A 112,018-nucleotide genomic window follows, 5' to 3' on the forward strand; every position below is an offset into this window, starting at 1 on the left:
AATCGATGGACGGGCGGAACATACGAAATTTTGTATGTTACACAAACGAAAAATTGGAAGGCCGCCCAGACCCTCCGGCGCAGAAATTAGCGAATTGATAGGGATTTATCACCTCGCAACGGCGTCAAAAAATTGCACGTTCATGCTGCACCAGCGAACCAGTTTCGGGTCCCTTCTGAGGCCGTTCCAGCAGATCGCGGGTTCATGCCGTTTCCACGGCGGGCGGTATCAGGCGCAGCGATGTTGCTGCGCAATATGATTGAGGCCGCACGGGGCCTAAACCGGCTCACAGGAAGGGCCGGATGGGGTCGCGGCCGTTCCAATCCTGCGTCTGCTCCCAGAAGGCGGTGAAGCCTGCATCCATGCCAGCCGTCGCAGGAATCAGCTCGACAAAGCCCGGCGCGCCCGGCCCGCCCTCGAAGAACGCGACAGAGCCACCGGTCGGAACGGGCGCCCGCTGGACCAATGTTTCCCCACGGGCAACCCGGCGCGCCACCTCGTCCTCGATGTCCTCGCGCGCGACGCCAAAGTGATGGAAGCCATAGCCCACGCGATCGATGGTCTCCTTGTAGACCGATGGGTGGTCGTCCAAAGGCTGGATCAGCTCGATATTGGTCGAGCCGGCAAAGCTCATCGCAATGGCGCTGCTGCTCTTGCAGGTCTCGCCGCGATAGACATGATCCGGCCCCCCGAAGCTCGGCAGGACGAACCAGGGCCCGACGCCCGTGCGCTCGATCCACCAGTCGATCGCCTGATGGATGTCGCGGACCACATAGGCCATCTGGCAGATGGTGCCGATGTCGCCGCCGAAGCCAAATTTCCTGGTCATCCGTCTCTCCTCTTCATTCTTGTTCTGCGATGGTCGCCAAAGCACCCGCGAGGGTTTCAGGCATGGAAATGAACGGGCTGTGGTCGCTCTGGAGCGTGGTCACACTGCGGCAAGGCAGCACCGCCTGCATCGCGCGTTGCACGTCCAATGGAAAGGTCCGGTCGCGAGCGCATTCGATGTAATCGCGCGGCACCCGGCCAAAGCGATCTGCAGTGAGGCCCAGCGCCGTGCCGAATGGCCTGACCGGCTCATCGATAAGCTGCGCGGCCGACTGCCGCTGGTCTTCAGCACTGCACAGCTGATAGAAGAATTCCGCCGCAGCCGCTGGATCGAACCGCAAGCCAAGGCCTGCATGGACCGGGCTGAGCGCGGCGCCGAAGCGGCCCGTCTCCATCGAGCGCCCGATCACGTCATACAGGCTTTGCCCATCGGGGATGAGCGCGCCGCTGATATAGACCAGCGCCGCGAACGCCTCCGGCGCCAGCTCGGCGGCCTGGCTGGCGATGACGCCGCCGCGGCTATGGGCGCACAGGATCACCGGCTCAGCCTGGCGGCGGGCCTCCCCAACGATAAACTGCGCCCAGCCCTCCAACGAGACCTGCGCCATGGCGCGCGCATCGCCACCGGCACCCGGCAAGTCGGGCGCAAGCATGCTGTGCCCGGCCCGCTCCAGCGGCGCGCGCAGACGCTCGAAGCACGACCCGCTATGCCAGGCCCCGGGTATGAACATGAAGCGCGCCACGCGATCTCAACGAACGTCGATCACCACCTTGCTGAAATGTTCCGAACCGCTGCCATGCGCAAAGGCCGCCTTGGCATCCTCGAATGCATAACGGGCGCCGATGACCGGCTTAATCCCGTTGACGTCAATTGCCGCAGCCAGTCGCCGCGCCATGCCGCGCGAGCCGACGAAAATGCCCCGCAGCGTGCCGCCGACGAACATCAGGCCGGACGGGTTAGGCCCGCCAACGGGATTGAGTACGCCGATCAGTGCAACCTCACCATTGTGGCGCAGTGCGGCCATGCTTTGCTGCACCGTGCCTGCACCGCCCACCTCCACCACCTTGTCGACGCCGCCCATCGTGGTGGAGACATGCTGACCCCAGTCGTCGATCTCGCGATAGTTGATGAGATGATCGGCCCCCAGCACCTTGGCGCGCTCCAGCTTGGCGTCGCTGGAGGAGGTGATGATGACCTCGCAGCCTGCCGCCTTGGCGAGCTGCAGCGCAAGGATGGAAACCCCGCCGGTGCCGAGCAGCAGTACGCGTTCGCCGGGTTTGACCGGCCGTGGGCCTTCAAACAGCGCGTTCCAGGCCGTCACACCGGCGCAGGGCAGGCAAGCCGCCTCGGCATAGCTCAGTGACTTGGCAATGGGGACCACGCCCTGCTCAGGCAGGACGACCACTTCGGCGAGCATCCCGTCAGCGCCGGCCGCGCCGAGCGCGAGGCCAGCCGCCGGATTGGGCGGGCCATCGTCCCAGCTCTGGAAGAAGGTGCCGGCTACCCGGTCGCCAGGCTTGAACTGCGTCACGCCCGCACCCACGGCGATGACTTCGCCCGCCCCGTCGGAAAGCGGGATCGTGGGGTTGGGCACCGGACCGCCGAGATAGCGCCCGAGCACCACCGCCTGATCGCGATAGTTGAGCGAACAGGCATGAACCCGGATCGCCACCTGGCCGGGGCCGGGCGCGGGCTGATCGCGCTCGACCAGATGAAGATCGTCGATCGAGGTGGCCCCCGCCGCCAGTTGCCATGCACGCATCGTCAAACTCCTTCACTCATCTCAAATCACTGTGCTGCCGCCCGCCGCGCCTAGCGGTCCCCCGACCAGGTCCGCAGGCCCGGCGCGGTGCGGTCTTCGCTGGCCAGCGCCTCGGCGACGGCCGGGCGCGCTTTCACACGCTCGCGCCAGTCGACGATCCGCGGATAGTTGGTCGCAACATCCAGCTCCGGGAACATCCGCTCCACCATCGCGCCACAATGGCTGAAGAAATTGATGTCGGCCGTCGTATACATATCGCCGGCCAACCACTGCGTCTCGCCGAGCTGCGCCTCGATCTTGCGCAGCGCATAGATGATCTTATCGGTCGCATTGGCGAGGTCCGTCTCGGAAAAGCCGGAACGCGCGGTCGCCCACTTTTTGCGCTGATCGGGCAGCGGAATATGCTCGAGCAGCTTCTCGAACTCGCCATTCTCGATGTTGCGGGCAATCACGCCGACGAGCCGGTGCCAGCCATGCATGGAGACATAGTTCATGACATGCTCGTCCACAAACTTGTTCCAGTAGCGCACCTTGGTCTTGCCGAGCGGATCGTAGGGCATCAGCCGGATTTCGGGAAAGACGTCTTCCAGATACTCGTTGATGACGGTCGTGTGGGTGATCACGGCGCCATTATGGACCAGCACCGGCACCTGCCCTTCCGGGTTGATCGCCTTGAACCAGTCCGAATGCTGCTCGAACTTGTGGAGATCGACATAGATCGATTCATAAGCCAACCCCTTCTCCTTCAAGGGGATCATCGACTTGAGCGAATTGGCCAGCGGCTCGGCGTGGTAATATTTGAGCGTCATCCTGAGGGTTCCTTAAACTTCGAGCGTATCGAGCACGCCGCCATCGACTGCCCAGTTCTGCGCCGTCACATGACTGGCAGCCGGTGAAAGGAGGAAGCAGGCGACCTCCGCCAGTTCATCGGCGCTGCCCATCCGGCGCTGGGGCACGCGCTGATTGATGCGCGCGGCTTGCTCGGGCGGGATCAGATCGAAGGCCGGCGTTTCGATGAAGCCGGGGACGATGCAGTTGCACCGCACACCCTGTGGCGCCAGTTCGACGGCGATGGCGCGCGAGAGGCCAAGCACGCCATGTTTGGATGCGACATAGGCCGGGTTCATCGCCATGCCGCGCTTGCTGGCCATCGATCCGGTGACGAGGATGCTGCCCTCGCCCGCTTCCACCATTCCCGGCGCGAGCGCCTGGATCGCCCAGAAGACGCTGGTGAGGTTGACACGGATCACCTCGTCGAACAGCTCGGGCGAATAGGTCAGCGCAGGCGCGAAATTGCCCGCGAGCCCGGCATTGGCGAACAACCCATAAGCCGGCCCGAAATGCCCCACGGCCTCTGCCAGCGCGGCTTCAAGCGCGGCTTTGTCACCGACATCGGCGGCGAAGGCGGCGGCATGATCGCCGATGGCCCGCGCCTGATCGGCCAGCGCCTCTTTGCGTCGCGCGAGTATGGAAACTCTCGCGCCACGGGCAGCGAGCATTCGCGCCGTCGCTAGCCCTATGCCGCTGGATGCGCCGGTGACGATCACATGCCGCCCCGCAAAGTCTGTCATGGCCTCTCTCCTCTCCCTGCGCACCGTCTAGCGCGGCGCGATGATCTCGATCCACGGCCCCAGGCCCGGGCTGCTCCCGGTCTTCGCCGCGTGGGCAGGATCCCATATCTGCGTCATCAGCGCCCGCGCTTGTTCCTCGGCGACGCCCAGCACATCCCGGCGGTAGCGATAGACGAAGGCCGAGACCCGCCAGTTCATGATGCAGTGGATATGCACCGGCGCGTCATCGGCCTCCAGAGCCGCGACGAACGCGTGATAGTGCTGCTCGGTCGGCGCATCGAAGGGGATGGGGATATGCGTGTAACGCAGCCCTGCCCCGGCCATCTCCGCGGCTTCATTCGGCAGGGCCTCCGGGTGACTGTCCAGCGCGAGATTGATGACATGGCGCACGCCAATCTCGGCAAGGCGCGCAGGATCGCCCGACTGAAGTCGCCCGGACGTCGTGATCCGCGCATCGACGCGCAGAAAGTTCCGGATGTCGTCCGGGTCCGCCATGTCCCTCGACCGATCTCGCCCCCTCCCCGGCTGAGGAGGGGGCGCTCATTTGTGGATCAAAGGGCGATGATGACCGACTTCAACTCGGTATAGGCCTCGACGCCCTGACGGCCCTGCTCGCGGCCAAGGCCGCTTTCCTTATATCCGCCGAACGGCAGCGCGGGGTCGATCATCGAGTGGCAATTGCCCCAGATCGTGCCGGCCTTCAGCTTCGCGGCCAGCTTGTGCATGGCCGAGAGATCCTTGGTCCAGATGCCCGCGGCAAGGCCGAAGCTCGTGTCGTTCGCCTGCCGCGCGACTTCATCCAGATCATCGAAGCGCTGGGCCACGACGACGGGGCCGAAGATCTCCTCGCGCACCACGCGCATGTCCGGCTTCACGTCGACGAGCACGGTCGGGTTGACATAATAGCCACCCTCGCTCGCCGGCGCATCACCGCCGACGGCGACAGAGGCGCCTGCCTTCTTGCCGTCCTCGATATAGCCCATCACCCGTTGCATCTGCTCGTCGCTGACCAGCGGCCCCATATGCGCATCGGGATCGAGGCTGGCGCGCGGCTGCCAGAATGCGGAGGCTTCCACGAAGTTCTCCAGCACGCTGTCAAATACGCTCTTGTGCGCATAAAGCCGCGAGCCGGCCACGCAGACCTGGCCGGAATTGAAAAAGATCGCCTGCGCCGTGCCGGGGCCGACGACCTTGGGGTCGACGTCCGGCAGCACGATCACCGGCGACTTGCCGCCCAGCTCCAGCGTGACACGCTTGAGGCTGTCCGTCGCGGTACGGTTGATGATCTTGCCCACTTCCGTCGAGCCGGTGAAGGCCACCTTGTCGACATCGGGGTGCCGCACGAGCCGATCGCCAGCGGTGTGGCCATTGCCGGTGATGATGTTCACGACGCCGGCCGGAATGCCGGCCTCGGCAATGAAGTCCGCAAGGCGCAGCGCGGTGAGCGACGTCTGCTCGGCGGGCTTGAGCACCACGGTGCAGCCGGCGGCCAGCGCCGGGCTGATCTTCAGCACAGCCATCAGCAGCGGGAAGTTCCACGGCACGATCTGCGCGGCGACGCCGATCGGCTCGCGGCGGACATAGCTGTGGAAGGCACCCCGCGGTGCCGACATGGGCTCGATCATCTCGCCGCCCAGCTTGGTCGCCCAGCCTGCCATATAATGCATCATGCCGATGGCGCCGGGCACGTCGATGGCACCGGCCATGCCCTTTGGCTTGCCATTGTCGATGGCTTCCAGCTCGGCCAGTTCATCGGCATGGGCGCCCAGGATATCGGCGAGCTTGCGCATCATCGTCTCGCGAACGATGGGCGGCAGGTCGGACCAGCGGCCATCGTCGAAAGCGCGGCGCGCGGCTGCCACGGCGCGATCGACGTCGGCATCACTCGCATCGACAAACCGGCTGATTTCCTTGCCGGAGCTGGGATCGATCACGCCCAGCGTCTCGCCGCCGGTGGAATCCACCCACTGCCCGTCAATAAACAGCTGCGGCTTGCGGGCGAGCGCCTTCTTGGCCGCTTCCGAATAGGGGAATTGCTCGAGCTTCACGTTGCTCATCTGGTTCATTCATCCAGCTCCTCTGTGAACCCGGCTCAGCGTGCCGGGCATATCATCTGCCCAGCGCGCTCCGACGCTTCTTGGCGGCGAACGAGCGCGCATGACCCAAATCATCGATCTCGACGACAGGTTTAGGACAAAGTCATGATGAGAGTCGATGGGGTGATTGCGGGAGCGTAGCGATAACCGTCATTGCCGCCATTCATGCCGGCGAACGCATCTAATGCGCCAGCTCAGGGGCCGTCTGATTGGTGTCAGGCGGCCCCCCTTCGCATGCGATCAGATCTGATTGGTCCGCGCGAACCGGGCGATATGTTCGGCCGCGCGGAAGGCCAGGGCCTCGATCGTCTGCGTGGGCTGACCGCGCCCGGACGTCACCATGCTCGATCCATCGCACAGGAACAGGTTCCGCACGTCATGGGTCCGGTGATATTTGTCGATGACCGACGTTTCCGGGTTGTTCCCCATGCGGCAGGTGCCGAGCAGGTGAACGCCGCCGCGCCCCTCGCCCACTTCACTGCGGACGACCTGCGTCGCGCCGGCGGCATCCATGATCTCCACCGCCCGATCGGCCTGCCAGTTCGCATGTTTGGTGTCGTCAGGGTGATCCCTGTAGGTCACCCGAATGGCCGGAATGCCCCACTCGTCCTTGAGTTCGGGATCGATGTCGACCCGGTTCGTCTCCTGCGCCAGCGACGTGCCGTGGCCCGAGCAGTTCATCCAATAGGTGTAGGATTCGAGATATTCCTTGAATCCCGGCCCCCATGTCGGCGTGCCCTTGGGAACGCTCTGCCCCCAGGTGAGCGGCCCGCCCGAGCGCGCGTCGAACCCGCCGCCACCGTAGAAACCGCGCTTCTCGTCGGCGTCATAGAAATCGTGCAAGATGCGGGTGACGTTCGCGCCCTTATACTCGTTGAGAGGCTGCTCGAACCGGGCCATCGCCCCACCGCCCTTGTTGCACATCAGATAGCGCCCGACCTTGCCGCTGGAGTTAGCCAGCCCATCCGGGAAAGCATTGGTCGCGGAGTTGAGCAGCAGCCGCGGCGTCTCCGCACCATTGGCGCACACGACCACGGCGCGGGCATTCTGGAACTGCTCCTTACGATCCTTGTCGAAATAATGGACGCCGGTGGCGCGCCCGGCATCGTTCATGCCGATGCGGAACACGTAGCTCTCCGAGCGGATCTCGCAATTGCCTGTCGCCTCGGCCTCGGGGATCACCGTCCAGACCGAGGAGGACTTGGCCATCACCTCACAGCCAAAGCCGCCGCACAGGCCGCATTGCGCGCAAGGCGGACGATCCTTGTAGATCACCGAATTGATCGCCAGCGGCGCCGGGAAGGGATGGAGGCCGAGCTTGCGGGCACCGCGCTCGAACAGCACGCCGGAAGATTTCACCGGCAGCGGCGGCATCGGATAAGGCTTGCTGCGCGGGGGGTCGAACGGGCTGGCACCGGCCAGGCCGGACACGCCGACTTCCCATTCCACCATCGTGTAATAGGGTTCGAGTTCGGCATAGGTGATCGGCCAGTCGACCAGATCGGCGCCGGGAATGGAGCCCCACCGGCTGCCTTCGATAAAATCGATCTCGTGCAGTCGCCAGAAATTGGCGTTGAAATGCGCGCTGCTGCCGCCGACCACGCGGGCATAGGTCAGCGCATTCCGCTCCATGCGCTGCGCCGCCTTGCTCGGGTCGCTGCGGAAGGTTTGCGGATTGGCCGTCGGGCTGTTGGTGATGCCGGACAGGTGCCGGTACTTCAGCTCGTCATGCTCGAACTCGTAGGCCTCCAGCCGAGGCCCCTGCTCCATCACCACGACGCTGTTGCCGGCGCGCGCCAGTTCCCGCGCCATGATGCCGCCCGAAGCGCCCGAGCCGACGACAATGAAATCGACTGTTTCGCTGGTCTTGTATGTCTTGCGATCCATGGGGCGCCTCCGTCAGGCCATGTAGGGCTTGGTGCCGGGATAGGGCTCGAAACCCGGATAATCCTTGTCGTAATAGCCGAAGGGCGGCTCCCAATAATGGCTGTCGACCACGCCGATCAGCTTGGTACCAACCCCCTCGAAATTGCCGCCATATTTGGGCATGGCGATGAGGCCGAGGACCGTCAGCCGCCGCACCGCCAGGAAGAAGGGCGTCTTGTCGACCTCCTTGAGCCAGGCGATCTGCTGGGCGTCCGGCGCGGCGGAGAATGGCGCCTGCGTTCCATGTTTCGCGGCATAGCCAGCGTTGAACTCGGTCAGGCCAGCCTTGAAGGACGGCCATTGCTCAGCAAAGAAGCTGCCCATCGCATTGTCAATGAAGTAGACGATATGCGCATCGCGCGCGCCCGGCATGGCGCCCCCCGGCACGATCTGGTTGGCGACCGCATCGACATTGGCCGCTTCCGCAGGGCTCAGCGTCGTAAAGCTCGTATGCCCCTCGCCAGATCCGGCGCTGCCATGACCATGCCCGACATGCTCGGCGGCGGATGCGATCTGTGGCCAGTTCAAGGTCACCCAGGCCGCGCTGGCCAGATTGCCGACGGCAGCGAGAAACTGGCGGCGTGATGGAGAAGTCTGGGTCATAAGGCACTCCGAAACCGGCCGGAAAGTGCCATGATTGAGCGCTGCCAGGGGCTCGGAGGGAATACGTCAAACTACGCATTGCGAGGTCGCGCCGGGGCAGCGCAAATGCGGGTGCGCCGACGTAGCCAGCGCTTCCCTCACTCCATTGAATTGTCCGATCATCGCGGGCACCATGCGCCCATGGGTAATTTGGTAGGCAAGACGGCAGACGCATTTCCGCATGGCACCGTCCATCGGGCCGCAGACGATCTTCAGCACGCGCTGACCGCAGATGCCGACCTGCTCGCTCTCTGGGAGAAGCTGACCCCACTCGGCCGGAACGAATTCATCTGCTGGGTGGAGGACGCGAAGCAGGCGAAGACGCGCGAAAGGCGGATCCAGCGAACCTGCGAGGAACTGCGCGAGGGCAAGAAGCGGCCCTGCTGTTGGGCCGGGTGCATTCACCGGACGGACAAGGCCCCCGGGCGATGGCAGCAGGCCGTGCTGATCGACGGCAAGACCGGCCAAACGCCTCCCACATAGGACCATGCCATCGCCGCCTTTCAGCCTCTGCCAGCTGTTCAGATGAGAGAAGCGTTCAACCGGCGGCTCGCGTCACATCGAGCAGCAGCGTGCGGAACTGCTCATCGGTGGCGTGGGCATGCGTGCGCATCGCGGTCAGAGCCTCCTGCGCACGCTCATGGGATAGCCTGTTCGCAACGGCGATGGCGGTCTCCAGCGAGACGGCATCGGCCGCCACGGCTTTTCGCACGGCGCCAATGATGGCGATGTCGCGTAACGACCCCTGCGGGATCGTCTCGGTATCGCGGTGGGCATCCTTGACGATGCCACCCATCCAGAGGTTCTCAGCGGGATCGTCGATCGGCTCGAGCGCGTTGATCGCACGCGCCTGATCCCCCCAGCTGCGCGCCAAGGCATCGACAAGCTGGGAAACCGGCAGGCCGACGGCAGCAGCGATTGAGGGCAAAGCCTCGGCGGCAAGAACCCGTCCTGCATAGAGGTCTTCCAGACAGACGGTCAGCAAGCTGGTCAGGTCGCGGGCTTGTGTGCTCATGCTGCTCCTCTCCGATGACTCAGCGGCGCGAGAGGCGCCGCCGATCATCCAACGAGAGAGCGCGGGGGACGTTCCGTCCTAGCCCCAGCGATTGATTTCCGGGCCGGGCGCAAAGGCGTGAGCCGGCTGCGGGCTGCGCGCCTGCGCGAGCGCCCGCTGCACGTTGGGCCGCGCCTCAACCCGCGCCAGCCACGCCGCCAGGCGCGGCTTGTCGGCGAAGGCATCGGAAAGCAGGTCGCGCATCGGCGCCACCCAGGCGTAGCTTTCCAGATCGGCGATGGAGAAGCTGCCCATGAGCCAGTCGCGCGCGTCTAGACGGGCCTCGATCTTCTGCGTGGCCTCACGGATACGTGCCTCGCTGGCAGCACGATGCTCGGCCGAGAGCTGGCCGCTACGCGTCTCGCGCCAGCGCTCGGCCAGATCCTGCGAGGCAATGGGGGCAATCAGCGCATCGAAGCGCGCCTCATCGAGCGCAGCCAAGCGCGGCATCGTCCACGCCAGGTTGGCCAGGGCGGCCGCGCCGGGCGCGACGCGCTCGATCATCCAGCGACACCAGGCCATCATTTCCCACCGCGCATAGGGATCGGTCGGGCGCAGGCCACAACCGGGCGAGGCATCATCCAGATAGCAGGCGATGAACACGCTGTCGCACAGCGCCTGCCCGTCGACGACGAGCACCGGGCCTTCCCCTTCGACGCTGTAATCCACCTCGAATGCGCGCGGCACGGTCCCGCCATGGCGCTCTGCCATGCCAAGATCGATGGGGCGCAGCTCCGCGTCCAGACCGCTCTCGAACAGCGCGGCGAGCACTGTGAGCGACGGGCCGGTCGGCTCGCCATGATACAGGGTCATCGCCATCACGCTGCCTCCTCGATCAAGGGAATGATGCGCTCGGCAAAACGGGGCACGCGGCTATAGGCCCAGGTTTCGCGCACGGCCGGGCGCCGCGCAATGGCGCGCAGCCAGCGCATGATGTTGGGGGTTTTTGCGTCGTTCACGTCGTCGGGCTGCATGGAGGGGAGCCCGTAAGCCGAATTGAAGCAATTGATATCCGCCAGCGAGTATTGATCCGAGCCGAGATACTCGCGCTGCCCCAGCGCCTCCTCCAGCTTGGTGATGCCCAGCTTCACCCGCCGCGTCGACTCTGCCAGTTCCGCCTCGCTGAACAAGCCGTAGATCGCCTTGCGCCAGGCAGTGCGGCGCTCCGGCAAGGGAATGCGGTCGATCGCTGCCTTGAGTTCTTCAGGATCGCGCGCCCGGACCTGCGGGCCGATGAAGATGCTCCAGCCGATCATGCTGAACGACGGGCAAAGCCACTGGTCGAGATATTTCATCCACCACCGCACGCGCCAACGATCGACCGGGTCTTCAGGCATCATCGAGGGGCCGGGAAAGGCCTCCTCCACATATTCCATCATGGCTGTCGATTCATTGAGCAGCCGGCCGCTATGGGTCATCGCCGGGATCGTCCCCATCGGGTTGATCGCAAGATAGTCCGGCTTGTGCTGATCGAACGAGAGCAGGTCGAGATAATGGCTGTTGAAGGCCACGCCTTTCTCGATGAGGGTGAGCATGGGCTTGCCCGAATTGGCGTTGGGCTCCCAATGGTATAAAGTGACGTCGTTGCTGCTGCTCATCGTAACGCGGGCCGCTGCCCTCTCCTCTCGATCAATTTCAGGCCATCGTCCAGGCGATGAGGTCATGCGTCGCGTCACGCCGCTCAGAGCGCAGACGCAAGCCGCGGTCCTCAAGCCAGGTCCGGGCGGCGACATAGTCATTCCACCCGGTCAGACCCGCCACCGGACCAGACATTGCTCCGCTGCGGCGGATCGCGCGGAGGCCGGCCCAGTTGCGGCTATACTCTCCGGCAAGATCGATCTGCTGCACGCCGAAGAACTGCCCCGCGAAAGACCGGCTTGCGGCTCTGCGGCTGTCATAGACGACGATGCGGGCTGCCTTCTCCGGCCCAGCGACGGCCGGGGCGCCGAATAAGCCGACAGCCCCTGCCACCGCTGCGCCGCCCAGCAATTGCCGCCGCGAGACGCCGCTCATTTGCCCTTCCCCAGATACGCCGCCACGGCTTCCAGCTCGGAATCGGTGATGTCCACGCGCGTCTGGCGCGGCATCGCGCCCTTGCCCATGCGCACGACCGCCTTCACATAATCGGCGGTCAAATCGTCCCGGTTGGCGATCAGGCCCATGGCGGGCGGGTTGCCCATCATCACCTGCTGCTTGGTGATCAGATTGGTCCCCATCCCCCAGTCGAAATGGCAGGCGCCGCACCGATTGGAGAACAGGGCCTCACCGCTATTGGCATTATTCTGCCGGTCACCTGGCGCCATCTGCGCCCGCATGCCGTAAGCGGAGGGTGGCGGCGGGCCGCCTGCCGGAGCACCGCCGGGCTGGGCAGCCCGCGCATCCCTTGTCCCCAGATCATAGGTCGTCATCAGCACGCCGACCGCCATCAGCGTCATGAGGCTCGTTACCTGCCCTATCCTCATGCCAGTGCCTTTCCACGCTGGTCGGCATAGGCGCTGGGCCAGATGCCGTTCTTGCCGGGGGAGAGAATGCCGTTCGGGTCGAGCGTGTTTTTCACCTGCTCGGTCATCCGCCGCATGGCGTGGTTGTTGAACCCGAAGGTATCGGAGATCGCGTCCATCCAGCCGAGATGGGTGCGATATTCGGCATAGCCATGGGCGGCAGCGTCGGCGATCAGGGCGTTGAACAGCGTTTTGATCGTCTCGACCTGCTTGTCGTTGTCGCGATCGTACATCAGCATGTTCACATTGTTGCAGAACCGCCCGCCGATGGTGAAGCTGGCGTAGAAATCCACGTCATGATCGTTGATGATCTTGCGGCTGCGGCGCATCTGGTCGAGCACATGTTTGCCGGTGGCCGGGACGACTGGCGAGAAGCCCATATGCGCGCTGCGCCCGCCAACCCAGTCGCCCATCTGCAGCGGAACGGCCGATGGTACGCCGAGCGTCAGGTCCATCACATTGGTCGCATCGCCCTTGCGCCACCAGCGCTCGCCGATCGGCGTCTTGAGGTGCGGCGCGAAAGCCGCCTTCACGACAGCCGCCTTGGCCTTCGTCACCGATTCCTCGCCATAGAGGCGCAACTGCATGTTCCAGTAGCTGAGCTTGTGCTCCTTGAGCAGCTCCTGCACGCGCCAGTCAGGGATGGCGCCGGGCTTGTCCCAGAAGTCCTTGCGTTGCCCCAGGATCGTCATCTTGCCGAGCCAACTCGGGATGAAGATCGACTGATCGATGATCCGATTGAGCCGCAGGGGCGTGAGGGTATCGATCACCCAGGCGATGTCTTCCGCCTGCGGGATTTCAAGGTTCAGCTCTACGGAGGTTTCCGGCTCGGGCATCAGCCACATGCCGGCCTTGGTCACGACGCCCAGGTTGGACTGAGTGAACATCTGGTCCCAGCTCGGGCCGTAGCTGAACGGAAAAAGATGCGCGGCCTTGTTGTTCTCCATGGCGCCAAGGCCCGTGCGCACCACATCGCCATTGGCGAGCACGACTTCCATGCCGCACAGGTTGCTCGCGTGGACGCCATAAGGCGTGTAGCCGATGCCATGATCGAGCGCGTTGCCAAGCACCGAGCCCCAGCCATTGCCGGGCACGGACATCATCAGGGGCAGCTTCTCGCGCTGGATATGCTCATAAAGATCGATGAAGCCGACGCCCGGCTCGATGACGCAATAGCCCAGCTCCGGATCGACCTCGAGGATGCGGTTCATCCGCCCGAGATCCAGCACCATACAGCCCGGCATCCGCGGCGCCGCCGTGCCATAACCAAGGTTCTTGCCGCGCGCGACAGTCCAGAGGGGGAGCTTGTGCTCATTGGCGATGCGCACGACCGCCTGCACTTCCTCGACCGTGCTCGGGGCTACCGCGCCCGATGCGGTCCAGAGTGTCTCAGGACCCGGCGCATAGATATCCGCATAGGCATCGCGATCTTCATCGCTGGTCATCACCCAGCCCGCACCGACCGCAGCCTGCAACGCCTTGACGGCGGCATCAAAGCGTTGCGGTGACATTCCGGGCGGCAAAACTAGCTTCATGCGCTCACCTCTCCTTGCGGGCCTGTGCGGCCTCTCGCTCTTGCGACTATTGCTATTGTGGGATCATGGGGCGGTCAAAGGAAATGAGGGCGACCACGCGGCCGCCCTCCTCAAGTTTATCTCGCCCTAGGGCCTCAGAAGTCCTTCTTGATCGACACACGCCATTCGCGCGGCGCGCCGACATTGGCATAGGCCGTGCCAGCGAAACCGTAGACCGCGTCAAACCGCGACGTGTAGTAATATTCGTCGAAAAGATTGGTCACTTCGAACGACACGGCGAGGTCGCGATCCTGATTGCGCCAGGTCAGCCGGGTGCTGCCGAGCACGTAAGACGGAAAATATTCGAAGTCCGGATTGACCGCATTCAACGTTCTGCTGGCCAGCTGCCGGCCGCGATAGGCGACGTCCAGCCTCGGCGTGATCGAGCCGGACCCGCCCATGTCGATCTCATATTGAATGCCTGCGCTCCACTGCGTTTCGGGCGAAACGATGGGGCTGCCGGCGGTAATGGTGCTGCCTACGGCGGGCGAGATCGACTTGTACTCCGAGCCAATGAGGCTCAGCGACGCGTCGATCATCAGATTGTCGACCGGAGTTGCCGAAACCTCGGCTTCAAAGCCCCACATCTTTCCGTCGCCGGCATTGGCGATGACCGCGCAGGGCCCGCCGCCATAAGCCGAACAGTCGGAGAGCGGCAGCTGGATCGCCTTATAGTCGTTGTAGAAGCCCGCGAGGTTCACGCGCAGGCGACGGTCGAGCAAGTCCGTCTTCAGGCCGATTTCGTAGGCTGTGACCGTCTCCGGCCCGAACGTGCCTTGGGTCGCGTGCGTCGGCAGGAACGGGCGCGCGGTGACGCCGCCACCCTTGAAGCCCGTGCCCACGGTTCCATAGAGCAACACTTCCGGCGAGAAGCGGTAATCGACGGACAAGCGCCAGTCCACCCGGCTGCCGTCGTACACGGCCTTCAGGTTATTGAGAGCCGAGAGACCGAACGGATCGGGGAAGAGCGGCGCGGTATTGTCGAGGTTCCGCCGGATGAACGTGTAGTCCTTGTGCTCCTCAGTGTAGCGGATACCGCCCGTGATCGTCATGCCATCAACCGGACGGACGATCGCGGTGCCGAACACGGCCTTGCTGTCCGCATTGATCGGATCGTTGCCGAGGAACTGGAGCGGCACGCCGGGGATGATGTAGCGGATATCCTGAATGGTGAAGTAGGTGCTGCGCTGGTCCGAATAATAGCCGCCCACGGTCAGATCGGCCATATCGCCAAGCTTGGCGTTGACGCGCAGTTCCTGGCTGACGAACCAGAAATCGAGATCGTTGAAGCCGCCGGCAGCCCGCGTGAGCGTCGGCGTGAAATCATCGTCCGTGCCCCAGCGGTTATTGTAGGAGCGATAGGCCGTGATCGACTGGACCTGAAGATTGTCGGTCACGTCCCAATCGATATGACCAGACACGCCCCAGCCACGGAACTTGTTGCGATTGCCCGTATTCCAGTTGCCGGCTTGACCGCCGGCCGGTAGCCCCCAGCTTGCATAGGTGCACCACGGTCCGCACAGGAAGTTCGAGGCGTCGCCTTGTGCCACGATCGGCACTTCCGCAGCGCTCGGTCGGTCGGAATACTGATAGTCGCCGATGATCTGGATATCGAGCTTCTCGCCGGCATAACGCAGCGCGCCGCGTACGCCTGAATAATTGATGCCGCCCAGATCTTCGACCACGCAGTCGGTGTTGGTCGGCACGGCTGGCAGGATGCCCTCGGGATTGCCGGGGTTGGCGCAGCCATAATCGATCTGCTGGACGTAACCGCGCTGGCTCTTGTGGACGCCGGAAACGCGGGCGAAGAGCATATCCGTAATCGGGAAATTCGCTCCCGCCCGCACTTCCACGCGGTTGCGCGAGCCGTAGCTCACTTCGGCAAAACCGCTCGGATCCGCCTCCGGCTTCTTCGAGAACAGTTTGATCGCGCCGCCAATCGAGTTGCGACCCGTGAGCGTTCCCTGCGGGCCGCGCAACACCTCCACGCGCTCCAGGTCAAGCAGGTCGAAATTGGCACCGGTGAGGGTGGGATAATAGACATCATCAACATAAAGCCCGACGCCCGGCTCATAAGCCGGGTTGAAATCGAACTGCCCGATGCCGCGGATGGAGGCCCCCATGGAATCGCCGAACGCGCCACCCATGGGGGTGAGGGTCACGCTAGGCGCCTGCCGGGCGACCGCAGCGATGTCATCCTGATTGCGCGCCTCGAGCAGCGCCGCATCCACCGCCGTGATCGCCAGTGGCGTATCCTGCAGGCGCTGAGACCGAAATTGTGCAGTAACAATGATATCGGGGGTACTGTCAGCCTGCGGGGCGGCATCTTGCTGGGCGATAGCGGGCGTCGTTGCCGCGGTGGCCAACACCATAACCGAACCGGCGCACAGCAATGGGCGGATTCTGGACTTCCTGTTCATCACATCTTCTCCTCACCTGTGCGGCTCGATGCAGCCTCACATCGCGCGGGTCTTTGCGACCTCTCGCGGAGCATACAGGAGCCGTTTTTTAGGCTCGTTGATATAGGCAGGAATTCCGGACAGGATCAACTTAAAGGAGACGGCGGCAGCGTGACGGCCAAACTTTTGGTCCCGGCGTTGGACTTATGCATCAGGGCGCTTGTTCAGGAGCGCAGAAACATGTCTGGTTGTGCATCTTTGTAGCACGGCAAAGGCGAACAGCCGCCGCGATGGAGGCGGAGGCCGCTAAGCCCCCAACTTGGCTGCGCGATTCGTTGCCGCTGCGTTCGTGAAAACAGAATGTGGCGAGTTAGCGGTCGCCCTGCCCGGCTCACTTAGCGAGCGCGTGCCTCATCAAATCTCAGGCGAGCGGCGTCGATGTCCTGCAAATGATCTTCCGCCCAGGTCCACACGCCACAAAATGCTTCGCCCAGACTGGCCCCCAGCTCCGTCAGCCGGTAATCCACATGGGGCGGCACGACCGGATGCACCGTGCGGTGGACCAGACCGTTGCGCTCCATCTGCCGCAGGGTCTGCGTAAGCATCTTCTGGCTGATGCCGGGCATTTTTTCGAAGATCCGTGTGAAGCGCTGTTCGCCATGATCGTGCAGCACTTCAATCAGCAGCATGGTCCATTTGTCCGCGACCTGGCCGATAAGGTCATTGACCAGCGCTTCCACGCGGGGATCGATCTGATCGTAGCGATCGGGGCTGGGTGGCACACTTGGGCTCTTTGCTTGAGTTGTCATTCACACTCTCTTTCCAGTGAGTATCAATCTTTCCGGTGCCTTCTTTCGTTCTGAAAGCTAGGACCTAAATGAGCAGTCGTCCACCAGCAGAATTTGGAGCAGACGGCATGAAGACCACGGGCAACACCATTCTCATCACCGGCGGCGGCTCGGGTATTGGCCGCGCATTGGCGCGCCATTTCCACGAGCTCGGCAACACGGTGATCGTCGCGGGGCGGACCGCAGCGACATTGGCTGAAACCATCGAGGGTCGCGCGGGCATGCACATGCTCACTGTCGATGCGAGCGATCCGGGAAGCATCGAAGCATTCGCGGCCGAAGCGATCGCCCGCTTTCCGGCGATCAACATCCTGTTCAACAATGCCGGCATCATGCAGCGCGAGGATCTGACGCGACGTGGCGACACGACTGTGGCGGAGCAGACCTTCATCACCAATGTGCTGGGGCCGATCCGTCTCACCAATGCCTTGATCGAGCATCTGACGGCGCAGGAAGACGCCGCGATCGTCAACACGACCTCCGGCCTCGCCTTCGTGCCACTGATCGGCACGCCGAGCTACAGCGCGAGCAAGGCGGCCCTGCATAGCTGGACGGTCTCCCTGCGGGAACAGCTGCGCGGCAAGGTGGAGGTGATCGAGCTGGCCCCGCCAGCTGTGCGCACCGAGCTAACCCCGGGCCAGTCCACCCGGGAAAACTATATGCCGCTCGATGATTATGCTGCGGAAGTGATGGCGCTCTTTCAGCAAGTGCCCACGCCCGAGGAAATTCTCGTCGAGAATGTCCGCTTCCTTCGCTCGGCGGAGCGCGAGGGACGGTTTGCCGAGACTGTGCGGATGATCAGCACGCTTTGATCGCCAAGGTGGTATGACGAAACATCACCGCCGTCCAAGGGGGCAGGCTCTAACACCTGCGCCCTTGGGCGTGCGAAAGGATCAGGCCGCTTTCGCCGCCTGATAGGCCGCCATCGGCACCCACCAGCCATGGACCTGCGGCCGCATGCGGGTGGGCACGGGCACCTTGGCGACCGGCCCCGCCGGCAGGTCGCCCGCGTTCCAGATCCACACCGCATGTTCGAACTGGTCCGGCGCGGTCTCATGGTCGACGACGCCGACCAGCCAGCCCTCATGACCGGGCTCGCTCGATGGCACATGCACGGTCTCGCTCATCCCATGCGCCGGCGGCAGATTATAGCCGATGATCGCGCCGGTCTCGAAATCCTTCCGCAGCAGCGCGGTGAACATGGCGCCGACGACGCCGCCCATCAGCGGCGGCCCCATGGGCTGCGGGTTCATGCTGCAATACCAGCCCCGCTTGTACGGGCGACCCTGATCGGCATCGGCAATACGCGGCATGTCTCCCGGAGGCCCGAGCGGCGTGACCTCCACGCCATCGCCGTCGCCTTTCATATCGACCGTCCAGCGCTGAAAGCCGCCGCCCAGCTCCCAAGGCTGTACATCGATATCGCTGTCCGCGCGGATGTGCGGGAAGGCGATGGTGTCGGTGATGTGATGATCGATATGGACCTTGCCGTCCGGCGTCTCGAACGCATTCATCATATGGAAGCTGGAGGCGCCCTTCGGTCCCTTGAACCAACGGATCTCGGACACATCGCCATAACGCGGCATCACCCCGATGTGATATTCCAGATCTTGCTGGTGAACCCAGTGCGCGCCCTTCGCCTTCACGCGTTCAAGATCGGCGGTGGTGGGCTGCAGCGGGAAGATCGCGTAGTTCTCGGTGATCACGAAGTCATGGACAAGGCTGCAGAACGGCGCCTCGAACGACTGTTCCTTGACGAGCTTGCCGTCCTTGTCGGTCCACCAATAAGCGATGGTCTTAGAGCAGAGGCCATCCGCCTCATAGCCATAGACGAACATCTCCTTGGTCTCGGGATCGATGCGGACATGGGCCGTCATCGTCTGCGACTTGAGCGCGCCACCGAAATCATAGGCGCCGATGGTCTCCAGCGTGTGCGGATCGACCTGATGACCCGGCCCATCCTCCTTGGTCATGATGAGCTTGCCCGCATGCCAGACCGGCGTGGTGTTGGAGACGGTCCCCTCCACGCCCTCGGCCGACGCGTCATTGGTGAAGGGGTTGCGATAGCGGCCGAACAGACGCTTGCCGGCGGCGTTCTCGGCCTTCCAGCGCGGGGTCTGGACATATTTGATGTCATAATCGACCGTGCCGTCCTCATTGAAGAGGATGCGGCTGATCATGCCGTCGTCGGAGAGCGCGGTATCGGGCTGGAAGAACGGCTCGAACTGCGGATCGGGCACTGCCCGGAAGAAAGCGCCGCGCACATCCGCCGGAATGGTGCCCTCGGATGCCGTGAGGCCCTTGAGCGAAACTTCCTGACGGACTGGCGTGTTGAGGCCCATATAGTCCGGCGTTGCGGGAAACGGCATTCTTCTCTCCAGTCAGCTTGCGGTTTCGGGCCTGTTTGGTCTCTCGTTGTCGAACTGGCTATGACCCAGCGCGAAGTTCTTCAGGCCAGTATAGACGCATCGGGTTGGTCACGAGTATCTTGTGTTGCAATGCCTCCGTCGGCGCGATGCGCGGAATCATGTCCACGAGCAGGCCGTCGTCCGGGATGGCATCCTGCATGTTGGGGTGCGGCCAATCGGTGCCCCAGATGACCCGATCTTGATAATCGGCGACCAGCGGCGCGACGGCAGTGGCAAAGTCATCCCAAGGCGCACCGGCGGGATCGAGCCGGTCCGGGCAGGTCGCCTTGAACCAGATGTCATCGCGACTATCGAGCAGGTTGCGAAAGGCCTTCATGTCAGCACCGTCCGGTCCCTGGCGCACATCGGGCCGGCCCATATGGTCGATCACCAGCGGCACAGGGATCGCATCCATGAACGGGCGCAGTTCTTCGAGAATGTCCGCCTCGAAATAGATGACCACATGCCAGCCCTCCGGCAGTCGGCTCGCGACCTCGAGAAACTTGTCCTTGGGGGCATCGTCTACCAGGCGCTTGAGGAAGTTGAAGCGGATGCCGCGCATGCCGCCGGCGTGCAGCGCCTCAAGCTCGGCCTCGCTGATCGCGGGATCGACCACGGCGACACCGCGCGCCTTCCCGTCAGAAACGGCAATGCCGTTCAGGGTCGCGGCGTTGTCGGTGCCGTGGCAGCTCGCCTGGACGATGACGTTGCGGGAAAAGCCCAGATGATCGCGCAGGGCAAAGAGCATGTCCGGGCCTGCATCCTGCGGCAGATATTTGGCCTTCGCGCTGAACGGGAACTGCGCCATCGGCCCGAACACGTGGCAATGCGCATCCACGGCGCCCGGCGGCGGCGTGTAGGCGGGCTTGCTCGGGTTGCTATGCCAGGAAAGGATGCGGTCGGTCATCTCATTGGTTCCGTTCGGACTGGGCCTGTCGAAGCCCGGTTCTCACTTTCCGTTCGATTGTTCCAGATGAAACAGCCCTTTGACAAGTTCAGGGCGAACGGACTTGTTCTGAGGTGCAGGGAGCCTGCCATAGACGCAGGGGATGTTCAGCCGAACACCACCCCGTCCATCAGCTTGCGGGCGGTGCGCAACATGCCGGCTTCCACCGGCTGTCCGTCAGCGTCCACGGTCACGACGCATTCGGTGACGCCGGTCGGATGCTCGACCCCCAGCGTCTTCGTCGCACCCTCGGGCACCTTGGCGACGGAGGCGGCGGGAGAGCCTTCGATAAGGCATGCCGTCGCCACGCTCACCGCACCCAACACCCCGATGGAGGCATGGACACGATGCGGGATGAGCGAACGCACGGTAACGGCCCCACCCTCGCGCGGCGGCGCCACCAGCATCATCTTGGGGACGGACTTTTCGGTTACGTCGCCAAGGTTCATCATCTCACCGACCTTGAGGCGGATGGCCTCGACCTTCGCCTTCATCTCGTTATTGGCGTCAAGCGTGTCACGATCCTCATAGCCGGTCACGCCGACGTCGCTGGCCAGCATGACGACGCAGGGCATCCCATTGTCGATCATCGTCACCTTGATGCCATTGATCTCGTCGACGCCATTGCCCGTCGGCAGCAGGGCGCCGCAGGATGAGCCAGCGGTATCGCGGAACAACAGCGGAATGGGCGCCGATGTACCCGGCACGCCACTGATCGAGGCGTCACCATCATAGCGAACCTGGCCGCCGGGCGTCTGCACCGTGGCGACGGCGACCTGGCCGGTATTCTCCATGAAGATGGCGACGCGGGTTTCATCGCCGGTTGGCTGCACGAGACCGCGCTCGATGGCGAACGGACCGATGCCCGCGAGGATATTGCCGCAATTCTGCGCGTCGGTGACAATCGCCTGATCGACGAACACCTGCAGGAAGAGATAATCGACATCGACGCCTTCGCGGCTCGATTTCCTGACCACGCCAACCTTGCTGGTCAGCGGATCGGCACCGCCCATGCCGTCGATCTGGCGCGGGTCTGGCGAGCCCATGACGCGCAGGAGGAAGGCATCGCGGGCGGCGGTATCCGTGGGCAGATCGTCCGCCAGGAAATAGCCGCCCTTGGAGGTGCCGCCACGCATCCACATGCAGGTAATGCCGTCCATCACAGCCTCCCGAACTGAGATGCATTCCGAGGCCGAGGTGCCTCACACATATTTCAGGCCTTCCTTCTCCAGGCGCTCGCGCATCTTGTACATGTCGAGGCCCAGCACGCCGGAGGCCAGCTTCTCGCGCTTCTCGCCTTCATTGGCTTCCCGCGCACGGGCCGCTTCCAGCACCTTGGCGGCGTTGGCGCGGGGGACGACGCACACGCCGTCATCATCAGCGACGATCACATCCCCGGGATTGACCAGCGCGTTGGCGCAGACCACCGGAATGTTGACGCTGCCCAGGGTGTTCTTGACCGTGCCCTGCGCATAGACGGCCTTGGACCAGACCGGGAAGTTCATCTCGGTCAGATCGCGCACATCGCGCACGCCGGCATCGATGATCAGGCCGCGACAACCGCGCGCCTGCGCCGAGGTGGCCAGCAGATCGCCGAAATAGCCGTCCTCGCACGGGCTGGTCGGCGCCAGCAGCAGGATGTCGCCCGCTTTCAACTGCTCAATGGCGACATGCACCATCCAATTGTCGCCCGGAGGCGCGCTGATCGTCACTGCACTGCCGGCAATCCGCGCGCCGGCATAAATCGGCCGCATGTAGCTCGCCAGCAAACCCGTGCGTCCCTGCGCCTCATGAACCGTCGCAACACCGCACGCCGCCAAACCGTCAATCACCTCAGGATCAGCACGCTCGATATTCTGTACGACCACACCCATGATTGCTCCTCTCGATCAACGTTACCTGGCAACAGCCTTGCTCCCGTATAGAATAGGGGAACGGCGTCCGGTCAATCCACCCCGAACTTTGCGCAGATCATAAGCATCTGCTAAGTCTGGCCCTCATGGCATCCGACCTCTCACCCTTCTCCTTCAATCTGCGCCACCTCGCGGCGGTCGCCGCGGTGACGCATAAAGGGAGTGTGTCGGCCGCTGCGAGCACGCTCCATCTGACCCAGCCTGCTGTGACCCAAGCCATTGCCCGCGTGGAAAGCATCATGGACGTGCAGCTGTTCGAGCGGCGCACGGACGGCATGACGCCGCTCCCTCCTGCGATGGCGCTGGCTGAGCGCGTTGAGCAAGCCGCCGAACTGATCGGCTCGCGACGGGTGACCATGGCGCAATTGCGCGCCTTCCTCGCCGTCGCGGATAGCGGAAGCTATGCGGCGGCAGCAGCACAGAGCGGCCTCTCGCAGCCGACACTGCATCGCGCCATTGGCGATTTGTCGCTGATCCTGCGGCGATCGCTCGTTGAGCGGCGCGGACGGGGCATCGCGCTGACCGACGCGGGCCGGCGCACCGCCCGTAACTTTCGTCTTGCCCGGACAGAGCTTGAAGCAGGCCTCGACGAAGCCTTGGGCCAATCCGGCGGCGTGCCCGCGCGGATCACCATCGGGGCGATGCCGCTGTCCCGCGCTCGGGTGCTGCCGCGCGCGCTGGCAAGGTTCAACACTGCATTTCCGGCCATCGAAATCGTGATCGTGGAAGGATCGCATGGCGAACTGGCGGAATCCCTGCGCGACGGCAGCATCGACATGATGGTCGGCGCCATGCGCGATCCGCCACCCGGCCCGGACCTCATGCAGCGCCCCTTGTTCGAGGATGAGGTGATTATCATCGCGCGGGCCGGTCATCCCGAGGCCGGTCCCGCACGGGATCGCCCGTTGAGCGATCTCGCGCGCTATGCCTGGATCTTGCCGTCGCCCGGCGCGCCCCTGCGGACGCGCTTCGACGAGATGTTCCGCACGGCCGGTCTCACCCCGCCGCCCGTGCCGATCGAATGCGGCTCAGTAATGATGATCCGCGAAATCCTGATGCAGACCGATTTTCTGACCCTGCTCTCGCCCGATCAGGTCTCGGTCGAGCAGGAGGCGGGCTGGCTCGTCTCGCTTGGCGCCCCGCCCGGGGGCTTCTCTCGCGCGGTCGCGCTCACCACCCGGGCGCAGTGGCGACCGGCCCCGGCACAAGCTGCCTTCATTGCCGAGCTGGACCGGGCCGCGACGGAACCATTCGCTTCTGCTTATGGCACGGAGCGGGAACAAATTTGCGATTCTGATCGATAGGCGGCACAGCGTCGATCATGAGCGGGAGAATTGCCCTTATTGGCTTTGGGGAAGCGGGCCGGACCTTCGCCGGCGCCGCCGGATGGCGCAGCGATGCTCGCGCATTCGACCTCAAGGCAATCGAACCGCAGACGGCCGGCCCGATCCGCGCCGCGTACACCGAAACGGGCGTCACTAGCTGCGAGTCCCTGGCGGACGCGCTGGCCGGCGCGGAAATGATCCTGAGCCTCGTCACCGCCGATCAGACCGAGACGGCAGCGTCCGCAGCCGCGCGGCACCTGTCCCCTGGCACGTTGTTCTTCGACATGAATTCCGTGTCACCGGGCGCCAAGCAGCGCAATGCTGCGGCGATCGAGCAGGCTGGCGGCCATTATGTCGATGTAGCGGTCATGTCGCCCGTGCAGCCCGCCGCGATGACTGTGCCGCTGCTGATCAGCGGCCCGCACGCTGCGCAGGGCGAAGCGGCGCTGCGCGCGATCGGCTTCAGCAAGGTTGCGATTGCGGGCGATCAGGTCGGCGCCGCCAGCGCGACGAAGATGGTCCGTTCCGTCATGATCAAGGGCATCGAGGCGCTGACGGCGGAGATGATCCTCGCGGCCCGTCGTGCGGGCGTGACCGAGAACGTGCTGGCCTCACTCGGCGGAGACTGGCCCGAAAAGATCGATTATAATCTCGACCGCATGCTGGCGCACGGCACGCGCCGCGCTGCCGAGATGGACGAGGTGGTCGTGACGCTCACCGAGCTGGGCATCGAACCGGCCATGACGCGGGGGACAGTGACACGCCAGCGGGCGATGGGCGCCTTGCTCGGTTCGGTCGAGATGCCGCAGGGGCTTGAGGCAAAGCTGGCCTTTCTGGATGCCATGCATCCCGAAATGATCGCGAAGCCCGCGTCCGCTGCGCAGCCCAAAATTACAGAAACAGAAAAGTCTGGAAGGTGACGGAATGACGATGATCATCGACTGCCATGGCCACTATACCGTGCTGCCCAAGGCGCATGACGAGTGGCGCGAGCAGCAGAAGGCGGCCTTCAAGAATGGCACGCCCTGCCCGCCCTATCCCGAGATTTCCGACGACGACATTCGCGAGACCATCGAGCAGAACCAGCTGCGCCTCATCAAGGAGCGCGGCGCGGACATGACGATCTTCTCGCCCCGCGCATCGGCCATGGCGCCCCATGTCGGCGATCAGTCGGTGGCGGTGCCTTGGGCGCAGGCCTGCAACAACCTCATTGCGCGCGTCGTCGATCTCTACCCCGAGACATTCGCTGGCGTGTGCATGTTGCCGCAGTCGCCAGAGGCGGACATGACCAGCTCGATCGCCGAGCTGGACCGCTGCGTCAATGAGCTGGGCTTCATCGGCTGCAACCTGAACCCGGATGCGAGCGGTGGCCATTTCAAGCAGCCGCCGCTGACCGACAAATTCTGGTACCCCTTCTACGAGAAGATGGTTGAACTGGACGTCCCGGCGATGATCCACGTCTCGGGCAGCTGCAATCCCGCGATGCATGCGACGGGCGCCTATTATCTGGCGGCCGATACGATCGCCTTCATGCAGTTGCTGCAGGGCAATCTGTTCGCCGATTTCCCGACGCTGCGCTTCATCATCCCGCATGGCGGCGGCGCGGTGCCCTATCACTGGGGCCGGTTCCGGGGCCTCGCGGACATGCTCAAGCAGCCCAGCCTTGATACGCTGCTCATGAACAACGTGTTCTTCGACACCTGCGTCTATCACCAGCCCGGCATCAACCTGCTGGCCGACGTGATCGATAACAAGAACATCCTGTTCGGCAGCGAGATGGTCGGTGCCGTGCGTGGGATCGACCCGACGACGGGTCATTATTTCGACGATACGAAGCGCTATATCGATGCGCTCGACATTTCTGACGAGGAGCGTCACGCGATTTTTGAGGGCAATACCCGCCGCGTCTTCCCGCGTCTCGACGCCAAGCTGAACGCCCGCGGGCTCTAAGAGAGGATATCATGACCGAGAAGAAAGAGAGAATCGACGTTCACGCCTATCTTGCCGAGTTTGACGACATTCCCGGCACCCGCGTGTTCACGGCCCAGCGCGCGCGCCGGGGCTACAATCTCAACCAATTTGCGATGAGCCTGATGAAGGCCGAGAATCGCGAGCGGTTCAAGGCGGACGAAAGCGCCTATCTCGACGAGTGGAACCTGACGCCCGCCGCCAAGGCGGCCGTGCTGGCCCGCGACTACAATGCCATGATCGACGAGGGCGGGAATGTTTACTTCCTCTCCAAGCTCTTCTCGACCGATGGCAAGAGCTTCCAGTTCGCAGCCGGATCGATGACCGGCATGACGCAGGAAGAATATGCACAGATGATGATCGATGGTGGTCGTTCGCCCGAGGGCGTGCGCTCGATCAAGGGAGGATTTTGATCATGGCACGCGTTACCACGGGCATTACGTCCAGCCACATTCCTGCGCTCGGCGCGGCGATGCAAACCAAGACCAGCGACAACGATTATTGGGGTCCGGTCTTCAAGGGCTATGAGCCGATCCGGGAGTGGATCAAGCAGCCGGGCAATACCCCCGACGTTGTGATCCTGGTCTATAACGACCACGCCTCGGCGTTCGACATGAACATCATCCCGACCTTCGCGATCGGCTGCGCCGAGAGCTTCAAGCCGGCGGACGAAGGCTGGGGCCCGCGCCCCGTGCCCGACGTGAAGGGCCATCCGGACCTCGCCTGGCACATCGCCCAGAGCCTGATCCTCGACGAATTCGACATGACCATCATGAACCAGATGGACGTCGACCATGGCTGCACCGTGCCGCTCTCGATGATCTTCGGCGAGCCGGAAGAGTGGCCGTGCAAGGTCATTCCCTTCCCGGTCAACGTGGTCACCTATCCGCCGCCGTCGGGCAAGCGCTGCTTCAGCCTGGGCGATAGCATCCGCGCCGCGGTCGAGAGCTTCCCGGAAGACCTCAACGTCCACGTCTGGGGCACCGGCGGCATGAGCCACCAGCTTCAGGGGCCGCGCGCTGGCCTGATCAACAAGGAGTTCGACCTGAACTTCATCGACAAGCTGATCAGCGATCCCGCAGAGCTCAGCAAGATGCCGCACATCCAGTATCTGCGCGAAAGCGGGTCGGAAGGCATCGAGCTGGTCATGTGGCTCATCATGCGCGGCGCGCTGCCGGAGAAGGTGCGTGACCTCTACACCTTCTACCACATCCCGGCCTCCAACACTGCGCTCGGCGCGATGATCCTGCAGCCGGAAGAAACGGCCGGAGCGCCGCTGGAACCGCGCAAGGTGATGAGCGGCCACAGCATGGCGAAGGCCTGACACGCGCAAAGGCCCCTCCTCTTCAGAGGAGGGGTTGGGGTGGTGCTGGCCATCACCCCATTTGAAGTGACTTCGGGGGCATTGAGCCCCCGCCGTTCGTTTAGATACCTCTCACCCACCCCTTGCCCCTCCCTTGAAAGGGAGGGGTTAGCTGGAGAAAGGACTCCCCCTCATGAGAATCGCACTCGCAGGCGCCGGCGCATTCGGCGAAAAGCATCTCGACGGCCTCAAGAACATCGACGGTGTGGAGATCGTCTCGATCATCAGCCGTCGTGCCGATCAGGCCGCCGAAGTCGCCGCCAAATATGGCGCGAAGCACAGCGGCACCGAACTGGACGAAGCGCTTGCGCGCGATGACGTGGACGCGGTGATCCTCTGCACGCCCACACAGATGCACGCCCAGCAGGCGATTGCCTGCATGAAGGCGGGCAAGCATGTGCAGGTGGAAATCCCGCTGTCGGACAGCTGGGCCGACGCCCAGGCGGTCATCGACACGCAGAAGGAAACCGGCCTCATCTGCATGGTCGGCCACACCCGCCGCTTCAACCCGAGCCACCAGTATATCCATAACAAGATTACGGCCGGCGAACTCGCGATCCAGCAGATGGACGTGCAGACCTATTTCTTCCGCCGCAAGAACATGAATGCCAAGGGCGAAGCGCGCTCCTGGACGGACCATCTGCTGTGGCACCACGCCGCGCACACGGTCGACCTGTTCGCCTATCAGGCCGGCAAGATCGTGCAGGCCAATGCCGTGCAAGGCCCGATGCACCCGGAACTGGGCATCGCGATGGATATGTCCATCCAGCTCAAGAGCGAGAGCGGCGCGATCTGCACCCTCTCCCTCTCGTTCAACAATGATGGGCCGCTGGGCACCTTCTTCCGCTACATCTGCGACAATGGCACCTGGATCGCGCGCTATGACGATCTGGTGACCGGCAAGGAAGAGCCTGTGGACCTGAGCGGCGTGGCCGTCTCCAGCAACGGCATCGAGCTGCAGGACCGCGAGTTTATCGCCGCGATCCGCGAGGGCCGCGAGCCCAACAGCTCGGTCGCACAGGTGCTCGATTGCTATCGCGTGCTCGGCGAGCTGGAAGTCCAGCTCCACAAGGCCGGCTGATAAAGACTGGCGGTGTGTGGGCTGTTTCGCGGCTGCACACCGCCTCATTTCTGGCGACGCTCAATCATCGGCGTCATGCCCGTAGTCATTTCTCAAGCTTTGCCATTTAAGGCGCCGCTCTACCGTCAGACCATAGGCGGCGGGAGAGATGCATGTCAGTGGCGACCGGGCTAAGTTCAGATCTCGCGGACCTCCTGCGCGCGTTTTCTGCCACCGAAACTGAAATCGTGCAGTTGGGCACGATCGCGCAAGCGGCGCGGATGCATGAATTGCTCCAGCTCCGTCGGCAGTTCGTCGAGCAATTCGGGCTGGTAAGCGCCGCGCTCCAGAGCGAACCCATCCTGCTCGCCTCGCCAGCTCTGACGACGCAGGCCATGCGTCTGCTCGCGGCTTTCCGCTCACGTAATGCCATCAATCAGGCGGACTGGCCGGTCATTCGTGTCCGGGACGATCCCATCGCCTATCGCGATGCGTCCCAGCATGTGAAGGATGCGTCACGGGACTTCTGGGACTGGACCGAAACCGCCCTCGACTTCCGGCGATAGGCACGCAATCCTCGCCAAAAGCGCCGCGAGGATTGATTTTTGATGCCCGGGGCGACACAAGCCGGGCCATGACTTCGCCATCGACACCCCTCCCCACCCGCCGCATCGCGGACATGGCCGTCTCCGCCATCAGTCTGGGCTGCATGAACCTCTCTCACGCTTATGACGCCCCGCCGAGCGAGGAGGAAGGCGCGCGCCTGCTCAATCATGCGCTCGACATCGGCGTGACGCATCTCGACAGCGCAGCGCTGTATGGCGGTGGCAAGAATGAGGGCCTGATTGCCCGCGCTGTTGGCCATCGCCGCAAGGACTTCGTGCTGTCGAGCAAGTGCGTGCTCGATCTGATCGACGGCGAGCGTGTGCTCGACGGGCGGCCGGAGACGATCACGGGATCGCTGGAACGCTCGCTCAAGCGGCTCGATACCGATTTTATCGATCTCTATTACATGCACCGGCTCGATCGGAACGTGCCGATCGAAGACTCGATGGGCGCTTTGGTGCGCGCGAAGGAAGCCGGGAAGATCGGTGCCATCGGCCTTTCCGAAATGTCCGCAGCGAGCATCCGCCGCGCCCATGCCGTGCATCCCGTCGCTGCCATTCAGTCCGAATATTCGCCCTGGGTGCGCAATCCGGAAGTCGCCGTGCTGGACACCTGCCGGGAACTCGGCATCGCCTTCGTCGCCTTCTCGCCGGTCGCGCGCGGCATGCTCGCCGGCGCCATCAGCAGCATCGATTTCAAGGCCGGCGACATTCGCATCCCCATGCCCCGCTTTCAGGAACCCAATTTCAGCCACAATCTCAAGCTTGCCAAGCGCTTCAACGCGGTCGCGGCCGACCTCGGCATCACGCCTGCCCAGCTCAGTCTGGCCTGGGTGCTGGCACGCGCGCCGGAGGTCATCGCCATTCCCGGCACGCGCTCCATCGCGCATCTCGAGGAGAATGTGAAAGCGGCCTCCATGACCCTTACGCCCGAATCCATCGCGGCCGTGGACGCGATTTTCGCGCCTGGCGCGGTTGCGGGCGCGCGTTATCCCGCACCGGTGCAGAAGCAGATCGATACCGAATTGCTGCCTGAGGAGGCGGACGCGGCATGAGCGTGACACTGGATGACGCGACGCGGCGGGCGATCGAGTGGGACTGCACCACGCTCATCAATCGCTACACGCTGCTCAACGACGCGGCCGACTGGGATGCCGTCGCGGCCCTCTATACCGAGGATGGCCAGATGGCCCGGCCGAGCGCACCGGATCAGCCGATAAAGGGACGTGACGCCATTCTTGCGACCTTCAACAGCCGGCCGGCCCGTGCGGCGCGCCATGTGGTTTCCAACGTGGTCGTGGACGTCGTAAGCGAGACCGAGGCGACGGCGCTGTCCGTCATCGTCCTGTATCAGGGCGTCGCGAGCGACACTGGTGGGCTGCCCGTGCGCGATCCCAAGGGGCCGCTGATCGGTACCTATGCGGACCGCCTGCGCAAGACACCGGAGGGATGGCGCTTTGCAGAGCGGCGCGGCGGTCTGGATTTTGCGGCATGACCGGAGCACCCGCACCACAGCCGGATGACTTCCAGGCGTTCCTCTCCCGGCCCTATCGCATCGAATGGGGACATTGCGACCCGGCGGGCATCGTCTATGCGCCGCGCTTCCTCGAGATGTTCGGCGAGAGCACGATCATGCTGTTCGAGAAGGCGCTTGGCGTGCGCAAGCGGGACATGCTGAAAACCCAGGGCGTGGTTGGCTTTCCGATGGTCGATGTGTCGGCCAAGTTCCAGCGCCCCGCCGCCTATGGCGACGATGTGGTGCTGGAGGTGGAAGCGCCCGATTTCGGCAATTCCAGCTTCACCATTCGGCATCGCCTGCTCAAGGACGGGCATGTCTGCGTGAGCGGCACCGAAAAGCGGGTGTGGACCGTGCGGGACAGCGAGCGCCCGGGCGGGATGCGCGCGGAGCGCGTGCCTGATGACATTCGCGCGCGGTTCGCGCTGCCGGGAGCGTAAGGCTGCCCAACCTATCGAGGGCGCACAGCCATTCGATAGAGGGCTATCCATTTGCCAAAGCCTGCGCCATGATGCCCTCATAACAAGAGGACTCATGGAGGGGCTTATGGTGATGGGGGATGCGGGCATGCCGCGTCTGCGTAGCGGCGGCTATCAAGCGTGGCTGGTGGGACTGCTCAGCCTGAATTTCGGCATCGTCTTTTTCGATCGGCAGGCGCTCAACGTGCTGATGCCGTTCGTCCAGCCCGAGCTCGGGTTGTCCAACGCTCAGATCGGCCTGCTCGCGGGCGGCCTCTCCTTCACCTGGGCCATTGCCGCCTTCGCCATCGGCCGCCTGTCGGACACGATTGGCAATCGCAAGCTGCTGCTCGTCGGCGCGACTTTGGGCTTCTCGCTCTGCTGTTTCCTGAGCGGGATGGCGACGAGCTTCCTCTTCATGCTGTGCGCACGGATGCTGATGGGCGCGGCGGAGGGCGGCGTGATGCCGATCAGCCATGCCATGGTCGCCAGCGAAGTCGACCCGCGCCGTCGCGGCCTTGCGCAGGGCATCGCCCAGAATTTCGGGTCCAACCTGCTTGGGTCTTTTCTCGCGCCGGTCTTGCTGGTGTGGTTCGGCCTGGAATTCGGATGGCGCAACGCCTTTTTCCTCGCGTCCATTCCCGGCATCATCTGTGCCCTGCTGATCTGGTTCACGCTGGAGGAGCCCGCAGCGCCGGCACGGCCACAGGTACAGGATGGCCAAGCCCAAGGTGTCCTCAGTGTGTTGCGCACCCGCAATGTGCTGGTCTGCGTGCTGCTGGGCGTGCTGATGGTCAGCTATTTCGTCATCTGCCTGACCTTCCTGCCGATCTACCTCACCAGCGTCAGAAGCTACACGCCGACGGAAATGAGTTGGCTGATCGCAACCCTAGGCATTTCCGCGACTATCGGCAGCTTCGCGATCTCCGGTCTGTCGGACTGGATCGGGCGGCGGCCCGTCATGATCGCCATGCCCCTGCTCGGCATCATCCTGCCGCTGGGCGCGCTCTACTGGAGCGGGTCGATCTGGGGGCTGGTCCCGATCTTCTTCTTTGGTTGGGGCCTGAACGGGATCTTCCCGTTGTTTATGGCCACCGTCCCATCCGAAAGCGTCGATCCGCGCCAAGCCGCGACGGCGCTGGGTCTCACCATGGGATCGGCGGAAATCCTGGGAGGGGTCTTCGCGCCTTCGCTGGCCGGTGTAGCGGCGGACGCGACCAGCCTTGCCGCGCCCTTGTGGATCATGGTGGTGCTGGCGATCCTCGGCGGGATCGTGGCGATGTTCCTCACCGAAACCGCCCCCTCGCAACGCGCCAGGATGGCGGCCGCGCCTTGACAGGATCCGATGCCGGGCCACGCATCTGGAAAGCGCGGCCCGGCATCATAGTTCTTGCGATTAGGCCGGCACGCTCGCGAGGCGTTTGGCTGCAATATCGGCGCCTTCGCGCAGGGCCTGCAGCTTCTTCCACGTGACGGCGGGATCGATCTTGCCATAGCCGGCAAAGGTGCCAAAACCGCAATCCGTGCTGCCGATCACGCGCTCAGCGCCGACGATGCCCGCAAAGCGCTCGATCCGCTGGGCGACCAGTTCCGGATGCTCGACATAGTTCGAGCAGCTATCGATGAGGCCCGGGGCCAGCACGAGATCGTCGGGCAGCTTCGCATCCCGCCACACGGTCCACTCATGCTCGTGGCGCGGATTGGCCGATTCAAACAGCACGACGCCGGGGCGGGCCCGCAGGATCGTCGGCAGCACCTTGGCAAGATCGATGTCGCAATCATGCGGGCCTTCATAATTGCCCCAGCAGATGTGCATCCGCAGCCGGTCGCGGGGGAGTCCTTCGGTGGCGGCATTCAGCGCCTCGACATTGGCCTCGGCAATCTTCACGAACTCTGCGTCGCTCACATCCTGATAGCCTGTGTGGCGGGACATGGCGAGGTCGGGACAATCGAGCTGCAGGTCGAAGCCCGCATCGATGATCGCCTGATATTCAGGGCGCATGGCCGTCACCAGATCCGCGAGATAGGCCTCGTGGCTTGCATAATAGGCATTGGGCTGGAAGGCCGTGATCAGGCCGGGGGACGCGGCATTCATGAAGCCGCGTGCGCCCTTGCCCTGTGCCTTGAGCGCCTGATCGAACCGGCGAATGTCGTCATGGCAGGGCTGCAGGTTCTTGAGCTTCACCGGTGCGATGCACGAGGCGCGGGTGAACTCCTGATCGCCCATGATCGCGGCCAACTTCTTGCGCAGATCCGGCAAGGGCGCGAGGTCGAGCGCCGGCTTGCGATCGGTGTGGCCGCCAAAGCCCTCCAGACGCTCGATGATATAGGTCGAATAACCGACCTTGCCGAGTTCGCCATCGGACACGATGCTGACTCCGGCCTCGACCTGCTTGGCAACGGCATCGTCGATGGCCTGCTGCACAACCGTCTCGAACTGCGCGGCGTCATACGGCTCGCCATGATCCTTCGCGAGCAGCAAGGGAACAAGTTCCGGCCCGCGCGGCAGACTTCCGACATGTGTCGTTGCGATCACAGTACTCAACCCTTTCTTCAATTCAACGCTATGCCGCCGCCCCTCGCACGACCGGTTCGATCAGGCAAGCCCGAGAGAGGCCGGGCCAAAAACGCAAGGCTTACCGCCATTTGCGGGAACAGCCATTGTTGACAATATCCAATGATGTCTCAGCATCTCCCGGGCAGCTGTCCGGCCCGCCGCTGTTCACACTATTGCACATATTGCTGGCCTCAAACCCTCATGTTATGCCGCCGCCACGCCGTTGCATGTCCGCTACGAGACATGAAAATCAGCAACGGCAACATGGAGAGGAGATTGCCCATGCGCAGATTTTGCGCGCGATCCGTTGCGTCCTATGCCCTGGCCTGTGCGTTAGCCGCACCGGTTTATGCCCAGAGCGGCGAACAGCCCCAAAGTACCCAGAACACGGACGTTACCGGCGATATCATCGTCACCGCCCAGTTCCGCGAGACACGGCTTCAGGATACGCCGATCGCCATCACGGCGGTCAACGCCGCCCTCCTGGAGCAGCGCGGACAGACCAGCATTGCCGACATCGCCAACCAGTCGCCCAACGTGACCTTGCGGCCACAACCGCAAAATGGCGGCGCCGGCCTCATCGCCTTCATCCGCGGCGTGGGGCAGACCGACTTCAACTATGCCCTCGACCCCGGCGTGGGCGTCTATATTGATGATGTCTACATTCCGACCCTCTCCAGCTCACTGCTGGACCTCATGGATCTGGACCGGGTCGAGATCCTTCGCGGCCCGCAGGGGACGCTGGCGGGCAAGAACTCGATCGGCGGCGCCATCAAGCTGTTCAGTGCCAAGCCCGATGGTTCTGGCGGCGGGACGCTCGAGGCCACCTATGGCTCCTACAACCGTCTCGATCTGCGCGGCATGGCCGACTTCGCGGTGACCGACAATCTGTTCGTCCGCCTGTCTGGCGCCGCGAAGAGCCGCGATGGCTACCTCAAACTTCTGGATTATGGCGCGACCCACCCCGGCTCCAACGTGCCGGCCAGCAACAACCGGGGCGCGGATCCCGTCGTCGGGACGCAGGGCGGCCAATCCTACGTTGCCGGTCGGATCGCGCTGCGCTGGCTGCCGTCCGATGCGCTCGAAGTGAACCTGTCCGGGGACTATACGTCGGATAAGTCGGAGCCGGCGCCAACCGTCCTGGTCGCGGCCGGTCTGCCGGGGCCGACCTCGACCAACCCCAATCCGTTCAACCCGGCCATCCCCAACCCCGGTACGAATGCCAATGGCGGTGCCTGGCTGCCGGGCAAGAATGGCAGTCCCGTGCCGGTAGGTTGCGCCTTCGTGCCTTATGGGGCCTATGGCTGCGATTCCTTGGCCAGCTCGGCCTATGGCGGCGACCGCCGTTTCATCAGCTACGCCAATTTCGTGGATGGAATGCTGCCCACGTCCCAATCCCCCTACAAGCCCTACACGGCCTTGCAGAACCAGGACTTCAAGGGCTGGGGCATTCACGGCAATGTGACGTGGACGTTGAGCGACAGCCTCAATGTCGTGTGGATTTCCTCCTATCGCGAATATCAGTCGAACTTCGGGCAGGATCAGGACGCGACTCCGGTTCCGGTGGCGCAACTGGATAACCAGCTCAACCATCATGCCTGGAGCCAGGAACTGCGTTTGAATGGCAAGCTAGGCACGTTCGCCGACTTCACCCTCGGCGGCTTCTACTTCGATCAGAAAGGCACCTACTCCGCCCGTGTCGACCTGAACTATGCCGGCATCGACTTCCTGCACGGTCCCGACACCACGCCGTCCACCTCGAAAGCGCTGTTCGCCAATGGCGTGATCCGGCCGCTGGAAGGATGGAGCATCTCGGGCGGCCTGCGCTACACGCGTGATGAAAAGACCTATACCTACTTCCGCCGCAACCCGGATGGTACGGTTCCGTTCGGCAACTGGACGCCAGCGCAATTGCCGTCCCTCCCGATCTGCGAGTTCTTCCAGGGCGCACCGACCGCAGGACCGACCGGCATCGGCAACACGCCCAACTGCCTGCTCTCCGGCCTCTACAATGTCAGCGACAGCTTCAAGGGCGATCGCTGGGACTGGCGGATTTCCACCGACTTCCGATTCTCGCCGGAACTGCTGGTCTATGGCTCAGTCGCCACAGGCTTCAAGGGCGGCGGGGTTAATCCCCGGCCGTTCTTCGGGCCCTCGGCGGGCTCGTGCACGGCACCGGGCTATGTCGCTCCGGCACCCTGCAACCAGCTCGGCAGCTTCAACCCGGAAACGCTCACCACCTATGAGCTAGGTTTCAAGTCCGACCTGTTCGATCGGCGCGTGCGGCTGAACGGCGCGGTGTTCCTGAACAAATATAATGACATGATCCTCACGCTCTCGGCGTGCCCATCCGTGCCCTGCCTCAAGCCGACCAATGTCGGCAAGGCGGACGTCAAGGGCTTCGAGCTGGAAACGACCATTCATCCGTTCGCGGGCTTCACCGTCGATGGGAGCCTCAGCTACATCAACTTCCAGTATAAGGAAGTCGGCACGTCCGGCATCTCGCTCGATGCGGTGACGCCTTACACGCCGGAATGGACCTACAGCTTCGGCCTGCAATATGATCATGAGATCACGCCCGGCACGGTGAGCGTGCGGTTCGATGGCTCCTATCAGTCCGATGTCTTCACCGAGACATCCAACTCTGAGTGGAGCCGGGTTGAGGGCAACTTCCTCGCCAATGGGCGCCTCTCCTTCACCACGACGGACAAGGACTGGCGTGTCTCGCTCGAAGTGCAGAACATGTTCAACAAATATTACTTCCTGACCAAGAGCGATGTCAGCGCGTCGCTTGGCGTCGTGACGGGCGTGCCTGCGCCATTGCGGACTTGGGCGGTCTCCGTGCGCCGCAGTTTCTGACCGCTTCGTCAAGCCAGTGGATCGGGAGGGGCGCACCGTCGCCTCTCCCGATCTTATTGTGCGCACAAGTGCCGCACAAACAGCGCGGAAGCGGTTGCGCCGCAGATGCTTTGGACACTATCAATAAGCCGACCGCCTGCCTTCCCGCGAACAGGACTCGTACATGCTCATAAAACGGCTCGACCACGTTAACATCCGCACCCGTGACCTGCCGCCGGTGGTGGCGTTCTACCGCGACATTCTGCTGCTGGAGGAGCGCGATCCGCCGTCCAATCTGGACCGGACGATGGTGCGGTGGATGTACGATCACAAGGACGATCCGATCGTCCACATCAGCACGCCCGGCGCGCTGTCCGAACATGGGGTTTATGACAATATCACCGGGACGACGGGCGGCCTCGATCATGTCGCCTTCCAGTGCGTCGGCCTCGGTCCGCTGATCGAGCGGCTCGAGGCGCATGGCGTGCCCTGGCGGGAGAATCGGGTCGAGGTGATCAAGATGACGCAGGTCTTCCTGCACGATCCCACGGGCGTGCAGATCGAACTGAATGTGTTCGACCAAGACCCGGCCTGAACGCGCCTAACCGGAGAGGACTGCACAGAATGACCGACGCTGGCACGGGACAGCCGCCCAAGGCACTTGAGCAGTTCGACATCGCGGGGCGCAGCGCGCTCGTGACAGGCGCTGCCTCCGGCATCGGCCTCGCTTATGCCGAGGCGATGGCGGAAGCCGGCGCACGGGTCACGCTGACGGATGTCGATGGCGCCTCCGCCGAGCGGGAAGCAGCCCGCCTGCGGGCGCAAGGCTATGAGGTGCGCGCCGACGAGCTCGATGTCTCCGACCGCGCCCGCAGCACCCAGGTGTTTGATGCACATGAGGTTGCTTATGGCGGACTGGACATCGCCTTTGCCAATGCCGGCCTTGGGATCGGCCCCGGCTTCTGGAAGCCAGAAGGCGGCCGCGACCCGCAGGGCCAGATCGACACCTACGATCCGGCCATCTGGGACCGGATCATCGCGATCAACCTGACCGGCGCCTACAATACGATGCGCGATGCTGCGCGGCTGATGAAGAAGGGGGGTAAAGGCGGCTCGATCATCGCCACCTCGTCCAACGCCGCCGTGATCTGCGAGCCGATTGTGCCGATGCCCTATATGCCGTCCAAAGCCGGGGTCAGCCACATGGTGCGCCATCTCGCGCTGGAGCTGGGGGCCTATCAGATCCGCGTCAACGCCATCTTGCCCGGGCCGTTCGTCACAAACATCGCGGATGGATCGCTCAAGGATCCCGTGGTTCGCAAGGCCTGGGACGACGCGACCCTGATGGGGCGGATTGCCGAGACATATCAGATCAAGCCGCTGGCGTTGTTCCTTGCCTCCGATGCATCGAGCTATGTAACCGGGGCGCAAATGATGATCGATGGCGGCATGTCGCTCGGCCGGCTCGGCTGAGCAATATCGCGCTGCCTCAAGCCAAGACCAGAACAGGAGTGACACGCATGACCACATCCGCACAGGCCGCCATCTGCAAGGGCGGCGAAGCGCCGTTCGCTATCGAAGCCGTGACGCTGGACGAGCCGCGCGCTGACGAGGTGCTGGTGCGCATCCACGCCTGCGGCATCTGCCACACCGATATGGCCGCACGCGATGGGCAGCTCCCGACTCCGCTTCCCATGGTGCTGGGCCATGAAGGCGCCGGCGTGGTCGAGAAGGTCGGGTCCGAGGTGACCCATGTGAAGCCGGGCGACCGGGTGCTGATGAGCTTCAACAGCTGCGGCACCTGCCCGAGCTGTGAAGTCGACAAGCCCACTTATTGCTACAATTTCGTGCCCGAGAACTGGATCGGCACGAGGCCGGACGGCAGCCACACGCTGCATCGCGATGGCGAGGGCGTGAATGCGAATTTCTTTGGCCAGTCTTCCTTCGCCACTCACGCCATCGGCCATGCCCGCAACGTCGTGAAGGTGCCCGAAAGCGCCGCCCATGTACCCCTCTCGACCCTCGCGCCGCTCGGCTGCGGTTTCATGACCGGCGCCGGTGCCGTGCTGCGCAGCATGAAGGTGCGCGCCGGCATGCCCATCGCCGTCTTCGGCACGGGCGCTGTCGGCCTCGGCGCGATCATGGCCGCCAAGATCGCGGGCGCGAACCCGATCATTGCCGTCGACATCCACGATAATCGCCTCGCGCTGGCCCGCGAACTGGGCGCGACCCACACGATCAACGGCAAAACCAGCAATGCCGAGGAGGAAATCCGCAAACTCTGCCCGCAGGGTCTGGGCTATGCGTTCGATACGACGGGTCTGAAGGCGATTATCGAGAGCGCCGCCGGACTGATTGCGCCGCTTGGCATCGTCGGCATCGTCGGTGCATCCGACCCCGCCGCCAATCTGACACTCAACGAGTCAGCCTTCATGGGTGGCGGCAAGCGGCTGATGGGAATCCTGGGTGGCGATTCCGATCTGTTCGGCTTCCTGCCCGAGTTGATCGACCATCATCTTGCGGGTCGTTTCCCGCATGACCGGCTCATCAAGACCTTCCCGTTTGCCCAGATCGATGAAGCCTTCCATGCCGGCGAGAGCGGCGCGGTGGTGAAGCCCGTTCTTGTGATGGATGCCTGACCGGTGGCCTGATCCTCGACAAGCCGCGCCCGTTCTTCTTCGGGTGTGGCTTGGATCGGCCATGCGGTGACGAGCTAGCGTTGCCGCTTCCATCTTTTGCTGAACATGTTAATTACTTTGCGTGGGCTGACGGCCCTGCCGCAGGCGCGATTATGCGTTCGCGTATGTGATAATTTCATATATAGAGAGAATGACAATGACGGCAGCAACAAACATCATGGGAGCGGCGGCATGACGGCGCGGGGTCTGGCAGTCGAGAAGCCCAAGGCAGTCGAAGGACCGACGGTGCGCGATGCCGTGATGAGCCTGCTGCGCGATCTCGGCATGACGACATTATTCGGCAATCCCGGCTCGACTGAGCTGCCGTTGTTCCGCGACATGCCACAGGATTTCCAATATGTCCTGGGCCTGCAGGAAAGCGTCGTCGTCGGTATGGCGGACGGCTTCGCGCAAATGAGCGGCAATGCTGCGTTTGTTAACCTGCATTCCTCTGCCGGCACGGGCCATGCGCTTGGCAACATCTTCACCGCGTTCCGTAACCAGACGCCGCTGGTGATCACCGCAGGGCAGCAGGCCCGCAGCATCTTCCCCTACGACCCGTTCCTCTATGCCGAGCGCGCCACGGAGTTTCCGCAACCCTTCGTCAAATGGACCTGCGAGCCTGCGCGCGCCGAGGATGTGCCGTTGGCCATCCTGCGCGCTTATCATATGGCGATGCAGGCGCCGCGCGGTCCGGTGTTCGTCTCGGTGCCCATCGACGATTGGGATCGCGCCTGCCAGCCGATCAGCACCTCGACTGTCTCTCAGGAATCGATGGCGTCCCCTGCCCTCATCGGTGCCGCCGCGGACGCACTGAACGCCGCGAAATCGCCGGTGATCGTCGCCGGCGCTGGCGTCGGCCGCGAGAATGCGCGCGCCGCGCTCCATGCGCTGGCGACGGCGCATCAGGCGCCGGTGTGGGTCGCGCCAATGGCTGCCCGCGCCGTGTTCCCGGAGGACGATGCCCTGTTCGCGGGCTTCCTCCCGGCTTCGCGTGAAGCCATTGTGGGCGCGCTGGATGGCCATGATCTGGTACTGGTGCTGGGCGCGCCGGTCTTCACTTATCATGTCGAGGGCTTCGGCCCTTATGTGCCCGAGGGCGCGCAGATCATCCAGATTGTGGACGATCCCGCCACGGCAGCCCGCACGCCGGTCGGCACCGCTATCGTCGGCAATGTCGCGGATGCGATTGCGCGCCTTAATGCTGCATCCAATGCTGCACCCCGGAAGGCGCCAGCACCTCCCGCGAGCCATGCCGCCGAAAGCCCCGATGGCGCCGCCATTTTCGAGCCCTATCTGATGCAGCGCCTCGATGCCCTGCGTCCAAAGGGCATCATCATCAGCGAGGAAGCGCCGAGCACGCGCGGGCCGTTGCACGATCATTTCCCGATCCGGCTCGAGGATGAGTTCATGGCCACCGCCAGCGGCGGGCTGGGCTTTGCGCTGCCTGCTGCGGTCGGCGCTGCCCTTGCGCAACCGAACCGCACGGTGCTGTGCCTGCTGGGCGACGGGTCTTCGATGTATTCGATTCAGGGCCTTTGGACGGCGGGCGACCTTAAGCTCGACGTGCGCTTCCTCATCGTCAACAATGGCGGCTATGCGGCGCTCGACCAGTTCGGTGCGCTGTTCGACATCGAGGTGGTGGGCAGCAAGCTGCCGGGTATCGATTTCGTGAAGCTTGGTGAGAGCATGGGCGTGCCCGGTGCGCGCGTTTCCGACCCCGCAGCGCTGGACGATGCGATCCGGGATCTGTTTGCCGGCAGCGGCCCCCGCTTGCTGGAAGTCATGGTGGAACGGGCGCGCTGAGGCTTATGCTGCGCGCAGCATGAGCGGCGAGCGCCGGTGTCCGATAGGAGAAAAAGATGAGCAAGACATTCATTACCTGCGCGATCACCGGCGCATCGCCGATGCCCAAGCATCCCAACTTTCCCTTCCGCCCCGAGCATGTGGCGCAGGAAGCGCTGGATGCGGCCGAGGCCGGCGCGTCGATCATCCATGTCCATGTCCGCAATGGCGAAGATGGCACGCCGAGCCAGGAGATGGACGACTATCGCAAGGTGGTGAGCCTCATCCGGGAAAGGAACACCGACGTGATCCTCAACGTCACGACCGGCCCGGGCTGCATGTGGTTCCCCAAGAGCGCCGAGGAGCCGGCGATGCCGGACATCGAAAAGACCCTGATGTTCACTGCGGAGCGGCGGATCGAGCATATTCTCGACCTCAAGCCCGACATGTGCACGCTCGATATCTGCACCATGAACCTGTGGGGCGGCATCGCAATGAATCTGGAGATGATCGTCGGTAAGATGGGCACCATGCTGCAGGATGCCGGCGTGCTGACCGAGATCGAATGCTTCGAGGCCGGCGATTTCGTCTTCGCGGACGATCTGATGGCCAAAGGCCTCATTCCCAAGAACGCACCCTTCACCTTCGTGCTCGGCACCAAATATGGCCTGCCCGCGACGCCGGAGGCGATGATGTATTCCAAGAACCAGATTCCGCGCGGCGCGCCCTTCACCGGCTTTGGCATTTCCCGCCACAGCTTCCCCATGGCGGCGCAGTCTGTGCTGCTCGGCGGGCACATGCGCGTTGGCTTCGAGGATACGATCTACCTGCGCAAGGGCGTGCTGGCGCAGAGCAATGCCGATCTGGTGCGGCAGGGCGTCGAGATTCTTGAGAAGATCGGCGGTGAGCTTGCCACGCCGGGTGAGACCCGGCAGATGCTCGGGCTTAAGCAGTGAGGCGGGCACAATAGGGCAGGCCCGCCGACGGCTATTGGGGGATCGCGGCATGGAAGCGAAGGCGGAGTCCTCGTCGGTCAAATCGGCCACGCGGACGCTCGACATTCTGGAATATGTCGTCAGCAGTGGCCGTCCGGTCAGTGCTGCCGAGATTGCGCTCTCCCTGGCGATTCCCGTCAGCAGCCTCTCCTATCTGCTCGGGACGCTGGTCGAGCGCGGCTATCTGCTGCGCAGCGGCCGACTCCATTCGCCCGGGCCAGCGCTCGCCCGTCTAAACCCAGCGCCCGAGGCCATCCCGCTCAAGGACCGGGTCTATCCGGTGCTGAGATCAGTCTCGCGGCAACTCAACGAGACCGTCTCCTTCTTCGTCCGCCATGGTGAGAATATGGAGGCGATTGCGGGGGAAGTGGCGCCGCAAGCCCTGCGCTATACCATCGAGGTTGGCCGCCTAGTCCCGCTCCATGCCTTTGCCGCCGGCAAGGCCATTCTGGCCGCGCTCGATCCGCAGGAGTTGGACGCCTATTTCGCGGCGGCCAGTCGCGCCGCGTTCACGCCACAGACGCGCACTGCCGAGGCAGAGCTGCGCCGCGAACTGGCACAGATCGCGCAAACCGGTATTGCGCGCACTGCTGAAGAGTTCACCCCCGGCATCATCGGCATCGGCCATGCCGTGCATGTGGGCGGGAGTCTGGTCGGCGCGATCAGCGCCGCCATCCCGGTTGCGCGGGCTACATCAGAGCTTGAGGAGCGCGCGGCCGTCCTGCTCACCCAGGCGGCCCAGGCCCTTGGCGGAGAATGAAGGCAAGGCGCAGGGGGTCATCAACCTCCTCGCACCGCTTCCCGATGCCAGCGTCGAGGAAGTCTTCGACCTGATCCTCGAAAAGGCAGGCGCCCGGATCGAGCGGATCGTGTCGCAGGGGCAAGTGACGCCCGAGGTCGCGCCATACGATCAGCCGCATGACGAGTGGGTAATGCTGATGGCCGGCGCGGCCCGGCTTTGGCTGGAGGACCGTGGCGAATGCCCGCTGTCACCCGGCGATGCGCTGCTCATTCCCGCTCATGTCCGTCATCGGGTCGTCTGGACGCAGGCGGCACCGCCGACCGTCTGGCTGGCTGTGCATTTCCCGCAGGATGGCCCGGCAGACTGAACTGCCGGGCGGAGCGTAGCCGATCAGTTGCCGCGCGGATGCTTGGTCATCATCGGCGTGAAATTCTCGATGATGAAGGCGCGGCCCAGCACCGGATGCGCGAAGCTCATCGGCACTTCGTAGCGGTGCGGCCAGGTCTGCCGCACTTCCTTCTCGGGCAGGATGCGGTCGGGGCCGTTGGGATCTTCTGGATAAGGCTTCTGCGCCGGCTGCAGGTGCGCGGTGGTGTGCGCCCAGCCCTTCTCATAGTCGCCCTGCCACTGCATCATATAGTCGAGGCGCTTGATCTTCCAGACGCCGTCTTCCTTGACATAGTCATTCTCGTAGATGCCGGACTCCCAGAATTGCTGCGGCACCCCTTCGGGCTTTTCGTGCAGCGCGTCGTCATGCCAGCCACCGGCGAGAATGCCGCGGAAGCGCCCCTTGGCGGTCTGGCCATCCTCGGCAATGGTGATCACGTCCTGCAACTGAAAATGATCGAGCAACAGGCCATGAACCGGGCCGCGCCGGCCGCCGGTGAACAGGTTCTGGAACCATGTTCCATAGAGCCGCATCACGCCCTCATATCCGACATATTCGCCGGAGAGGAACACAACCACACCCTCCTTGGCGAAGAGGCCGGCAACCTCCTCGGGGCGGTTATAGTCGATATAATAGCCATAGGCCCATTGGAGCCGACGGATCGCGTTGATATCTTCGAGTTCCTGAACCTTCTTTTCCAGCTTGGCCAGGCGCGATTCCACCTCAGACATTATCGACTCCTCTCTCTTTGACTGTATGTTTTGCTAACAAAGCACAAATAGCCGGCGAGAGGAAAGAGTCATCATGAGCAGCACGGATTGGTCCGGAAAAGTCGCGTTCATCACCGGCGCGGGCACCGGAATCGGCTTCGGGATTGCGCGGGCTTTCAGCAACGCCGGCATGCGCCTTGCCCTCTCCTACCGCAATGAAGAGCAGCGCGCGCGCTGTACCAAATGGTTCGAGGAGCGCGGGAGGGAAGTGCCGCTCTGGATCAAGCTCGACGTGACCGACCGGGCGGCGTTCCAACAGGCGGCAGAGCAGGTCGTCGACCATTTCGGCGCCTGCCATGTGCTGGTAAACAATGCCGGCGTCTCCGTCTTCGGCCCCACCGATGAAGCCAGCTTTGCCGACTATGACTGGATCATGGGCGTCAACTTTGGCGGAGTGGTGAACGGCATCGTGTCCTTCCTGCCCAAGATCAAGGCGAGCGGCGAAGGCGGCCATGTGGTCAACGTCGCGAGCATGGCGGCCTATCTCTCCGGGCCGCAAGCCGGGATCTATACCGCCAGCAAATTTGCCGTGCGCGGCCTGACGGAGTGCCTGCGCTATAATCTGGTGCCCTATGGCATTGGCGTCTCGCTGGTCTGCCCGGCGCTGGTCGCGACGGATGCGGCGCTCTCCGCGCTCAAGCGCCCGGCCGAATTTTCGGGCAGCGGTTTCGCACCGGTGGACGAGGCGGAAATCCGCCAGTTCGCGACCGCTTTCGAGAATGGCGTGGACCCTCTGGAGGCCGGTGAGAAGATTTTTGCCGGCATGGTCGAGAACCGGGGCCTGATCTTCACCCACCCCGAATTTGCGGAAGACTTCAAGGACATCTACGAAACCAGCCTCGCCGCCCTGCCGGATGAAGTCGCGCCGCCGGCGCGCCTTGAGGTCGAGCGGATGCGCCGGGCCGCCAACAGGGCCGCTTTGGAGGGCGCAAAGATCGGCTTGAGCGACCTGACCTGACCGGAACCTGCCGAGCGCCTTGCGTACGCGACGGTGACGATCCAATAAGACGCAAAGACAGGGGAGAATATATGAACGGCAAATCCATCGCCTCTCTGGCCGCCTTGCTGGCCGGCGCCACCCTTGCGCCGACGCCTGCAGCCGCACAGGACGCGGCCCAGCGCTGTGCGGCGCTCACCAGCCAGAATTTCGGCGCCGAGGTGAAAATCACCAGCGCCATGCTGGTACCGGCCGGCCCCTCCAAGGCGCCGCCGCCACCGGGCGAGCCGCCCGCGACGCTAGTGCTTCCTGAACATTGCCGCGTGGATGGCGTCATCAACCAGCGCACGGGCGCCGGTGGCAAGACCTATGGCATCGGCTTCGCCCTTGCGCTGCCGAAGGATTGGAGCGGTCGCTTCCTTCTGATGGGCGGCGGCGGACTGAATGGCAGCATTCGCGAGCCGATCGGTCCGGTCGCGGCCGGCAACCGCCCTGCCCTCTCCCGCGGCTTTGCGGTGCTCAGCCATGACAGCGGCCACAAAGGCGCGGTGTTCGACAACGCCTTCATGGTCGATCAGCGCGCGACGCTCGATTTTGCGGAGAGTTCGGTGCGCACCGTCACGCTCGCCGGCAAGGCGATCGCACAGGGCTTCTACGGCAAATCGGCCACGCGCAGCTACATGACCGGATGCTCGACCGGCGGCCGGGAGGGCATGCTCGCCGCACAGCGTTATCCCGAGCTGTTCGATGGAATCGTGGTCGGCGCGCCGGCCATGCGGACCGGCAATTCAAACCTCGGCATGAGCTATGCGCAGGTGATGTTCAACCAGGCCGCGCCCAAGGATAACAAGGGCGCGCCCCTGATCGACCGGACCTTCTCGCCGGCGGATCGCCAGCTCATCCTCAAGGGGCTGCTCAACCAGTGCGACGGCCTCGATGGCCTTAAGGACGGGATGATCGAGAATGTCGGCCAATGCCGCTTCCAGCCTGCCCGGCTGCAATGCACCGGCGCGAAGGCGGATTCGTGCCTGAGCAAGGCGCAGGTCGAGGCCCTTGAGCGCGCCTTTGCCGGGCCGCGCGACAAATCCGGCTACCCGCTCTATGCACCGGTGCCTTATGATACCGGCATCGTCGATACCTCTGGTCCGGTCTCCGGCTACATCACCACCGGCGCGCCGGGCGTGTTCGGCCCGCCGCTGCGCGACCTCACGATCGATCTCGATGCCCGCATCAACGAGGTGCGCAACAACGCCCAGCAGCGGCTTACCGACACATCCTACTGGACCAACCTCAACACCTTTCTCGACAAAGGCAGCAAGATCCTCTTCTTCCATGGCGTCAGCGATCCCTGGTTCTCGGCTTGGGATACGTGGGATTACTGGCTGCGCGCATCCGAAACCAATGGCGAGGCATGGGACAAGGCGAGCCGCTTTTACATGGTGCCGGGCATGGCCCATTGCGGCGGCGGCAATGCCTTCGACCAGTTCGATCTGCTCGGCGCCGTGGTGGACTGGGTCGAGCAAGGCAAGGTGCCGGAAGGCGTGACTGCGAGCCGGCGCGATGGATCGGCCAGTCGTCCGCTCTGCCCGTTCCCGGGATATGCGCGCTATACCGGCGGCGATGCCACGAAGGCCAGCAGCTTCACCTGCACCCAACCTGACGTGGAGGAAAAGCCATGAGCCGCGGCCTCGGTGCAGTCGCGCTGATATCCGCGTTGGCGCTCCCGGCTCATGCCGCCGACGCTGACCCCAGCAAGCCCAGCCTGGAGTTCGCCTTTGAAGAGGTGGTCACGCTCTCGCCGGCCATGCCGGCCGGGAAGACGCCCTATGGCGAGCGCCTGATCATTCCGATCACCGGCGGGACGTTTGAAGGGCCGGGCATCAAGGGCACAATCATTCCCGGCGGATGGGACTGGCAGTTGCGGCGCAGCGATGGCTGCACGGACATCAAGGCCGATTACATGATCCGTACCGATGATGGCGTGATCATCAACGTGGTCAACAAGGGCACGTTGTGCGGGCCGGACAAGGACGGCAAGCCTCGGCCCGGTCGCACCCACCCGGTGTTCGAGGCACCGCTCGGCAAATATGAGTGGCTGGGGCAGAGCGCGTTTCTCGGCACGCTGGAGCCGGTGATGGCGGGCGGCAAGGTGAGCGCCGTCCGCATCCGCTTCTACCGGGCGATGTAAGCGGGCGCCTTCTGGGCGGTCAGATGCCGTAGACGTCCAGCATCGTCGGCACCCGGTCGTTCAGCAGGCGGATGACCTTGCGAGAGATTTTCCACGCGCCGTCCTCGTGTCGCAGCTCATGCTCGTAACGCCCGAAATAGGCGTGCGAGCGATTGCTGCGCACATCGTGCACATTCACGATAAAGGTCGAATTCACGCGCGCCAGCCCCTCGCCCGCCGGCTCGGCGATGACATTGCCGATCATGTGCGACACGCGCGGCATGACCGCAGACGCCACCGAAAAGCCCGAGCGGATGCGCTGGATCCGGTCCGCCAGGTTGCGGCGACCGCGATAGTAGATCAGCGAGAGTTCAGCCTCAGGGTCTTCGGTCTGCGTGCCGTCGTCGCGCCAGGCGGGCATCCAGAACACGCAATCCTTGGTGAACAGCTCAAGCCAGGCCTCGAGATCGAGACGGTCGAGCAGCAGCGCCTCGCGATAAAGCAGTTGCGCGGCGTCGGCGTGGCTCAGCTGGCTCATGCGATCACCTCCGCCATGCGCTGCGCCCAGGCGCGATAGTAGCTCGCGAACAGGCTCTCGTCGCACAGCTGCGCGTCCGCGACGACGTTGCGCGCGGGCTTGAGGTCGATCATGTCGGCGTACATGTTCCCGCCCTCCTTCGAGGCGGTCAGGCCGCGGGCATGGCCTTGCAGCCAGGGACGGTCCTGCTCGGCCATGCCCAGCTGGGCTTCCTCATAGCAGACGGTGTCGTCCGGTGTCGCCATGCCGGTCGGATTGAAGAAATCCTCATACTGCCGGATGCGGAATGTCCGCGCCTGCGCACTCTCGCCGCGCGGCGCGATGCACCAGGTCTGCATCTCGGTGAGGCCCGCAGCCAAGGGCCGAATGACCCGCATCTGGCTCGACGCATTCTCCGCGATCTGCAGATTGGGGAAGATCGTGAGGTTGCGCATGTTGAACATCCAGTTGCGCTTGGCCTCGCCATGATCGCGGGCGAGCTGTTCGGCCCGCTCAAACTCCGGAATGGCCGAGGAGACGGGCATGATGCCCCAGTTGAGCACATGGCCATGATCGAAGCTCATCGTGCCGCCGCTGGTGCCGCTGGCTTCCTCCTGCCAGAAGTCGGAGGCACCCAGCGAGGACTGCACGACATCCTCCGCCTGCTCCTTGGCGCGCTGATCAAGAATGCGGATGTAGCTCGGATGGGTCGAGGTGAAGTGATACTGGTCCGAGCAGTTTTCGAGCTGCATCTTCCAGTTCGCAGCATAAGTGAAGGTGACGCGGCCGGGGACCAGCTCGACCCCTTCCGGGCTCTTGTCTACTACCAGATCCAGCAATTTGCGGGCCTCGCCAAGATGCTCGTCCAGGCTGGGCACATCGGCATTCAGGCTGGCGAACAGGAAGCCGCGATACTCCCCGAACTTTGCAACGGGTGCCAGATCGTGGTTCTCATCGTCGAACCCGGCGCCATAGCAGCCGCTCTTCTGCCACTTGATGTTCTTGTTCGCGCCGGCGCTGTCGAACGTCCAGCTGTGATAGGGGCAAACGTGCCGGCGCGCATTGCCACACAGCTTCTGGATGAGGCGCACGCCCTTGTGTGGACACGCATTGACGAAACAGTGCAGCACCCCTTCGCCATCACGACTGACAATGATCGGTACTCTACCGATGAAGCCGGTGAAATAATCGTGGGGATTCTCAGCTTGTGTGGCGAGCCCGATGAACACCCATCCGCCTTCGAAGATGTGCTTCATCTCCAGATCGAACAGATCGGGGTCGCGGAACAGGGCGCGGTTGACGCGGAACACGCCGTCTTCCGGGCGGTCGTCGATCAGGTCGCGAAGCGCAAAGCCGGTCATCGTTCACTCATCTCCCAAGGGTCATGCTGGTCGCGCGACAAGATCCCTGGAGGACCATCGCGCGCATCATACGAAATCACTTAACATGATAAGCATATCGTCGCAAGCGCAAGCGGGAACGCGCGTGGTCAATCCTCATCGATTGCTGCGCACAATGCGCGCAACTCAGCGGCTAGCCCCTCAAGGCGGGTCGCGCCGAACCGGGTGGAATAGACCCGCATCATCGCCGCCACATGAGCGGAAATCGCTGTCACGATCTGCGCGCCTGCCGGCGAGAGCGCGATGGTGGAGCGCCTGCGATCATCGGGATCGGCCGTGCGCACGATCAGCACACGCGCTTCCAGTTCGCGCAAGATGCGCGTCACGCTCGGCGCATGGAGCAGCGCGACTTCCGCCAGGTCCGTCGCATCGGTGGTCCCCCGGTCGTTGATCACCCGCAGCACGCGCCACTGCGGCTCGGTGATGTCGAAGTCGCGCAACTTGGTGCGCATCGGGGCGATCACCGCTTCCTTGGCGCTCAACAGGATCGCAGCCAGCGATTGCTCGAATGGCGGGAGTTTCTCGTCTTCGACCATCTTTGCCCCTTGCGCGCACTGCCTGCCCCGCCCGCCGCGTCGTTCCACGGCCGGCACTCGCGCAAAACTCATCGCTATTCACTGAGCCGTCGTCCAGCCCATAAAAAACGGGGCCGCCTTTCGGCAGCCCCGCTCTTGAACTCTTGAGACCGATCAGGCCTTCTTGGTGCGCCAGCTGTCGGCATAGCCGGTGCGGGCCACGGCCGAGTAAGGCACCGGTGCGACGATCGCCTTGATCTCGGTCTGCTCGTGCGGCTCGACGGTCGGCTTGGAGGTGCCGCCATTCGGCTCGCCCCACAGCAGGGAGACTTCCGTGCCGGGCTTGGCGTACTTCGGGTCGATCATGGCGAGCGTGAGCATCTTGCCCTCGTTCGACGAGTAACCCACCCAGGTGGAGACGCCGATGTGCTTGCCGTCGACCATCACCGAGTCATAGGGGTGCATCGAGTAGACTGCGCTCGGGAACTCGAAATACTTCGCGCGGCCGGACTCGGCGAAGTAGCTGCTCATCACGCGCAGCATGTCCTCGTCGTCGAGCGCCAGCGTCACCTTTTCCAGGTGCGGCTCGTTCGCCATCTTCTCAAGGGCTTCCTTGCCGATGAAGTCATGGTCGAACTTGACGATGATGCCATAGCCGACATCCCACGGCGTCAGGCCGTAGCCTTCGAGCGTCTCGGGCACGAACGAACCGCCCGTGGAGCACTTGGCACCATAGCTGTTCTCGCCGGCCCACTTGCGGAAGTCCGCAGAGCCTTCGCCGAACAGATAGCCCGGGAACGGGGACGGGATCCAACCCGACTCCAGCGTGTTCGAGGAATAAGCGCGACCGCCGACGAGGGCGAGGTCGTGCTTCTTGCCGGCAGCGACGAGCGCGCTGTGCACCGCTTCGTAATCGGCCCAGGGACCATAAAGCTCATAGCCCGGCTGACCGGCCATGCCGTGACGCAGGGCGCCAACAGTCTTGCCGGCGATCTGGACGTCCGCCATGTTGAAGAACTTGAGGTCCGGCGCAGCCTGGCCCATCGCGTCCGTCAGGATCGCCATGGCGTTGGGGCCCTGCAGCTGGAAGCGATAGTGGCGACGCTTGCCGTCCGTGCGCAGCGCGGTGCGCTCGTCGCGAGTCAGCGTGACGTTCCACTTGCCGGTGGAGGCGTGGAACTCGGCCCACTCGATGGCCGGCGCGCGGCCGACGAGATTGAACTGGTTCTCGGCGAGATAGAACAGGATCACGTCGCCAATGACATAACCCTCAGGCGTCACCGGGACCCACTGCTTGGCCTTGCCGGGCTTGAAGTTCTTGAAGCTGTTGATGCCGAGATAGTTGAGGAACTCGAAAGCGTCGGGGCCTTCGACCATCAGCTCGACCATGTGGTAGCTCTGGTTGAACAGCACGGCCGTCTTGGCCCATGCGCGCTGCTCGTTGCGCCAGTTCGAATATTCCGCGGGCACGCCCGGATAGACGTTCGGACCGGTCTGCTGGTTGCGCAGGAAGTCGACGGCATTGCCGGCGCCATCCAGCACGTCTTGAAGATTCTTCGCCATGATACTCTCCTTCGGACTGAAGTTGGAAACGCAGTTATAATTGGTCAGGGGTTCGCGGTGGCCGCAGCTTCTTGCTGCGCGACCCGGTCGAGCCAGGTGCGCAACAGGGCGGACATCGCATCGGGCTGTTCGACCGGGAGCATATGCCCTGAATCCGGGATCACAGCATAGGTCGCGCCAGCAATTACTGCAGCAATCCGCTCATGCTGCACCGGCGGTGCCCAGGCGTCGTGCGCGCCGGTTGCGACCAAGGCAGGGCAATGAATTTGCGGCAACAGGCTCTCGACTTCCGGGCGTGCCAGCAAAGCGCGGATCTGCCGCTCGAACATGTCGATGCCGGCATCGCTGCACATCTGCCAGAGCATTTCCATCAGCTGCGGCTTGAGCCGGTTGCGCTCCCACACCATCGGCGGGAGCCAGGAATCGATCAGGGCGTCCATGCCCTCTTCCACACCGCGATTGAGCAGCGCGAAGCGCCCGTCCGCTTCATTGGGCTTGGGCAGATGAACGCCGGTACTGATGAGGCCGATTCCGGCAAGCCGCTCGGGCACTTTGCGGAAGATTTCGAGCGCGACCCGGCCGCCCATCGAATGGCCGATGACTGCAAAGCGCGCAGGGGCGGATTCGATCACCTGATCGGCCATGGCGGTGAGGCTGTCCGCCTCGCCATATCCATCCACGGCTGTGACTGGCATGATCTGCCCCAAGGCGGCGACCTGCGGCGCCCAGATGCGCGCATCGCAGATGAGGCCCGGCAACAATAAGACCGGCACAGCCAGAGAGGGCGAGTCGTTCATCGCTTCCAATCGTTCATATATACGAAAACTTCATCTACCCGAAAACGCCCCGCAAGGCCAGACCAATTCGAAGTTCAGACTGCAATTTTGCTGCACGTCAGGAATGCACAGGCACCCAATGCAAGCAACCCTCCCACGCCGGGCGCGGGAGGGTCTACTATAAGGCGGTGTCCTTGCGGGACGAATGGACCTGCTGGTGTCAGTCGACCAGCATCAGCGCGTCGAGTGCGACCACGCCCTGGCCCTTGGGATAGACGACCACCGGATTGAGATCGAGCTCCTGAATGCGCGGCTCGCCGCGCAGCAGGCGACCGATCCCGCCGATCAGATCGGCCACCGCGTCAACGTCCAGTGCGGGCGCACCGCGATAGCCATTGAGCAACGCAGCCTGCTTGAGCTTGCCCAGCTCCACCACGATGGCCGCCTTGGTCATGTCCGGCGAGAGCAGGCGCACGTCCTGCAAGATTTCCGCCGTCACGCCGCCGAAACCGGCAAGGATCACCGGACCCCATTGCGGATCGTTCTTGGCGCCGACGATCAGCTCCATGCCACGCGCGCCCATCGCCTCGATCAGCACGCCGTCGAGAATGATGGATGCGTCATAGCGCTTCACATCCGCGAACATCTTGTCCCACGCCGCGCGGATCGCATCGGCCCCGACCAGATTAAGCGCCACGCCGCCGGCATCGCTCTTGTGGCTGAGCGCGGCGGCCTGCGCCTTCATGACCACCGGCCCGCCAATGGCGTCCGCCGCGGCAATCGCCTCTTCGACCGTCGCGGCAAACTGACCCTTGGGGAAGGGAATGCCGAGCGGCGCGAGCAAGGCCTTGGCCTTATATTCCGGCACGACACCCTTCTCGCTGGCGAGCGCAGGCACGCTTGCCGGCGCCGCGTCCGTCTTGGTCGCATCGCGCTGACCGGCGGCCGAGAGCCGCTTGATGGCCCGCAAAGCCCGCTCTGTCGTCGGGAAATAGGGAATGCCCTCGGCGCGAAGCTGCTCGATCCAGTCGGCCGGCACGTGCGCGCCCTCATCCACGCCACCGAAGATCACCGGCTTGGTCGCCTTGAGCTCACGAACTGCCTTGAGGAACGGCGGCAGCTTGATGCCGATCGTCGCCGGATTGGTCTGGATGATCCCGGCGAAGATGGTGCCGACGCGATCATCCTCGAAGAGCGCCGCGAGGGTGCGGTAATACATGTCGGGATCGACAAGGCCCTGCGCGGTCAGATCGAGCGGATTGCTGACCGGGACGAACTCCGGCAGGGCCGCGCGCAAGGCAGGCGCATTGCTATCATCAAGGGTCGGCAGCGCCAGCTCCAGCTCTTCGGCGAGGTCCAGCGTCAGCGCCTTGAGCGCACCGGATTCGCCAAGCACGGCGGTACCGCCACTCGGCAGCGCCGGGCAACGCGCCGCGATCTCGGTGATGTCGCCCAGCTCTTCCAGCGTCTCGGCGACGACGACCCCTGCCCGCTCCACCTTGGCGCGCATCAGCTTGTAATCGCCAGCCATAGCGCCGGTGTGCGTGGCGGCGGATTCGCGCGCCGCGCTGCTCTTGCCGGGGTGCAGCAAGGCAACGAGCTTGCCGGCGGCGCGGGCCTTGTCCATCAGCGCCAGGAAGCGGGCGGGATCGCGGAACTGCTCGACGATCATCGCAATGATGCGCGTCTTCTCGTCGGCGATCATGAACTCGACATAATCCTCGACACCGCTGCCAGCTTCATTGCCGGTGGAGACCGAGTAAGTGAGGTCGAGCGTGCGGCTCTCCAGCATCACCGCGAGCACGGCCGCCATGGCGCCGCTCTGCGAGACGATGCCGACGCCACCGGGGCTCGGGGCCTTGATGTCGGTATCGATGAAGGTGAGCGGAATGCGGTCCAGATAGTTCACCGAACCCAGGCAATTCGGCCCCTCGACCACGATGCCGGCCTCGCGCGCAATGCGCCCGATTTCCTGCTGGTCGGCCATGCCCTGCTCGCCGCCCTCGGCGAAGCCTGCCGCAAAGATGATGGCGGCGCCGGCCTTGCGCGCAGCAAGCTGGCGCATCGTATCGAGCACGGCGACGCGGGGAATGGCGAGGATCGCGCAGTCCACGCCCTCGGGCAGCGCCTCGACGCTGGGCACCGCAGGGCGACCGCTGATCGTTTCACGCTTGGGATTGACGAGATGGATGTCACCGGAAAAGTCGTTCCGAACGAGATTGGCCAGAACGCTGGCACCGAGCGAACCCGGCGTCTCGGATGCCCCGACGATCGCAATGGACTGCGGACGCAGCAACCGATTGATGTCACGCGTTCCCGCCTGCGGGCGCTCTCCGGCCTCAACCGTCATAACTCTACTCTCCTTCGCGAAACCAGCTCGTGGCAATCAGACCTTTCGCCCCGGAGGCGGATGCAGCCGGGGCGAAGGATAACACACAGGAAAGGGCGGCCCTGCGTGGGCCACCCTTCCGACAACTCAGACGTCGGTCTTGGTCTTGTCGTAGTGACCCAGGCCCGGCTTGAAGGTCTTGTCGTCGAGGAACTGCTTCATCGCGACATGGCGGCCATCCGACTTGTCGAACCAGTTGAGGCCTTCCTGCAGGCGGATCAGATAGTCCTCTGCATTGTCGTAGGTCATTTCCTTGACCCGGCGGACGGCGTCCTTGGTGTACTTCACCGTGGCCCAGTTCTTGGCGATCAGCGTCTCGGCGACCTGCTTCACGCGGGCCTTGAGCTGGTCGACCGGCATCGACTCGTTGACGAGATTGTAACGGGCCGCTTCCTGACCGGAGAGGTTCTCCCCCATCATGGCGTGATACATGGCGACGCGCATCGGCATCAGGTCCACGGCCACCTTGGTGGCGCCACCGCCGGGGAGGATGCCCCAGTTGACTTCCGACAGGCCGAACTGCGCTTCGTCAGCGGCAAAAGCGAGATCGCAGGCGAACAGCGGGCCATAAGCGCCGCCGAAGCACCAGCCATGCACCATGGCGATGGTCGGCTTCTGGAACCAGCGCAGACGCTCCCACCAAGTATAGGCCTCACGCTGTGCCTTGCGCGTGCCGGCCAGGCCCTGCGCCTCAGTCTCGCGGAAATATTCCTTGAGGTCCATGCCGGCGCACCAGGCGGGACCTTCGCCACCCAGAACCACGACACCGACATCGTCACGGAATTCGAGATCCGTCAGAACCTTGAGCATCTGGCGGTTGAGCTTGGGGCTCTGCGCGTTCCGCTTGGCGGGGCGATTATAATAGACCCATGCGATATTATTCTCGATCTCGACCCGAACGGTATCCTCTTCCCGCTCGACGGACGTATTTTCCTCAGCCATTTGATTTCCCTTCAAGGCAATTTATGCTATGCGCCATAGCATTATCGACCATGGCTCACAAGGGGCTGGCGACTGGTTTTCATCCGGGGGCATGATGGCAAGGGACCAGAGGCAGGGACGCGACAAGGCGCTGGATTCACCGGCTGAACCCCCGGTCGCCAATACGCTCGCCAGCCCGCTCGACGGGACGCTCGGTTATCGACTGCGCCGCGCCTCCATGGCGATGATGGGCGATGTCATCGCGGCACTGCGCGCCATTGACCTGAGCGTCGGCGAGGCGTCGTTGCTGATTCTCGTCGGCCATAATCCGGGTTGCCGGCAGAGCGATGTCGGGCGGGCGCTGGCGATCAAGCGCGCCAACTTGACGCCACTCATCGGCCGACTCAAAGCTCGCGACCTCATCAGCGATGCGCCCATTGACGGGCGATCGCTGAGCCTGACGCTCACGCCGCAGGGAGAAGCCCTGCAGCGCGAGGCGATGAAGCGGGTGAAGGCGAGCAATCGCAAGTTCCAGAAACGCCTGACCATCGAGGAGAAGGCGCTGCTTGCCGCGCTGGAAGCGTTAGGCTGAGCGGGGTCATGGCCCTTCCCCTCCCGGGCGTCAACCTATCGCGGCGTCGCCCTTCACCGTCACCGGAATGCGCAGATAGCGCACGCCATTGGCCTCCGCCTTCGGGAAGCGCCCAGCGCGGATGTTGACCTGGATAGAGGGCAGCAACAGGCGCGGCGCGGACAATCCGGCATCCCGCTTGGTGCGCATCGCCACAAAGTCATCCTCGCTGACATCATCGCGCACATGCACGCTGGTTTTCCGCTGCTGGCCGACGGTGGTCTCCCAGCGATAATCATCCCGCCCCGGCGCCTTGTAATCATGGCACATGAACAGGCGGGTCTCGTCCGGCAGGCTGAGCAGGCGGCGAATCGACCGGTAGAGAGTGCGTGCGTCCCCGCCGGGGAAGTCGGCCCGCGCGGTGCCATAATCCGGCATGAACAGCGTATCGCCGACGAACACGGCATCGCCGATACGGTAGGCGATGTCCGCCGGGGTGTGACCCGGAAGATGCAGCACCTCGACCTCCAGCGACCCGATCGAGAACCGCTCGCCATCGGCGAACAGGCAATCGAAATCCGAGCCGTCGGTCTGCAAATCGTCCAGCGCGAAGACCGGGCGGAAGATCTTTTGAACGTCCCGGATGTGCTCGCCAATGCCGATCTTCGCGCCCGTCTTCGCTTTGAAGAAGGGCGCGGCGGAAAGATGATCGGCATGGGCGTGGGTTTCCAGCACCATGGCAATCGACCAGTTCTGCGCCTGGGCGCGGGCAAGAATGCGCTCGGCTGAGCCGGTGTCGACCTCGCCACTGGCCGGATCGAAATCCAGCACTGGATCAATCACCGCCGCGATGTGCGTCTGCGGATCGACCACCAGATAGCTCACCGTGTTGGTGGGCTCGTCAAAAAATGCCTCAATGATTGGTTGGGTCATAAGTGCCTCCATTCGATGCTTGACAATATAGAAGCACCTTCTACATTAGCAATATCTAATTTAGAGGACACTTATGTTAAAAGCTGCCATGGATCTCGACACGTTCGAGGCGCGCGCCGGAGAGGTTGCGCAGGTGCTGAAGGAGTTGAGCAACGGGCGCCGCCTGATGCTGCTGTGCAAGCTCGTCGAACATGGCGAGCGCATGGTGGGCGATCTGGCGGACGATGTCGGCCTCTCTCAATCGGCCCTCTCGCAACATCTCGCCCGGCTCCGCGAGGAAGGCCTCGTGACCTCCCGCCGCGAGAGCCAGACCATCTGGTACAGGATTGCCGATCCCCGGATCGAGACCCTGCTTGCCACGCTCTATCAACTCTATTGCACAGGGGAATGACCCCATGACGATCCAGACACTCTCCCCCGCCGACGCCAAGCGCCTCATTGAGGGTGGCGCCAAGCTCATCGATATCCGCGCGGCGGACGAACATGCCCGCGAGCGCATTCCGGGGGCCGTCAACGTGCCGCTGGAGCGCATCGACACGGTCGACGCCGGCAACAATGCCATCGTGTTTCACTGCCGCTCGGGCATGCGGACACAGGCCAATGCCGACCGTCTGGCCGCAGCCAGTGATGCCCCCTGCTTCATTCTGGAAGGCGGCATCGACGCCTGGCGCAAGGCCGGGCTGGATGTGCGTGTCGACAGCGGGCAGCCGCTGGAGATCATGCGGCAGGTGCAACTGACTGCCGGCGGGCTGGTGCTCATCGGCGTGCTGCTCGGCTTCCTCGTCGCGCCGGGGTTCTTCGGCCTTTCCGCCTTTGTCGGCGCGGGCCTGATGTTCGCGGGGGCGACAGGCTGGTGCGGCATGGCGACGCTGCTCCAGCGCATGCCCTGGAACCGTCGCAAGGTGGCCTGACCCCATGACGATCGCGCAGATCCTCCTCGCGCTCCTCTCGGGCGGCATTATCGGCATCGTACTCGGAATGGTGGGCGGCGGCGGATCGATCCTCGCCGTGCCGCTGCTCGTCTATGTCGTCGGTGTTGGATCAACGCATGCCGCGATTGCGACGGCAGCCGTAGCGGTTGCGGCCAATGCGGCGACAGGGCTTGCGGGGCATGCGCGGGCCGGGCGAGTCAAATGGCCCTGCGCGCTGGTGTTTTCGGCGTCGGGCGTCGTGGCGGCAGCGCTGGGGGCGGAGATCGGCAAGGCGGTGGACGGCCGGCGGCTGCTCGCGCTGTTCGGCCTGTTGATGATCGGCGTCGGTATCGCGATGTTGCGCAGGCGCAAGGGCGCTGACGATCCCGACGTGCGCCTTACCCGCCAATCCGCCGGGCGGCTGCTGCCGCGGCTGATCCCCATGGGCGCCGGCGTGGGTCTGGCGGCGGGGTTCTTCGGGATTGGTGGCGGGTTTCTGATCGTCCCGGCGCTCATCGCGGCGACGGCGATGCCCTTCGCCACGGCCATCGGTACCTCGCTGGTGGTGGTGACGGCATTGGGGCTGACCACGGCGACATCCTATGCGCTGTCCGGCTATGTCGACTGGCCGCTGACGGCGCTGCTGATCGCCGGCGGTGCCGCGGGATCGGTACTGGGGATGCGCGCGGGGGCGGCGCTTGCTGCGCACAAAAAGCTGCTCGAGCAGGGCTTTGCGATGCTGGTGATCGGCGTCGGCGGCTATGTAGTCTGGACCGCCCTCTAACCCCATCCGTCGGCGCCGGGCCGTGCGGGTCATCATGCTTGCGATGGGGAGAAATGGCGCGCCCGGAACGATTCGAACGTCCGACCCTCAGATTCGTAGTCTGATGCTCTATCCAGCTGAGCTACGGGCGCTTGCCAATCTCACGGTGCCGGTTGGCCGCCGTGGGAGAGGCGCAGATAGTCGGGGGCGCCGTCCGTGGCAACCCCCTTTTTTGCATTCTTTTTGTCCTTTCAACCGCGCGCGGCGAGCGCCGCCTGTGCGGCCGCCAGACGGGCAATCGGCACCCGGTAGGGCGAAGCGCTGACATAATCGAGGCCCGCCTTTTCGCAGAAGGCGATTGAGGCCGGATCGCCGCCATGCTCGCCGCAAATGCCAAGCTTGATGGCCGGGCGCGTCGCCCTGCCCCGCTCCACGGCGATCTCGATCAGCTCACCCACGCCTTCGACATCGAGGCTCACGAACGGGTCGCGCGCGAAGATGCCCTTGTCGACATATTGGGTAAGGAACCGCCCGGCGTCGTCCCGGCTGATGCCGATGGTCGTCTGCGTCAGATCGTTGGTGCCGAAGGAGAAGAACTCGCCGGCCTCGGCAATCTCGCCGGCCTTGAGCGCGGCGCGCGGCAGTTCAATCATGGTGCCGACCAGATACTCGACCGAGGCACCGCGCTCGGCGAACACGGCCTTGGCGGTCTTGTCGACGATATCCTTCATCAGCTCCAGCTCGCGCTTGGTGGCGACGAGGGGAATCATGACCTCGGGGATCGGCGCGTCACCGCTGGCCTTGGCGACATCCAGCGCGGCCTCGAAGATGGCGCGGGCCTGCATCTCGTAGATCTCGGGATAGGTGACGCCCAGACGACAGCCGCGATGGCCGAGCATCGGGTTGAACTCGTGCAGTTCGGCCGCGCGACGCTTGAGCAGATCGACGCTCACTCCGGCAGCCTCGGCCACGTCGGCGAAATCGACATCCTCATGCGGCAGGAACTCGTGCAGCGGCGGATCGAGCAGGCGAATCGTGACCGGCAGGCCGGCCATCTCGGTGAAAATCTCCGTGAAGTCGGCGCGCTGCTCGGGGAGCAGCTTGGCCAGCGCCTCGCGACGGCCCGCCTCGGTCTCGGCGAGGATCATCTGACGCACGGCGGTGATCCGCGCCGCATCGAAGAACATGTGCTCGGTGCGGCACAGGCCCACGCCCTCCGCGCCGAACTCGCGTGCGGTGCGGCAATCCAGCGGCGTCTCGGCGTTCGCCCGCACCTTGAGGCGGCGGACCTGATCGGCCCATTCCATCAGCGTGCCGAAGTCGCCGGCCAGCTCGGGCTGCACGGTCGGTACTTCGCCGGCCATCACTTCGCCGGTCGCGCCGTCGATGGTGATGATCTCCCGCTCCTTGAGCAGACGGTCACCGATCCGCATCAGCTTGCCGGCGGTATCGATGGAGATGCTACCTGCGCCGGAGACGCAAGGCCGCCCCATGCCGCGCGCCACCACGGCGGCGTGGCTGGTCATGCCACCGCGCGCGGTGAGAATGCCCTTGGCGGCGTGCATGCCGTGAATATCCTCGGGGCTGGTCTCGATGCGCACGAGGATCACCGCCTCGCCCAGCTCATTGAGCCGTTCGGCCGTCTCGGCATCGAACACCACCTGACCGGAGGCCGCGCCGGGCGAGGCTGGCAGGCCCTTGGTGAGCACATCGCGCGGCGCCTGCGGGTCGAGCGTCGGGTGCAGCAGCTGGTCGAGCGCGGCGGCATCGACGCGCGCCACGGCTTCCTCATTGCTGATCAGGCCTTCATGGGCCATGTCCACCGCGATCTTGAGCGCGGCCTTGGCGGTGCGCTTGCCCGAGCGGGTCTGCAGCATCCACAGCTTGCCCTGCTGCACGGTGAACTCGATATCCTGCATGTCGCGATAATGCGTCTCGAGGATCTGGAAGACCTTGGCCAGCTCGGCATAGGTTTCCGGCATGGATTCCTCCATGCTGAGCGGCTTGGCCCCGGCCCGCTCACGCGCGGCCTTGGTCAGATATTGCGGCGTGCGGATGCCGGCGACGACATCCTCGCCCTGCGCATTGATGAGGTATTCGCCATAATAAGCGTTCTCGCCGGTCGCGGGATCGCGGGTGAAGGCGACACCGGTGGCGGACGTCTCGCCCATATTGCCGAACACCATGGCCTGCACGTTGACGGCCGTGCCCCAATCGCCCGGAATATTGTTGAGGCGGCGATAGACCTTGGCGCGATCCGCCTGCCAGCTGCCGAACACGGCGCCGACGGCACCCCAGAGCTGCTCATGCACATCCTGCGGGAACGGCTTGCCCCAGAGCTGCTGGACCAGCGCCTTATATTCAGCGACCAGCGCCTGCCAGTCCTCGGCGCTCAGCTCGGTATCTAGGAAGGCGCCCTTGTCTTCCTTGGCGATCTCCAGCGCTTCCTCGAACTTGCCGTGATCGAGGCCGAGCACCACATCCGAATACATCTGGATGAAGCGGCGGTAGCTGTCCCACGCGAAGCGCGCGTCGCCCGAGACGGCGGCGAGGCCTTCAACGGTATCGTCGTTGAGGCCGAGGTTGAGCACCGTGTCCATCATGCCCGGCATCGAAACGCGGGCGCCGGAGCGGACGGAGACCAGCAGCGGATCGGCCTTGTCGCCGAAGCGCTTTCCGGTCACGCCCTCGATATGCGCGATTCCGCCGGCGACTTCCGCATTCAGGCTCTCGGGATAGGTCTCGCCATCCTCATAATAGCGCGTGCACATCTCGGTGGTGATGGTGAAGCCCGGCGGCACCGGCAGGCCGATGGCGGCCATGCCATCCAGATTGGCGCCCTTGCCGCCAAGCAGGTTCTTGTCGCCCTTGCCGCCATCATCGATGCCGCCACCGAAACGGTACACATATTTCGTCATTCAGACACTCCACCTGCATTGGAATGCGCGCGCAAGCAGCCGTTATGATCTCGCTGCCGACGCGCGATTATTGCTCGCGAACCTAACCTTCGATTTTCGAGAAGTCGGCAACTTTGTGCACCGCAGCGCGAATACGGGTCAACAGACTTAACCGTGATTGGCGCTTGACCGGATCGGCATCGTTCACCGTCACCGTCTCGAAGAACGCGTCGATCGGCGCGCGAAGCGTGGCCAGCGCGGCCATGGCGGTCTCGAAATCCTCCGCCTCGATCGCGGCCTGCGCGCGGGGCTCTGCCTCGTCGAGCGCACTCACCAGTGCCGCCTCGGCGGCCTCCAGCGCGTAGCCGGGTTCAGCCGCGAACTGCGCCTCATGCGCGCGCATGGCGTCGGCCATCTCCGGATCGGTCAGCGCTTCGCCGGGGTCTTCTTCACCAAGCTGGCTCTGGGGCTTGCCACCCTCGGGCTGCTCCTTCTTGAGGATATTGGCGGCACGCTTATAACCAGCGAGGAGGTTCTTGCCGTCCTCAGTGCTGATAAAGGATTGCAGCGCATGGACGCGGGCGAGCAGGCGAACGAGATCATCCTCGCCGCCAAGCGCGAACACGGCGTCGATGAGGTCGTGGCGGACGCCGGCCTCGCGCTGCTGAACCTTAAGGCGGTCGACTATGAAGCCAATTATCTCGCTGGCAAGCTCTTCAAGCTTTGCCTCACTAGCCATGCTGGCCGAGCGGCTTTCAACGCCGTCACCAAACCCTTGTCCATAAATGCGCTCAAAGATCGGGAATGAGTCTGTCGATGGCGACAGAATGGGTTGGTTCTTGATCACCTCCAGCAACGAGAAGCGTAGTTCGCCTCTGAAAGCAAGAGACCCTATAGCGAGGCTTGCCCGGCGAAGGGCGAACGGATCTTTAGAACCTGTCGGCCGCTCTTCAATCCCGAAGAAGCCAGCAAGCGTATCCAGCTTATCCGCGAGCGACACCGCCACCGTCACCGGCGCAGTCGGAACCTCATCCCCCTGCCCGACCGGTTTGTAATGATCGCGGATGGCATCGGCGACCGCATCCGGCAAACCTTCGGCGCGGGCGTAATAGCCGCCCATCAGCCCCTGCAGCTCGGGGAATTCGCCGACCATTTCGGTGACGAGATCGGCCTTGCAGAGATAGGCGGCCTGTTCGGCGAGGTCGGCAAGTTGCGCTTTGCTGTGCTCCTGCGAAGGCAGGAGCCCAGGGCCAGCTTGGGCGACATCGCCTTGGCTTCCTGCCTTCGCAGGAACACGGGGTTGGTTATCGCCGCCGACAATGCCTTCTTCCACCAGCCAGCGGGCGAGCTTCGCCACGCGGTCCACCTTGTCCGCGACGGTGCCCAGCTTCTCATGGAAGGTGATGCGCGAGAGCTTGCGCGCATGGTCTTCCAGCTTCGTCTTCTTGTCGTGCTCCCAGAAGAAGCGGGCATCGGAAAGACGTGCGGCGAGCACCTTGCCATTGCCCTCGACAATTGCGGTGCCACCATCGCTGGCCTCGATATTCGCCGTGCAGATGAAGGCATTGGCCAGCTTGCCAGCACCATCCCGCAGCACAAAATATTTCTGGTTGATGCGCAGCGTGAGCTGGATGACCTCAGGCGGCACCTCCAGAAACGCGGCATCGAAGCGGCCGAGCAGCGGCACCGGCCATTCGGTCAGCCCGGCATTCTCGGCGACGAGGCCGGCATCGGGGATCAGTTCCAGACCGGCCTGCGTCGCCAGCTCATTGGCGCGCCGGTCGATGATCGCCTTGCGCTCCTCCTGATCGACGATGACATAGGCCGCACGCAATTGCTGGGCATAGGTTGCCGCGCTCTCGATGCTGATCTCGCCGCTGGAATGGAAGCGGTGGCCGCGCGTCGTCCGCCCGGTCGCAATCCCTTCAATGGCGAAGGGCACCACCTCATTGCCGAGCAGCGCGATGATGCCCTGCAGCGGACGGACCCAGCGCAGGCTCTCGGTGGAGAGGCTGGCATCGCCCCAGCGCATCGACTTGGGCCAGGGGAAGGCGCGCACCACCTGCGGGATCGCCTCGGCCAGCACATCGGCTGTCGCGCGGCCGGGCTTCTCGACCGTGGCGAACCACACGCCGTCGCGATCCTCAAGCTGGTCCTGCGTCAGGCCGGTCTTGCGCAGGAAGCCCTCCAGCGCCTGCGGCGGGGCCGAGGTGCGCGGGCCTTTGAATTCCTCGCTGACGGCTTGCGTCGAAAGCGGCAGCGCGCGCGCGATCAGGGCGAGGCGGCGCGGCGTCACATGGACGGTCAGCCCCTCGGGCTTGAGGCCGGCCTGCGCCAGCGCTTCGCTGAATAGCCGGGCGAAATCCTCGCTGGCCTTGGCCTGCATGCGCGCCGGGATTTCCTCGCACCGCAGCTCGAGAAGGAAGTCAGCGCTCATTGATGCTCTCCGTTCGTGACGGGCGAAGTCGAGAAACCCTCGCGTAGCCCGAAACGGTTCTCGACTTCGCTCGAACCGAACGGAGTTGTGGTCTGCATGATCATTCCGCCCACCCATTATGCGTCATCCAGGCCTCGCAGCTTCCCTTGGCGAGATCGCGCACGCGGCCCATGTAGCTGGCGCGCTCCTGCACGCTGATCACGCCGCGCGCCTGCAGCAGGTTGAAGACATGGCTCGCCTCAATGGCCTGCTCATAGGCCGCGAGCGGCACGCCGGCCGCGATGCTCGCCTTGCACTCTTCCTCGCAATCCTTGAACCAGCGGAACAGCTTGTCCGTATCCGCCACCTCGAAGTTCCACTTGGAGAGCTGGCGCTCATTTTCCAGGAACACGTCACCATAAGTGACGGTGGGCCGGTCCCCCACGGCCTCGTTGAACACAAGGTCGTACACGCTGTCGACGCCCTGGATATACATGGCGAGGCGCTCAAGCCCGTAGGTGAGCTCGCCCGCCACCGGCTTGCAGTCGAAGCCGCCCATCTGCTGGAAATAGGTGAACTGCGTCACCTCCATGCCATCGCACCAGACTTCCCAGCCCAGCCCCCAGGCGCCGAGCGTCGGGCTCTCCCAATCGTCCTCGACGAAGCGGATGTCATGCAGCAGCGGATCGATGCCGATGGCCTTGAGCGAGCCGAGATACAGATCCTGCAGATCCGGCGGGCTCGGCTTCATGATCACCTGATATTGGTAATAATGCTGCAGCCGGTTGGGGTTCTCGCCATAGCGGCCGTCCGTCGGCCGGCGCGAGGGCTGCACATAGGCGCAGTTCCACGGGTTCGGCCCCAGGCTGCGCAGCGTGGTCGCGGGGTGGAAGGTGCCCGCCCCAACCCGCATGTCAAAGGGCTGGAGGATCACGCACCCCTGCGCTGCCCAATAGTCATGCAGCGTCAGGATGAGTTGCTGAAAGCTCAGCGGTTTGGAGGCCTTATCCTGCATGGTTCAACCGTTTCACGTCTAAGCTTGAGCGGCTTTGCGCCGCCTGTTCGGAACGGGCGCGCTTTGGCCCATGGGGCTAACGCGGTCAAGCCGCGCGGTGGCGCCGAGCCGGGCGGGGTTGCGTCCGCGCGTCAACTTGCCCAATGCAGGCGGTGATTTGAGGAGCGCGTGCATGAACTGGAAAACATTGATCCTCGGTTGGGCGCTGCTGCTGCCCCCGGCACTCACCGGCCCCGCGCTCGCCCAGCAGCCCAAGGCGCCGGCGACACCGGCTGCCGCTGCGGAGGCGCCCACCGTTCACGCGCGGCCGGCCCTGTGGGTGGTGCGGGACAGGGACACGACGATCTACCTCTTCGGCACCATCCATCTGCTCAAGCCCGGCATCAGCTGGTTCGAGGGACCGGTGCGCAAGGCGTTCGACAAGGCGGATACCGTCGTGCTGGAGGTCACCGATCAGGATCAGGGCGCCACGCGGGAGGCAATCATGCAGCGCGCGGTGGCCCCGGGCCTGCCGCTCTCCAACAAGCTCGATGAGGCGACCCGCACCGCTTATTTCGCCGCGCTGGAGAAATATGGCGTCTCGACCCTGCTGTTCGACCATGTGAAGCCCTGGTTCGCGGCCACGACCCTGACCGTGCTGCCCCTGGATGCCCTCGGCTATTCGCCGGAAAGCGGCGTCGACAAGGCGGTGAAGGCTGCGGCGATCAGCGCGGGCAAGGCTTTGGTGGGGCTGGAGACCTCCAGCGAGCAGATCGGCTTTTTCGACCAGATGCCCGAGGGCGTGCAACTGACGCTGCTCAAGGAGACGCTGGCGGAGCTGCCGACCCTGGCCGAAACCATCGACGGCATGGTCGCCGCGTGGAGCGCTGGCGACGAAGAGCGGCTCGCGGCGCTGATGAACGAGACGACCGAGAGCAGCGAAGAGATCGAGCGCATCCTGCTCACCGACCGCAATGCCCGCTGGGCCGAGTGGATCGCCGCGCGGATGAAGCAGCCCGGCACGGTCTTCATGGCAGTGGGAGCGGGTCATCTGGCGGGGGACAGGAGCGTACAGGCGATGCTCGAAAAGCACGGGCTGTCGGCCAAGCGGGTGAAATGGCCGCGGTGATGGGTGGGGTAGCATAAGCGCTGATCGATGAGCGGGCCGCACCCAGACTTGAACAAGCGCCGCTTTGCGCCGCTGCTGCTGCTCGCGCTGGCCTCGCTGGCCGCCCTTCTGTGGCTGGGCTGGCGGATCGGCGCGCCGACGCAGCCCGATCCTGCGACGGTCACGGCCCGCCCGGCGCTGTGGCAGGCCAGCAAAGGCGAGGCGCGGCTCTGGCTGTTCGGGACTATCCACGCCGTGCCGCGCGGCGAGGCCTGGCTCTCGCCGGCCATCGCCAAGGCGGCGGACGAAAGCGACCGCTTGTATCTTGAGGTCACCGGGCTTGAAGGCGAGCGCAAAAGCCGGGCGGTGTTCGAGCGGCTGGGGCGGCGCTCTGGCCTGCCGCCTATCGCCGCGCGCCTCTCTCCGGAGGATGCCGAGCGCTATCGGGCGCTGCAGGGGAACCATGGCGCCGCGCTCGATCAGCTGGACGGCTATGAGAGCTGGGCCGCCGCCCTGCTCCTCAACGCTGCGGCTGCCTCCGGACTCTCGCTCACCGCCGCAGAGGCGGGCGAAGCGGTGCTGGAGCAACGCTTCAACAAGGCCTCGCGGCCGGTTCTCGGGCTGGAGACCATCGACCAGCAGTTGGGCCTGTTCGACAGGATGCCGGAGAGCGAGCAACGGCTACTGCTCAGCCAGTCCCTCACGGATGCGGCGCAGGCCCCTGCCCTCTACCGCAGCCTGTTCACCGCCTGGGCGAGCGGCGACGTGGCCCGGCTGGAGCGCGAGTTCATCGCCCCGTTCGCGCGCGCGCCGGCTCTGCGCGCAAGGCTGATCGACGGGCGCAATGAGCGCTGGGCGCGGCATCTCGATGCGGCCATGACGGCCCAACCCGGCACCGCTTTCGTCGCGGTCGGCGCCGGGCATCTGGTCGGCGATGCCAGCCTGCAGGCCCGCCTTGCCGCGCGCGGATGGCGGATCGGCCGCGTGCAATGAACGCGCGTTCGGTCGCTTCGCTTGCTTTCCCCGCAATTTGCCGCTAAGCGCCCCGGCTTCCGTCATGGTCATCCCTGGAGGCGTGACGGAGATTCTAGCACTAAGCTTCTGGAGACACGCACATGAGCGATACGCTTACGCTGTCGGCCGAGGCACGCGATCGGGCAGGCAAGGGAGCCTCCCGCGCTCTCCGCCGTGAGGGCCGCGTTCCCGCCGTCATTTATGGCAATAATGAAGAGCCGCAGTCGATTCACGTTGAGGAAAAGCTTCTCAACAAGCTGCTCGGCACGGGCCATTTCTTCAATTCGGTCGTCATGGTCGAAGTGGGCGGCAAGAAGGTCCGCACGCTCCCCAAGGACGTGGCGTTCCATCCGGTGACGGATCGTCCGCTCCATGCCGACTTCCTGCGTGTTTCCGAACACGCCCAGGTGCATGTGAATGTGCCCGTGGTGTTCGAGAACGAAGAGGCCGCTCCCGGTCTCAAGCGCGGTGGCGTGCTCAACGTCGTCCGTCACGAGCTGGAAATGATCGTGGATGCCGCCGAGATTCCGGACAGCATCACGGTTGACCTCACCGGCTTCGATGTGGGCGATTCGATCCACATCAGCGCGGTGAAGCTGCCCAAGGGCGCCGAGCCGGCGATCACCGATCGCGATTTCACCATTGCCACCATCGTTGCTCCGTCCGCGCTCAAGTCGAGCGAAGGCGACACGACGAAGGACGGCGAAGAGGCCGGCGAGGCGTAAGCCTCTCCGCGCGGGGGGAGCGCATCTGTGCAACTCTGGGTTGGCCTCGGCAATCCCGGATCGCAATATGCGCTCCACCGCCACAATGTCGGCTTCATGGCGCTGGACGTCATCGCCGCAGACTACGGCTTTTCGCCGTGGAAGAAGCAGTTTCAGGGCCTCGTTTCCGAAGGCCGCATCGGCCCGCACAAGGTGCTGCTGCTCAAACCCCAGACATTCATGAACCAGAGCGGGCGCGCCATTCGCGCCGCCTGTGATTTCTACAAGCTCGGTGTCGAGGACGTCACCGTCTTCCACGACGAGCTCGATCTTGCGCCGATGAAGATGAAGGTGAAGCGCGGCGGCGGCACTGCCGGCCATAACGGCCTGCGCTCCACTGACGCGCATCTGGGCAAGGAGTTTCGCCGCGTGCGCATCGGCATCGGCCATCCCGGCGACAAGGACCGCGTGACCGGCCATGTGCTCGGCAATTATGCAAAGATCGAGATCGATCCGCTGGCCGACCTGCTCGGCGCCATGTCGCGCGAGGCGGAATGGCTGGCTGCGGGCGACGATGTGCGCTTCATGAACGAGGTCGCGCGCCGCCTGCAGGACTGACAGCGGGCGCGGGCGCCATTACCGGCTGCCGCCATTCTGCGCCTGCGCGGCGCGATAGGCCGCGAGACGGGCACGCCAGGGCGCCAGTGTCTGTTGCGGCACGTCCGGCCGGGCCATGGCCGGTTTTCCCGCCCGCAGCCGCGCCCGATCGGCGTCGGGCGGCTCGACCCGGCGCACCCGCACCTGCACCGTGCCCTGCTGCCTGATCCCGAGCAGTTCCGCTGCGCCTTGCGACAGGTCGATGATCCGGTTGCGCGCGAACGGCCCGCGATCATTGACGCGCACCAGGATCGTCCGGCCCGTGTCCAGCGCGGTTACCTCTACATAGCTGGGCAGCGGCAAGGTGGTGTGCGCAGCGGAGATGCCGTGCTTCACAAAGCGCTCGCCATTGGCGGTCTGGTTGCCGGATTCGCTGCCATACCAGCTCGCATCGCCCAGCATGTCCAGCGTGCGATCATCGGCGGGCGTGTAGGTGACGCCGCGCACCACATAAGGCGGGCCGATGCGCTCCGGCGTATCGCTGACCGGTCGGAACTTGGTGCTGCTGGTGCAACCGGCGAGGGCCGGCACGACAAGCAACGCGAGCCAGAGAGAGCGCCCCGGCAGGGCGCGCGGCATGGAAGAGCGGATCGCAAGCATCGGCTTACCCCTAACCCACTGCGCCGCCACGGTGAAGAGATGAGTCGCGTGCTGGGCGGCGGGCACAAGCTGGCTGCTTTCGCGCAACGTCGGCTATCCGGCATTACCGTCGCGACGCCGCCAGTTCGGATACGACGACTTAGCGGTCGTCCCAGCTGTCATTTTGCATGGTGATCGATAGCTCTAACGATGTCTTGCTATCAGCAAAGAAGCGCGAACCATCTTCGAACTCGATGAGCACTTCGCTCTCTCTATGGCGAATGACACGCTTAACGATCTTCCCGCGCAACATCTCAGTTGCTCTTGTTGTTTCGTCGTCCAACGTCATGCCGACACGCTACCAACTGCGATGACCGCTTTCCACGCCCAAATTGCCGTTCGCCGATCCTTCATCAACCCTTCAAATCGGTCATGGCGTTATCCGCCCATTTGCTACGAAAGCTGCCATTCCGAACGCGAAGGCGAAGCGGGCATCAAAACTGACGGGATAGCGAGCCTGCCGAACGGACATTCATCTTTGAGCTATGATCGTATAAATTGGCCGGATGCGCTCGCCATACTTAAAATTATTCCACTTCAAAGTGGACCGCTTGAAACCCAGGATGCCGAGATACTCCTGAACCAATAGAGGCGGAAGCCTGAACCATCCGTCGCTTATTCCTGCCGGATCAGCACTTTTCGGCATAAAGCGTGGGTTCTTCTTAAACTTGCTTGCGACACGACCGTATGGGGATAGGTCTGAGACGATAATCGTCTCCTTAGTCAATCGCGCCGCATTCTCCAATGCGAGGAAGGGATCGCGAAGGTGTAGCAAAATACTGCCGAAAACGGCCACATCTACAGGGCCGATTGATCGGGGTATGTCATACACCACACCGTTCACCATGCGCGCTTTCGAGCCAAAGGCCTTATGACATAACCAGTAGCCGTTATTGATCTTTCGCAGATGAGATCGTCGCTCGCTTCGGGCGGCTTCGTTGTCATTTTCAGCGAAGGGCACGATGTCCCAATCGAAGGTTTCCGAAAGATCGAACGAGACAACGTCGGCGCCTTGTTTTTCTATGTGAAAACTTAAAATACCGGATGCTGCGCCGACATCGAGTACGCGCTTGCCCTTGAAGTCAAAGTGGCCGAGGTACTTGTCTACCGAACCTCTAAGGTCCCATTCGCCTTGGATAGTGCCGTGACCGGGAACATCCATAGTATGATAAAAGTAGCACTCGTCAGCGGACGATATGACCCGGGGTGCGGTATACGGCGATTGCGCCGTGCGCTCAACATTCAAGCCGGCTTCTTCAAGCATATTCACCACTCAGTCGCTGTCGTTCGGCGGCTGCCTAGCAAGGGAGGGGCGTATTGCCTACAGTCATTTTGACTCGGCGCTGGTGGTCGCCGGATAGCTCCGGTTGCTTGAATGTGCGCGACCGCATCCCACGCTAAATCAGCTGTACAGACCTGCCTGCACGCTTTTTGAGACTGGACGTCACCTGTCCCTGACTTTGTCCACGCCACTCAGCGTTTCGGCATTCCCGCGCACTCGGAAATCGAGCTGGGGCGTTGGTCCCGAATGTAAGCGTGGGCCTGGATTCCCGCGTGCGCGGGAATGACCAAGTTTGGGCCCTCTAAGCTGTCGGCGCCCCTTTCAGCCCCATCTCTCACCTCCCTAAGTCACAGAACTGACTTGCAATCTTCATCCCCGTGCCATCGCCTCGCAATCATCATGTCATGCACCTCTGCGATCAGGCCCCGCCTGAGCGGCGAATGCACCTTCCGCGAGCCGTGGCGGAACCAAATCAGGGGAAATCATGTCACATCTTACCGACGAAGCCCGCGCGCCCTACCGGACCGCGATGTCTAACGAGGCCAATCCCAACAGTCTGGAAGCGATTGTCGAGGCCAATCCTTCGCGCCGCACGATCATCAAGAACGGGCTGTTCGGCCTGTCGATCTTCCCGGTCGCGGCGATGCTCTCGGCCTGCGGGGAGGACAAGGATGGGATGGTGACCATTCCCAATCCCACGCCGACACCCAGCCCGACGCCGACCCCCACGCCCACGCCGGCGGTCAGCTACGCCATCGAGTTCACGTCGGTGGCCGCCAACCAGGACGACAAGGTCACCGTGCCGGCCGGCTATGACGTGAAGGTCCTGCTGAAGGCAGGCGATGCCATCGAGACCGGCGTGACCGGCTATGCCGGCAGCTTCCCGACGCCTGCCACGGCCGAGAAGTGGGCCGGCGGCAACCATGACGGCATGGAATATTTCGAGCTGTCGGGCGTCGATCCCAACAAGGGCGGCCTGCTGGCGATCAACTTTGAATATCCCGATTTCAACATTCTGATGAACGGCAATTACGATGCCGCCACCGCCACCGCCGACCAGAAGGCGCTCGCCCTCTCGGCTGTGGGCATCGGGGTGGTGGAAGTCGCCAAGGGCAGCGATGGCAACTGGGCGGTGAAGGCCGGCTCGCAATATAACAAGCGCTATACCGGCAACTCCAATTATCGCGCAGGGGGCCCGGCCGCCGGTCTCCTGTCCGGCACGATCAAGGGCATGCTCAACAATTGTTCGAGCGGTCGCACGCCGTGGGGCACCTACCTCACCTGCGAGGAAACGACGGACAATTATCTCGACCCCACGCGCCCCGAGCGGGATTATGGTTGGGTGGTCGAGATCGACCCGCTGCAGGAGCTGGCTCCGGCGACCAAGCGGACCGCCATGGGCCGGTTCAGCCATGAGAATGTCGCTCACCTCACCAACAGCGATCGCCGCGTGGCCTTCTACATGGGCGACGATTCGACGCCGGGCTGCATCTACAAGTTCGTGCCGGATCAGGCCTACAGCACCACCAACCGGGCGGCGAACAGCAACCTGCTCGACTATGGCACGCTCTATGTCGCCAAGTTCAATGCGGACGGCTCGGGCGAGTGGAAAGCGCTGGTGCAGGGCCAGAACGGCCTTGTCGCCAATGCGTCCGATCCAGGCGATGTCAGCCAGTTCACGACGGCCCCTGCGCCGACGCCGGTGAGCTTCAACAGTCAGGCCGACGTGCTGATCAATTGCGCCTCGGCCGCGCGGGTTGCCGGTGGTACCGTGATGGATCGGCCGGAGTGGATCACGGTCTCGCCCGATGGCAAGGCGATCTTCGTGACGCTGACCAACAACAGCGGCCGCAAGGTGACGGATGCGGCGAACCCGCGCGTCACCAACCGCCACGGCCATATCCTCAAGTTCCGCGAGAGTGGCGATTCTCCGCTGGCGACCGGCTTCACCTGGGATCTGTTCCTGCTGGCCGGCGACCCCGGTTATGCAGCCGGCGGCACCAATCTGGTCGGCAATATCAATGGCGACACCTTCTCCAGCCCCGATGGCATCCGCATCGATCCGCAGGGGCGCCTGTGGGTGCAGACAGACCATAGCGTGCCGGGCACATCGGGCGCGAGCGGCGTCACCATCGAGCAGGTCGTGGGCCACAATGCGATGTTCTACATCGACCAGACCAGCAAGAAGAGCAAACGCTTCCTCGTCGGCCCGACGGGCTGCGAGATTACCGGCCTGGCATATACGCCGGATCTCAAGACCTTCTTCGTGAACATCCAGCACCCGACCGGCAACTGGCCGATCGCCGGCGAGCAGCCCCGCTCCTCGACCGTCGTCATCACCCGGACGGACGGCAAGCCTGTCGGCGCCTGACCGGTTCACGGTCCGACCATGCATCGCCGCCGCGCCCACCCCGGCGCGGCGGTTTTCTTGTTGGGCGCTACGGTCGAGACGGCTGGCCATGGCAGCGACAGGGCGCTAAGGGGCCAGATCACGTGCTTCCAGATCGAACGGACAGATTTCCATGGGTTTCAAATGCGGGATCGTCGGCCTGCCCAATGTCGGCAAGTCGACTCTCTTCAATGCGCTGACCGAGACGCAGGCCGCGCAGGCTGCCAATTATCCCTTCTGCACCATCGAGCCGAATGTCGGCCAGGTCTCGGTGCCGGATGTGCGGCTTGACAAGCTCGCGGCCATTGCCGGCAGCCAGAAGATCATCCCGACCCAGCTGGCCTTTGTGGATATCGCGGGCCTGGTGCGCGGGGCCTCCAAGGGCGAGGGCCTGGGCAACCAGTTCCTCGGCAACATCCGCGAAGTGGACGCCATCGTGCATGTGCTGCGCTGCTTCGAGAATGACGACATCCAGCATGTCGACAATCGCGTCGATCCCATTGCCGATGCCGAGACGGTCGAGACCGAGCTGATGCTCTCCGACCTTGAAAGCCTCGAGAAGCGCGTTCCGGCCTTCGCCAAGAAGGCGACCGGCGGCGACAAGGAAGCCAAGATCGCCGCCGCCGTGCTCGGCCGCGCGCTCGATCTGCTGCGCGAGGGCAAGCCCGCGCGGCTCGTCGAGATCAATGACGAGGAGGAAGCGCGCATCTTCCAGCAGGCGCAGCTACTGACCTCCAAGCCCGTGCTCTATGTGTGCAATGTCGAGGAAGAGAGCGCAGCGGAAGGCAATGCCTTCAGCGCCCGCGTGTTCGAGAAGGCCAAGGCCGAGGGCGCGCAGGCCGTGGTGGTCTCCGCCGCGATCGAAGCCGATCTCGTCACGATGCCGATCGAGGATCGCGCCGAGTTTCTGGAGGCCATGGGTCTGGAGGAAGCGGGGCTCGCCCGCGTGATCCGCGCCGGCTACGATCTGCTGCACCTCATCACCTTCTTCACCGTCGGTCCCAAGGAAGCGCGTGCCTGGACGGTCCATCGCGGCGCCAGCGCACCGGAAGCAGCGGGCGAAATCCACAGCGATTTCCAGAAGGGCTTCATCCGCGCCGAAACCGTCGCCTTTGATGATTTCATCGCGCTTGGCGGCGAGGCGAAGGCGCGGGAGAACGGCAAGCTGCGCGCCGAGGGCAAGGCCTATGTGGTGCAGGACGGCGACGTGATGCACTTCCTTCACAGCTAGATCGGTGCGATAACCCCGCCATCATGTCGTTCCCCCGTCGACTCCTCTGCGCACTGCTGACGCTGCTGCTGGCCTTGCCGGCGATGCAGGCCAGCGCATGCGCGCCGGGGAGCGAGGGGACGGGCGTCGCGCACCATGCGAGCGCCGAGATTGCCGGGCTGCATGGCGATCACGCTGCCCATAGCGGCCATGCGCCGTCTGTGCCGGATGGCTCCAAACCGGCGGTGGCGCATCATGATTGCATCGGCTGCGTCGCCCCGATCGACAGCCGGAGCTACCGCCCGGTCGATCGACTGTCCTTGCTGCCGGGCAAGGCGAACTGGTCCCCCAACCCTGCCCGCCTGACCGACTGGCTGGGCTCGCCCGATACGCCCCCTCCCCGACAGGTCCTCTGAACGCTTTTCCCAAACAGCTTCAGACAGGACTTTTTTATCATGAGTTTTCGATTGAATGTGGCTGCGAGCCTGCTCGCGGCAGCCTCGCCCGTTGCCCTCTTCGCGCAGGCGCCGATGGCCGGCCATGACCATGCAGGACACCAGAGCGCCAGCCCGGAGACACCGCCTGCCGAAAATGCCGGCGAGACGATGGACCATTCGACCATGGATCATGGCGCGATGGATCATGCCAGCATGGATTCTGGCATGGATCACGCCCAGCACAATGGCGAAACACCCGCCTCGGCGCCGAACCACGTCCACCCCACCGACACCGCCCTCCCTTATGTCGATGGCTCCGGCACGGCGCGGCTCCCGGCCGCACAAGGCCCGATGAGCGGCCTTCATGCGATGAGCGGCGACTGGATGTTGATGGCGCACGGCAACGTCCAGCTCAATTACACCGATCACAAGGGGCCGCGCGGCGACGATCTGGTCTACGCCACCTCCATGCTGATGCTGGCGGCGGAGCGGGATTTGGGCGGTGCGCGGCTTGCGCTCCGCTCGATGCTGAGCCTTGAGCCGACCATGTCAGCGCGGGGCTACCCCAATCTCTTTGCCACGGGCGAGACGGCGGGTGGCGCTGCGCTGGTCGACCGCCAGCATCCGCACGATCTCTTCATGGAGCTGGCCGCGCGGCTGGACGTGGACATCGCGCCCGGCGCGAGCGTCTTCCTCTATGGCGGACCGGTCGGCGAGCCGGCGCTGGGGCCATCGGCCTTCATGCACCGGGCGAGCGCGCATTATAATCCCGAGCCGCCGATCACGCACCACTGGTTCGATTCCACCCATATCACTTATGGCGTGGTGACTGCGGGCGTCGCCTTGCCGCAATGGCAGCTCGAAGGCTCGGCCTTCCGGGGGCGTGAGCCGGATGAGGAGCGCTGGGGCATCGAGACGCCCAAGCTCGATAGCTGGTCGGTGCGGCTGAGCTGGACGCCCACGCCAAACTGGGCCGCGCAGGTCAGCCATGGCTTCCTCAAAAATCCCGAGACGCTTCATGGCGACCAGAACGAGCATCGTACCACGGCGAGCGTCCATTATGCGGACGGCGCCCTCTCGGCGACCGCGGCCTTCTCCGCCAAGAATCGCGACCCTGGCGATACGCTGACCGCCTGGCTCGGCGAGATCAATTACGATCTGACGCCGCGCCACAGCCTGTTCGGCCGGGTCGAGAATGTCGCCAATGATGAGCTGATCCCCGATCATGACGATCCGCTCCACGACGTGCCGTTCCGCGTCACCAAGATGCAGGCCGGCTATGCGTGGAATACGCCGATCGGCGATGGCCCGGTCCACCTTGCGCTTGGCGGTAGCGTCAATCTCTACGCCAAGCCTGCCGCACTGGATGCGGTCTATGGGGATAATCCCTGGGGCTACACGCTGTTCGCGCGACTGTCGTTGGGGCGCTGACATCAGCTCCCCTCCTCTTGAGAGGAGGGGCCGGGGGTGGTGGCGATGCGCGAGCATCGCACAGTCAGTGATGCGCCGCGAGGTTGCTGCACCACCCCAACCCCTCCTCTCAAGAGGGGATTATATACATAACAAAGCAATATGAAGCCGCTAGAGGGTCTGGCGACAGGCCGGAACAAGAGATTGAAATTACCCCTCAGATGGTTGTTGCTGGCGTGCAAGCTCTATTAGATTCAGATAGCGCCTCTCTAGCCTATCAGGCAGAGGCGGCATTTCGAGCGATGATAGAGGCAAGTGATCTGGAATTTGCCAAACCGCTGCCACCAAATCGCTGATATATTTTTTCAATGCGTCGAGCTGGTTGAGAAATTGATCTAGATCCGATTGCGAGATTTCGCCCTGTGCGCGTCGAAGAGCGCCGCCTTTGGCTGTCGTGGTCTGCGTCATAGCGACCGCCGATCCGTCCTCTTTCCAGCCTATCATTAGTGGGTCATGGGCAAAGTCATTTCGGTAGACCCTATTTGCGTCGAACAATTTTGCGCAGTGCTTCAGATGGGCTTTCATAGGTTCATCAAAGGCATCCGCCATCGCGGTGAGAGATTCCACGATTTCCACGTTTTGCAAGTGAGCAATAAGAACGTCTGTCTTGAAGCCTGGCCTTACTGGATCAACGATCCCGAAAAGCAAGAGCCGCATTGTGGCTTCGGTGGAATTCCACAAAATCAGCATGTGGCCCAAGGTCATGCAGAAGGCTTCTCCTTCGGGCTTCAAGGGACTATAAGAAAGGGGCATGGACAACACCGATCAACGGCAAGAGGATGACGTGCTTCGGCGGATGCTGAGCACACCTCCTAAGCCGCATAAACCGCTGAAAGAGTCGAGTCCGAAAGAGAAGCGTCCTAAGACTTCTTCGTCCAGCGCTGATTTTTCGGCGGCGTCCCAGCCTTAGGCTGCGGCGAGGTCGTTTCGCGGGCGATGTTGGCGCGCAGGATCGGCGTGATTTCTGCAGTGGTCACCTGGAGAGGAGGGACTAATTGAGCTGTCAGGCGTGGCCGATCCAGCCCCGCCATGTGAAGGCGGCGTAGAACAGCGCCATGTCCGCAAAGCCGCCGGCTCTCAAAATGGCTTCGTCTTCTTCAGGCGAGAGGCAGTGGAGGCTGGCGGCGACGGCGGCGCGGGCCTTGGCGGTGTCGGCCGGGTCCGCGCCCATCGCCTTGGGGTAAGCGGCATAGCGGTCCAGCCAGACATTGCGGGTCTCCGCGTCCTGCGGGAAGCTGCTATGGGCCGCGACGAAGGGTGCGCCTGGGCGCAGGCGGCGGTGGATTTGCTGCACGGTGCGCGTCCGCTCGGTGGGATCGAGAAAATGCAGGGTCAGGAGGCAGACCGCCGCATCGAATGGCCCGTCCGGCGCATCATCGATCAGCCCGTGCACCAGCTCGACGCACTCCATCAGCGGACCGAGCTGCCGTTCAGCCAGTTTCAGCATTTCACCGGCCGGGTCCACGCCCACGAATCGCCAATCTGGTTGTACCTCCGCGAGCGCCTTCAATTCCATGCCGCCGCCCGCGCCGAGCACGAGCACCCGCGCATCCGATGGGGCGTGCTCGTCAAGCAGCAGTCCGGTCATCCGGTGCAGCGCATCCAGCCCCGGCACGAAGCGGCGCGGGCCGTCCCAATAGCGCGCCGTGGCTGCCGGATCATCGAAGGCCTTGATGAACATGCCCGGGTCCACCGTCTCGTCCGGTGCGGTGTCGTGCGTGGTCATGGATTTTCGATCCTGTGTTGGGCGCCGTAATCGGACGGCAAGAGACGGTGGAAGCCGGCGCTGAGACTGGCGAGCGTGACGGTGGCGTAGGAGTCGAGTAACAATGCCTCGGCCTGCCGCAGCGGTGCATCGAGCGCGGCGTTGACGGCCCGCTCGACCGCGCAGCCGGGGTTGTCGCTGCGATTGCCGATGGCGAAGAGCGGCGGTGCCCCGATGGCCCGATAGATATCGAGCAGCGTGACGGCCGCCGGATCGCAGGCGATGGACCAGCCCCCGCCATGGCCCTTTTCCGAGCGCACATAACCGGAGTCCCGCAAGCCGGCCATGACCCGGCGGATCACCACCGGGTTGGTCTGCATGATCCTGGCCAGCATCTCCGATGTAACCGGACGCTGCTGCTCGGCCATGTGGAGGAGGACGTGCAGCACGCCGGATAATTTGCTGCTGTTGCGACTCATGCAATATATCATGTTACATATTCGCGCCCTGTTCAAGCCAAATGAGCCCCGCTTGCCCTTCTTGCCCTCGCCGCTTAGGCAAACAGCCATCCGATCCCTGAACCGAAGGCACAGACATGGACTATTATTGGGAAGACCTCGAGCTTGGCCTCACCGAGCATTTCGGCCCGTTCGAAGTGGATCGCGATGAAGTGATCGCCTTTGCCGAGCGCTATGATCCGCAGCCCTTCCACCTTGATGAGGAAGCGGCGGCCAAGACGCATTTCGGTCGGCTCGCGGCGAGCGGCTGGCAGACCTGCGCGATGATGATGGGCGCCATGGTGCGGGCGCGGCAGAATAGCGGCGGGTGGCAGGCCAATGCCCTGGGCGCGATGGGTCTGGACGAACTGCGCTGGCGCCGCCCGGTCTTCCCGGGCGACGTGCTGCGCGGATCGAGCGAACTGGTCGAGAAGCTGGAATCGCGCAGCCGGCCGGAGACGGGCATCCTCAAATGGCGCACGCGCCTGCTCAATCAGGACGATCAGGAAGTGCTCAGCCTTGTCTCCGTCGTGCTCCATCGTCGCCGCCCGCAGGCCTGATGCGACAAATGCTGCACAAGATGTATTGATCTCTCAACATCCTTGCTGCACCCTGCGCGCGTCGGCCATGGGGGCGGCAAGGAGAGGATCATGAAGGATGACAAGGCTGTGCCGGTAGCGCTCGCACCATCACGGCGCACGTTCATCGCCGGGGCGGCAGCACTCGGCATCGGCAGCACCAGCGCGCTTGCAAGAGCCGCAACGCAGGAGGGCACCGTGCCGTCGCAGCCCTGGTTCGAGGCGTATCTGGCCGCGTTCAACCGCGCCGACGAAGCGGTATTTAGCGCTTATTATGCCGATGACGTGCAGTTCTTCGGCCAGGCCGCGCAGGTGACCGGCCGGCAGGCGGTGCTCGATTTCTATCGCGGCGTGCGCAAGCATCTGCATGAGAAGGTCGATCTGCTGACCTATGTGGGCGATCCCTCCGGCGCGCATATCCTCGCGGTGCTCCGCACGACGCTGGTGGCGCACACCGACTGGCCGGACATGCCGACCGGCGCGCTCAAGGCGGGCGACACGCGCTCGAGCGTCAACTTCGTCATGTACGACATCAAGGATGGCCTGTTTACGCGGGTCCGCTCGGCCCGGTTCAGTCCGCAGAAGGGGCGCAGCGCATGACACAGGAAGATCGCTTCCGGGCCTATATCGCCTCGTTCAACGCGCAGGATTGGCCTGCGCTGGTGAAGAATTACGCGCCTGACGTGCATCTGGTCATCGGCAATGGCACGGAGCTGGTCGGGCACGATGCCATCGTCGCCTTCTACAAGAAGGTGAACCAGCAGACGCGGCGCATCATTCAGGTTCGCAATGTCTTCACCGATGGCAAGCGGCTGGTCGCCGAGCTGGAATCGGAGTTTCTGGCCACTGTCGATGCGCCCGATTTCACCTCCGGCCCACTCAAGAAGGGCGACCGCATCCACATCAACAGTTTCGCGCTGTATGAATATGTGGGCGACGTCTTCACCAACATCCGCTCGGCGGTGTTCCGGCGGGAATTCATCCCGGCCGGCAAGAGCGAATAAGCAGCGCGAACAAGCCGCGCCGGCTCAATGCCGGCCGAACAGCTTCTCGATGTCGCCATGCGCCAGCTTGATCCAGGTCGGCCGGCCATGGTTGCATTGCCCGCTATGGGGCGTGACCTCCATCTCGCGAAGCAGCGCGTTCATTTCCGCCACGGAGAGCACCCTCCCTGCCCGCACCGAGCCGTGGCAAGCCATGGTCGCGGCGACGAGATCGAGCCGGGCCTTGAGCGAGGCGGCATCGCCAAGCGCGGCCAGATCGTCGGCGAGATCGCGAACGAGGCCGGGCACGTCGCTGGTGCCCAGCAGGGCCGGTGCGGCGCGGACGAGGATCGCCGCCGGGCCGAAGCGCTCGACCTCCAGACCGAGTTCGGCCAGCTCGGCGGCGCGCGATTCGATCCGGTCGCAGGCCGGCTCATCCAGCTCGACCACTTCCGGCAACAGCAGCGCCTGCCGCGCGACGGCGCCGTCTACGAGAGCCCGCCGCATCCGCTCCAACACGAGGCGCTCGTGCGCGGCATGCTGATCGACCAGCACCAGCCCATCCTCGGCTTCGGCGACGATATAGGTTCGCGCCACCTGCCCGCGCGCCACGCCCAACGGAAACTCGCGATGCTCGGTCGGCGGCTGCGCGACCGGCGCTTCCGCCCGGCCAGACGGCGCAAAACCGGTGAAACGGGCCTGCCGGTCTCCGAACAGGGGCACGCCGCCATAAGCGCCCCCGGGTGAAGGCGCTGGCCAGGGTGTCGCAGCCTCGGGTGGCTGTGCGGGCGCCTCTTCGCGCTGCCACAGATCGGCAGCGCTGGCCTCGGGCCGGTTGGCGACGCGCATGCCGGCATCGTCGAGCGCGCGGCGCAGGCCGCTGACGATCATCCCGCGCATGAAGGCGGGATCGCGGAAGCGCACTTCGGTCTTGGCGGGGTGCACGTTCACGTCCACGTCCGGCATCGGCACATTGAGGAACAAGGCCAGCACCGGATGCCGGTCCCGCGCAATGAAATCGGCATAGGCGCCGCGCACCGCGCCGACCAGCAGACGATCCCGCACCGGGCGGCCGTTGACGAAGAGATATTGATGATCGGCCGAGCCGCGATGATAGGTCGGCAGCGAGGCGACGCCGCTGATCGTTACGGCCTCCCGCTCCAGCGAGACAATGACGTGATTGTCCGCCAACTCGCGATCGATGAGCTGGGCCACGCGGTCCTCTCTCGTCTGCCCGCCCGGTAGCGAGAACACGCGGCGCCCGTCATGCTCCAGCACGAAGGCGACATCGTTGCGCGCCATGGCGAGGCGCCGGACGATGTCGAGGCAGGCGGCATATTCTGACCGGGCCGAGCGCAGGAACTTGCGGCGCGCCGGAACGCGCTCGAACAGCCCATCCATCTCCACGCGCGTGCCGGGCGCCATCGCGCAGGGGGCGGCGGTGGCCAGCACGCCATTGTCGCACACCAGGCGCCATCCATCCGCATCGCGCTGACGGCTGGCGATGCTGAGCCGCGAGACGCTGCCGATCGAGGGCAGCGCCTCACCCCGAAAACCGAGCGTCCTGACCGCCTCGATGGCCTCGTCAGGCAGCTTGGATGTCGCGTGGCGCTCCAGCGCAAGCGGCAGATCGTCGCGGCTGATGCCATGGCCATCATCGGTGACGCTCAGGCCGCCGAGGCCGCCCTGCTGCAGCGAGATCGCAACGGAGCGGGCCTGCGCATCCAGCGCGTTTTCCAGCAACTCCTTGAGCGCGCTCGCAGGGCGCTCGACCACCTCTCCGGCGGCAATTCGATTAACAAGGGACTCGGGGAGGCGGCGTATTGACATTGGATTGCGACTAGACCAAGCGAGCCTCCTACGCGAGCGAAAGCCACCCGTTTTTCCGGTGGCTGGAGTCGGCAGGGCGGGCATTCCCCGGAGCATCTGAAAGCCGCGTCCTCACCGGCGCGACCGGCATGAACAGGACAGTCAATGGCGTTCTTCTCCAATTGGTTCAAGTTCACTTCCAGGGACATGGCGATCGACCTCGGCACGGCCAACACGGTGGTCTATGTGCGCGGTCACGGCATTGTCCTCAATGAACCATCCGTGGTTGCGGTGGAGACGATCAACGGCGTGAAGCGCGTCAAGGCCGTGGGCGAAGACGCCAAGCTGATGATGGGTAAGACGCCGGAATCCATCGAGGCCATCCGCCCGCTGCGCGACGGCGTGATCGCCGACATCGACATTGCCGAGCAGATGATCAAATGGTTCATCAGCAAGGTCCATGGCCATCGCCGCTTCCCCCGCTTTCCCGAGATCGTGATCTGCGTGCCGTCCGGCTCGACCAGCGTCGAGCGCCGCGCGATCCGTGATGCCGCCAGCAACGCCGGCGCGAGCCAGGTCTTCCTGATCGAGGAACCGATGGCCGCTGCGATCGGTGCCGACATGCCGGTCACCGAGCCCATCGGCTCGATGGTGGTCGACATTGGCGGCGGCACCACCGAGGTCGCCGTGCTCTCGCTGCGCGGCCTTGCCTATACCACCAGCGTGCGCGTGGGCGGCGACAAGATGGACGAAGCCATCGTCTCCTATGTCCGTCGCCACCACAATCTGCTGATCGGCGAAGCCACGGCCGAGCGGATCAAGAAGGAATATGGCATCGCCCAGAAGCCGGCCGACGGCGTGGGCGCGACGATCCACATCAAGGGCCGCGACCTCGTGAACGGCGTGCCCAAGGAAATCGCGATCAATCAGGGCCAAATCGCCGATGCGCTGGCCGAGCCCATTGGCACCATCGTGGAAGGCGTGCGCATCGCGCTTGAAAACACCGCGCCGGAGCTGGCCGCCGATATTGTCGATCAGGGCATCGTCCTCACCGGCGGCGGCGCCCTGCTCAAGGGGCTGGACGAGGAACTGCGCGACGAGACCGGGCTTCCCGTCACCGTTGCGGAAGACCCGCTGACCTGCGTCGCCATCGGCACGGGGCGCGCGATGGAGGACCCGGTCTTCCGCGGCGTGCTCCAGACCGCCTAAGCCCGAGGTTGTTCGCATGGCGCCACCCGGCAACAGGCGCCCCGGCTTCAACCGGAAAGCGCAATATGGACTGTTCGCCAGCTATGTGATCGCGCTGCTCGGCGCGGTCACTGGCCTGCTGATGCTGATCGTCTCCATTGCCGATCCCGCTGGCTTTGCTGGCCTGCGGTCGGCGGCGGCGGAAGTCACGCGCCCCATCTCCAGCAATCTGCGCTCGGTCGTCGTCGGCGTCGGCAATATCGAGGAAGAGTTTGCCGCCTATATCAACGCCGGCTCGCAGAATGCCGCCCTGCGCCGGCAGGTGGAAGCGAACCGCACGCGCCTCATCGAGGCCGAAGCGATCCGCCAGGAGAATATCCGGCTGCGCGACCTGCTCAAGCTGACCGAAACCGATCAGGGCGTGGTCGCTGCCGGCCATCTGATTTCCTCCACACCGGCCAGTGCCGCCCGCCTGGCGCGTCTCGACATGGGCCGCAGCGAGGGCGTGAGCGCGGGCATGCCGGTGCGCGCGCCGGAGGGCCTGGTTGGCCGCGTGTTGCGTGCCGGACCGAACACCGCCGACGTGCTGCTGCTCATCGATGAAGGCAATATCGTGCCGGTGCGGCGCACGAGCGACAATATTCCGGGCATCAGCTCCGGTCGGGGTGACGGCACGGTCGAGATCCGCGCGCTCAATGCAGAGCGCAATCCCTTCAAGCCCGGCGACGTGCTGGTCACGTCCGGTATTGGCGGCCTATACCGCTCCAACATCCCTGTAGCGATCGTCGCGCGGCGCGAAGGCGAGAAGGCCATCGCCATTCCGCTCGCCAATCCCTCGCGCGTGGAGTTGGTGGTCGTGCAGGCTCCGTTCCGCCCGGAAGAAGCCGAGCGTGCCGGCAATGCCGCGCAGCCGCCCGCCGCGCCATGAACAGCCGCTACAGCAACCGGATCGGCCGCAAGCGGACCTGGCTGCACCTGCGCGGCGTGCCGGTCGCGTCCGTCATTCTGGGCTCGATGCTGGCGCCGCTCATGCCGGTCATCGCGCAGACCCCCCTGCTCCCGCCGTTCGGCCTGATGATGCTGATCGCCTGGCGGGTGCTGCGTCCGGACATCTGGCCGCTGTGGATCGGCGTGCCGCTGGGGCTGGTCGATGATCTGATGAACGGGCAGCCGGTCGGCAGCGCGGTATTTCTGTGGACGATCCTGCTGCTCGCTTTCGACTTTGAGGGGCAGCGGAACCTGTGGCGCGATTACTGGCATGGCTGGCTACTCGGCTCGCTGGCAATCGGCTTTGCGCTGGCCGGTGGCTGGCTTGCCGTACATCTCTCCGGCCATGGCGGGGAAATCATTCAAATCCTCCCGCAGTTCCTCTATAGTGTCGCCTTGTTCCCCTTCATCGTGCGCATCTGTGCCGCGTTGGACAAATGGCGGCTTCCGTGATTTCCTTCCGCAAGATCCTGTTCCCCAACAAAGTCGTCACCCCCGCCAGCCAGGCCTACAGCTTCAACCGCCGCACCTTCGTGCTCGGTGGGGCGCAACTGGCGGTGGGCGGTCTGCTGGTGGGGCGCATGGGGTGGATCGCGATTGCGGAAAATGAGAAGTACCAGCTCCTCTCCGACAGCAACCGCATCAACCTGACCATCACCCCGCCCCGGCGGGGCTGGATTCTGGATCGGCGCGGGCAGGCGCTGGCCTCGAACCGTACCAATTTCCGTGTCGACATCATCCCGGATCGCTTGCGGGACCGGGAGCGGGTGGTGCGCGAGCTGGCTACGCTGCTGGCGCTGACGCCCAATGATGTGGACCGGATCAACGAGCATCTCGACCGCGCGGCGGGCTATCAGCCCGTGCAGGTGGCCGATGACCTGAGCTACGAGCAATATGCGGCGCTCTCCGTCCGCCTGCCCGATTTTCCCGGCGTCGTGCCCTCGCAAGGCTTTTCGCGTTATTATCCTGCTGGGCCGCCAGTCGGCCATCTACTCGGTTATGTCGGCACGCCGTCAGCCGAGGAATATAATGCATCGCGCGACCCCTTGCTGATTACGCCGGGCTTCAAGCTCGGCAAGCAGGGGCTGGAGAAGTCGCTCAATTCGGTTCTCACCGGCAAGCCCGGCGCCCGCCGCGTGGAAGTGACGGCGCGCGGGGCGATGGTGCGCGACCTCGAAACCCGGCCCGATACGCCGGGCCGCTCGATCAAGCTGACCATCGATGCTGGCCTGCAGGAATTCGCCGGCCGGCGGTTGGGCACGCAGAGCGGCGCCGTGGTGATCATGGATTGCCAAACCGGGGACATTCTCTGCTCGACCTCGATGCCGAGCTTCGACCCCAACAGCTTCTCCGAGGGCATTTCGCATCACGAATGGCAGATGCTCTCGCAAGACGACCATGTGCCGCTGCGCAACAAGACACTGGGCGGGCTGTATCCGCCCGGGTCGACAGTGAAGCCGATGATCGCCCTCTCCTTCCTCGAAGCCGGGTTGCCAGCGGATGCGACGGTGAACTGCACCGGGGCGCTGCGGGTGGGCAATCGCCTGTTCCACTGCCATGCGCGCCGCGGCCACGGCACGACGAACATGCACCGCGCCATCGAGCAGAGCTGCAACATCTATTTCTATTACTTTGCCCAGAAGATCGGCATGGACGCCATCGCCATGATGGCGCGGCGGCTGGGCCTCGGCCAGCGCTTCGACCTGCCCTTCCCCAACCAGAGCTACGGCACCGTGCCGGACCCGGCCTGGAAGATGAAGAAGTACAACCAGCCCTGGCAGACCTATGACACGGTCAACGCGACCATCGGCCAGGGCTATATGCTGGTGAACCCGACACAGATGTGCGTGATGGCCGCGCGCCTCGCCACCGGGCTTGATCTCGATCCGCATTTCATCGTCGACGGCAAGCGCCATCAGGGCGAGCCGCTGGGCGTGTCGCTCGAGCATCTTACGGTCATCCGCAATGCCATGAAGGATGTGGTCAACGGCGGCGGCACCGGCCGTGCAGCGCGGCTGGACGTTCCTGGCGTAATGCTCGCCGCCAAGACCGGCACGGCGCAGGTCGGCGCGATCAGCACCCGCGGGCAGCGCGCGGCAAGCCAGCCTTTCCGCCTGCGCGATCACGCCCTGTTCCAGGGCTTCGCGCCGCATGACAATCCGCGCTACGCCATCGCCACGATCATCGAACATGGCGGCCACATGGACCGGGTGCAGGATGCGCCGATGATTTCGGGCGATTGCATCACCTATCTCTACGATCCCGCCAAGGCGATGGAGAAGCTGCAGCGCTTCGAAGCGACCTGGGGCGGCACGCCGCAGATGCGCATGGAGCGCCAGCTCAACGCCTTCCGTATTGCGCGCGGCCTTGAGTCTGCGCCCCTCATGCCCGAGCCCGGCAATGCGGCCTCCCCGACTCCCGCCACCCCGGCGCAGACCGGGAGCGAAGACGGCGCCAATACGAGCGAGGATGGCGACATCGATGCCCCCGTCGGCCCCGGCACCCGCGACACCGATTGAGCCGCATGCGGTTTCCTCGCAAAGCAGCATCTTTTTTTGCCATGCCTCGGATTTTTTGTTGGCATCCTGAAAACACCATGTTAACGGCCCACCTCCCGACGGGATGTTGATCAAACGATCAACGAGCCGCCGAAGTGGACGCATAGCTCAGTTGGTAGAGCAGCTGACTCTTAATCAGCGGGTCCTTGGTTCGAGCCCAAGTGCGTCCACCATTTTTCTCCTAAATTTCAATCTCTAGAGCGAAGCGAGACATTGCTTCCACATTAGATTCCAAGCGTCCGGCGGCGGCCCCGTTCGTCGTCTGAAAATAGCATCGGGTTTTCCCGTTCGATATTGCGCGAGCCAGTCCTATCGGCTATTCCCGATGAATGGACACCGATAACGCCCTCGGCATTCTAGCGGCCCTCTCCCACCCGACCCGCCTGTCGACCTTCCATCTCCTCGTGCGGCATGAGCCGGAGGGTCTTTCGACGGGTCAGCTTGTCGCGGCGAGCGGGCTGACGCAGAGCACCTTCTCGACCCATCTGGCGGTCATGGCGAAGGCCGGGCTGGTGATCTCGGAAAAGCGGGGACGCCAGCAGATCCAGCGCGCCAGTATCGCAGCTTTGCGCGATCTGATGCTCTTTCTTGCCAAGGATTGCTGCCAGGGCCGCGCAGATCTGTGCGAGCCGCTGCTTGCCGAACTCTCCTGCTGCTGAAGGACGGGATCATGTCCACCATCGTCATCTATCATAATCCCGATTGCGGAACCTCGCGCAACACGCTGGCGCTCATCCGCAATTCCGGGGTCGAGCCGCATGTCATCGAATATCTGAAATGCCCGCCGACGCGAGCGCTGCTCGCCCAGATGATCGCGCGGGCCGGGCTGACGCCGCGCGCACTGCTGCGGGAAAAGGGCACGCCGTTTGCCGAACTCGGGCTGGGCGATGAGAGCCTGAGCGATGACGCGCTGCTCGATGCGATGATGGCGCACCCGATCCTCATCAATCGCCCGCTCGTGGTGACGCCGCTGGGCGTGCGGCTTTGTCGCCCGTCCGAGCTTGTCCTCGATATCCTGCCCGATGCGCAGCGCGGCGCCTTCACCAAGGAGGATGGCGAGCCGGTCGTCGATGCCGCCGGACAGCGGGTGAGCTGATGGGCACGTTCGAGCGCTATCTCTCGCTCTGGGTGGCCCTGTGCATCGTCGTCGGCATTCTGCTTGGGCAGGCCGTGCCCGGTGTCTTCGCCGCGATCGCATCGGCCGAAGTGGCGCAAGTGAACCTCATCGTCGCCGCGCTGATCTGGCTGATGATCGTGCCCATGCTGCTGAAGATCGACTTCAGCGCGCTTGGATCGGTGCGCCAGCATTGGCGCGGCGTGGGCGTGACCCTGTTCGTCAATTGGGCAGTGAAGCCCTTCTCGATGGCGGCGCTGGGCACAGTTTTTCTCGCCTGGCTGTTCGCACCGCTGCTGCCGGCCGGCGAGATCCAGTCCTATATTGCCGGCCTGATCCTACTCGCCGCTGCGCCCTGCACCGCCATGGTCTTCGTATGGTCGAACCTGTGCGAGGGCGATCCCACCTACACGCTCAGCCAGGTCGCCCTCAATGATGTGCTGATGGTGTTCCTGTTCGCGCCGCTGGTCACGCTGTTGCTGGGCGTCGCCTCCGTCACGGTGCCCTGGGAGACGCTGCTGCTCTCGGTCGGGCTCTACATTGTCGTGCCGGTCATCGCGGCACAGGCGCTGCGCCGCATGGTGCTCGCCTCAGGCGGTCAGGCCGCGCTTGACCGGCTGTTGGCTGGCCTTGGCCCGATCTCGCTGCTGGCGCTGTTGACCACGCTGGTGCTGCTCTTCGGCTTTCAGGGCGAGCAGATCGTGGCGCGGCCGCTGGTCATTGCTCTGATCGCCGTGCCGATCCTCATTCAGGTCTACCTCAATGCGGGCATCGCATATTGGCTGTCGCGCCGGCTTGGCGTGGCCTGGTGCGTCGCCGCGCCGGCTGCGCTAATCGGCGCCTCCAACTTCTTCGAGCTTGCGGTCGCCGCCGCCATCTCGCTGTTCGGTCTGCAATCGGGAGCGGCGCTGGCGACAGTCGTCGGCGTGCTGGTCGAAGTGCCGGTCATGCTCTCCGTGGTCGCCATCGTGAAGCGCAGCCGGCCCTGGTATGAAAGGAACCTCGTTTCGTGAGCCGTGTGCGCATCCTGCCCGATCCTGATCTTCTTCCCGCACTCGACCGTGCCTATGCGATATCCAGGCCCACCCTCGGGATTGGCGAGGATCAGCCGCCGCCGCGCATCCTGCTGCTCTACGGGTCGCTCCGGGAGCGGTCCTTCTCGCGCCTTGCGGTCGAGGAAGCCGCGCGCCTGCTGCGGTTCTTCGGCGCGGAGCCCCGCATCTTCGATCCCTCGGACCTGCCCCTGCCCGATCAGGTGCCCGGCGACGATCACCCGGCCGTGCACGAGTTGCGCGCGCTGTCGCTGTGGTCGGAGGGACAGGTCTGGTGCAGCCCGGAGCGGCATGGGCAGATCACCGGCATCATGAAAGCGCAGATCGATCATCTGCCGCTGGAAATGAAAGGCCTGCGCCCGACACAGGGCCGGACGCTCGCGGTCATGCAGGTGTCGGGCGGATCGCAGTCCTTCAACGCGGTCAACACGCTCCGCCTGCTTGGCCGCTGGATGCGGATGTTCACCATCCCCAATCAGTCATCGGTGGCCATGGCCTATAAGGAGTTCGATGAGGCCGGCCGCATGAAGCCCTCCAGCTATTATGACCGCATCGTCGATGTGATGGAGGAACTGGTCCGGATCACCGTGCTCATGCGACCGCATGCGGCGCAACTGGTCGATCGCTATTCCGAACGCAAAGCGCGGGGAATCAGCGTGGATCCTTCCGCTGACCGCGCCGCGGCTGCGCTGACGGATGGGCGATGAGCGCCCATAGGGCGGTCAGGACTATGCGGCCGATCCCAAGGCGATGCCAAGCGGTGGTTCTTGCTGATACCCAACAGTCCCTTGCCCGACCGCGTTCTGCCGTGTAGCAGGCGGGCAATCGCAAGGACCCGGTGAAATCCCGGGTGGCTATTCCGGCCGCCGATCCGCCGGACAACATCACACATGCAACCTTCTCTGCGCCCAATGTGCGCCATGTGCCTTGTTGTGGAATCCGCATGACCTCTCATCTGACATCTTACCGCCGCCAGTGGTTCACTGACGGACCGACTGCCCGTCGCGACATCTTGGCGGGCGTCGTTGTCGCTCTCGCCCTCATCCCGGAAGCGATCGGCTTCTCGATCATCGCCGGCGTCGATCCGCGCGTTGGCCTTTATGCATCCGTCGCGATTGCCATGACCATCGCCCTGATCGGCGGCCGCCCGGGCATGATCTCTGCGGCCACGGCGGCTGTCGCCGTCCTCGTCGTGCCGCTCGTCCGCGAGCATGGGGTCGACTATCTCTTTGCGGCGACCATCCTGATGGGCCTTATCCAGATGATCGCCGGACTGCTGCGCCTCGATCTGGTGATGCAGTTCGTGTCCCGTTCGGTCATCACGGGCTTCGTCAACGCGCTGGCGATCCTCATCTTCATGGCTCAATTGCCCCAGCTGACCAATGTCGGGTGGCAGACATATGCCATGGTCGCCGGCGGCCTGGTCATCATCTATGGCTTTCCGCGGATCACGAAGGCCATCCCCTCGCCGCTCGTCGCCATCCTCGTGCTCAGCGCAATCAGCATCAGCATGGGCCTGCCCGTCAACACGGTAGGCGACATGGGCAAGCTGCCCGAGGGACTGCCCAGCCTGGCGCTGCCCAACGTGCCCTTGACCCTCGATACCCTGCGGATCATCCTACCCTATTCCCTGACGATGGCGGCGGTCGGCCTGCTGGAATCCCTGCTTACCGCGCAGATCGTCGACGACATGACCGATACGGACAGTAACAAGCGGGTCGAATGCGCCGGCCAGGGCGGCTCCAACATCGTCGCCGCGCTGTTTGGCGGCATGGGCGGGTGCGCGATGATCGGCCAGTCGGTGATCAACGTCACGTCGGGCGGCCGTGGACGCCTCTCGACCTTCGTCGCCGGTGCCTTCCTCCTCTTCCTTCTGGCCGTGCTGGGGCCGTTCGTAGGCCGGGTGCCGATGCCGGCGCTGGTCGCGGTGATGATCATGGTTTCGATTGGTACGTTCAGCTGGAACTCCATCCCCAATCTGCGCCGCCATCCTGCAACCTCGTCAGTGGTGATGCTGACCACGGTCATCGTGGTTGTCGCCACGCATGATCTCTCGCTTGGCGTGCTGGCCGGGGTGCTGCTCTCCGGCATCTTCTTCGCCGGTAAGGTCCAGCGCATGTTCGCCGTCGAGCGTGACGAAACTGCGGACGGCGCGCTGGCCACCTATCGGGTGACCGGCGAGATTTTCTTCGCGTCGGTCGACCGCTTCACCCGCGCGTTCCAATCGGAAGGCACGGCGACGCGCGTCGTCATCGACGTGACCGGCGCACATTTCTGGGACATCTCGGCCGTCGGCGCGCTCGACAAGATCGTCGCGCGCCTCCGCCGCGATGGGCGCGAGGTCGAGGTCGTGGGCTACAACCGCGCCAGCGCCGACATTGTCGACCGCTTTGCGCTGCACGACAAAACCGGCGTAGAAATGGGGCTCGCGCCGCACTGATCGAAGTTGCGGCGAATGAAGGGCTTGGGCGTCAGGTGATAGACCTGGCGTCCGCCCCGCCCAACGCCCGATCCAGCAGTTCAACGATGTGCAGTACGGGAATGTCCGTGGCGCTGCCGATCTGCATCGCGCAGCCGATATTGCCCGTGGCGATGACATCGGGCTGCAAGGCTCGCAGAGTGGCGACCTTGCGATCACGCAGTTGTGCAGAGATTTCCGGCTGCAGGATATTGTAGGTGCCGGCAGAGCCGCAGCACAAATGGGGCTCGGCGGGGGTCGCGACCTCATAACCAGCACGCTCCAGCAGCGCGCGCGGCTCGTGGTCGACCGACTGCCCGTGCAGGAGCGAACAGGCCGATTGATAGGCGACGCGGATGCCCTGCGGACGTCCCCGCGGAAGCGCGATTTTCGCGAGAAACTCGCTGATATCGCAGGCCAGCGCCGATAGGCGGGCGGCCCTCTCCGCATAAAGCGGGTCGTCGCGCAGCATGAAGCCATAATCCTTGATCGTCGTGCCGCAGCCCGAGGCGGTGATGATGATGGCTTTCAGGCCGGCGTCCATATGCGGGGTCCAGGCATCGACATTCCGACGCGCGGCGTTCAGGCTCTCGGCGTCCTGCCCCATGTGCCGGACCAGTGCGCCGCAGCAGACCTCGCCATTGGCGAACAGGACCTCATAGCCGGCGCGCGAAAGCAATCGGTGCGTGGCAGCGCGGATGTTGGGCTTCAGGGCCGGCTCTGCACAGCCTTGCAGAAGAATGACCCGGCCCAGATTGCCGATGGCGGGTGGCGGCACCCCAGCAGCCGTTGGGCGTTCGGACGGCGCCAGTCGCAACATCGCGGCCAGAGGGCGCGTGGCTGACCAGCGCGCCAGCAGCGGTGCGAAGGGGCGACCCAACGGCGCGAGGCGCAGCGCCAGGGCAAGGCGCCGCGGGTGCGGCAAGACCGCGCCCAGCAGCCGCCGCATCAGCCGCTCGTGCCAGGGGCGCCTGTAATGCGTCGCGATCCAGCTGCGCGCATGATCGACAAGGTGCATGTAGTTCACGCCCGAGGGGCAGGTCGTCATGCAGGAGAGGCAGGACAGGCAGCGATCGATATGGCGCACGGTCTCGCCGGAGGGCACGCGCTCGTTCTGGAGCATATCCTGCATCATGTAGATGCGCCCGCGCGGCGAATCCCGCTCGTCGCCGAGCAGCACATAGGTCGGGCATGTCGCGGTGCAGAAACCGCAATGGACGCATTTGCGGATCGCGCGCTCACTGGCTGCCATCGCAGGATCGGCCAGCTGCTCGGCCGTGAAATCAGTGCGCATGGGCGACTCCAAAGCGATCGGGTGAGAGAATGCCCAGCGGATCAAACGCCGCCCGCACCCGCGCCGAGAGTGTGGCAACGCCGGGCTCTTCGACATGGAGGGCCGGCATGCTGGCGCGCAGCGCGGCCGGCGCGCGGATCAGCGTCGCGTGCCCACCCGTCTGCGCGACGACCTGGCGCACGCGGTTATGATCGGCATCTTCCGGCAAGCTCAGCCAGATCAGGCCCCCGGCCCAGTCATAGCAGCGTCGCGCGCCCAGATGCTGGAGTGCCCGGAAGACCTCAGGCCCACGGGAAGGCGCAGTGCTGATCCGCCACAATATGGCCTCGTCCTGCAGGGTGCCGCCGCCCCTCACCGCCGCCCACAAAGGCTCGTCGGCGCCGTCTGCAAGCAGATCCGCCTGCCCGAGCAGCGCCCGCAACATGTCGCTGCGCGCTGCCACCGATGGCGCAAAGCCTTCGACGCGCAGCAGCGTGATCCCCGCTTCGGGCAGATGCGCGGCGCAGGCGACCTCGGCCGGGGAGCCCATGGCGCGGGCCATTGCGGCGATGGCCGCTTCGTCGTCCAGTCCGCGCAACAGCAGCGTCGCGCATGTCTGCGGGCGGGGCATGACCTTCACAGTGAGGCTGGTGAGCGCAGCCAGCCTGCCCCAGCTGCCAGTCATCAGCTTGGGCAGGTCGTAGCCAGTGACATTCTTCATCACCTTGCCGCCACCGATAAAGGCCTCGCCACGGCCCGAGACGGCCTCGAAGCCCAGCATGTGATCGCGCGCAGCGCCGGCCGAGAGACGGCGCGAGCCGGAGACGCCGGCCGCGACGATACCCCCGATGGTCGAAGCGCCGGATGGGCGAGCAAAGACTGGGCCGTAATCGAACGGGTCGAACGCCAGCATCTGGCCGTGCACTGCCAAAATGTGCTCGATCTCGGATACGCGCGTGCCAGCCCCCACCGTGAGCACAAGTTCGGCGGGATCATAATCGATGATCCCTGCAAAACCCGACATATCCACGATCAACGCCTGCCGGTCCGGCTGCCCGATATCCGCCTTTGTCCCACCGCCGCGCAGTTCCGTCGGCATGCCGTCGTGACCCGCATCGCTGATGACCGCGCAAAGCTCAGCGATGTCGGTCGGCCTGATCATGTGGCTCTTCATCAAAATCTCGGCAGTTCGGGGAAAGGCACCTGCCCCTTGTGCACATGCATGCGGCCGAGCTCGGCGCAGCGATGCAAAGTGGGGAAGACCTTTCCGGGGTTGAGGCGCAACGCTGGATCGAACGCGCACTTCACCCGCTGCTGATGCGCGAGATCGGTCTCGCTGAACATCTCCGGCATCAGGTCGCGTTTCTCGATTCCAACGCCATGCTCGCCGGTGAGCACGCCGCCCACCGCGACGCACAGGCGCAGGATTTCATTGCCGAGTTCTTCCGCGCGATCGAGCTCGCCGGGCTGGTTGGCATCGTAGAGGATCAACGGATGGAGATTGCCATCACCGGCGTGAAAGACATTGGCGACGGCAAGGCCATGCGCTGCGGCCAGCTCGGAGATCCGCCGCAGCACATGTGGCAGGTGGCGGCGGGGAATGGTGCCATCCATGCAATAATAGTCCGGCGCGAGGCGGCCCACGGCGGGAAAGGCGGCCTTGCGACCGGCCCAAAAGGCGAGACGTTGCGTTTCGTCCTGCGAGACCTGCAGGCTCACCGCGCCATTCGCCGTCGCGATGGCGCTGATTTCTGCGGCGAGATGATCGCATTCGGCATCAACACCGTCGATCTCGACGATCAGCAAGGCCTCGACATCGAGCGGATAGCCGACCTTCACGAAGGCTTCGGCAGCGCCGACGGCGGCGCGGTCCATCATCTCCATGCCTGCCGGAATAATGCCGGCGCCGATCACATCCGCCACGCAGCGCCCCGCCGTCTCGATGCTCGGGAAGCCGATCAGCATTGCTCGTGCCTGCAGCGGCTTGGGGAGAATGCGCACGGTGACTTCCGTCACGACACCCAGCAGCCCTTCCGATCCGGTCACCACACCCAGCAGATCGAGATCGGCCGCATCGAGATGGCGCCCGCCGAGGCGGATGACCTCGCCGGTCATCAGCACCAGCTCGACGCCGAGCACATTGTTGGTCGTGAGCCCATATTTGAGGCAATGCACGCCGCCGCTATTCTCGGCGACATTGCCGCCGATGGAGCAGGCGATCTGGCTGGAGGGGTCCGGCGCATAATAGAAGCCCTGCGCTTCTACCGCCTTGGTGATCGCTAGGTTGGTGACGCCGGGCTGCACGACGGCGACCCGGTTGGCATAATCGATCTCGATGATGCGGTTCATGCGGGAGAGGCCGAGCAGGATGCCATCGGCCAGTGGCAGCGCTCCGCCCGAAAGCGACGTCCCTGCCCCACGCGGGACGACTTTCACATCATGGGCGTGACACCAGGCCAACACCTGCGAGACTTGCGCGACCGTCTCAGGCAGCACTGCGGCCAGCGGTATCTGCCGATAAGCGGTGAGCGCATCGGTCTCGAACGGGCGCAGGCCATCGGGATGGAAGACGACGCCCTCCCCCGGCACGATCGCCTGCATCGCCCGCACGATGTCCGTGCGACGATCCAGAATGTGCGGATCAGGGGCCGGCATGGAAATGGTCACGCGAGGCGACCTTGGACCGTCATCACTGGCAGCGGGGGCAGCTTGCGACGAAATGGAGAGATCACGACCTTGGCGCTTAGGTCGCCGAGCAGCTGCCTTTTCAAGATATCTTCCTGAGTTCCATCATGCGTGTGACAGATACGAGTGTGCCAGAGCTTGGCGGACTTGGGCAGACTAAAATAGTGGCAACAATTCCGAGCGAAAATATAGTTGTCGCTGGCTGAATTTCGCTTGCATAACAAGGATCAGACAGTTTCAATCGGTCCGTAGAGGATCGCATGAACACAGCGGAAAAGATATATAGCGCGTCCACCAGCGAGGATGCCGGCACCGCCCGCCTGGCCGAGCGGCTGGCCCGCAGGATCGAGGACGATATCGCCTCCCGCCCCTTGCCCGTCGGTGGCGTGATGGGGTCACTGCGGGGGCTGTGCGAGCATTATGCGGTGGGGCGCGCAGCCATGCGCGAAGCGGTCGCCCTGCTCGAGCGCCGCGGATTGGGCCGGCTGCGCCCCGGACCGAGCGGCGGCTTCATGGTCGCGCAGCCCGACGTGGGCCGGATCGGGCTTGAGCTCGCCAATTACTTCCAGCTGGCTGGCGTGACGTGCGAGCAGGTTCTGGATGCGCGCGAAGCTGTCGACCCGCTGCTCGCAACGCTTGCGGCCACAGCCGATCGTTCAGACCATGGGATGCGACTGGACGCGCCGGACGAACGCGAGGGCGGCCTTGCCTGGCATTTGCGGGTGCGGTCCGATCTGGCGGCGATGAGTGGAGACCCGGTGCTGCCGCTGTTCGTGCAATGCCTCAACGAACTGACGATGCTGTTTGCCGGCGTCGAATCGCATGACGGCGATTGGCTTGGGCAAGCCAAGCGGCAGACCGAAGCGATCAATCAGGCCGTCGCCAACCGTGACGTGGCGGCCGTACAGCAAGAGGCCGACAGGCTTCACCGGCGCCTCGGCGACTGGCTGGCCGCGCGCGATGCGCCGCTTTCGCCGCCGACCATCGAGGCGTCCCGTCAAGATGCCGACCGGACGCTCGCCCTCCTCGTGGCCAGACGACTGGCCGCCGAAATCCTGCCGAGCGGCAATGCCGGCCAGCGGCTCGGCTCCGAATGGGATTTGTGCGAGCGCTTCAGCGTCAGCCGCGTTACCTTGCGCCAGGCGATCCGGCAGTTGCAGGATAGCGGGCTTGTCGAGTGCCGCCGGGGCCGGGGCAATGGCCTCATCGTGCGGGATCTGCGCGGCACCGGCAGCATCCGGCTTGTTCTTGCCTTCCTCATCAGCCGGCAGGTCGATCCCCAGACCGCTGGCACGACGCTGTTCCAATTGAACCGCTTCGTACCCGCGCTGGCCGTGAGCCGCGCCAGTGCGACGGAGCGAGCAAGACTGCGGGAGCTCCTCGACCGCGCACAGAGCAGCGACCCCATCGATCGCTATGATCTGCTGGCGCTGGTCCAATATGTCTCCAAGCTGGCCAGAAGCCCGATCATCGATCTCTTCTCGCGCTGCCTCGCGGCTTATGAGGCGCGGTTCCATCCCTTCCTGCTGGAGCGCCTGCCGGCGCACAAGCAGGCGGAGTATTTCGCGCTGCTGCGCATGCTCCTCGACCGGCTGCCGATGGGAGGCGATGCGCAATTGGGCTGGGCCAAGGCAGAAGCCTCGCGCGTCATGCTCTCCATGAGTTCGACGCGCCCGATCTGAGCGAGTGTAAGGGGGTAGCTCTTATACCACTCCTGCCTCGTCTTCCGGCCGGTAGACATCCTTGCGCAGATCCCGCGCGGCTAGGACGTAGTGCAGCGCGGCCCAGAAAAACAGCACCAGCACGGTGACCAGCGCGTACCGCAAACCGGTCGATGACGCCGTGAGGCAGGCGGCGTCGAGAGCCGTTCCGATGCCATCTGGTCCCCTGCCCCCCGGACAAGATGTCGCGAAATCAGCCGCGCCATAAGCGCGCCTTGCGTAGAAGTCGCTGAGCACCCCGGTGACGGTCGGCCCAAGGCCGGCACCCAGCAGGCCACCAACCAGCGCGGTGATCGCGGCGGTCATGGCGCGCATCTGCGGCCCGGCAAGGTTCTGCATCGTGCCCATTGTGGGGGCCATGAAGGTGATGAGGGCCATATTGCCGAAGAAGATGCAGGCGAGCGAGACGTACAGCTCACGGCTCATGAAGGCGCCGAAATAGATAGGCACGCACAGCGCCATGCACAGGGCCGGGCCCCAGAGCACCCAGCGCATGTCCCGACGCGACAGCCAGTCGAAGCCGAACCCGCCCAGCAGCATGCCAATGCCGTTGGAGGTGAAGGTGACAATGCCGAAGATCACCCCGAGCGTCGCCAGATTGATCTCGAAGCTGCGCAGATAGAAAGGCAGCACGAAGTTGGCGATGGCGTTGAGGGTGAAACCGGCAATGGTCACCCCCGCCAGCAAGTGGATGTAGGTCTTCTTGGCCAGGAGGAAGCGCAGCACCGTCCCCAGCGAGGGCACGGGTGCGCGTGTGATGCGGCCATCCGCCAATCCGCGCGGTGGCTCTCGCAGGGTGAACCAGACCAGCAGGGAGACCATGATGCCCGGTGCGGCCATGACGAAAAAGGCCGTGCGCCAGTCCCATTGCGTTGCCACCCAACCGCCCAGCGACTGGCCGAGCAGAAAGCCGAACGGCGAACCGAGCGAGATGACGGCCAGCACCGAGGCGCGACGATTGGCCCTGTAATGATCGGACAGGAGCGATGATGTCGGCGGCTGCACCCCCGCCTCGCCGATGCCCACGCCGATCCGCCCCAACAGCAAGGTCGTAAAGCCCGTTGCCAGGCCGCAGACCGCGGTCATCGCAGACCAGGCGGCGACGCAGATGGCGATTAGCCGCGTCCGGTTGACGCGCTCGGCCAACATGCCGAGCGGCACCCCCAGCACGGAATACATGATCGCAAAGCCCAGTCCCTGCAAAATGCCGAGGTCGGTATCGGTGAGCCCGAGGTCTTCCTTGATCGGCTGGGCGAGCACCGCGAGGATCGCGCGATCGGCGAAGTTGAAAACGCTGACGAGCAGCAGCACGAACACGGCCCACTTCTTGTAGCCGGGTCGCAGCAGCGGATGCGTTTCGTCTGCGACCGGCTCTGCCGGATCATGCTGTGTCGTCGTCGCCATCGTCACCCCCCATTTCGTCCGTCGGTTCTACTGTAGTTCTGGCCGACTGCTATTCCGCTGCCTGCTGCCGCTCGGCATGGGGAACGAAGGTGACATTGTGCGCCTGCAGGCGGGGCAAGACCTCCTTGCCGATACGGCGCACTTGATTCATGTACATGTCGTGGGGCATGTCGCCGCGGTTGCACACCAGCAGCACATTGTTGGCGCCGGCATCGTTGCACTCATCGATGATGCGCGCGACGATCTCGTCGGCGGTGCCGATCGGCATGTGCTGGGCTGCGCCACGGACCGTGTCCATCGTCCACTCGTTGAACACCGTGTCATCCTCGGCCAGCGTGCCTTTCGCGCCCTCGCGCAGATGTTCAAACGCCGTGGAGCTATAATATTTCGTCTTGCGCACATCCGACTGCCAGACCTGATCGTAGCGCAGCAGCGTGTTGAACAGATACATCAGGTGGCTGCCATATTCCTCGATGGCCTGCTCCTTGGAATCGGCTACGTAGCAGTCGACCATGATGCTGATCTTGTCCGACTGGACCTCGCGTCCATGGCGGGCCTGGCATTCGGCGAAATAGCGGATGGTATCCTCGCGCATGGACCCACGGAAGATACCCGGCGTGATGGTCGCATCATGCTCGGCGGCCCATTCGATGGACTCCTTCGAGCCGGTGAGCGGCACCCAGATCGGCGGATGGGGTTGCTGGAAGGTGCGCGGCCACAGCGACACGTCGTCGAACTTGTAGAACTCCCCGTTAAAGGAGAAGCTGTCCTGCGTCCAGGCGCGCCGCATCACCTCAAAGCCCTCATTGAAGCGACCGCGTGATTCACCCATGGGCACGTTGAAGATCTTGTATTCGCGGGGCGCGCCGCGACCCACACCACAGATCAGCCGTCCGTTGCTCATGCAATCGAGCATGGCGATCTCTTCAGCCAGGCGCAGCGGCTCGTGGATGGGCAGCAGATTGGCGTAGACCAGGATCTTCAGGCGCTCCGTCACCTGCGACAGCGCCGCCGCCATCAGATTGGGCGAATTGCCCAGACCGAAGGGCGTGCCATGATGTTCATTGATCGCAATGCCATCAAAACCCTGCTTGTCCATCTCCGCCCATGCTTCGAGATGGTTCTTATAAGTCTTTGCGGCGGCCTGTGGATCAAAATGACTTGCACCCAAGCGCGGAAGAACACCATCCTCGCGATACTTATCAACATTCTCTTGATAAGCGGTCCAGTCGAATACAAAGACCTTCATGATTTATTCTCCAACGTAACCCTTGAATATATTGTTAGACTGAACTTATACTGATGCGGTCTGAAAATCTTGAAAGGCGTTCTTATGAAAAAGACCTTCGTCGCTCTGGTCGAGCGAACAGACCTTTGGGACCCCAGCAAGGAAGCGCATGAACAGCCCGGCTTTGCGGATCATGCCGGCTATATGGGCGCGCTCGAAAAGGAGGGCTTCATCGCCATGGCGGGCCTGCTGGCCGAGTCCGAGGATGTGCTGTTCGTGTTTCTGGCCGACAGCCGCGAAGAAGTGCTCGATCGACTGGCGAAGGACCCCTGGCAGCAGAGCGGACAGGCGAAGCTGACCCGGCTGGAGGAAGGCCATTTCCGCATCGGCGCCCCGGCCGGCGCAGCCTCGGGCTGATCCGACGCGCAGGATGGCGGAGCGGACAGGAGAGCGCTGCGCCATCATGCGTCGAACACCGCGATGGTCCTGACCTCAAAGCTCTCCCGGCGCGGGGAACCCGGCAGGCTGGTCGGATCCTCGAAGGCGGTATGGCCGGTCATCTGCCAATCGGGATTACGGGTATCGTACAGACGAAAGATCAGCGCCTCATCGGGCTGCATATCCGGATAATAATACCATTGATGCCGGGGATTGTAGGCCATGTTGAGGCCGGCCGGCATGCCCTGGCGGAAGCCGCCTTCTGGCTTGCCCAGCGATACGCTCAAGAAGTCGCGCTTCTCGACGCTGTGGCTGTCGCAGACCGCCAGCGGATAATTCTCGACCGGCTTGGTGCCACGCCAGACATTGATGTTGACGAGGCGTTTGGCCGCCAGCTCCTGGGCCCGATCGGGCGCGAGCCGCGCGATCCACTGTTGCAGTGCAGGCCCGTTGAAATCCACATGGGCACTCAGCGCCGGGCCGCCGCCCTTGGCATCCTCGCCACCACGCAAAATGCCCATGAAGGCGAAGACTTCGCTGGCGCCGGTCAGGTCCTTCACCAGACGCGCGACCTCAGGATAATAGCGGCGCTCGAAATCATCCTTGTCGGTGAAATCGACATCTGTGGCGTGCTTTACCAGGGTGAAGCCCTGCGCGTCGAACGAGGTGTCCGCGAGCCGGGCGTTGTGCACGGTCACGTCATGGTCTTCCATCGAGAAGGAATAAGAGCCGTTCTTCTCGATCCAGCCCCCATCGGCCGCGCGCTCCGAATAGCGAATGAAGCTCTCGACCGAGGTCGGGCGCGAGGCGACGGCGGCAGCCTGATTGTTCACGATTCTCTCTCCTCATGGCGGCCGGGGCATCGCAGTCGGCGGGCTATCCGTCCGGTCTGGCAATGCCTCTGGGGCCGCCTTTCGTTCAATTCGAGCCAGTGTGCGGACCGGCCGGCTTGAAAATAGTGCCTACATTGCAAGGCTGAGCCGAGCCGAGTGGCCTCAGGGCAGCGCGGATTCGATCATGTCGGCAGATTCGGTCACGGCAACGTGCTGGAGATCATGGGTGAAGGGCATTTCCTCCACGCGCCATTCCGGCTGAGTGCGCAACCGTTCGGCCACGGGGGCGAACGTATCGTTCTTGTAGCCGGTGGCGATCACATAGGTCTTTTGCGGGATGCGGTCGCGGGCACCGGTCAGCTCCGCCTTTTGCGAGAAACAGTAGACGGACTGCGCCGTGCGCCGATCCTCGTAGGAGGCGCGGGACGCAGGGTCCATATGCGCATTGAAGCCCTGCAGCAGCAGCCGGGGCGGCGGCACGAGATAATCCCCTTCCTCGGGCGGGAGGTGCGGTTCGCCAGGCACCAGATCGTTCAGCGACTGGCCGTTCTCGGGCATGAAAGCATCCATATAGAGGATCGACTGGATCACCCCCTCGGGGATCAGTTCGGTCGCCTGCGAGATCGGCATGCCGCCATAGGAGTGGCCGACCAGCAGCACATGCTCCAGTTCCTCATAGCGGATGACATTGGCGATATCCTGCGCATGCATCGCCAGGTTGACGTCGCGACTGGTGAGGTGGGCGCGCTCGCCCAGCCCGGTCAGCGTGGGCGTGAACACATAATGGCCGCGATCGCGCAGCAGATCCGCCACCTTGCGCCAGCGCCACCCGCCAACCCATGCGCCATGCACGATCACGATCGTTCCACGCTTGTCCGCCATCATTCTCTCCCTCGATATGTGTCAGCTTGGCCGGCGCAGCCTCTCCGAAGAGGCAGGCCGTTGATTTCCCCAGCGAGTGCCGCTGCGCCGGGCGCGAAAATAGTGGCGACAATAGGCCGATGCGGTGGGCAGTTCAGAGCGGCGCGCCATCGGCCCGCATCTCCAGGATGCGCCGGCGATAGGGTTTCACCCCCACCCAATAGGTGATCGCCGCCAGCGGGAAGGAAATCGCCGCAGAGGTGGCGATGGCATATCGCAACAGCGCCTCGTCCCCCCACACATATTGGGTGAGGAAGGCGAAGTAGGTCGGCCCCAGCCCGCCGCCGACCGCCGTCATGGTGAACAGATAGAGGGCGGTGATCTGCCCCCGAATCTCGTTGGGCGTCACCACCTGCAAGGCCGAGTTGAGCGAGGGCGCCGCCATCAGCATCAAGGCCGTGCCGATGCCGCCCATGCCGAGCGCCAGCCATGGGCTGGGCATGAGTGGCGCCGCGATCATGAACGGGGCCGATGCGGTGAAGCCGATGGCCAGCACCCGCATGTTCGCGTCGGCATGGCCGCGATTGCGGAAATGATCGTTGAGCCAGACCGCACCGAACAGGGCCGGAACCGCCAGGACGAGGCTGAGAAGCCCGGTGTAGAGCCCCGTGCTCGCCGGTGCCCATCCATAGGTCCGTGCGTAAAAGGCCGCGCTCCACGCCGCCGTGCCGAACATGTGCATGGCGGTGAAGCACAGGCCCAGGAACATCGGGCTGTAGAGCCGCCAATGGGCGAGCAGATAGCGCAATGTCTCGCGCAGACCGACCTTGCGTGGCTGCATCCCCACGACCGCCGCCGCATTGAACCCGCGCCTTTTGGGCTCGACGATCGTGGCGACCAGCAGCAGGATCGGGATGCCAACAAGGCCGGTCACCACCCACACCACCTGCCACTCGCGCACGGCGCCGAGCAGGGGCAGGTGGATTGCCGGCATCCCGGAAAGCAGATGGATCATCACCGCGCCCAGCAGCAGCGAGAGCGCCGTGCCGCCCTGAAAGCCGACATTGTAGATCGCGATGGCGCGGGGCAGCTTTTCCGGCGGAAAATAGTCGGCCATCAGCGAATAGGAGAGCGGCCCGCTGATCGATTCCCCAGCGCCGATGCCAAAGCGCGCCGCGAAGAACTGCCAGAAATTCTGGGCAAGGCCGCATACCGCGCTGGCAAGGCTCCACAGGAACACGGATGCGGCGAGCAGATGCTTGCGATTATGCCGGTCCACAAGGCGGGCGGCAGGAATGCCGATCAGCACGTAGAAGAGACTGACCGAGAAGCCGAGCAGATAGCTCATCTCCATATCGGTCAATTGCAGGTCGCGCTTGATGGGCTCGACGAGCAGCGTCATGACGCCGTTATTGAGCTGGGCGCACATCTGCACGGCAGCGAGCACCCACGCGACATGATAAGCCTGACGCGCGGCGGGCCAGGCTTCGTCCGAATAATGGGGGCGATAAACGGGGCTGGCGGCGCGATCCGGATCGGGCTGCGCGGCGGTGGTGTCAGTCAAATCGTCTCTCCACGCAGCGTGTCATCAATCGGTATAGGGACCGGGCACGGTCCCCGGCTTCATCGCGCCGGTCCAATGCTCCGCGAGGCGCCCCCGCGCGATCCGGAACATGTTGAACCGGGTTGTCGTATAACTGGCCCCTGCCCGGCTTGGATGCGGATGCTCATGGCCGGTGACGACGACCACGAGATCGCCCTGCGCGACCATGGCGACCAGTGTGGCCTGCATGGCCTGCGCAAGCGGCGCCGCCGTGCGCCCCGCGCCTGCTGAGAGGAACGCCGGTGTGCCGTCCGTCGCGCGTGGATCATGCTCGACGAAGTCTTTGGCCAGATAGCGCGCGGCGGTAGCCGCGTCACCCGCGTCGACCAGATGGCGCCAGGCATCGAACACGAGCCGCTTGTTGGCTGCCAGCGCCGGATCGTCGGATTGGAGCAGGGCCTGCTGGGCCGATCCTGTCGCCCCCGTCACCGGTTGCGGCCCGCCCTTGTCTGGCGGCGGCAGATCTGGGCCGGGCGGAGCCTCGACCGAGTGCCAATGCTCGGCCAGACGATCCCCTTCCACCCGGAACAGGTTGAAGTGCGTGCTGGTATAGCGCCCGGACCCGACCGGTTCGCGCAGCTCCTCCCGCAAGGCCATCACCACCTGATCGCCTTCTGCGACCATGGTAACGAGCGGCGGGGAGACCAAGGCCGGGATATCGCGGCGGGGGACGGCCGAGAAGATCTGTTTGAAGGCCGCGCGCCCGCTCGGCAGCACCGGGCTGTGCTGGATATAGTCTTCCGTCAGCAGATCGTCAGCCCGCTCGACATGGCCGGCATTGACGATGCTGCGCCACATATCGAACGCTAGGCGCTTGTTCCGAGCCAGGCGCGGAGCCTTGTCCTCGAGCAGAGACAGTGGCGCAGGGTGACCCATGACCGGCACGACGCTTCCCTCCCTCGCGGCAGCCACGGGCGGTGCGAGCGATGGTGACCCGTCGCCCGAGGAGGCCGTGCATGCCGCAAGCAGCATGCATGCCGCCACCCCGCCCAGCGAACCCCGCGTCAAAAGCGTTTGCCGACCTGGATCTGCATCACACGGCCCAGCGCGCTGCCATAAGTCGGGTCGAAGCGGATCGCGCTGCCGGCAAGGCCTGCCTGATTGACGACCAGTGGCGGATCTTTGTCGAAGACGTTCTGCATGCTGAGGACGATGCTGAAATTGTCCGTCAGCCATGAGCCGCCCCGGTCACCGGTGTCGAAGCCGATGGTCAGGTCGAACGTCGTGTAGGAGCCGATCTTGGCATAGGAAGGGGCGACGCCGACCGGCAGTTGGGCCTGATCGATCTCATAGGAATTGCGGAAGTTGATAAAGGTGCTGGCGAACAGATCGCCCATGCCGATATCGCGCCGCCAACCAAGCTGGCCGCGCGCCTGGAAGGTGAGCGGGAAGCCGAGCTGGTTCACTTCCTGCACGAGGTCAGCGCCGGGCAGCGGGGACACCTTCCAGCTCATCGTGTAGGAGGCAACTGCGCCTAGGTTGAACCGGCCCATGCTGCTATCGAAGGCATAATCGATGTTGAAATCAATGCCCCGGCCGACCGTCTTGCCCGCGTTGATCCGGCGACCGCTCACCAGCGCGAACACATTGCCCGGCGCCGTCGGCGGACCGAACAGACCGCCCCGCTCCCCGCCGGTGTTGTAGCAGCTGATCATCGCATCGTAGAGCGCCTGCGTGGTCACATTCTTCCCGAAGGCTGCGGCGCAGGACGGATTTGTCTGATTGATCGTCGGGAAATCGCCAAAGAAGGCAGTCGGGTTGTTCGCGGCCAGTGTCGGGAAATAGGCCGGGTTGTAGATGATCTGCGAGTTGTAGATCTGCTGGTTGATCGCCGGCACGCTGCCGACGTTGAAGGCCGGCGTGGTGATCTGGCCTTCATAGCTCAGCCACCAATATTTGGCGGACATGGTGAGGCCCGGCAGCGAGGGCGGTGTCCAGTCGACGCCAATGGCATAGGTCTCGGAGGTCTCGGGCGCGAGATCGCGATTGGCGCCGCCGATCGACTGATAGATTGCGCCCATCGGCACGCCCTGACACGCCGCGCAGATCGCCGGCGAGAGCTGGTTGCCCGCCGTCACCAGCGGGATGACGCCGGTCTGCGAGAAGGGATCATTATCGGCAAGGCCCGGCGCCCGGAAGGACGTGCCCCAGCTGCCGAAGATCTTGAGGCCGCGCGTCGGCCAGAAGTTGAAGCCCAGACGCGGATTGGTCGTGGTGCCGGCGTCGCTATAATCATCATAGCGGATCGAGCCATTGAGCTCGAGCTTGTAGATGAGGCGGCTTTCCGCATCCGGGCTCACGACCGGCACGAACAATTCGCCGAACACCGAAGAGACGCTGCGCGGATTGAAGTTGTTGCCGCCGAAATTATTCTCGTTGAGCAGCGAGCCTTCATAGCGTTCGACGCCCACAGCCAGCTTCACCTGCCCGGCCGGGAGGGAGAAGAGCGGGCCGTCGGCGGTCGCCGAATAGACCTGCATGTCATATTTGGTCCGGTTGATGAGCGAGGTACCGCGCGCGTTGATGGAATCGGCCGTCGCCTGATCGGTGCACTGGAAGGCGGTGGGATCGCAGAAGAAGTTGAACGTCGCGAAGACCGGCGCCGGCGCGCCGCCCGTCTGCGTGGTGGTCGAGGGCGCATCATGCGTGCCGGCGAAGGCCGACAGGGTTACCGACCAGTCATAGGGCAGCTTGATGTCGACACCGCCGCCATAGGTCCAGGTTTCGGTTTTGCCGAAGCGGCGTGGCGACCCGATGTCGTAGACGGTGCTGTAGGCCACGGAGAGCGCGCCCGTCGCGCAGGCGGCGAGGAGGTTGGCGGGACCGGTGACGACGCCGCCCGCATAATGGCTGGGGTTGCACGGGCTGAACGGATTGCTGTTGGGAATGCGCGGCAACTGGCCAAGATTGGTGACGCGGTTGCTGGTCGACGAGTTGGGACCGTTAATGGTGAAGTCGCGCCGTACATAGAGCGCGTCCGCGAACACACGGAGCCAATCGGTAACATTCTGCTCGAAGTTCATCGCAAAGCGGTCTGCCTCAACCTGCGGAATAACCTCGATGGCACTCCAGGTATTGAAATAGTTGGGCGTGGATTTGAGATCTGCGAGAGTCAGCTTCGACCCGTCCTGACCCGCCGGGATGCCGTAATAGATGCCGTTGATGACGACATTGCCCGGCGCCGAGTAAAGCGATGAGGGCGCCCCGCCATAAGGCGAGAGATCGTCATTATAGAGATCCGGGCGTGCCGAGGCCGCGAAGGCGGTCTGATAGGAGTGCTGGTAGGAGAGGATAATGCCGCCCTCACCCACGCTGCCCTCGCCCCAGCGCACCCCGCCGATGCCGGTCACATACCAGCCATCCTGACCGTCATTCTTGCGATAGCCGCCGTGGACTTCAAGCGTGTCCTCCGGCCGTCGCAGGATATAGTTGACCGTCCCCGCGATCGCGTCCGCACCGTACAGGGCCGAGCCGCCATCCTGCACCACGTCGATCCGCTGGATCATCTGGGCGGGGTAATTATCCCCGTCGAACGAGTTCATGTTGCCGCCTTCATACGGCACACGGTGCCCGTTCACGAGGCTGAGCGTCGCGCCCACGCCCAGACCGCGCACGTTGGGCGATTTGTTGAAGTTGAAGGAGTTGATCGTGTTCGCCTGCTGCGCCTGTCCACCGGCATAATTGTCGCCGCCGCCCAGCCGCAGGATGGAGGGCACCGTGCCCAGAATGTCGGCGGTGCTGGAGAGGCCGGTGGCCCTGATCTCCTCCTTGCCCAACTGAACGAGCGCCGTGCCCACCGGTGCTTCGCCGCCGATGCGGGTGCCGGTGACGATGATCGCGCGCTCATTATCACCATTGCTATCCTGCGCCCCGACATCCGCGCTCGCCGTGCCGGCTTGCGCGCTGGCCGGCTGCGCCAGCCCCAGCATCGAGGCGCTGCTGAGCAGCAGAAGCGCGAATTGCGCGCGCGACGTGAATGAAAGACGATGGCCTGCAGTCATGTTCACCCTCCCGGCCTTGCGGCTGTTTCGGGATGCACGATCCGGTACTGCGCCGCATTGCTCGCGTGTCGCAGACGAAGTCCGGTCGATGACATCCTCTCTTGTCCACTTGCCTTTGGGCTAAGCACGCGGGACGAAAATAGTGCTGTGAATTGGTTGCGGTCCCAAAGCATCATGAAAGCAGCCTGCTGAAAGGCATGAACCCGCCCCCGCAAAAGAACACACTATTTTGAGGCCAGGCGCTCATGCCAGATCGGGGAAGAATGGCATGGCGCGCAGGCAGCACCTGCACGCGCCGGGCTGAGAAAAGAGTGGGATGAGGAGTGAGCGGAGCGATGAAGATCAACCAACTGCACCCCCGGTTCGTGGGCGAGATCACCGATCTGGACACCTCCGGCCCCCTCTCGCCCGAGACCGTCGAGTTCTTCGAGGCGGCGATGGCGCAATATGCCGTCTGCGTGATCCGCAATGCCAGCCTGTCGGACGAGGACCATATCGCCTTCGCTCGGTCCTTCGGGCCGCTGGAACTGGCACCGCCCGGGCGCAAGCGGATCGCGCCGGGGCTTTACGACATCAGCAATCTCACTGCCGACGGCGAGATCATCCAGCCCAAACCGGATGGCGCCCAACCGGCCGATTTTGAGCTGTTCCATACCGACAGCCCGTTCAATTCCTGGCCCACGAAATGGTCGATGTTGCTGGCCTATGTGACGCCGCCGGAGGGTGCCGATACGGAGTTCATCGACACCCGCGCCGTCTATGACGATCTGCCGGAGGACATGAAGGTAAAGGTCGCCGACCTTAAGGTCGACCACGACCTCTTCCGCGCGCTGCAGCTAAACGGCGTCAAATTCGAGGATGAGGAGATGCGCAAAAATTATCCGCGCATGGCTCATCCACTGGTCCGCACCTCGGCCAATGGCCGCAAGGCGTTGTACATGGGCTGGCACGGCGTGGGCATCGAAGGGTGGCCGGAAGACGAGGCCCGCACCTTCCTGGACGAGCTCTACCGCTTCGCCACGCAGGAGCGCTATGTCTACGCGCATAAATGGCGGCCGGGCGACATGGTTGTATGGGACAATCGCTGCACGATGCACAGCGCGACGTCATTCGAGCGCTATCGCTACAAGCGTGACATGCGCCGCGCGACGATCAACGAATATGGCCCGGAGGTCTCGGCGATCGAGGCCAACAGGCGCGCGCCGGACTGATCGCCCCGGCCCCGCACGGCCCGTCAGCCCTGCGGGGGTTGGAACCCGGCGCGAGCCTTGGCAACCCGCGCCCGGATCGCGCAGCCTTCGGCATGGTCGTTGATCAGCCCCATGGCCTGCATGAAGGCATGGACCGTGGTCGGGCCAACGAATTTCCAGCCGCGCTTCTTGAGGTCCTTGGACATGGCGATGGATGCGGGGGACGTCGAGGCGAGATGTGGAACCTCGTCTCGGTGTTCGAAGCTCCAGACATAGGCTGCGAAGGAGCCGCTTTCGCGCACGAGATCCTGCACGCGCTGCGCGTTGTTGATGACCGCCTCGATCTTGCCGCGGTGGCGGACGATGCCGGCATCCTGCAGCAGGCGCTCGACATCCCTCTCATCGAACGCTGCAACGCGATGGAAATCGAAGCCGTGAAAGGCGGTCCGGAAATTCTCGCGCTTGGTCAGGATCGTGCGCCAGCTCAGCCCCGACTGGAAGCCTTCCAGGCTCAGCTTCTCGAACAGGCGTCGATCGTCGGACACGGGATAGCCCCATTCATCGTCATGATAGGCGATGTAATCCTCAGACGCTGCGCACCAGCCGCAACGGGCCACGCCATCGGATGCCGTAAAAAGCCCCGCCATGTTCCTTCCCCCCAATCATCCGAGCGGACAGCGCGGCGCGCGGGCGCCGGCAAGCTATGATCTAGCCTGCAGCCGTCCCTGACGCCAGCGCCCGCTCGAGGCTTCTCCCTTATCTGTCGGCAGCGATGTTGGTGCGCCAATGTTCGTAGAGAGCCGGGATATCGCCGCTGGTCAGGATGGGCATGGCGCGTTGCAAGTCGTCATCGCTCCAATCCCACCAGCACAGCTCAAGCAGCCGGGCGACATCCGCGTCGGCGAAGCGCTGCCGGATCAGCTTGGCGGGGTTGCCGCCGACGATGGCATAGGGGGCGACGTCCTTCGTCACGACGCTGCGCGTGCCGATGATCGCGCCATGCCCGATGGTGATGCCGGGCAGGATCACCGCTTCCGACCCGATCCACACATCATGGCCGATGACCGTGTCGCCAGCGGGCCGATAGCCATTGTCCGCACCGGCAAATACGGGCGCGTCCGGCATCCAGAAGAAGGGGAAGGTGCTGATCCAATCACTGCGATGCCCCTGATTGCCCGCCATGATGAAGGAAGCGCCCGACCCGATGGAGCAGAACGAGCCGATGATGAGCTTGTCCGCGCCGTCATCGGGCAACAGGTAGCGGGCGCAATCGTGGAAACCATGGCCATGATAATAGCCGGAATAATAGCTGTAGCGTCCCACGCGGATGTTCGGGTGCGCAACAAGACGATCGAGCGTGATGCCCTTGAAGGGCCTTTCAAGTATATTTTGCATGGTTGGTCTGGCCTGAAGATTTGATCGCCAGCTTCGAGGGCCTGAGACGGCCGCTGGCGCAAGACAACGTGCTCGGGCAATCACTGGATCGCCCGCCTTCAGCTTCTCACGTCAATGGCGCGGAAGCACGATGCAGATGGTACACGGCGCTATCTTCATCCGGCGGTGATGGCGCAAATGTTTCAGAATGCCAAGTGGGCGATCTATCCGCCCCCCCAACAGACTATTGCTGCTCGGGATAATCCTCTGGCTTGACCGAACCGACCATGGGGCGGTCTTCCACCTTCTCCTGAGATTGACCACCGCCGGTGCGATTGTCATTCTCGGCAGCGTCCGGCCGGGCATCGCCCATGGGACCACGGGGCAGCTCGGTTGGGTTCCCTTTCTCGCCCTTGTCCTTGGGGGGATTGGCCTCCGCCTCGCGATCCTTATCCATGAGCCTTCTCCTTCCCAGCGGTCTTTGGCTGCTTGCCAAAGGCCTCGCGCAACTCATCCTTGGCTTTCTCAAGGATCTGGCGTTGCTCCTTGCCAAGATTGTCGCCGGCGCGGTTGATGTAAAAGGTGAGCATGCTCATCGCAGACTGGAGCGCGGTGCCCTTGCGCCGCTTGCTATGCTCCGCCGAGCGCTTGAGCGAGGCTGCGATCTTCGCCGGATCGTCCTGCTTGAAGACGCCCTCATCCAGATCGAGCGCGTCCGAATGTTCGGTCACATCTTGAGACCATTTCTTGTCGGCCATGGCTCAGTCCTTCCCGCTGCCGGGCTCGGCCAGCTTGCGGTGCTGCTCGGCGAGCATCGCCTGTGGCACGACGCCGGCGGCGGCAACCTGCAGCTTGTTGGAGAGGCCCGAAACGATATGCCCCTTGCCGTCCAGCAGCGCCTTCCAGCCATCGCGCGCGACTTTAGCGGGATCGGCCTTGTCCTGCTGGCCGACCTGCGTATCCAACAAACCGGCGCGCTCGAAGAACTCGGTGTCCGTGGGGCCGGGCATCAATGTGGTGAGGGTAACGCCCTCGGCCTCCTTGATCTCGTTGCGCAGCGCTTCGGTGAAATTGTCGATGAACGCCTTGGTCGCGTTGTACACGGCATTGAAGGTGCCCGGGATGTAGCCCGCGATGGAGCCTGTGACGAGAATCTTGCCGTCATTGCGCGCCACCATCTCGGCCAGCACCTTCTGCAAAAGATAAACGGTGCCGGTGACATTGGTGTCGACAGACCGTCGCCACATGGCGACACCCTGCTCCAGAAAGGGTCCGCCCGTGCCGACCCCGGCATTGGCGCAAAGTACGTCGATCCTCCGGCCTTCCGCTGCGGCCAGAAGCCGATCCACGCCGTCGAGCGTGGAGAGATCGGCCTCAAGCGATCGCACGTCGCCGCCATGGCGCCTGAAGTCCTGCGCGGCCGCGTCGATCAGCGGCTCGTCAGCGACGACGAGCAGGTCATAGCCATCCTGCGCGATGAGATGGGCGAGTTCGAAACCGATGCCGGTAGACGCGCCCGTGACGATTGCGAATTTCTCGCCCATCCCATGCCTCCTTATGCGCCCGGCATCTTTGCCAGCATGTCGATATGCTTCTGGACGACCGGAGCGATCTCGCCCGCAGCAGCCTTGAGCGCCGGCGTGTCGCCGTTGGCGGCGTAACCCTGATGGAGCGCAAGCGCCGCTGCATGGGCTTCGCGTTGGGCCGTCAGATAAGTCGTGGTGGCGGCAGTGCCCTCGGCAGCCTTGATGGCGTCCAGCTTGGCTTGCTGGTTGGCGTCGAGCGCCGGCGGCGTGACGGTCAGGCCAGCCTTCTCAGCCGCTGCCTTGAGCTTGGCGGTGGATTGCCCATGCGCATCGACCATCATGTTTGCGAAATCGGCAACCGGCTTGTCCGGATTTTTCGCCAGGATCGCGCGGGACGATTCAATCTCGAACAGGTCGCCCGCGCCTGCTTTGGCCAGATAGCCCGTCGCGTCGTTTGGCGTGGCGGACATCTCGCCCGGCGGCGGCGCGCCCACGGACATGTTCGTGGCATTGCCGGTCATGGCCATGTCGTTGTTGGTCATGGCTGTATCATTTGCCGGTGTGCTGCCCTGGCTGCACCCAGCCAATACACAGGCCGCCAACGGTATCGCAAAATAGAGTTTCATCATCCGTCTCCTTATGAGTCATGCGGCGACCCGGTCGAGCCCCGGTTTCAGCACCACCTTGGTCACTTCGTTCTGGTGATCGTGGAACATCTTGTAGCCCTGCGGGGCTTCGCTCAGCGGCATGCGGTGGCTGATGAGGAAGGTGGTATCGATCTTCCCCTCCATGATCGCATTCAACAGGCCCGGCAGATAATGCTGCACATGGGTCTGACCGGTTTTGAGCGTCAGCCCCTTCTCCATGAAGGCGCCGAGCGGAAACTTGTCGACGAAGCCGCCATAGACCGCCGGCATGGACACGCGGCCACCCTTGCGGCAGGCAATGATCGCCTGGCGGATCGAATGGGTGCGGTCGGTGCCCGTAAAGGTGGAGACCTTGATCTGGTCCCAGACATTGTCGGCGAAAAGACCGTGCGCCTCCAGGCCGACCGCGTCGATACAGGCGTCGGGGCCAATGCCGCCGGTCATCTCCATCAGCGCCTCGTAGGTCTTGCTCTCCTCGAAGTTGATGGTTTCCGCGCCGAACTTTGCCGCCAGCTCAAGGCGGCGGGGGAAATGGTCGATGGCGATCACCCGCTCGGCGCCCATCAGGAAGGCCGCCTGCACGCAGAACAGGCCGACCGGCCCGCATCCCCAGACAGCGACCGTATCGCCGGGCTCGATCTGCGCGAACTCGGCGGCCTGCCAGCCTGTCGGCAGAATGTCGGACAGGAACAGCACCTTGTCGTCGTCGATCCCGTCGGGAATGACGATCGGGCCAACGTCGCTGAACGGCACGCGGACATATTCCGCCTGCCCGCCGGCATAGCCCCCCGTCATGTGGCTATAGCCGAACAGACCGCTCATCGGCTGGCCGTAGAGCGTCTGGGCGATATCCTGATTGTCGGCCGGGTTGGAATTGTCGCAGGCGGAATATTGGTGCTTGCCGCAATGGTAGCAGCTCCCGCAGGCAATGGTGAACGGCACCACCACCCGCTGCCCCTTTTGGAGCGTCGAGCCGGGGCCAGTCTCGACCACCTCACCCATGAACTCATGGCCGAGAATGTCACCGGACTTCATCGTGGGGATGTAGCCATCATAAAGGTGCAGGTCCGAACCGCAGATTGCGGTGGATGTGACCTTGATGATCGCATCGCGCGGATTGATGATTTCGGGATCGTCCACGGTGTCCACGCGGACATCATGCTTGCCGTGCCAGGTGAGCGCGCGCATCAGGCCGTCTCCTCTTCCAG

110 protein-coding genes, 2 tRNA genes, 1 pseudogene and 1 other annotated feature (1 of these 114 only partly in view) are annotated in these 112,018 nt (G+C 64.1%); of the genes and pseudogenes, 53 read left to right on the forward strand and 60 right to left on the reverse strand.

What is annotated here, in order from left to right:
* Window positions 1-286: 286 nt before the first annotated feature.
* The 9 genes from M2343_RS04745 to M2343_RS04785 form a co-directional block, all read right to left on the reverse strand.
* Complete coding sequence (locus tag M2343_RS04745; protein WP_264575775.1) at window positions 287-829, reverse strand: VOC family protein; 543 nt, start codon at window positions 827-829, stop codon at window positions 287-289.
* 13 nt (window positions 830-842) lie between these two features.
* Window positions 843-1,559 (reverse strand): alpha/beta fold hydrolase, encoded by a 717-nt coding sequence (locus M2343_RS04750; protein ID WP_264575776.1) that lies wholly within the window; start codon window positions 1,557-1,559, stop codon window positions 843-845.
* Between the two features lie 18 nt (window positions 1,560-1,577).
* Complete coding sequence (locus tag M2343_RS04755; RefSeq protein ID WP_264575777.1) at window positions 1,578-2,591, reverse strand: zinc-dependent alcohol dehydrogenase family protein; 1,014 nt, start codon at window positions 2,589-2,591, stop codon at window positions 1,578-1,580.
* A gap of 50 nt (window positions 2,592-2,641) precedes the next feature.
* Window positions 2,642-3,400 carry a glutathione S-transferase family protein gene (locus M2343_RS04760; protein ID WP_264575778.1) on the reverse strand — a complete coding sequence of 253 codons (759 nt, stop codon included), beginning with the start codon at window positions 3,398-3,400 and terminating at the stop codon, window positions 2,642-2,644.
* Between the two features lie 12 nt (window positions 3,401-3,412).
* Window positions 3,413-4,162: an SDR family NAD(P)-dependent oxidoreductase gene (locus M2343_RS04765; RefSeq protein WP_264575779.1), complete on the reverse strand. Its 750-nt coding sequence runs from the start codon at window positions 4,160-4,162 to the stop codon at window positions 3,413-3,415.
* A gap of 27 nt (window positions 4,163-4,189) precedes the next feature.
* The gene (locus M2343_RS04770) at window positions 4,190-4,657 is read right to left on the reverse strand and encodes a protein tyrosine phosphatase family protein (protein ID WP_264575780.1); all 468 of its coding nucleotides are present in this window, start codon (window positions 4,655-4,657) and stop codon (window positions 4,190-4,192) included.
* Between the two features lie 56 nt (window positions 4,658-4,713).
* Window positions 4,714-6,228, reverse strand: coding sequence for an aldehyde dehydrogenase family protein (locus M2343_RS04775; protein WP_181559658.1), 1,515 nt, complete (start codon window positions 6,226-6,228; stop codon window positions 4,714-4,716).
* A gap of 270 nt (window positions 6,229-6,498) precedes the next feature.
* Window positions 6,499-8,145 (reverse strand): GMC family oxidoreductase, encoded by a 1,647-nt coding sequence (locus M2343_RS04780; RefSeq protein WP_264575781.1) that lies wholly within the window; start codon window positions 8,143-8,145, stop codon window positions 6,499-6,501.
* 12 nt (window positions 8,146-8,157) lie between these two features.
* Window positions 8,158-8,787 carry a gluconate 2-dehydrogenase subunit 3 family protein gene (locus M2343_RS04785; RefSeq protein ID WP_264575782.1) on the reverse strand — a complete coding sequence of 210 codons (630 nt, stop codon included), beginning with the start codon at window positions 8,785-8,787 and terminating at the stop codon, window positions 8,158-8,160.
* A gap of 30 nt (window positions 8,788-8,817) precedes the next feature.
* Here M2343_RS04785 and M2343_RS04790 point away from each other — a divergent pair, with 30 nt between their 5' ends.
* On the forward strand, window positions 8,818-9,309 hold the full coding sequence (locus M2343_RS04790; RefSeq protein ID WP_264575783.1) for a YdeI/OmpD-associated family protein: 492 nt from the start codon (window positions 8,818-8,820) through the stop codon (window positions 9,307-9,309).
* Between the two features lie 55 nt (window positions 9,310-9,364).
* On the opposite strand, the gene M2343_RS04795 is transcribed toward M2343_RS04790, so the two are convergent.
* The 8 genes from M2343_RS04795 to M2343_RS04830 all read right to left on the reverse strand — a co-directional run bounded on the left by M2343_RS04795 (window position 9,365) and on the right by M2343_RS04830 (window position 17,136).
* A complete protein-coding gene (locus M2343_RS04795) occupies window positions 9,365-9,841 on the reverse strand; it encodes a DUF892 family protein (RefSeq protein ID WP_264575784.1) in 477 nt (158 codons plus the stop codon).
* Window positions 9,842-9,919: 78 nt separating this feature from the next.
* Complete coding sequence (locus tag M2343_RS04800) at window positions 9,920-10,699, reverse strand: glutathione S-transferase family protein (protein WP_264575785.1); 780 nt, start codon at window positions 10,697-10,699, stop codon at window positions 9,920-9,922.
* On the reverse strand, window positions 10,699-11,478 hold the full coding sequence (locus M2343_RS04805) for a glutathione S-transferase family protein (RefSeq protein WP_264575786.1): 780 nt from the start codon (window positions 11,476-11,478) through the stop codon (window positions 10,699-10,701). The genes M2343_RS04800 and M2343_RS04805 overlap by 1 nt, the downstream gene beginning before the upstream one ends.
* Before the next feature lie 37 nt (window positions 11,479-11,515).
* Window positions 11,516-11,893: a twin-arginine translocation signal domain-containing protein gene (locus M2343_RS04810; RefSeq protein WP_264575787.1), complete on the reverse strand. Its 378-nt coding sequence runs from the start codon at window positions 11,891-11,893 to the stop codon at window positions 11,516-11,518.
* Window positions 11,890-12,342, reverse strand: a complete 453-nt coding sequence (locus tag M2343_RS04815) for a c-type cytochrome (RefSeq protein ID WP_264575788.1) — start codon at window positions 12,340-12,342, stop codon at window positions 11,890-11,892. Before M2343_RS04815 ends, M2343_RS04810 begins: the two co-directional genes overlap by 4 nt.
* A complete protein-coding gene (locus M2343_RS04820; RefSeq protein WP_264575789.1) occupies window positions 12,339-13,916 on the reverse strand; it encodes an FAD-binding oxidoreductase in 1,578 nt (525 codons plus the stop codon). Before M2343_RS04820 ends, M2343_RS04815 begins: the two co-directional genes overlap by 4 nt.
* Before the next feature lie 134 nt (window positions 13,917-14,050).
* A complete protein-coding gene (locus tag M2343_RS04825) occupies window positions 14,051-16,375 on the reverse strand; it encodes a TonB-dependent receptor (RefSeq protein ID WP_264575790.1) in 2,325 nt (774 codons plus the stop codon).
* Window positions 16,376-16,749: 374 nt separating this feature from the next.
* Window positions 16,750-17,136 carry a winged helix-turn-helix transcriptional regulator gene (locus M2343_RS04830; protein WP_264603864.1) on the reverse strand — a complete coding sequence of 129 codons (387 nt, stop codon included), beginning with the start codon at window positions 17,134-17,136 and terminating at the stop codon, window positions 16,750-16,752.
* A 134-nt stretch (window positions 17,137-17,270) separates the two neighbouring features.
* Here M2343_RS04830 and M2343_RS04835 point away from each other — a divergent pair, with 134 nt between their 5' ends.
* Window positions 17,271-18,014: an SDR family oxidoreductase gene (locus M2343_RS04835; RefSeq protein ID WP_181559646.1), complete on the forward strand. Its 744-nt coding sequence runs from the start codon at window positions 17,271-17,273 to the stop codon at window positions 18,012-18,014.
* An 81-nt stretch (window positions 18,015-18,095) separates the two neighbouring features.
* Here M2343_RS04835 and M2343_RS04840 read toward each other — a convergent pair whose 3' ends face one another.
* The 4 genes from M2343_RS04840 to ligK all read right to left on the reverse strand — a co-directional run bounded on the left by M2343_RS04840 (window position 18,096) and on the right by ligK (window position 22,433).
* The gene (locus tag M2343_RS04840; RefSeq protein WP_264575792.1) at window positions 18,096-19,571 is read right to left on the reverse strand and encodes a carotenoid oxygenase family protein; all 1,476 of its coding nucleotides are present in this window, start codon (window positions 19,569-19,571) and stop codon (window positions 18,096-18,098) included.
* Window positions 19,572-19,629: 58 nt separating this feature from the next.
* Window positions 19,630-20,517, reverse strand: coding sequence for an amidohydrolase family protein (locus tag M2343_RS04845; RefSeq protein ID WP_264575793.1), 888 nt, complete (start codon window positions 20,515-20,517; stop codon window positions 19,630-19,632).
* A gap of 146 nt (window positions 20,518-20,663) precedes the next feature.
* On the reverse strand, window positions 20,664-21,716 hold the full coding sequence (locus M2343_RS04850; protein WP_264575794.1) for a 4-oxalomesaconate tautomerase: 1,053 nt from the start codon (window positions 21,714-21,716) through the stop codon (window positions 20,664-20,666).
* 42 nt (window positions 21,717-21,758) lie between these two features.
* Window positions 21,759-22,433 carry a 4-carboxy-4-hydroxy-2-oxoadipate aldolase/oxaloacetate decarboxylase gene (gene ligK, locus M2343_RS04855; RefSeq protein WP_319799422.1) on the reverse strand — a complete coding sequence of 225 codons (675 nt, stop codon included), beginning with the start codon at window positions 22,431-22,433 and terminating at the stop codon, window positions 21,759-21,761.
* A 122-nt stretch (window positions 22,434-22,555) separates the two neighbouring features.
* Here ligK and M2343_RS04860 point away from each other — a divergent pair, with 122 nt between their 5' ends.
* The 11 genes from M2343_RS04860 to M2343_RS04910 all read left to right on the forward strand — a co-directional run bounded on the left by M2343_RS04860 (window position 22,556) and on the right by M2343_RS04910 (window position 32,100).
* The gene (locus M2343_RS04860) at window positions 22,556-23,773 is read left to right on the forward strand and encodes a LysR family transcriptional regulator (RefSeq protein ID WP_264575795.1); all 1,218 of its coding nucleotides are present in this window, start codon (window positions 22,556-22,558) and stop codon (window positions 23,771-23,773) included.
* Between the two features lie 17 nt (window positions 23,774-23,790).
* On the forward strand, window positions 23,791-24,714 hold the full coding sequence (locus M2343_RS04865) for an NAD(P)-dependent oxidoreductase (protein WP_264575796.1): 924 nt from the start codon (window positions 23,791-23,793) through the stop codon (window positions 24,712-24,714).
* 4 nt (window positions 24,715-24,718) lie between these two features.
* Window positions 24,719-25,744, forward strand: a complete 1,026-nt coding sequence (locus tag M2343_RS04870) for an amidohydrolase family protein (RefSeq protein ID WP_181559641.1) — start codon at window positions 24,719-24,721, stop codon at window positions 25,742-25,744.
* An 11-nt stretch (window positions 25,745-25,755) separates the two neighbouring features.
* Complete coding sequence (gene ligA / locus M2343_RS04875; protein ID WP_181559640.1) at window positions 25,756-26,175, forward strand: protocatechuate 4,5-dioxygenase subunit alpha; 420 nt, start codon at window positions 25,756-25,758, stop codon at window positions 26,173-26,175.
* Window positions 26,176-26,177: 2 nt separating this feature from the next.
* Window positions 26,178-27,086, forward strand: coding sequence for a class III extradiol dioxygenase subunit beta (locus M2343_RS04880; RefSeq protein WP_181559639.1), 909 nt, complete (start codon window positions 26,178-26,180; stop codon window positions 27,084-27,086).
* 172 nt (window positions 27,087-27,258) lie between these two features.
* A complete protein-coding gene (locus M2343_RS04885) occupies window positions 27,259-28,206 on the forward strand; it encodes a Gfo/Idh/MocA family oxidoreductase (protein ID WP_264575797.1) in 948 nt (315 codons plus the stop codon).
* 152 nt (window positions 28,207-28,358) lie between these two features.
* Window positions 28,359-28,751, forward strand: coding sequence for a hypothetical protein (locus M2343_RS04890; protein WP_264575798.1), 393 nt, complete (start codon window positions 28,359-28,361; stop codon window positions 28,749-28,751).
* A gap of 68 nt (window positions 28,752-28,819) precedes the next feature.
* Window positions 28,820-29,845 carry an aldo/keto reductase gene (locus M2343_RS04895; protein WP_264575799.1) on the forward strand — a complete coding sequence of 342 codons (1,026 nt, stop codon included), beginning with the start codon at window positions 28,820-28,822 and terminating at the stop codon, window positions 29,843-29,845.
* A complete protein-coding gene (locus M2343_RS04900) occupies window positions 29,842-30,285 on the forward strand; it encodes a nuclear transport factor 2 family protein (protein WP_264575800.1) in 444 nt (147 codons plus the stop codon). The genes M2343_RS04895 and M2343_RS04900 overlap by 4 nt, the downstream gene beginning before the upstream one ends.
* A complete protein-coding gene (locus tag M2343_RS04905; RefSeq protein WP_264575801.1) occupies window positions 30,282-30,746 on the forward strand; it encodes an acyl-CoA thioesterase in 465 nt (154 codons plus the stop codon). The genes M2343_RS04900 and M2343_RS04905 overlap by 4 nt, the downstream gene beginning before the upstream one ends.
* Before the next feature lie 106 nt (window positions 30,747-30,852).
* Window positions 30,853-32,100 carry an MFS transporter gene (locus M2343_RS04910; RefSeq protein WP_264603865.1) on the forward strand — a complete coding sequence of 416 codons (1,248 nt, stop codon included), beginning with the start codon at window positions 30,853-30,855 and terminating at the stop codon, window positions 32,098-32,100.
* Window positions 32,101-32,160: 60 nt separating this feature from the next.
* Here the strand turns inward: M2343_RS04910 and M2343_RS04915 are convergent, their stop codons facing one another.
* Entirely contained in the window at window positions 32,161-33,300 is a 1,140-nt protein-coding gene (locus M2343_RS04915; RefSeq protein ID WP_264575803.1) for a cobalamin-independent methionine synthase II family protein, read from the reverse strand.
* Window positions 33,301-33,603: 303 nt separating this feature from the next.
* Between M2343_RS04915 and M2343_RS04920 the strand changes: the two genes are divergently transcribed.
* The 8 genes from M2343_RS04920 (at window position 33,604) to M2343_RS04955 (ending at window position 42,726) form a co-directional block, all read left to right on the forward strand.
* Window positions 33,604-36,180, forward strand: a complete 2,577-nt coding sequence (locus M2343_RS04920) for a TonB-dependent receptor (RefSeq protein ID WP_264575804.1) — start codon at window positions 33,604-33,606, stop codon at window positions 36,178-36,180.
* A gap of 163 nt (window positions 36,181-36,343) precedes the next feature.
* The gene (locus tag M2343_RS04925) at window positions 36,344-36,754 is read left to right on the forward strand and encodes a VOC family protein (RefSeq protein WP_264575805.1); all 411 of its coding nucleotides are present in this window, start codon (window positions 36,344-36,346) and stop codon (window positions 36,752-36,754) included.
* A gap of 29 nt (window positions 36,755-36,783) precedes the next feature.
* A complete protein-coding gene (locus tag M2343_RS04930; RefSeq protein WP_264575806.1) occupies window positions 36,784-37,632 on the forward strand; it encodes an SDR family NAD(P)-dependent oxidoreductase in 849 nt (282 codons plus the stop codon).
* A 47-nt stretch (window positions 37,633-37,679) separates the two neighbouring features.
* Entirely contained in the window at window positions 37,680-38,798 is a 1,119-nt protein-coding gene (locus M2343_RS04935; protein ID WP_264572800.1) for an NAD(P)-dependent alcohol dehydrogenase, read from the forward strand.
* Between the two features lie 231 nt (window positions 38,799-39,029).
* Window positions 39,030-40,643 (forward strand): benzoylformate decarboxylase, encoded by a 1,614-nt coding sequence (gene mdlC / locus M2343_RS04940; protein ID WP_264575807.1) that lies wholly within the window; start codon window positions 39,030-39,032, stop codon window positions 40,641-40,643.
* A gap of 56 nt (window positions 40,644-40,699) precedes the next feature.
* Window positions 40,700-41,578: a 3-keto-5-aminohexanoate cleavage protein gene (locus tag M2343_RS04945; RefSeq protein ID WP_264575808.1), complete on the forward strand. Its 879-nt coding sequence runs from the start codon at window positions 40,700-40,702 to the stop codon at window positions 41,576-41,578.
* Window positions 41,579-41,627: 49 nt separating this feature from the next.
* A complete protein-coding gene (locus M2343_RS04950) occupies window positions 41,628-42,377 on the forward strand; it encodes an IclR family transcriptional regulator (protein ID WP_264575809.1) in 750 nt (249 codons plus the stop codon).
* A complete protein-coding gene (locus tag M2343_RS04955) occupies window positions 42,364-42,726 on the forward strand; it encodes a cupin domain-containing protein (RefSeq protein WP_264575810.1) in 363 nt (120 codons plus the stop codon). Before M2343_RS04950 ends, M2343_RS04955 begins: the two co-directional genes overlap by 14 nt.
* A gap of 23 nt (window positions 42,727-42,749) precedes the next feature.
* Here M2343_RS04955 and M2343_RS04960 read toward each other — a convergent pair whose 3' ends face one another.
* Window positions 42,750-43,478 (reverse strand): nuclear transport factor 2 family protein, encoded by a 729-nt coding sequence (locus tag M2343_RS04960; protein WP_264575811.1) that lies wholly within the window; start codon window positions 43,476-43,478, stop codon window positions 42,750-42,752.
* Between the two features lie 73 nt (window positions 43,479-43,551).
* Between M2343_RS04960 and M2343_RS04965 the strand changes: the two genes are divergently transcribed.
* The 4 genes and pseudogenes from M2343_RS04965 (at window position 43,552) to M2343_RS04975 (ending at window position 46,642) form a co-directional block, all read left to right on the forward strand.
* Window positions 43,552-44,475, forward strand: a complete 924-nt coding sequence (locus tag M2343_RS04965) for an SDR family oxidoreductase (RefSeq protein ID WP_264575812.1) — start codon at window positions 43,552-43,554, stop codon at window positions 44,473-44,475.
* Window positions 44,476-44,693: 218 nt separating this feature from the next.
* Window positions 44,694-45,602, forward strand: a pseudogene (locus M2343_RS16710) (tannase/feruloyl esterase family alpha/beta hydrolase); the annotation flags it as partial.
* Window positions 45,603-45,692: 90 nt separating this feature from the next.
* A complete protein-coding gene (locus tag M2343_RS16715) occupies window positions 45,693-46,133 on the forward strand; it encodes a tannase/feruloyl esterase family alpha/beta hydrolase (RefSeq protein ID WP_413716039.1) in 441 nt (146 codons plus the stop codon).
* Complete coding sequence (locus M2343_RS04975) at window positions 46,130-46,642, forward strand: DUF3237 domain-containing protein (protein ID WP_264575814.1); 513 nt, start codon at window positions 46,130-46,132, stop codon at window positions 46,640-46,642. Before M2343_RS16715 ends, M2343_RS04975 begins: the two co-directional genes overlap by 4 nt.
* A 19-nt stretch (window positions 46,643-46,661) precedes the next feature.
* On the opposite strand, the gene M2343_RS04980 is transcribed toward M2343_RS04975, so the two are convergent.
* From M2343_RS04980 to M2343_RS05010, 7 genes are all read right to left on the reverse strand, one after another.
* Window positions 46,662-47,159, reverse strand: coding sequence for an aromatic-ring-hydroxylating dioxygenase subunit beta (locus tag M2343_RS04980; RefSeq protein WP_264575815.1), 498 nt, complete (start codon window positions 47,157-47,159; stop codon window positions 46,662-46,664).
* The gene (locus tag M2343_RS04985; RefSeq protein ID WP_264575816.1) at window positions 47,156-48,499 is read right to left on the reverse strand and encodes an aromatic ring-hydroxylating oxygenase subunit alpha; all 1,344 of its coding nucleotides are present in this window, start codon (window positions 48,497-48,499) and stop codon (window positions 47,156-47,158) included. Before M2343_RS04985 ends, M2343_RS04980 begins: the two co-directional genes overlap by 4 nt.
* Window positions 48,500-48,627: 128 nt before the next feature.
* The gene (locus tag M2343_RS04990; protein WP_264575817.1) at window positions 48,628-49,074 is read right to left on the reverse strand and encodes a MarR family winged helix-turn-helix transcriptional regulator; all 447 of its coding nucleotides are present in this window, start codon (window positions 49,072-49,074) and stop codon (window positions 48,628-48,630) included.
* A gap of 153 nt (window positions 49,075-49,227) precedes the next feature.
* Entirely contained in the window at window positions 49,228-50,616 is a 1,389-nt protein-coding gene (desA, locus tag M2343_RS04995) for a syringate O-demethylase (protein WP_264575818.1), read from the reverse strand.
* A 44-nt stretch (window positions 50,617-50,660) separates the two neighbouring features.
* Window positions 50,661-51,413, reverse strand: a complete 753-nt coding sequence (locus tag M2343_RS05000) for an alpha/beta fold hydrolase (RefSeq protein ID WP_264575819.1) — start codon at window positions 51,411-51,413, stop codon at window positions 50,661-50,663.
* 199 nt (window positions 51,414-51,612) lie between these two features.
* Window positions 51,613-53,742: an acetate--CoA ligase family protein gene (locus M2343_RS05005; RefSeq protein ID WP_264575820.1), complete on the reverse strand. Its 2,130-nt coding sequence runs from the start codon at window positions 53,740-53,742 to the stop codon at window positions 51,613-51,615.
* A gap of 126 nt (window positions 53,743-53,868) precedes the next feature.
* Window positions 53,869-54,723, reverse strand: coding sequence for a p-hydroxycinnamoyl CoA hydratase/lyase (locus tag M2343_RS05010; protein ID WP_264570257.1), 855 nt, complete (start codon window positions 54,721-54,723; stop codon window positions 53,869-53,871).
* Between the two features lie 28 nt (window positions 54,724-54,751).
* On the opposite strand from M2343_RS05010, the gene M2343_RS05015 reads away from it, so the two are divergent.
* The gene (locus M2343_RS05015; protein WP_181559614.1) at window positions 54,752-55,294 is read left to right on the forward strand and encodes a MarR family winged helix-turn-helix transcriptional regulator; all 543 of its coding nucleotides are present in this window, start codon (window positions 54,752-54,754) and stop codon (window positions 55,292-55,294) included.
* Between the two features lie 30 nt (window positions 55,295-55,324).
* Here M2343_RS05015 and M2343_RS05020 read toward each other — a convergent pair whose 3' ends face one another.
* Window positions 55,325-56,206: an MBL fold metallo-hydrolase gene (locus tag M2343_RS05020; protein WP_264575821.1), complete on the reverse strand. Its 882-nt coding sequence runs from the start codon at window positions 56,204-56,206 to the stop codon at window positions 55,325-55,327.
* A 73-nt stretch (window positions 56,207-56,279) separates the two neighbouring features.
* Between M2343_RS05020 and M2343_RS05025 the strand changes: the two genes are divergently transcribed.
* Genes M2343_RS05025 through M2343_RS05035 form a run of 3 tightly spaced genes read left to right on the forward strand, consistent with a single transcriptional unit; the run spans window position 56,280 to window position 57,901 of the window.
* On the forward strand, window positions 56,280-56,597 hold the full coding sequence (locus M2343_RS05025; protein ID WP_264575822.1) for an ArsR/SmtB family transcription factor: 318 nt from the start codon (window positions 56,280-56,282) through the stop codon (window positions 56,595-56,597).
* Between the two features lie 4 nt (window positions 56,598-56,601).
* Window positions 56,602-57,117, forward strand: coding sequence for a rhodanese family protein (locus M2343_RS05030; protein ID WP_264575823.1), 516 nt, complete (start codon window positions 56,602-56,604; stop codon window positions 57,115-57,117).
* Window positions 57,118-57,121: 4 nt separating this feature from the next.
* The gene (locus tag M2343_RS05035) at window positions 57,122-57,901 is read left to right on the forward strand and encodes a sulfite exporter TauE/SafE family protein (RefSeq protein ID WP_264575824.1); all 780 of its coding nucleotides are present in this window, start codon (window positions 57,122-57,124) and stop codon (window positions 57,899-57,901) included.
* Between the two features lie 54 nt (window positions 57,902-57,955).
* Here the strand turns inward: M2343_RS05035 and M2343_RS05040 are convergent.
* From M2343_RS05040 to M2343_RS05055, 4 genes are all read right to left on the reverse strand, one after another.
* Window positions 57,956-58,032: transfer RNA gene (locus M2343_RS05040), tRNA-Arg, on the reverse strand.
* A 99-nt stretch (window positions 58,033-58,131) separates the two neighbouring features.
* The gene (gene ppdK, locus M2343_RS05045) at window positions 58,132-60,798 is read right to left on the reverse strand and encodes a pyruvate, phosphate dikinase (RefSeq protein ID WP_264575825.1); all 2,667 of its coding nucleotides are present in this window, start codon (window positions 60,796-60,798) and stop codon (window positions 58,132-58,134) included.
* 82 nt (window positions 60,799-60,880) lie between these two features.
* Entirely contained in the window at window positions 60,881-63,214 is a 2,334-nt protein-coding gene (gene glyS / locus M2343_RS05050) for a glycine--tRNA ligase subunit beta (protein ID WP_264575826.1), read from the reverse strand.
* A gap of 100 nt (window positions 63,215-63,314) precedes the next feature.
* A complete protein-coding gene (locus M2343_RS05055) occupies window positions 63,315-64,208 on the reverse strand; it encodes a glycine--tRNA ligase subunit alpha (protein ID WP_264575827.1) in 894 nt (297 codons plus the stop codon).
* Between the two features lie 172 nt (window positions 64,209-64,380).
* Between M2343_RS05055 and M2343_RS05060 the strand changes: the two genes are divergently transcribed.
* From M2343_RS05060 to pth, 4 genes are all read left to right on the forward strand, one after another.
* Complete coding sequence (locus tag M2343_RS05060; RefSeq protein WP_264575828.1) at window positions 64,381-65,316, forward strand: TraB/GumN family protein; 936 nt, start codon at window positions 64,381-64,383, stop codon at window positions 65,314-65,316.
* Between the two features lie 27 nt (window positions 65,317-65,343).
* Window positions 65,344-66,288 (forward strand): TraB/GumN family protein, encoded by a 945-nt coding sequence (locus tag M2343_RS05065; protein ID WP_264575829.1) that lies wholly within the window; start codon window positions 65,344-65,346, stop codon window positions 66,286-66,288.
* Between the two features lie 122 nt (window positions 66,289-66,410).
* Window positions 66,411-67,034 (forward strand): 50S ribosomal protein L25/general stress protein Ctc, encoded by a 624-nt coding sequence (locus M2343_RS05070; protein WP_264570246.1) that lies wholly within the window; start codon window positions 66,411-66,413, stop codon window positions 67,032-67,034.
* Window positions 67,035-67,061: 27 nt separating this feature from the next.
* On the forward strand, window positions 67,062-67,631 hold the full coding sequence (gene pth / locus M2343_RS05075; RefSeq protein WP_264575830.1) for an aminoacyl-tRNA hydrolase: 570 nt from the start codon (window positions 67,062-67,064) through the stop codon (window positions 67,629-67,631).
* An 18-nt stretch (window positions 67,632-67,649) separates the two neighbouring features.
* Here pth and M2343_RS05080 read toward each other — a convergent pair whose 3' ends face one another.
* From M2343_RS05080 to M2343_RS05090, 3 genes are all read right to left on the reverse strand, one after another.
* Window positions 67,650-68,249 carry a septal ring lytic transglycosylase RlpA family protein gene (locus tag M2343_RS05080; protein ID WP_264577495.1) on the reverse strand — a complete coding sequence of 200 codons (600 nt, stop codon included), beginning with the start codon at window positions 68,247-68,249 and terminating at the stop codon, window positions 67,650-67,652.
* A 160-nt stretch (window positions 68,250-68,409) separates the two neighbouring features.
* Window positions 68,410-68,598 (reverse strand): hypothetical protein, encoded by a 189-nt coding sequence (locus M2343_RS05085; protein ID WP_264575831.1) that lies wholly within the window; start codon window positions 68,596-68,598, stop codon window positions 68,410-68,412.
* Window positions 68,599-68,781: 183 nt separating this feature from the next.
* Window positions 68,782-69,573, reverse strand: coding sequence for a class I SAM-dependent methyltransferase (locus M2343_RS05090; RefSeq protein ID WP_264575832.1), 792 nt, complete (start codon window positions 69,571-69,573; stop codon window positions 68,782-68,784).
* A 502-nt stretch (window positions 69,574-70,075) separates the two neighbouring features.
* Between M2343_RS05090 and M2343_RS05095 the strand changes: the two genes are divergently transcribed.
* The 4 genes from M2343_RS05095 to M2343_RS05110 all read left to right on the forward strand — a co-directional run bounded on the left by M2343_RS05095 (window position 70,076) and on the right by M2343_RS05110 (window position 75,058).
* Complete coding sequence (locus M2343_RS05095; RefSeq protein ID WP_264575833.1) at window positions 70,076-71,962, forward strand: PhoX family protein; 1,887 nt, start codon at window positions 70,076-70,078, stop codon at window positions 71,960-71,962.
* 151 nt (window positions 71,963-72,113) lie between these two features.
* Window positions 72,114-73,211 (forward strand): redox-regulated ATPase YchF, encoded by a 1,098-nt coding sequence (ychF, locus tag M2343_RS05100; RefSeq protein WP_264575834.1) that lies wholly within the window; start codon window positions 72,114-72,116, stop codon window positions 73,209-73,211.
* A gap of 23 nt (window positions 73,212-73,234) precedes the next feature.
* Entirely contained in the window at window positions 73,235-73,606 is a 372-nt protein-coding gene (locus tag M2343_RS05105) for a hypothetical protein (RefSeq protein ID WP_264575835.1), read from the forward strand.
* 39 nt (window positions 73,607-73,645) lie between these two features.
* Complete coding sequence (locus tag M2343_RS05110) at window positions 73,646-75,058, forward strand: hypothetical protein (protein ID WP_264575836.1); 1,413 nt, start codon at window positions 73,646-73,648, stop codon at window positions 75,056-75,058.
* A gap of 189 nt (window positions 75,059-75,247) precedes the next feature.
* On the opposite strand, the gene M2343_RS05115 is transcribed toward M2343_RS05110, so the two are convergent.
* The 3 genes from M2343_RS05115 to M2343_RS05125 form a co-directional block, all read right to left on the reverse strand.
* Entirely contained in the window at window positions 75,248-75,802 is a 555-nt protein-coding gene (locus M2343_RS05115; protein ID WP_264575837.1) for a hypothetical protein, read from the reverse strand.
* A 298-nt stretch (window positions 75,803-76,100) separates the two neighbouring features.
* Window positions 76,101-76,823: a class I SAM-dependent methyltransferase gene (locus M2343_RS05120; protein WP_264575838.1), complete on the reverse strand. Its 723-nt coding sequence runs from the start codon at window positions 76,821-76,823 to the stop codon at window positions 76,101-76,103.
* Window positions 76,820-77,281, reverse strand: a complete 462-nt coding sequence (locus M2343_RS05125; protein ID WP_181559598.1) for an Rrf2 family transcriptional regulator — start codon at window positions 77,279-77,281, stop codon at window positions 76,820-76,822. Before M2343_RS05125 ends, M2343_RS05120 begins: the two co-directional genes overlap by 4 nt.
* Before the next feature lie 116 nt (window positions 77,282-77,397).
* Between M2343_RS05125 and M2343_RS05130 the strand changes: the two genes are divergently transcribed.
* The 3 genes from M2343_RS05130 to M2343_RS05140 all read left to right on the forward strand — a co-directional run bounded on the left by M2343_RS05130 (window position 77,398) and on the right by M2343_RS05140 (window position 78,881).
* Entirely contained in the window at window positions 77,398-77,859 is a 462-nt protein-coding gene (locus M2343_RS05130) for a MaoC family dehydratase (protein ID WP_264575839.1), read from the forward strand.
* Between the two features lie 90 nt (window positions 77,860-77,949).
* Window positions 77,950-78,477 (forward strand): nuclear transport factor 2 family protein, encoded by a 528-nt coding sequence (locus M2343_RS05135; protein WP_264575840.1) that lies wholly within the window; start codon window positions 77,950-77,952, stop codon window positions 78,475-78,477.
* On the forward strand, window positions 78,474-78,881 hold the full coding sequence (locus tag M2343_RS05140) for a nuclear transport factor 2 family protein (protein ID WP_264575841.1): 408 nt from the start codon (window positions 78,474-78,476) through the stop codon (window positions 78,879-78,881). The genes M2343_RS05135 and M2343_RS05140 overlap by 4 nt, the downstream gene beginning before the upstream one ends.
* Before the next feature lie 24 nt (window positions 78,882-78,905).
* On the opposite strand, the gene mutL is transcribed toward M2343_RS05140, so the two are convergent.
* A complete protein-coding gene (gene mutL, locus M2343_RS05145; protein WP_264575842.1) occupies window positions 78,906-80,690 on the reverse strand; it encodes a DNA mismatch repair endonuclease MutL in 1,785 nt (594 codons plus the stop codon).
* Window positions 80,691-80,834: 144 nt separating this feature from the next.
* On the opposite strand from mutL, the gene M2343_RS05150 reads away from it, so the two are divergent.
* The 10 genes from M2343_RS05150 to M2343_RS05195 all read left to right on the forward strand — a co-directional run bounded on the left by M2343_RS05150 (window position 80,835) and on the right by M2343_RS05195 (window position 90,008).
* Window positions 80,835-81,878, forward strand: coding sequence for a rod shape-determining protein (locus tag M2343_RS05150; RefSeq protein ID WP_181559593.1), 1,044 nt, complete (start codon window positions 80,835-80,837; stop codon window positions 81,876-81,878).
* Window positions 81,879-81,894: 16 nt separating this feature from the next.
* The gene (mreC, locus tag M2343_RS05155; RefSeq protein WP_181559592.1) at window positions 81,895-82,785 is read left to right on the forward strand and encodes a rod shape-determining protein MreC; all 891 of its coding nucleotides are present in this window, start codon (window positions 81,895-81,897) and stop codon (window positions 82,783-82,785) included.
* Entirely contained in the window at window positions 82,782-83,297 is a 516-nt protein-coding gene (locus tag M2343_RS05160; protein ID WP_264570233.1) for a rod shape-determining protein MreD, read from the forward strand. Before mreC ends, M2343_RS05160 begins: the two co-directional genes overlap by 4 nt.
* Window positions 83,282-85,363 carry a penicillin-binding protein 2 gene (mrdA, locus tag M2343_RS05165; protein ID WP_264575843.1) on the forward strand — a complete coding sequence of 694 codons (2,082 nt, stop codon included), beginning with the start codon at window positions 83,282-83,284 and terminating at the stop codon, window positions 85,361-85,363. The genes M2343_RS05160 and mrdA overlap by 16 nt, the downstream gene beginning before the upstream one ends.
* A gap of 136 nt (window positions 85,364-85,499) precedes the next feature.
* Window positions 85,500-85,575 (forward strand) — tRNA-Lys (locus tag M2343_RS05170).
* A gap of 156 nt (window positions 85,576-85,731) precedes the next feature.
* The gene (locus M2343_RS05175; RefSeq protein WP_264575844.1) at window positions 85,732-86,061 is read left to right on the forward strand and encodes an ArsR/SmtB family transcription factor; all 330 of its coding nucleotides are present in this window, start codon (window positions 85,732-85,734) and stop codon (window positions 86,059-86,061) included.
* A gap of 11 nt (window positions 86,062-86,072) precedes the next feature.
* A complete protein-coding gene (gene arsC / locus M2343_RS05180) occupies window positions 86,073-86,498 on the forward strand; it encodes an arsenate reductase (glutaredoxin) (protein WP_264575845.1) in 426 nt (141 codons plus the stop codon).
* A complete protein-coding gene (gene arsB, locus M2343_RS05185; RefSeq protein WP_264575846.1) occupies window positions 86,498-87,529 on the forward strand; it encodes an ACR3 family arsenite efflux transporter in 1,032 nt (343 codons plus the stop codon). Before arsC ends, arsB begins: the two co-directional genes overlap by 1 nt.
* Complete coding sequence (gene arsH, locus M2343_RS05190; RefSeq protein WP_319799387.1) at window positions 87,526-88,275, forward strand: arsenical resistance protein ArsH; 750 nt, start codon at window positions 87,526-87,528, stop codon at window positions 88,273-88,275. The genes arsB and arsH overlap by 4 nt, the downstream gene beginning before the upstream one ends.
* Window positions 88,276-88,396: 121 nt before the next feature.
* Window positions 88,397-88,452, forward strand: a sequence feature (sul1 is cis-regulatory element that is thought to sense ions involved in sulfur or methionine metabolism; They are found in Alphaproteobacteria).
* Between the two features lie 59 nt (window positions 88,453-88,511).
* The gene (locus M2343_RS05195; protein ID WP_264575847.1) at window positions 88,512-90,008 is read left to right on the forward strand and encodes a SulP family inorganic anion transporter; all 1,497 of its coding nucleotides are present in this window, start codon (window positions 88,512-88,514) and stop codon (window positions 90,006-90,008) included.
* Between the two features lie 31 nt (window positions 90,009-90,039).
* Here M2343_RS05195 and glcF read toward each other — a convergent pair whose 3' ends face one another.
* The 3 genes from glcF to M2343_RS05210 are packed head-to-tail and all read right to left on the reverse strand — an operon-like array spanning window position 90,040 to window position 93,966.
* Window positions 90,040-91,320: a glycolate oxidase subunit GlcF gene (gene glcF, locus M2343_RS05200; RefSeq protein ID WP_264575848.1), complete on the reverse strand. Its 1,281-nt coding sequence runs from the start codon at window positions 91,318-91,320 to the stop codon at window positions 90,040-90,042.
* Entirely contained in the window at window positions 91,310-92,461 is a 1,152-nt protein-coding gene (locus M2343_RS05205) for an FAD-binding protein (protein WP_264575849.1), read from the reverse strand. Before M2343_RS05205 ends, glcF begins: the two co-directional genes overlap by 11 nt.
* 11 nt (window positions 92,462-92,472) lie before the next feature.
* Complete coding sequence (locus M2343_RS05210; protein ID WP_264575850.1) at window positions 92,473-93,966, reverse strand: FAD-linked oxidase C-terminal domain-containing protein; 1,494 nt, start codon at window positions 93,964-93,966, stop codon at window positions 92,473-92,475.
* A 278-nt stretch (window positions 93,967-94,244) separates the two neighbouring features.
* Here M2343_RS05210 and M2343_RS05215 point away from each other — a divergent pair, with 278 nt between their 5' ends.
* Window positions 94,245-95,666: a FadR/GntR family transcriptional regulator gene (locus M2343_RS05215; RefSeq protein WP_264575851.1), complete on the forward strand. Its 1,422-nt coding sequence runs from the start codon at window positions 94,245-94,247 to the stop codon at window positions 95,664-95,666.
* 21 nt (window positions 95,667-95,687) lie between these two features.
* Here M2343_RS05215 and M2343_RS05220 read toward each other — a convergent pair whose 3' ends face one another.
* Together M2343_RS05220 and M2343_RS05225 are read right to left on the reverse strand one after the other, a co-directional pair.
* Window positions 95,688-97,109 carry a spinster family MFS transporter gene (locus tag M2343_RS05220; protein WP_264575852.1) on the reverse strand — a complete coding sequence of 474 codons (1,422 nt, stop codon included), beginning with the start codon at window positions 97,107-97,109 and terminating at the stop codon, window positions 95,688-95,690.
* 49 nt (window positions 97,110-97,158) lie between these two features.
* Window positions 97,159-98,358 (reverse strand): LLM class flavin-dependent oxidoreductase, encoded by a 1,200-nt coding sequence (locus tag M2343_RS05225; RefSeq protein WP_264575853.1) that lies wholly within the window; start codon window positions 98,356-98,358, stop codon window positions 97,159-97,161.
* Between the two features lie 84 nt (window positions 98,359-98,442).
* Between M2343_RS05225 and M2343_RS05230 the strand changes: the two genes are divergently transcribed.
* A complete protein-coding gene (locus tag M2343_RS05230; RefSeq protein ID WP_181559580.1) occupies window positions 98,443-98,754 on the forward strand; it encodes a hypothetical protein in 312 nt (103 codons plus the stop codon).
* 44 nt (window positions 98,755-98,798) lie between these two features.
* Here M2343_RS05230 and M2343_RS05235 read toward each other — a convergent pair whose 3' ends face one another.
* The 5 genes from M2343_RS05235 to M2343_RS05255 all read right to left on the reverse strand — a co-directional run bounded on the left by M2343_RS05235 (window position 98,799) and on the right by M2343_RS05255 (window position 106,073).
* Window positions 98,799-99,608, reverse strand: a complete 810-nt coding sequence (locus tag M2343_RS05235; protein ID WP_264575854.1) for a CmcJ/NvfI family oxidoreductase — start codon at window positions 99,606-99,608, stop codon at window positions 98,799-98,801.
* A gap of 162 nt (window positions 99,609-99,770) precedes the next feature.
* Complete coding sequence (locus tag M2343_RS05240) at window positions 99,771-100,490, reverse strand: alpha/beta hydrolase (RefSeq protein WP_264603866.1); 720 nt, start codon at window positions 100,488-100,490, stop codon at window positions 99,771-99,773.
* A 133-nt stretch (window positions 100,491-100,623) separates the two neighbouring features.
* Window positions 100,624-102,033 (reverse strand): MFS transporter, encoded by a 1,410-nt coding sequence (locus M2343_RS05245; protein ID WP_264575856.1) that lies wholly within the window; start codon window positions 102,031-102,033, stop codon window positions 100,624-100,626.
* Window positions 102,034-102,057: 24 nt separating this feature from the next.
* Entirely contained in the window at window positions 102,058-103,044 is a 987-nt protein-coding gene (locus tag M2343_RS05250) for a nuclear transport factor 2 family protein (protein ID WP_264575857.1), read from the reverse strand.
* A 32-nt stretch (window positions 103,045-103,076) separates the two neighbouring features.
* Window positions 103,077-106,073 (reverse strand): TonB-dependent receptor plug domain-containing protein, encoded by a 2,997-nt coding sequence (locus M2343_RS05255; RefSeq protein WP_264575858.1) that lies wholly within the window; start codon window positions 106,071-106,073, stop codon window positions 103,077-103,079.
* 335 nt (window positions 106,074-106,408) lie between these two features.
* On the opposite strand from M2343_RS05255, the gene M2343_RS05260 reads away from it, so the two are divergent.
* Window positions 106,409-107,284 carry a TauD/TfdA dioxygenase family protein gene (locus M2343_RS05260; protein ID WP_264575859.1) on the forward strand — a complete coding sequence of 292 codons (876 nt, stop codon included), beginning with the start codon at window positions 106,409-106,411 and terminating at the stop codon, window positions 107,282-107,284.
* A gap of 23 nt (window positions 107,285-107,307) precedes the next feature.
* On the opposite strand, the gene M2343_RS05265 is transcribed toward M2343_RS05260, so the two are convergent.
* The 8 genes from M2343_RS05265 to M2343_RS05300 form a co-directional block, all read right to left on the reverse strand.
* Complete coding sequence (locus M2343_RS05265; protein ID WP_319799388.1) at window positions 107,308-107,910, reverse strand: DNA-3-methyladenine glycosylase I; 603 nt, start codon at window positions 107,908-107,910, stop codon at window positions 107,308-107,310.
* A gap of 109 nt (window positions 107,911-108,019) precedes the next feature.
* Entirely contained in the window at window positions 108,020-108,658 is a 639-nt protein-coding gene (catB, locus tag M2343_RS05270; protein ID WP_264575860.1) for a type B chloramphenicol O-acetyltransferase, read from the reverse strand.
* A gap of 223 nt (window positions 108,659-108,881) precedes the next feature.
* Window positions 108,882-109,094 carry a hypothetical protein gene (locus M2343_RS05275; protein WP_264575861.1) on the reverse strand — a complete coding sequence of 71 codons (213 nt, stop codon included), beginning with the start codon at window positions 109,092-109,094 and terminating at the stop codon, window positions 108,882-108,884.
* Complete coding sequence (locus M2343_RS05280) at window positions 109,087-109,395, reverse strand: DUF3175 domain-containing protein (RefSeq protein WP_264575862.1); 309 nt, start codon at window positions 109,393-109,395, stop codon at window positions 109,087-109,089. Before M2343_RS05280 ends, M2343_RS05275 begins: the two co-directional genes overlap by 8 nt.
* A gap of 3 nt (window positions 109,396-109,398) precedes the next feature.
* Window positions 109,399-110,181, reverse strand: a complete 783-nt coding sequence (locus M2343_RS05285; protein ID WP_264575863.1) for an SDR family NAD(P)-dependent oxidoreductase — start codon at window positions 110,179-110,181, stop codon at window positions 109,399-109,401.
* Window positions 110,182-110,192: 11 nt separating this feature from the next.
* Entirely contained in the window at window positions 110,193-110,705 is a 513-nt protein-coding gene (locus M2343_RS05290) for a DUF4142 domain-containing protein (RefSeq protein WP_264575864.1), read from the reverse strand.
* A 102-nt stretch (window positions 110,706-110,807) separates the two neighbouring features.
* On the reverse strand, window positions 110,808-111,998 hold the full coding sequence (locus M2343_RS05295; protein WP_181559568.1) for a zinc-dependent alcohol dehydrogenase: 1,191 nt from the start codon (window positions 111,996-111,998) through the stop codon (window positions 110,808-110,810).
* Window positions 111,998-112,018, reverse strand: the 3' portion of a protein-coding gene (locus tag M2343_RS05300; protein WP_264575865.1) for an SRPBCC family protein. The gene runs 555 nt beyond the window's last position; only the last 21 of its 576 coding nucleotides appear in the window; its start codon lies off the right edge, out of view; it ends in the stop codon at window positions 111,998-112,000. Before M2343_RS05300 ends, M2343_RS05295 begins: the two co-directional genes overlap by 1 nt.

This window comes from Sphingobium sp. B8D3B (assembly GCF_025961875.1).
In the GTDB taxonomy this organism is placed as follows: domain Bacteria; phylum Pseudomonadota; class Alphaproteobacteria; order Sphingomonadales; family Sphingomonadaceae; genus Sphingobium.

What these genes read in the sequence shown, in the direction of transcription:
- M2343_RS04745 (WP_264575775.1), bottom strand. Translation starts at nt 829, where the DNA reads ATGACCAGGAAATTTGGCTTCGGCGGCGACATCGGCACCATCTGCCAG.
- M2343_RS04750 (WP_264575776.1), bottom strand. Translation starts at nt 1,559, where the DNA reads ATGTTCATACCCGGGGCCTGGCATAGCGGGTCGTGCTTCGAGCGTCTG.
- M2343_RS04755 (WP_264575777.1), bottom strand. Translation starts at nt 2,591, where the DNA reads ATGCGTGCATGGCAACTGGCGGCGGGGGCCACCTCGATCGACGATCTT.
- M2343_RS04760 (WP_264575778.1), bottom strand. Translation starts at nt 3,400, where the DNA reads ATGACGCTCAAATATTACCACGCCGAGCCGCTGGCCAATTCGCTCAAG.
- M2343_RS04765 (WP_264575779.1), bottom strand. Translation starts at nt 4,162, where the DNA reads ATGACAGACTTTGCGGGGCGGCATGTGATCGTCACCGGCGCATCCAGC.
- M2343_RS04770 (WP_264575780.1), bottom strand. Translation starts at nt 4,657, where the DNA reads ATGGCGGACCCGGACGACATCCGGAACTTTCTGCGCGTCGATGCGCGG.
- M2343_RS04775 (WP_181559658.1), bottom strand. Translation starts at nt 6,228, where the DNA reads ATGAACCAGATGAGCAACGTGAAGCTCGAGCAATTCCCCTATTCGGAA.
- M2343_RS04780 (WP_264575781.1), bottom strand. Translation starts at nt 8,145, where the DNA reads ATGGATCGCAAGACATACAAGACCAGCGAAACAGTCGATTTCATTGTC.
- M2343_RS04785 (WP_264575782.1), bottom strand. Translation starts at nt 8,787, where the DNA reads ATGACCCAGACTTCTCCATCACGCCGCCAGTTTCTCGCTGCCGTCGGC.
- M2343_RS04790 (WP_264575783.1), top strand. Translation starts at nt 8,818, where the DNA reads ATGATTGAGCGCTGCCAGGGGCTCGGAGGGAATACGTCAAACTACGCA.
- M2343_RS04795 (WP_264575784.1), bottom strand. Translation starts at nt 9,841, where the DNA reads ATGAGCACACAAGCCCGCGACCTGACCAGCTTGCTGACCGTCTGTCTG.
- M2343_RS04800 (WP_264575785.1), bottom strand. Translation starts at nt 10,699, where the DNA reads ATGGCGATGACCCTGTATCATGGCGAGCCGACCGGCCCGTCGCTCACA.
- M2343_RS04805 (WP_264575786.1), bottom strand. Translation starts at nt 11,478, where the DNA reads ATGAGCAGCAGCAACGACGTCACTTTATACCATTGGGAGCCCAACGCC.
- M2343_RS04810 (WP_264575787.1), bottom strand. Translation starts at nt 11,893, where the DNA reads ATGAGCGGCGTCTCGCGGCGGCAATTGCTGGGCGGCGCAGCGGTGGCA.
- M2343_RS04815 (WP_264575788.1), bottom strand. Translation starts at nt 12,342, where the DNA reads ATGAGGATAGGGCAGGTAACGAGCCTCATGACGCTGATGGCGGTCGGC.
- M2343_RS04820 (WP_264575789.1), bottom strand. Translation starts at nt 13,916, where the DNA reads ATGAAGCTAGTTTTGCCGCCCGGAATGTCACCGCAACGCTTTGATGCC.
- M2343_RS04825 (WP_264575790.1), bottom strand. Translation starts at nt 16,375, where the DNA reads ATGAACAGGAAGTCCAGAATCCGCCCATTGCTGTGCGCCGGTTCGGTT.
- M2343_RS04835 (WP_181559646.1), top strand. Translation starts at nt 17,271, where the DNA reads ATGAAGACCACGGGCAACACCATTCTCATCACCGGCGGCGGCTCGGGT.
- M2343_RS04840 (WP_264575792.1), bottom strand. Translation starts at nt 19,571, where the DNA reads ATGCCGTTTCCCGCAACGCCGGACTATATGGGCCTCAACACGCCAGTC.
- M2343_RS04845 (WP_264575793.1), bottom strand. Translation starts at nt 20,517, where the DNA reads ATGACCGACCGCATCCTTTCCTGGCATAGCAACCCGAGCAAGCCCGCC.
- M2343_RS04850 (WP_264575794.1), bottom strand. Translation starts at nt 21,716, where the DNA reads ATGGACGGCATTACCTGCATGTGGATGCGTGGCGGCACCTCCAAGGGC.
- M2343_RS04860 (WP_264575795.1), top strand. Translation starts at nt 22,556, where the DNA reads ATGGCATCCGACCTCTCACCCTTCTCCTTCAATCTGCGCCACCTCGCG.
- M2343_RS04865 (WP_264575796.1), top strand. Translation starts at nt 23,791, where the DNA reads ATGAGCGGGAGAATTGCCCTTATTGGCTTTGGGGAAGCGGGCCGGACC.
- M2343_RS04870 (WP_181559641.1), top strand. Translation starts at nt 24,719, where the DNA reads ATGACGATGATCATCGACTGCCATGGCCACTATACCGTGCTGCCCAAG.
- ligA (WP_181559640.1), top strand. Translation starts at nt 25,756, where the DNA reads ATGACCGAGAAGAAAGAGAGAATCGACGTTCACGCCTATCTTGCCGAG.
- M2343_RS04880 (WP_181559639.1), top strand. Translation starts at nt 26,178, where the DNA reads ATGGCACGCGTTACCACGGGCATTACGTCCAGCCACATTCCTGCGCTC.
- M2343_RS04885 (WP_264575797.1), top strand. Translation starts at nt 27,259, where the DNA reads ATGAGAATCGCACTCGCAGGCGCCGGCGCATTCGGCGAAAAGCATCTC.
- M2343_RS04890 (WP_264575798.1), top strand. Translation starts at nt 28,359, where the DNA reads ATGTCAGTGGCGACCGGGCTAAGTTCAGATCTCGCGGACCTCCTGCGC.
- M2343_RS04895 (WP_264575799.1), top strand. Translation starts at nt 28,820, where the DNA reads ATGACTTCGCCATCGACACCCCTCCCCACCCGCCGCATCGCGGACATG.
- M2343_RS04900 (WP_264575800.1), top strand. Translation starts at nt 29,842, where the DNA reads ATGAGCGTGACACTGGATGACGCGACGCGGCGGGCGATCGAGTGGGAC.
- M2343_RS04905 (WP_264575801.1), top strand. Translation starts at nt 30,282, where the DNA reads ATGACCGGAGCACCCGCACCACAGCCGGATGACTTCCAGGCGTTCCTC.
- M2343_RS04910 (WP_264603865.1), top strand. Translation starts at nt 30,853, where the DNA reads ATGGTGATGGGGGATGCGGGCATGCCGCGTCTGCGTAGCGGCGGCTAT.
- M2343_RS04920 (WP_264575804.1), top strand. Translation starts at nt 33,604, where the DNA reads ATGCGCAGATTTTGCGCGCGATCCGTTGCGTCCTATGCCCTGGCCTGT.
- M2343_RS04925 (WP_264575805.1), top strand. Translation starts at nt 36,344, where the DNA reads ATGCTCATAAAACGGCTCGACCACGTTAACATCCGCACCCGTGACCTG.
- M2343_RS04930 (WP_264575806.1), top strand. Translation starts at nt 36,784, where the DNA reads ATGACCGACGCTGGCACGGGACAGCCGCCCAAGGCACTTGAGCAGTTC.
- M2343_RS04935 (WP_264572800.1), top strand. Translation starts at nt 37,680, where the DNA reads ATGACCACATCCGCACAGGCCGCCATCTGCAAGGGCGGCGAAGCGCCG.
- mdlC (WP_264575807.1), top strand. Translation starts at nt 39,030, where the DNA reads ATGACGGCGCGGGGTCTGGCAGTCGAGAAGCCCAAGGCAGTCGAAGGA.
- M2343_RS04945 (WP_264575808.1), top strand. Translation starts at nt 40,700, where the DNA reads ATGAGCAAGACATTCATTACCTGCGCGATCACCGGCGCATCGCCGATG.
- M2343_RS04950 (WP_264575809.1), top strand. Translation starts at nt 41,628, where the DNA reads ATGGAAGCGAAGGCGGAGTCCTCGTCGGTCAAATCGGCCACGCGGACG.
- M2343_RS04960 (WP_264575811.1), bottom strand. Translation starts at nt 43,478, where the DNA reads ATGTCTGAGGTGGAATCGCGCCTGGCCAAGCTGGAAAAGAAGGTTCAG.
- M2343_RS04965 (WP_264575812.1), top strand. Translation starts at nt 43,552, where the DNA reads ATGAGCAGCACGGATTGGTCCGGAAAAGTCGCGTTCATCACCGGCGCG.
- M2343_RS04975 (WP_264575814.1), top strand. Translation starts at nt 46,130, where the DNA reads ATGAGCCGCGGCCTCGGTGCAGTCGCGCTGATATCCGCGTTGGCGCTC.
- M2343_RS04980 (WP_264575815.1), bottom strand. Translation starts at nt 47,159, where the DNA reads ATGAGCCAGCTGAGCCACGCCGACGCCGCGCAACTGCTTTATCGCGAG.
- M2343_RS04985 (WP_264575816.1), bottom strand. Translation starts at nt 48,499, where the DNA reads ATGACCGGCTTTGCGCTTCGCGACCTGATCGACGACCGCCCGGAAGAC.
- M2343_RS04990 (WP_264575817.1), bottom strand. Translation starts at nt 49,074, where the DNA reads ATGGTCGAAGACGAGAAACTCCCGCCATTCGAGCAATCGCTGGCTGCG.
- desA (WP_264575818.1), bottom strand. Translation starts at nt 50,616, where the DNA reads ATGGCGAAGAATCTTCAAGACGTGCTGGATGGCGCCGGCAATGCCGTC.
- M2343_RS05000 (WP_264575819.1), bottom strand. Translation starts at nt 51,413, where the DNA reads ATGAACGACTCGCCCTCTCTGGCTGTGCCGGTCTTATTGTTGCCGGGC.
- M2343_RS05005 (WP_264575820.1), bottom strand. Translation starts at nt 53,742, where the DNA reads ATGACGGTTGAGGCCGGAGAGCGCCCGCAGGCGGGAACGCGTGACATC.
- M2343_RS05010 (WP_264570257.1), bottom strand. Translation starts at nt 54,723, where the DNA reads ATGGCTGAGGAAAATACGTCCGTCGAGCGGGAAGAGGATACCGTTCGG.
- M2343_RS05015 (WP_181559614.1), top strand. Translation starts at nt 54,752, where the DNA reads ATGCGCCATAGCATTATCGACCATGGCTCACAAGGGGCTGGCGACTGG.
- M2343_RS05020 (WP_264575821.1), bottom strand. Translation starts at nt 56,206, where the DNA reads ATGACCCAACCAATCATTGAGGCATTTTTTGACGAGCCCACCAACACG.
- M2343_RS05025 (WP_264575822.1), top strand. Translation starts at nt 56,280, where the DNA reads ATGTTAAAAGCTGCCATGGATCTCGACACGTTCGAGGCGCGCGCCGGA.
- M2343_RS05030 (WP_264575823.1), top strand. Translation starts at nt 56,602, where the DNA reads ATGACGATCCAGACACTCTCCCCCGCCGACGCCAAGCGCCTCATTGAG.
- M2343_RS05035 (WP_264575824.1), top strand. Translation starts at nt 57,122, where the DNA reads ATGACGATCGCGCAGATCCTCCTCGCGCTCCTCTCGGGCGGCATTATC.
- ppdK (WP_264575825.1), bottom strand. Translation starts at nt 60,798, where the DNA reads ATGACGAAATATGTGTACCGTTTCGGTGGCGGCATCGATGATGGCGGC.
- glyS (WP_264575826.1), bottom strand. Translation starts at nt 63,214, where the DNA reads ATGAGCGCTGACTTCCTTCTCGAGCTGCGGTGCGAGGAAATCCCGGCG.
- M2343_RS05055 (WP_264575827.1), bottom strand. Translation starts at nt 64,208, where the DNA reads ATGCAGGATAAGGCCTCCAAACCGCTGAGCTTTCAGCAACTCATCCTG.
- M2343_RS05060 (WP_264575828.1), top strand. Translation starts at nt 64,381, where the DNA reads ATGAACTGGAAAACATTGATCCTCGGTTGGGCGCTGCTGCTGCCCCCG.
- M2343_RS05065 (WP_264575829.1), top strand. Translation starts at nt 65,344, where the DNA reads ATGAGCGGGCCGCACCCAGACTTGAACAAGCGCCGCTTTGCGCCGCTG.
- M2343_RS05070 (WP_264570246.1), top strand. Translation starts at nt 66,411, where the DNA reads ATGAGCGATACGCTTACGCTGTCGGCCGAGGCACGCGATCGGGCAGGC.
- M2343_RS05080 (WP_264577495.1), bottom strand. Translation starts at nt 68,249, where the DNA reads ATGCCGCGCGCCCTGCCGGGGCGCTCTCTCTGGCTCGCGTTGCTTGTC.
- M2343_RS05085 (WP_264575831.1), bottom strand. Translation starts at nt 68,598, where the DNA reads ATGACGTTGGACGACGAAACAACAAGAGCAACTGAGATGTTGCGCGGG.
- M2343_RS05090 (WP_264575832.1), bottom strand. Translation starts at nt 69,573, where the DNA reads ATGCTTGAAGAAGCCGGCTTGAATGTTGAGCGCACGGCGCAATCGCCG.
- M2343_RS05095 (WP_264575833.1), top strand. Translation starts at nt 70,076, where the DNA reads ATGTCACATCTTACCGACGAAGCCCGCGCGCCCTACCGGACCGCGATG.
- ychF (WP_264575834.1), top strand. Translation starts at nt 72,114, where the DNA reads ATGGGTTTCAAATGCGGGATCGTCGGCCTGCCCAATGTCGGCAAGTCG.
- M2343_RS05105 (WP_264575835.1), top strand. Translation starts at nt 73,235, where the DNA reads ATGTCGTTCCCCCGTCGACTCCTCTGCGCACTGCTGACGCTGCTGCTG.
- M2343_RS05110 (WP_264575836.1), top strand. Translation starts at nt 73,646, where the DNA reads ATGAGTTTTCGATTGAATGTGGCTGCGAGCCTGCTCGCGGCAGCCTCG.
- M2343_RS05115 (WP_264575837.1), bottom strand. Translation starts at nt 75,802, where the DNA reads ATGACCTTGGGCCACATGCTGATTTTGTGGAATTCCACCGAAGCCACA.
- M2343_RS05120 (WP_264575838.1), bottom strand. Translation starts at nt 76,823, where the DNA reads ATGACCACGCACGACACCGCACCGGACGAGACGGTGGACCCGGGCATG.
- M2343_RS05125 (WP_181559598.1), bottom strand. Translation starts at nt 77,281, where the DNA reads ATGAGTCGCAACAGCAGCAAATTATCCGGCGTGCTGCACGTCCTCCTC.
- M2343_RS05130 (WP_264575839.1), top strand. Translation starts at nt 77,398, where the DNA reads ATGGACTATTATTGGGAAGACCTCGAGCTTGGCCTCACCGAGCATTTC.
- M2343_RS05135 (WP_264575840.1), top strand. Translation starts at nt 77,950, where the DNA reads ATGAAGGATGACAAGGCTGTGCCGGTAGCGCTCGCACCATCACGGCGC.
- M2343_RS05140 (WP_264575841.1), top strand. Translation starts at nt 78,474, where the DNA reads ATGACACAGGAAGATCGCTTCCGGGCCTATATCGCCTCGTTCAACGCG.
- mutL (WP_264575842.1), bottom strand. Translation starts at nt 80,690, where the DNA reads ATGTCAATACGCCGCCTCCCCGAGTCCCTTGTTAATCGAATTGCCGCC.
- M2343_RS05150 (WP_181559593.1), top strand. Translation starts at nt 80,835, where the DNA reads ATGGCGTTCTTCTCCAATTGGTTCAAGTTCACTTCCAGGGACATGGCG.
- mreC (WP_181559592.1), top strand. Translation starts at nt 81,895, where the DNA reads ATGGCGCCACCCGGCAACAGGCGCCCCGGCTTCAACCGGAAAGCGCAA.
- M2343_RS05160 (WP_264570233.1), top strand. Translation starts at nt 82,782, where the DNA reads ATGAACAGCCGCTACAGCAACCGGATCGGCCGCAAGCGGACCTGGCTG.
- mrdA (WP_264575843.1), top strand. Translation starts at nt 83,282, where the DNA reads ATGGCGGCTTCCGTGATTTCCTTCCGCAAGATCCTGTTCCCCAACAAA.
- M2343_RS05175 (WP_264575844.1), top strand. Translation starts at nt 85,732, where the DNA reads ATGGACACCGATAACGCCCTCGGCATTCTAGCGGCCCTCTCCCACCCG.
- arsC (WP_264575845.1), top strand. Translation starts at nt 86,073, where the DNA reads ATGTCCACCATCGTCATCTATCATAATCCCGATTGCGGAACCTCGCGC.
- arsB (WP_264575846.1), top strand. Translation starts at nt 86,498, where the DNA reads ATGGGCACGTTCGAGCGCTATCTCTCGCTCTGGGTGGCCCTGTGCATC.
- M2343_RS05195 (WP_264575847.1), top strand. Translation starts at nt 88,512, where the DNA reads ATGACCTCTCATCTGACATCTTACCGCCGCCAGTGGTTCACTGACGGA.
- glcF (WP_264575848.1), bottom strand. Translation starts at nt 91,320, where the DNA reads ATGCGCACTGATTTCACGGCCGAGCAGCTGGCCGATCCTGCGATGGCA.
- M2343_RS05205 (WP_264575849.1), bottom strand. Translation starts at nt 92,461, where the DNA reads ATGATCAGGCCGACCGACATCGCTGAGCTTTGCGCGGTCATCAGCGAT.
- M2343_RS05215 (WP_264575851.1), top strand. Translation starts at nt 94,245, where the DNA reads ATGAACACAGCGGAAAAGATATATAGCGCGTCCACCAGCGAGGATGCC.
- M2343_RS05220 (WP_264575852.1), bottom strand. Translation starts at nt 97,109, where the DNA reads ATGGCGACGACGACACAGCATGATCCGGCAGAGCCGGTCGCAGACGAA.
- M2343_RS05225 (WP_264575853.1), bottom strand. Translation starts at nt 98,358, where the DNA reads ATGAAGGTCTTTGTATTCGACTGGACCGCTTATCAAGAGAATGTTGAT.
- M2343_RS05230 (WP_181559580.1), top strand. Translation starts at nt 98,443, where the DNA reads ATGAAAAAGACCTTCGTCGCTCTGGTCGAGCGAACAGACCTTTGGGAC.
- M2343_RS05240 (WP_264603866.1), bottom strand. Translation starts at nt 100,490, where the DNA reads ATGGCGGACAAGCGTGGAACGATCGTGATCGTGCATGGCGCATGGGTT.
- M2343_RS05250 (WP_264575857.1), bottom strand. Translation starts at nt 103,044, where the DNA reads ATGCTGCTTGCGGCATGCACGGCCTCCTCGGGCGACGGGTCACCATCG.
- M2343_RS05255 (WP_264575858.1), bottom strand. Translation starts at nt 106,073, where the DNA reads ATGACTGCAGGCCATCGTCTTTCATTCACGTCGCGCGCGCAATTCGCG.
- M2343_RS05260 (WP_264575859.1), top strand. Translation starts at nt 106,409, where the DNA reads ATGAAGATCAACCAACTGCACCCCCGGTTCGTGGGCGAGATCACCGAT.
- M2343_RS05265 (WP_319799388.1), bottom strand. Translation starts at nt 107,910, where the DNA reads ATGGCGGGGCTTTTTACGGCATCCGATGGCGTGGCCCGTTGCGGCTGG.
- catB (WP_264575860.1), bottom strand. Translation starts at nt 108,658, where the DNA reads ATGCAAAATATACTTGAAAGGCCCTTCAAGGGCATCACGCTCGATCGT.
- M2343_RS05275 (WP_264575861.1), bottom strand. Translation starts at nt 109,094, where the DNA reads ATGGATAAGGATCGCGAGGCGGAGGCCAATCCCCCCAAGGACAAGGGC.
- M2343_RS05280 (WP_264575862.1), bottom strand. Translation starts at nt 109,395, where the DNA reads ATGGCCGACAAGAAATGGTCTCAAGATGTGACCGAACATTCGGACGCG.
- M2343_RS05285 (WP_264575863.1), bottom strand. Translation starts at nt 110,181, where the DNA reads ATGGGCGAGAAATTCGCAATCGTCACGGGCGCGTCTACCGGCATCGGT.
- M2343_RS05290 (WP_264575864.1), bottom strand. Translation starts at nt 110,705, where the DNA reads ATGACCAACAACGACATGGCCATGACCGGCAATGCCACGAACATGTCC.
- M2343_RS05295 (WP_181559568.1), bottom strand. Translation starts at nt 111,998, where the DNA reads ATGCGCGCGCTCACCTGGCACGGCAAGCATGATGTCCGCGTGGACACC.